The 112,034-nt window shown below is 67.7% G+C and carries 116 protein-coding genes and 2 riboswitches (2 of these 118 only partly in view); of the genes, 57 read left to right on the forward strand and 59 right to left on the reverse strand.

Features of this window, described 5'->3' with window-relative positions; translation table 11 throughout:
* On the reverse strand, positions 1-170 hold the start of the coding sequence (locus F1C10_RS07070) for a DUF5694 domain-containing protein (RefSeq protein ID WP_185209798.1). Its footprint begins 916 nt before the window's first position; only the first 170 of its 1,086 coding nucleotides appear in the window; it begins with the start codon at positions 168-170; its stop codon lies off the left edge, out of view.
* A 79-nt stretch (positions 171-249) separates the two neighbouring features.
* On the opposite strand from F1C10_RS07070, the gene F1C10_RS07075 reads away from it, so the two are divergent.
* On the forward strand, positions 250-1,080 hold the full coding sequence (locus F1C10_RS07075; protein WP_185209799.1) for a TIGR00266 family protein: 831 nt from the start codon (positions 250-252) through the stop codon (positions 1,078-1,080).
* Positions 1,081-1,116: 36 nt separating this feature from the next.
* Here F1C10_RS07075 and F1C10_RS07080 read toward each other — a convergent pair whose 3' ends face one another.
* From F1C10_RS07080 to cas5c, 3 genes are read right to left on the reverse strand one after another with little or no spacing between them, the layout of a single operon-like run.
* Positions 1,117-1,545, reverse strand: a complete 429-nt coding sequence (locus F1C10_RS07080; protein ID WP_185209800.1) for a hotdog fold thioesterase — start codon at positions 1,543-1,545, stop codon at positions 1,117-1,119.
* Positions 1,545-3,080, reverse strand: a complete 1,536-nt coding sequence (locus F1C10_RS07085) for an aminoacyl--tRNA ligase-related protein (RefSeq protein WP_185209801.1) — start codon at positions 3,078-3,080, stop codon at positions 1,545-1,547. The genes F1C10_RS07080 and F1C10_RS07085 overlap by 1 nt, the downstream gene beginning before the upstream one ends.
* 57 nt (positions 3,081-3,137) lie before the next feature.
* Entirely contained in the window at positions 3,138-3,722 is a 585-nt protein-coding gene (cas5c, locus tag F1C10_RS07090; protein WP_185209802.1) for a type I-C CRISPR-associated protein Cas5c, read from the reverse strand.
* A gap of 413 nt (positions 3,723-4,135) precedes the next feature.
* Between cas5c and F1C10_RS07095 the strand changes: the two genes are divergently transcribed.
* The 3 genes from F1C10_RS07095 to F1C10_RS07105 are packed head-to-tail and all read left to right on the forward strand — an operon-like array spanning position 4,136 to position 7,114.
* Entirely contained in the window at positions 4,136-5,041 is a 906-nt protein-coding gene (locus F1C10_RS07095; RefSeq protein WP_185209803.1) for a DMT family transporter, read from the forward strand.
* Complete coding sequence (locus F1C10_RS07100; RefSeq protein WP_258043121.1) at positions 5,038-6,855, forward strand: DUF885 family protein; 1,818 nt, start codon at positions 5,038-5,040, stop codon at positions 6,853-6,855. The genes F1C10_RS07095 and F1C10_RS07100 overlap by 4 nt, the downstream gene beginning before the upstream one ends.
* 19 nt (positions 6,856-6,874) lie before the next feature.
* Complete coding sequence (locus tag F1C10_RS07105; protein ID WP_185209804.1) at positions 6,875-7,114, forward strand: hypothetical protein; 240 nt, start codon at positions 6,875-6,877, stop codon at positions 7,112-7,114.
* Here the strand turns inward: F1C10_RS07105 and F1C10_RS07110 are convergent, their stop codons facing one another.
* The 6 genes from F1C10_RS07110 to F1C10_RS07135 form a co-directional block, all read right to left on the reverse strand.
* Positions 7,115-7,426 (reverse strand): hypothetical protein, encoded by a 312-nt coding sequence (locus F1C10_RS07110; protein WP_185209805.1) that lies wholly within the window; start codon positions 7,424-7,426, stop codon positions 7,115-7,117. It abuts the gene before it with no gap.
* Position 7,427: 1 nt separating this feature from the next.
* Positions 7,428-9,002: an aminomethyl-transferring glycine dehydrogenase subunit GcvPB gene (gcvPB, locus tag F1C10_RS07115; RefSeq protein ID WP_185209806.1), complete on the reverse strand. Its 1,575-nt coding sequence runs from the start codon at positions 9,000-9,002 to the stop codon at positions 7,428-7,430.
* Positions 9,003-9,089: 87 nt separating this feature from the next.
* On the reverse strand, positions 9,090-10,448 hold the full coding sequence (gene gcvPA, locus F1C10_RS07120; protein ID WP_185209807.1) for an aminomethyl-transferring glycine dehydrogenase subunit GcvPA: 1,359 nt from the start codon (positions 10,446-10,448) through the stop codon (positions 9,090-9,092).
* Between the two features lie 93 nt (positions 10,449-10,541).
* Positions 10,542-10,913 carry a glycine cleavage system protein GcvH gene (gene gcvH / locus F1C10_RS07125; RefSeq protein WP_185209808.1) on the reverse strand — a complete coding sequence of 124 codons (372 nt, stop codon included), beginning with the start codon at positions 10,911-10,913 and terminating at the stop codon, positions 10,542-10,544.
* Positions 10,914-10,916: 3 nt separating this feature from the next.
* A complete protein-coding gene (gene gcvT, locus F1C10_RS07130) occupies positions 10,917-12,074 on the reverse strand; it encodes a glycine cleavage system aminomethyltransferase GcvT (protein WP_258043122.1) in 1,158 nt (385 codons plus the stop codon).
* A 162-nt stretch (positions 12,075-12,236) separates the two neighbouring features.
* Positions 12,237-12,339, reverse strand: a riboswitch (glycine riboswitch).
* Between the two features lie 88 nt (positions 12,340-12,427).
* Positions 12,428-13,075 (reverse strand): hypothetical protein, encoded by a 648-nt coding sequence (locus F1C10_RS07135; RefSeq protein ID WP_185209810.1) that lies wholly within the window; start codon positions 13,073-13,075, stop codon positions 12,428-12,430.
* Positions 13,076-13,154: 79 nt separating this feature from the next.
* On the opposite strand from F1C10_RS07135, the gene ispH reads away from it, so the two are divergent.
* From ispH to F1C10_RS07155, 4 genes are all read left to right on the forward strand, one after another.
* A complete protein-coding gene (gene ispH, locus F1C10_RS07140) occupies positions 13,155-14,123 on the forward strand; it encodes a 4-hydroxy-3-methylbut-2-enyl diphosphate reductase (RefSeq protein ID WP_185209811.1) in 969 nt (322 codons plus the stop codon).
* Between the two features lie 28 nt (positions 14,124-14,151).
* Positions 14,152-15,105 (forward strand): homoserine kinase, encoded by a 954-nt coding sequence (gene thrB, locus F1C10_RS07145; protein WP_185209812.1) that lies wholly within the window; start codon positions 14,152-14,154, stop codon positions 15,103-15,105.
* Positions 15,102-15,578 (forward strand): ribonuclease HI, encoded by a 477-nt coding sequence (gene rnhA / locus F1C10_RS07150; protein WP_185209813.1) that lies wholly within the window; start codon positions 15,102-15,104, stop codon positions 15,576-15,578. Before thrB ends, rnhA begins: the two co-directional genes overlap by 4 nt.
* A gap of 73 nt (positions 15,579-15,651) precedes the next feature.
* The gene (locus F1C10_RS07155) at positions 15,652-16,251 is read left to right on the forward strand and encodes a hypothetical protein (RefSeq protein WP_185209814.1); all 600 of its coding nucleotides are present in this window, start codon (positions 15,652-15,654) and stop codon (positions 16,249-16,251) included.
* 228 nt (positions 16,252-16,479) lie between these two features.
* On the opposite strand, the gene F1C10_RS07160 is transcribed toward F1C10_RS07155, so the two are convergent.
* A complete protein-coding gene (locus F1C10_RS07160) occupies positions 16,480-17,553 on the reverse strand; it encodes an FAD-binding oxidoreductase (RefSeq protein ID WP_185209815.1) in 1,074 nt (357 codons plus the stop codon).
* Positions 17,550-18,485, reverse strand: a complete 936-nt coding sequence (locus F1C10_RS07165; protein WP_185209816.1) for an alpha/beta fold hydrolase — start codon at positions 18,483-18,485, stop codon at positions 17,550-17,552. Before F1C10_RS07165 ends, F1C10_RS07160 begins: the two co-directional genes overlap by 4 nt.
* A gap of 53 nt (positions 18,486-18,538) precedes the next feature.
* On the opposite strand from F1C10_RS07165, the gene F1C10_RS07170 reads away from it, so the two are divergent.
* The 8 genes from F1C10_RS07170 (at position 18,539) to F1C10_RS07205 (ending at position 26,148) form a co-directional block, all read left to right on the forward strand.
* On the forward strand, positions 18,539-19,012 hold the full coding sequence (locus tag F1C10_RS07170; RefSeq protein WP_185209817.1) for a prepilin peptidase: 474 nt from the start codon (positions 18,539-18,541) through the stop codon (positions 19,010-19,012).
* Between the two features lie 57 nt (positions 19,013-19,069).
* Positions 19,070-20,131, forward strand: coding sequence for a Flp pilus assembly protein CpaB (gene cpaB / locus F1C10_RS07175; protein WP_185209818.1), 1,062 nt, complete (start codon positions 19,070-19,072; stop codon positions 20,129-20,131).
* Position 20,132: 1 nt separating this feature from the next.
* Positions 20,133-21,740 (forward strand): type II and III secretion system protein family protein, encoded by a 1,608-nt coding sequence (locus F1C10_RS07180; protein ID WP_185209819.1) that lies wholly within the window; start codon positions 20,133-20,135, stop codon positions 21,738-21,740.
* Positions 21,741-21,763: 23 nt separating this feature from the next.
* Entirely contained in the window at positions 21,764-22,393 is a 630-nt protein-coding gene (locus tag F1C10_RS07185; RefSeq protein WP_185209820.1) for a CpaD family pilus assembly lipoprotein, read from the forward strand.
* A 1-nt stretch (position 22,394) separates the two neighbouring features.
* Entirely contained in the window at positions 22,395-23,684 is a 1,290-nt protein-coding gene (locus tag F1C10_RS07190; protein ID WP_185209821.1) for a pilus assembly protein CpaE, read from the forward strand.
* A gap of 49 nt (positions 23,685-23,733) precedes the next feature.
* On the forward strand, positions 23,734-24,708 hold the full coding sequence (locus F1C10_RS07195; RefSeq protein WP_185209822.1) for a type II secretion system F family protein: 975 nt from the start codon (positions 23,734-23,736) through the stop codon (positions 24,706-24,708).
* Positions 24,709-24,711: 3 nt separating this feature from the next.
* A complete protein-coding gene (locus tag F1C10_RS07200; protein ID WP_185209823.1) occupies positions 24,712-25,713 on the forward strand; it encodes a type II secretion system F family protein in 1,002 nt (333 codons plus the stop codon).
* Between the two features lie 72 nt (positions 25,714-25,785).
* Positions 25,786-26,148, forward strand: coding sequence for a hypothetical protein (locus F1C10_RS07205; protein WP_185209824.1), 363 nt, complete (start codon positions 25,786-25,788; stop codon positions 26,146-26,148).
* Between the two features lie 144 nt (positions 26,149-26,292).
* Here F1C10_RS07205 and ppdK read toward each other — a convergent pair whose 3' ends face one another.
* The 3 genes from ppdK to F1C10_RS07220 all read right to left on the reverse strand — a co-directional run bounded on the left by ppdK (position 26,293) and on the right by F1C10_RS07220 (position 32,077).
* A complete protein-coding gene (gene ppdK, locus F1C10_RS07210; protein ID WP_185209825.1) occupies positions 26,293-28,986 on the reverse strand; it encodes a pyruvate, phosphate dikinase in 2,694 nt (897 codons plus the stop codon).
* A 104-nt stretch (positions 28,987-29,090) separates the two neighbouring features.
* Positions 29,091-31,169 (reverse strand): glycine--tRNA ligase subunit beta, encoded by a 2,079-nt coding sequence (gene glyS, locus F1C10_RS07215; RefSeq protein ID WP_185209826.1) that lies wholly within the window; start codon positions 31,167-31,169, stop codon positions 29,091-29,093.
* Positions 31,166-32,077, reverse strand: coding sequence for a glycine--tRNA ligase subunit alpha (locus tag F1C10_RS07220; RefSeq protein ID WP_185209827.1), 912 nt, complete (start codon positions 32,075-32,077; stop codon positions 31,166-31,168). The genes glyS and F1C10_RS07220 overlap by 4 nt, the downstream gene beginning before the upstream one ends.
* 115 nt (positions 32,078-32,192) lie before the next feature.
* On the opposite strand from F1C10_RS07220, the gene F1C10_RS07225 reads away from it, so the two are divergent.
* The gene (locus F1C10_RS07225) at positions 32,193-33,089 is read left to right on the forward strand and encodes a TraB/GumN family protein (protein ID WP_258043124.1); all 897 of its coding nucleotides are present in this window, start codon (positions 32,193-32,195) and stop codon (positions 33,087-33,089) included.
* Positions 33,090-33,137: 48 nt separating this feature from the next.
* Positions 33,138-33,473, forward strand: a complete 336-nt coding sequence (locus F1C10_RS07230) for an HNH endonuclease (RefSeq protein ID WP_185209828.1) — start codon at positions 33,138-33,140, stop codon at positions 33,471-33,473.
* Here F1C10_RS07230 and fdhD read toward each other — a convergent pair.
* On the reverse strand, positions 33,470-34,261 hold the full coding sequence (fdhD, locus tag F1C10_RS07235) for a formate dehydrogenase accessory sulfurtransferase FdhD (RefSeq protein WP_185209829.1): 792 nt from the start codon (positions 34,259-34,261) through the stop codon (positions 33,470-33,472). The genes F1C10_RS07230 and fdhD overlap by 4 nt on opposite strands.
* A gap of 43 nt (positions 34,262-34,304) precedes the next feature.
* Positions 34,305-34,856 carry a type 1 glutamine amidotransferase domain-containing protein gene (locus F1C10_RS07240; protein WP_185209830.1) on the reverse strand — a complete coding sequence of 184 codons (552 nt, stop codon included), beginning with the start codon at positions 34,854-34,856 and terminating at the stop codon, positions 34,305-34,307.
* 109 nt (positions 34,857-34,965) lie between these two features.
* Between F1C10_RS07240 and F1C10_RS07245 the strand changes: the two genes are divergently transcribed.
* Positions 34,966-35,976 (forward strand): DNA topoisomerase IB, encoded by a 1,011-nt coding sequence (locus tag F1C10_RS07245; RefSeq protein ID WP_374939373.1) that lies wholly within the window; start codon positions 34,966-34,968, stop codon positions 35,974-35,976.
* Positions 35,977-35,993: 17 nt separating this feature from the next.
* A complete protein-coding gene (locus tag F1C10_RS07250) occupies positions 35,994-37,202 on the forward strand; it encodes a mechanosensitive ion channel family protein (protein ID WP_185209831.1) in 1,209 nt (402 codons plus the stop codon).
* Positions 37,203-37,262: 60 nt separating this feature from the next.
* Here F1C10_RS07250 and F1C10_RS07255 read toward each other — a convergent pair whose 3' ends face one another.
* Positions 37,263-37,619 carry a hypothetical protein gene (locus tag F1C10_RS07255; RefSeq protein WP_185209832.1) on the reverse strand — a complete coding sequence of 119 codons (357 nt, stop codon included), beginning with the start codon at positions 37,617-37,619 and terminating at the stop codon, positions 37,263-37,265.
* Positions 37,620-37,727: 108 nt separating this feature from the next.
* Here F1C10_RS07255 and arfB point away from each other — a divergent pair, with 108 nt between their 5' ends.
* Positions 37,728-38,150 carry an alternative ribosome rescue aminoacyl-tRNA hydrolase ArfB gene (gene arfB, locus F1C10_RS07260; protein ID WP_185209833.1) on the forward strand — a complete coding sequence of 141 codons (423 nt, stop codon included), beginning with the start codon at positions 37,728-37,730 and terminating at the stop codon, positions 38,148-38,150.
* A gap of 57 nt (positions 38,151-38,207) precedes the next feature.
* Here arfB and F1C10_RS07265 read toward each other — a convergent pair whose 3' ends face one another.
* A complete protein-coding gene (locus tag F1C10_RS07265) occupies positions 38,208-38,858 on the reverse strand; it encodes an RluA family pseudouridine synthase (RefSeq protein ID WP_185209834.1) in 651 nt (216 codons plus the stop codon).
* A 48-nt stretch (positions 38,859-38,906) separates the two neighbouring features.
* Between F1C10_RS07265 and F1C10_RS07270 the strand changes: the two genes are divergently transcribed.
* Positions 38,907-39,686, forward strand: a complete 780-nt coding sequence (locus F1C10_RS07270; RefSeq protein ID WP_185209835.1) for a M15 family metallopeptidase — start codon at positions 38,907-38,909, stop codon at positions 39,684-39,686.
* Positions 39,687-39,708: 22 nt separating this feature from the next.
* Here the strand turns inward: F1C10_RS07270 and wrbA are convergent, their stop codons facing one another.
* Together wrbA and F1C10_RS07280 are read right to left on the reverse strand one after the other, a co-directional pair.
* Entirely contained in the window at positions 39,709-40,311 is a 603-nt protein-coding gene (wrbA, locus tag F1C10_RS07275; RefSeq protein WP_185209836.1) for an NAD(P)H:quinone oxidoreductase, read from the reverse strand.
* A gap of 51 nt (positions 40,312-40,362) precedes the next feature.
* The gene (locus F1C10_RS07280; protein WP_185209837.1) at positions 40,363-41,076 is read right to left on the reverse strand and encodes a pirin family protein; all 714 of its coding nucleotides are present in this window, start codon (positions 41,074-41,076) and stop codon (positions 40,363-40,365) included.
* Positions 41,077-41,188: 112 nt separating this feature from the next.
* Here F1C10_RS07280 and F1C10_RS07285 point away from each other — a divergent pair, with 112 nt between their 5' ends.
* From F1C10_RS07285 to ctrA, 4 genes are all read left to right on the forward strand, one after another.
* On the forward strand, positions 41,189-42,076 hold the full coding sequence (locus tag F1C10_RS07285) for a LysR family transcriptional regulator (protein ID WP_185209838.1): 888 nt from the start codon (positions 41,189-41,191) through the stop codon (positions 42,074-42,076).
* Between the two features lie 44 nt (positions 42,077-42,120).
* Entirely contained in the window at positions 42,121-42,705 is a 585-nt protein-coding gene (locus F1C10_RS07290) for an isochorismatase family cysteine hydrolase (RefSeq protein ID WP_185209839.1), read from the forward strand.
* Positions 42,706-42,774: 69 nt separating this feature from the next.
* A complete protein-coding gene (locus F1C10_RS07295) occupies positions 42,775-43,869 on the forward strand; it encodes an AI-2E family transporter (RefSeq protein ID WP_185209840.1) in 1,095 nt (364 codons plus the stop codon).
* A gap of 95 nt (positions 43,870-43,964) precedes the next feature.
* Positions 43,965-44,663 carry a response regulator transcription factor CtrA gene (gene ctrA, locus F1C10_RS07300; RefSeq protein WP_085810482.1) on the forward strand — a complete coding sequence of 233 codons (699 nt, stop codon included), beginning with the start codon at positions 43,965-43,967 and terminating at the stop codon, positions 44,661-44,663.
* A 69-nt stretch (positions 44,664-44,732) separates the two neighbouring features.
* On the opposite strand, the gene F1C10_RS07305 is transcribed toward ctrA, so the two are convergent.
* A complete protein-coding gene (locus F1C10_RS07305) occupies positions 44,733-45,905 on the reverse strand; it encodes a glycosyltransferase (protein WP_185210130.1) in 1,173 nt (390 codons plus the stop codon).
* 116 nt (positions 45,906-46,021) lie between these two features.
* Here F1C10_RS07305 and F1C10_RS07310 point away from each other — a divergent pair, with 116 nt between their 5' ends.
* Entirely contained in the window at positions 46,022-46,987 is a 966-nt protein-coding gene (locus tag F1C10_RS07310; protein ID WP_185209841.1) for a cation diffusion facilitator family transporter, read from the forward strand.
* Here F1C10_RS07310 and F1C10_RS07315 read toward each other — a convergent pair.
* On the reverse strand, positions 46,984-47,241 hold the full coding sequence (locus tag F1C10_RS07315; RefSeq protein WP_185209842.1) for a hypothetical protein: 258 nt from the start codon (positions 47,239-47,241) through the stop codon (positions 46,984-46,986). The genes F1C10_RS07310 and F1C10_RS07315 overlap by 4 nt on opposite strands.
* 162 nt (positions 47,242-47,403) lie before the next feature.
* On the reverse strand, positions 47,404-48,414 hold the full coding sequence (locus F1C10_RS07320) for a polyprenyl synthetase family protein (protein WP_185209843.1): 1,011 nt from the start codon (positions 48,412-48,414) through the stop codon (positions 47,404-47,406).
* Between the two features lie 63 nt (positions 48,415-48,477).
* Between F1C10_RS07320 and F1C10_RS07325 the strand changes: the two genes are divergently transcribed.
* Positions 48,478-48,756: a chorismate mutase gene (locus tag F1C10_RS07325; RefSeq protein WP_185209844.1), complete on the forward strand. Its 279-nt coding sequence runs from the start codon at positions 48,478-48,480 to the stop codon at positions 48,754-48,756.
* A 36-nt stretch (positions 48,757-48,792) separates the two neighbouring features.
* Here the strand turns inward: F1C10_RS07325 and F1C10_RS07330 are convergent, their stop codons facing one another.
* From F1C10_RS07330 to F1C10_RS07365, 8 genes are all read right to left on the reverse strand, one after another.
* The gene (locus F1C10_RS07330) at positions 48,793-49,341 is read right to left on the reverse strand and encodes a thermonuclease family protein (RefSeq protein WP_185209845.1); all 549 of its coding nucleotides are present in this window, start codon (positions 49,339-49,341) and stop codon (positions 48,793-48,795) included.
* A 94-nt stretch (positions 49,342-49,435) separates the two neighbouring features.
* Positions 49,436-50,227, reverse strand: a complete 792-nt coding sequence (locus tag F1C10_RS07335) for an enoyl-CoA hydratase/isomerase family protein (RefSeq protein ID WP_185209846.1) — start codon at positions 50,225-50,227, stop codon at positions 49,436-49,438.
* Positions 50,228-50,252: 25 nt separating this feature from the next.
* Positions 50,253-51,188 (reverse strand): nitronate monooxygenase family protein, encoded by a 936-nt coding sequence (locus tag F1C10_RS07340; protein ID WP_185209847.1) that lies wholly within the window; start codon positions 51,186-51,188, stop codon positions 50,253-50,255.
* A gap of 64 nt (positions 51,189-51,252) precedes the next feature.
* Positions 51,253-52,236 (reverse strand): DUF2891 domain-containing protein, encoded by a 984-nt coding sequence (locus tag F1C10_RS07345; RefSeq protein ID WP_185209848.1) that lies wholly within the window; start codon positions 52,234-52,236, stop codon positions 51,253-51,255.
* Positions 52,233-53,135, reverse strand: coding sequence for a DUF979 domain-containing protein (locus tag F1C10_RS07350; protein ID WP_185209849.1), 903 nt, complete (start codon positions 53,133-53,135; stop codon positions 52,233-52,235). Before F1C10_RS07350 ends, F1C10_RS07345 begins: the two co-directional genes overlap by 4 nt.
* The gene (locus F1C10_RS07355; protein WP_185210131.1) at positions 53,132-53,785 is read right to left on the reverse strand and encodes a DUF969 domain-containing protein; all 654 of its coding nucleotides are present in this window, start codon (positions 53,783-53,785) and stop codon (positions 53,132-53,134) included. Before F1C10_RS07355 ends, F1C10_RS07350 begins: the two co-directional genes overlap by 4 nt.
* A gap of 241 nt (positions 53,786-54,026) precedes the next feature.
* A complete protein-coding gene (locus tag F1C10_RS07360; RefSeq protein ID WP_185209850.1) occupies positions 54,027-54,443 on the reverse strand; it encodes a hypothetical protein in 417 nt (138 codons plus the stop codon).
* 68 nt (positions 54,444-54,511) lie between these two features.
* Entirely contained in the window at positions 54,512-56,035 is a 1,524-nt protein-coding gene (locus F1C10_RS07365) for a fumarate hydratase (RefSeq protein ID WP_185209851.1), read from the reverse strand.
* A 163-nt stretch (positions 56,036-56,198) separates the two neighbouring features.
* Between F1C10_RS07365 and F1C10_RS07370 the strand changes: the two genes are divergently transcribed.
* Complete coding sequence (locus F1C10_RS07370; RefSeq protein ID WP_185209852.1) at positions 56,199-58,829, forward strand: EAL domain-containing protein; 2,631 nt, start codon at positions 56,199-56,201, stop codon at positions 58,827-58,829.
* A gap of 432 nt (positions 58,830-59,261) precedes the next feature.
* A complete protein-coding gene (locus F1C10_RS07375) occupies positions 59,262-61,175 on the forward strand; it encodes a ribonucleoside-diphosphate reductase subunit alpha (protein WP_185209853.1) in 1,914 nt (637 codons plus the stop codon).
* Positions 61,176-61,348: 173 nt separating this feature from the next.
* Here F1C10_RS07375 and F1C10_RS07380 read toward each other — a convergent pair whose 3' ends face one another.
* Positions 61,349-61,600 (reverse strand): DUF2171 domain-containing protein, encoded by a 252-nt coding sequence (locus F1C10_RS07380; RefSeq protein WP_185209854.1) that lies wholly within the window; start codon positions 61,598-61,600, stop codon positions 61,349-61,351.
* A gap of 239 nt (positions 61,601-61,839) precedes the next feature.
* Between F1C10_RS07380 and F1C10_RS07385 the strand changes: the two genes are divergently transcribed.
* The 5 genes from F1C10_RS07385 to phhA all read left to right on the forward strand — a co-directional run bounded on the left by F1C10_RS07385 (position 61,840) and on the right by phhA (position 64,642).
* The gene (locus F1C10_RS07385) at positions 61,840-62,148 is read left to right on the forward strand and encodes a hypothetical protein (RefSeq protein ID WP_185209855.1); all 309 of its coding nucleotides are present in this window, start codon (positions 61,840-61,842) and stop codon (positions 62,146-62,148) included.
* Positions 62,145-62,345 (forward strand): hypothetical protein, encoded by a 201-nt coding sequence (locus F1C10_RS07390; protein ID WP_185209856.1) that lies wholly within the window; start codon positions 62,145-62,147, stop codon positions 62,343-62,345. Before F1C10_RS07385 ends, F1C10_RS07390 begins: the two co-directional genes overlap by 4 nt.
* Positions 62,342-62,605 carry a hypothetical protein gene (locus tag F1C10_RS07395; protein WP_185209857.1) on the forward strand — a complete coding sequence of 88 codons (264 nt, stop codon included), beginning with the start codon at positions 62,342-62,344 and terminating at the stop codon, positions 62,603-62,605. Before F1C10_RS07390 ends, F1C10_RS07395 begins: the two co-directional genes overlap by 4 nt.
* A gap of 3 nt (positions 62,606-62,608) precedes the next feature.
* Positions 62,609-63,664: a ribonucleotide-diphosphate reductase subunit beta gene (locus F1C10_RS07400; protein WP_085810500.1), complete on the forward strand. Its 1,056-nt coding sequence runs from the start codon at positions 62,609-62,611 to the stop codon at positions 63,662-63,664.
* Between the two features lie 111 nt (positions 63,665-63,775).
* Positions 63,776-64,642, forward strand: coding sequence for a phenylalanine 4-monooxygenase (gene phhA, locus F1C10_RS07405; RefSeq protein WP_185209858.1), 867 nt, complete (start codon positions 63,776-63,778; stop codon positions 64,640-64,642).
* A gap of 24 nt (positions 64,643-64,666) precedes the next feature.
* Here phhA and F1C10_RS07410 read toward each other — a convergent pair whose 3' ends face one another.
* The 4 genes from F1C10_RS07410 to F1C10_RS07425 form a co-directional block, all read right to left on the reverse strand.
* Complete coding sequence (locus F1C10_RS07410; protein WP_185209859.1) at positions 64,667-65,620, reverse strand: 50S ribosomal protein L11 methyltransferase; 954 nt, start codon at positions 65,618-65,620, stop codon at positions 64,667-64,669.
* A complete protein-coding gene (locus F1C10_RS07415; RefSeq protein WP_185209860.1) occupies positions 65,610-66,311 on the reverse strand; it encodes an SDR family NAD(P)-dependent oxidoreductase in 702 nt (233 codons plus the stop codon). Before F1C10_RS07415 ends, F1C10_RS07410 begins: the two co-directional genes overlap by 11 nt.
* Before the next feature lie 76 nt (positions 66,312-66,387).
* Entirely contained in the window at positions 66,388-67,770 is a 1,383-nt protein-coding gene (locus tag F1C10_RS07420) for a methyl-accepting chemotaxis protein (RefSeq protein ID WP_219729798.1), read from the reverse strand.
* A 59-nt stretch (positions 67,771-67,829) separates the two neighbouring features.
* Positions 67,830-69,185 (reverse strand): methyl-accepting chemotaxis protein, encoded by a 1,356-nt coding sequence (locus tag F1C10_RS07425; protein ID WP_219729799.1) that lies wholly within the window; start codon positions 69,183-69,185, stop codon positions 67,830-67,832.
* Between the two features lie 160 nt (positions 69,186-69,345).
* On the opposite strand from F1C10_RS07425, the gene sdhC reads away from it, so the two are divergent.
* The 4 genes from sdhC to F1C10_RS07445 are packed head-to-tail and all read left to right on the forward strand — an operon-like array spanning position 69,346 to position 73,464.
* Positions 69,346-69,771 carry a succinate dehydrogenase, cytochrome b556 subunit gene (gene sdhC, locus F1C10_RS07430; RefSeq protein ID WP_185209862.1) on the forward strand — a complete coding sequence of 142 codons (426 nt, stop codon included), beginning with the start codon at positions 69,346-69,348 and terminating at the stop codon, positions 69,769-69,771.
* Positions 69,771-70,151 carry a succinate dehydrogenase, hydrophobic membrane anchor protein gene (sdhD, locus tag F1C10_RS07435; protein ID WP_185209863.1) on the forward strand — a complete coding sequence of 127 codons (381 nt, stop codon included), beginning with the start codon at positions 69,771-69,773 and terminating at the stop codon, positions 70,149-70,151. The genes sdhC and sdhD overlap by 1 nt, the downstream gene beginning before the upstream one ends.
* Complete coding sequence (gene sdhA, locus F1C10_RS07440; protein ID WP_185209864.1) at positions 70,151-71,953, forward strand: succinate dehydrogenase flavoprotein subunit; 1,803 nt, start codon at positions 70,151-70,153, stop codon at positions 71,951-71,953. Before sdhD ends, sdhA begins: the two co-directional genes overlap by 1 nt.
* 11 nt (positions 71,954-71,964) lie before the next feature.
* Positions 71,965-73,464, forward strand: a complete 1,500-nt coding sequence (locus tag F1C10_RS07445) for a DUF389 domain-containing protein (RefSeq protein ID WP_185209865.1) — start codon at positions 71,965-71,967, stop codon at positions 73,462-73,464.
* On the opposite strand, the gene F1C10_RS07450 is transcribed toward F1C10_RS07445, so the two are convergent.
* Entirely contained in the window at positions 73,449-74,051 is a 603-nt protein-coding gene (locus F1C10_RS07450) for a 2-hydroxychromene-2-carboxylate isomerase (protein ID WP_185209866.1), read from the reverse strand. The two genes, F1C10_RS07445 and F1C10_RS07450, sit on opposite strands and share 16 nt — an antisense overlap.
* Before the next feature lie 131 nt (positions 74,052-74,182).
* On the opposite strand from F1C10_RS07450, the gene F1C10_RS07455 reads away from it, so the two are divergent.
* From F1C10_RS07455 to odhB, 10 genes are all read left to right on the forward strand, one after another.
* Entirely contained in the window at positions 74,183-75,169 is a 987-nt protein-coding gene (locus tag F1C10_RS07455; protein WP_185209867.1) for a C13 family peptidase, read from the forward strand.
* A 65-nt stretch (positions 75,170-75,234) separates the two neighbouring features.
* Positions 75,235-75,807, forward strand: a complete 573-nt coding sequence (locus tag F1C10_RS07460) for an ATP-dependent Clp protease proteolytic subunit (RefSeq protein WP_185209868.1) — start codon at positions 75,235-75,237, stop codon at positions 75,805-75,807.
* Positions 75,808-75,854: 47 nt separating this feature from the next.
* The gene (gene creD / locus F1C10_RS07465; RefSeq protein WP_258043125.1) at positions 75,855-77,234 is read left to right on the forward strand and encodes a cell envelope integrity protein CreD; all 1,380 of its coding nucleotides are present in this window, start codon (positions 75,855-75,857) and stop codon (positions 77,232-77,234) included.
* Positions 77,235-77,252: 18 nt separating this feature from the next.
* Positions 77,253-78,035 carry a succinate dehydrogenase iron-sulfur subunit gene (locus F1C10_RS07470; protein ID WP_308458082.1) on the forward strand — a complete coding sequence of 261 codons (783 nt, stop codon included), beginning with the start codon at positions 77,253-77,255 and terminating at the stop codon, positions 78,033-78,035.
* A gap of 92 nt (positions 78,036-78,127) precedes the next feature.
* A complete protein-coding gene (locus tag F1C10_RS07475) occupies positions 78,128-78,574 on the forward strand; it encodes a PaaI family thioesterase (RefSeq protein ID WP_185209869.1) in 447 nt (148 codons plus the stop codon).
* A 147-nt stretch (positions 78,575-78,721) separates the two neighbouring features.
* A complete protein-coding gene (gene zapE / locus F1C10_RS07480) occupies positions 78,722-79,816 on the forward strand; it encodes a cell division protein ZapE (protein ID WP_185209870.1) in 1,095 nt (364 codons plus the stop codon).
* A 129-nt stretch (positions 79,817-79,945) separates the two neighbouring features.
* Positions 79,946-80,908 carry a malate dehydrogenase gene (gene mdh / locus F1C10_RS07485; protein WP_185209871.1) on the forward strand — a complete coding sequence of 321 codons (963 nt, stop codon included), beginning with the start codon at positions 79,946-79,948 and terminating at the stop codon, positions 80,906-80,908.
* A 56-nt stretch (positions 80,909-80,964) separates the two neighbouring features.
* Entirely contained in the window at positions 80,965-81,849 is an 885-nt protein-coding gene (gene sucD, locus F1C10_RS07490; RefSeq protein ID WP_085810514.1) for a succinate--CoA ligase subunit alpha, read from the forward strand.
* A gap of 152 nt (positions 81,850-82,001) precedes the next feature.
* The gene (locus F1C10_RS07495; RefSeq protein ID WP_185209872.1) at positions 82,002-84,971 is read left to right on the forward strand and encodes a 2-oxoglutarate dehydrogenase E1 component; all 2,970 of its coding nucleotides are present in this window, start codon (positions 82,002-82,004) and stop codon (positions 84,969-84,971) included.
* A 97-nt stretch (positions 84,972-85,068) separates the two neighbouring features.
* Entirely contained in the window at positions 85,069-86,337 is a 1,269-nt protein-coding gene (odhB, locus tag F1C10_RS07500) for a 2-oxoglutarate dehydrogenase complex dihydrolipoyllysine-residue succinyltransferase (protein WP_185209873.1), read from the forward strand.
* A gap of 46 nt (positions 86,338-86,383) precedes the next feature.
* Here the strand turns inward: odhB and F1C10_RS07505 are convergent, their stop codons facing one another.
* The 13 genes from F1C10_RS07505 to F1C10_RS07565 form a co-directional block, all read right to left on the reverse strand.
* Complete coding sequence (locus F1C10_RS07505) at positions 86,384-87,064, reverse strand: DJ-1/PfpI family protein (RefSeq protein WP_185209874.1); 681 nt, start codon at positions 87,062-87,064, stop codon at positions 86,384-86,386.
* Between the two features lie 17 nt (positions 87,065-87,081).
* Positions 87,082-87,161: riboswitch (ZMP/ZTP riboswitch) on the reverse strand.
* A gap of 61 nt (positions 87,162-87,222) precedes the next feature.
* Entirely contained in the window at positions 87,223-87,762 is a 540-nt protein-coding gene (locus tag F1C10_RS07510) for a hypothetical protein (RefSeq protein WP_185209875.1), read from the reverse strand.
* Between the two features lie 23 nt (positions 87,763-87,785).
* On the reverse strand, positions 87,786-88,319 hold the full coding sequence (locus tag F1C10_RS07515; RefSeq protein ID WP_185210134.1) for a demethoxyubiquinone hydroxylase family protein: 534 nt from the start codon (positions 88,317-88,319) through the stop codon (positions 87,786-87,788).
* Entirely contained in the window at positions 88,316-88,798 is a 483-nt protein-coding gene (locus F1C10_RS07520; RefSeq protein WP_185209876.1) for a disulfide bond formation protein B, read from the reverse strand. Before F1C10_RS07520 ends, F1C10_RS07515 begins: the two co-directional genes overlap by 4 nt.
* Positions 88,795-90,144: a S41 family peptidase gene (locus tag F1C10_RS07525; RefSeq protein ID WP_185210135.1), complete on the reverse strand. Its 1,350-nt coding sequence runs from the start codon at positions 90,142-90,144 to the stop codon at positions 88,795-88,797. Before F1C10_RS07525 ends, F1C10_RS07520 begins: the two co-directional genes overlap by 4 nt.
* Positions 90,145-90,264: 120 nt before the next feature.
* A complete protein-coding gene (locus F1C10_RS07530) occupies positions 90,265-91,431 on the reverse strand; it encodes a murein hydrolase activator EnvC (RefSeq protein WP_258043126.1) in 1,167 nt (388 codons plus the stop codon).
* A 4-nt stretch (positions 91,432-91,435) separates the two neighbouring features.
* On the reverse strand, positions 91,436-91,858 hold the full coding sequence (locus F1C10_RS07535) for a 23S rRNA (pseudouridine(1915)-N(3))-methyltransferase RlmH (protein WP_185210136.1): 423 nt from the start codon (positions 91,856-91,858) through the stop codon (positions 91,436-91,438).
* 1 nt (position 91,859) lies between these two features.
* A complete protein-coding gene (gene rsfS / locus F1C10_RS07540) occupies positions 91,860-92,252 on the reverse strand; it encodes a ribosome silencing factor (RefSeq protein WP_185209877.1) in 393 nt (130 codons plus the stop codon).
* 2 nt (positions 92,253-92,254) lie between these two features.
* Entirely contained in the window at positions 92,255-92,875 is a 621-nt protein-coding gene (locus F1C10_RS07545; RefSeq protein ID WP_185209878.1) for a nicotinate-nucleotide adenylyltransferase, read from the reverse strand.
* A gap of 41 nt (positions 92,876-92,916) precedes the next feature.
* Entirely contained in the window at positions 92,917-94,290 is a 1,374-nt protein-coding gene (locus F1C10_RS07550; RefSeq protein WP_185209879.1) for a glutamate--cysteine ligase, read from the reverse strand.
* Positions 94,291-94,334: 44 nt separating this feature from the next.
* A complete protein-coding gene (locus F1C10_RS07555) occupies positions 94,335-95,069 on the reverse strand; it encodes a 16S rRNA (uracil(1498)-N(3))-methyltransferase (RefSeq protein ID WP_185209880.1) in 735 nt (244 codons plus the stop codon).
* Complete coding sequence (locus F1C10_RS07560) at positions 95,066-95,236, reverse strand: hypothetical protein (protein WP_179187201.1); 171 nt, start codon at positions 95,234-95,236, stop codon at positions 95,066-95,068. Before F1C10_RS07560 ends, F1C10_RS07555 begins: the two co-directional genes overlap by 4 nt.
* 39 nt (positions 95,237-95,275) lie before the next feature.
* Positions 95,276-95,683, reverse strand: a complete 408-nt coding sequence (locus tag F1C10_RS07565) for a DUF2147 domain-containing protein (protein ID WP_185209881.1) — start codon at positions 95,681-95,683, stop codon at positions 95,276-95,278.
* A 141-nt stretch (positions 95,684-95,824) separates the two neighbouring features.
* On the opposite strand from F1C10_RS07565, the gene ubiA reads away from it, so the two are divergent.
* From ubiA to F1C10_RS07585, 4 genes are all read left to right on the forward strand, one after another.
* Positions 95,825-96,745: a 4-hydroxybenzoate octaprenyltransferase gene (gene ubiA / locus F1C10_RS07570; RefSeq protein WP_185210138.1), complete on the forward strand. Its 921-nt coding sequence runs from the start codon at positions 95,825-95,827 to the stop codon at positions 96,743-96,745.
* 206 nt (positions 96,746-96,951) lie between these two features.
* Complete coding sequence (locus tag F1C10_RS07575; RefSeq protein ID WP_219729800.1) at positions 96,952-97,410, forward strand: ATP-binding protein; 459 nt, start codon at positions 96,952-96,954, stop codon at positions 97,408-97,410.
* A gap of 82 nt (positions 97,411-97,492) precedes the next feature.
* Positions 97,493-98,839 (forward strand): TldD/PmbA family protein, encoded by a 1,347-nt coding sequence (locus F1C10_RS07580; RefSeq protein ID WP_185209882.1) that lies wholly within the window; start codon positions 97,493-97,495, stop codon positions 98,837-98,839.
* A complete protein-coding gene (locus tag F1C10_RS07585; protein ID WP_185209883.1) occupies positions 98,832-99,620 on the forward strand; it encodes a 3'(2'),5'-bisphosphate nucleotidase CysQ in 789 nt (262 codons plus the stop codon). The genes F1C10_RS07580 and F1C10_RS07585 overlap by 8 nt, the downstream gene beginning before the upstream one ends.
* Before the next feature lie 58 nt (positions 99,621-99,678).
* On the opposite strand, the gene F1C10_RS07590 is transcribed toward F1C10_RS07585, so the two are convergent.
* The 5 genes from F1C10_RS07590 to tkt form a co-directional block, all read right to left on the reverse strand.
* The gene (locus F1C10_RS07590; protein ID WP_185209884.1) at positions 99,679-100,425 is read right to left on the reverse strand and encodes an HAD-IIB family hydrolase; all 747 of its coding nucleotides are present in this window, start codon (positions 100,423-100,425) and stop codon (positions 99,679-99,681) included.
* Positions 100,422-101,222 (reverse strand): Cof-type HAD-IIB family hydrolase, encoded by an 801-nt coding sequence (locus tag F1C10_RS07595; protein WP_185209885.1) that lies wholly within the window; start codon positions 101,220-101,222, stop codon positions 100,422-100,424. Before F1C10_RS07595 ends, F1C10_RS07590 begins: the two co-directional genes overlap by 4 nt.
* Positions 101,223-101,232: 10 nt before the next feature.
* Positions 101,233-102,219 (reverse strand): phosphogluconate dehydrogenase (NAD(+)-dependent, decarboxylating), encoded by a 987-nt coding sequence (gene gnd, locus F1C10_RS07600; protein ID WP_185209886.1) that lies wholly within the window; start codon positions 102,217-102,219, stop codon positions 101,233-101,235.
* Positions 102,220-102,345: 126 nt separating this feature from the next.
* Positions 102,346-103,455, reverse strand: a complete 1,110-nt coding sequence (tal, locus tag F1C10_RS07605; protein WP_185209887.1) for a transaldolase — start codon at positions 103,453-103,455, stop codon at positions 102,346-102,348.
* A gap of 114 nt (positions 103,456-103,569) precedes the next feature.
* Positions 103,570-105,633: a transketolase gene (gene tkt / locus F1C10_RS07610; RefSeq protein ID WP_185209888.1), complete on the reverse strand. Its 2,064-nt coding sequence runs from the start codon at positions 105,631-105,633 to the stop codon at positions 103,570-103,572.
* Positions 105,634-105,814: 181 nt separating this feature from the next.
* Between tkt and F1C10_RS07615 the strand changes: the two genes are divergently transcribed.
* Positions 105,815-106,531 (forward strand): CPBP family intramembrane glutamic endopeptidase, encoded by a 717-nt coding sequence (locus F1C10_RS07615; protein WP_185209889.1) that lies wholly within the window; start codon positions 105,815-105,817, stop codon positions 106,529-106,531.
* Here F1C10_RS07615 and rpiA read toward each other — a convergent pair.
* Both rpiA and F1C10_RS07625 read right to left on the reverse strand, forming a co-directional pair.
* Entirely contained in the window at positions 106,528-107,193 is a 666-nt protein-coding gene (rpiA, locus tag F1C10_RS07620) for a ribose-5-phosphate isomerase RpiA (protein WP_185209890.1), read from the reverse strand. The two genes, F1C10_RS07615 and rpiA, sit on opposite strands and share 4 nt — an antisense overlap.
* A 33-nt stretch (positions 107,194-107,226) precedes the next feature.
* On the reverse strand, positions 107,227-108,120 hold the full coding sequence (locus F1C10_RS07625) for a crotonase/enoyl-CoA hydratase family protein (protein ID WP_185209891.1): 894 nt from the start codon (positions 108,118-108,120) through the stop codon (positions 107,227-107,229).
* Between the two features lie 256 nt (positions 108,121-108,376).
* Between F1C10_RS07625 and F1C10_RS07630 the strand changes: the two genes are divergently transcribed.
* The 3 genes from F1C10_RS07630 (at position 108,377) to F1C10_RS07640 (ending at position 110,716) form a co-directional block, all read left to right on the forward strand.
* Complete coding sequence (locus tag F1C10_RS07630; RefSeq protein WP_085808526.1) at positions 108,377-108,811, forward strand: MaoC family dehydratase; 435 nt, start codon at positions 108,377-108,379, stop codon at positions 108,809-108,811.
* Between the two features lie 87 nt (positions 108,812-108,898).
* Positions 108,899-110,077: an acetyl-CoA C-acyltransferase gene (locus F1C10_RS07635; protein WP_185209892.1), complete on the forward strand. Its 1,179-nt coding sequence runs from the start codon at positions 108,899-108,901 to the stop codon at positions 110,075-110,077.
* Positions 110,078-110,239: 162 nt separating this feature from the next.
* Complete coding sequence (locus F1C10_RS07640; RefSeq protein ID WP_185209893.1) at positions 110,240-110,716, forward strand: pyridoxamine 5'-phosphate oxidase family protein; 477 nt, start codon at positions 110,240-110,242, stop codon at positions 110,714-110,716.
* A gap of 235 nt (positions 110,717-110,951) precedes the next feature.
* On the opposite strand, the gene F1C10_RS07645 is transcribed toward F1C10_RS07640, so the two are convergent.
* On the reverse strand, positions 110,952-112,034 hold the 3' portion of the coding sequence (locus F1C10_RS07645; RefSeq protein ID WP_185209894.1) for a polyhydroxyalkanoate depolymerase. 135 nt of this gene lie beyond the right edge of the window; 1,083 of the gene's 1,218 nt are visible here — the last part of the coding sequence; its start codon lies off the right edge, out of view; it ends in the stop codon at positions 110,952-110,954.

The raw sequence follows: 112,034 nt of genomic DNA on the forward strand, positions 1-112,034 counted from the left end.
ATGCCCGACAGATGCGGCGTGCCGAGCACCAGCACCTGCGACGCGGGACCGGCGAAGTCGCGATACCGCCGCGGATCGAACCGTGCCGGCTGCGCCTGCGCGGTCAGCGACGCCACGACGCCCCCCACTGCCAACGCCGCGCCAAGCGCCAGCCGAAATGTTGCCCGCATGATAGCCCTTCCCCTTGTGTCGATCGTTCGGCTAACAGACGTGTGTTAGTTGATCAACACAGATGGAGTGAGAGACGCCATGACCGCTGGACCCTGGTCGCATCACGCCCGCACCGGCGTGTCGGACGACATCGATTTCGAGATCAAGGGGCAGGAACTGCAGTTCGTCGAGATCGAGCTCGATCCGGGCGAGAGCGCGGTCGCCGAGGCGGGCGCCTTCGTGTGGAAGGACGCGTCGATCGAGATGACGACGGTGTTCGGCGACGGCTCGGGCGGCAGCGACGGCGGGTTCATGGGCAAGCTGCTCGGCGCCGGCCGACGGCTGGTGACGGGCGAGAGCCTGTTCACCACCGTCTTCACGCACCGCGGCCACGGCAAGGCGCGCGTCGCCTTTGCCAGCCCGACGCCGGGATCGATCCTGCCGATACGCCTCGCCGACGTCGGCGGCACGCTGATCTGCCAGAAGGACAGCTTCCTGGCCGCGGCGAAGGGCGTGTCGATCGGCGTTTTCTTTCAGCGGCGCATGATGACCGGGCTGTTCGGCGGCGAAGGCTTCGTCATGCAGAAGCTCGACGGCGACGGCTGGGTATTCGTCCAGATGGGCGGGACGCTGGTCGAGCGCGAACTTGCCCCCGGCGAGCAGCTTCACGTCGATACCGGCTGCCTCGCCGCTTTCACACGCTCGGTCGACTTCGATCTGGAGATGGTGCGCGGCGTGAAGAGCATGATCTTCGGTGGCGAGGGCGTGTTCTACGCGCGGCTCACGGGGCCGGGCAAGGTATGGATCCAGTCACTGCCGTTCGCACGGCTCGCGGGCCGGATGCTCGCCGCCGCGGGCGGCACCGGCGGTAATCGCGGCGAGGGCTCGGTGCTCGGCGGGCTCGGCGACATCATCGGCGGCAACAACTGATTGTTGGAAAGGGCGCCGGCGAGCCAGCCGGCGCCGTCAGCCCTGCGCGGCGTCGATCACCGCGGCGGTCATGCGCGATAGGCAGACGAGCTTGCCGGCATCGTCCTCGATCCGGATCGTCCATACCTGCGTCGTGCGCCCGATCTGCTCCGCGGTCGCAGTGGCGTGGACGTAGCCGTCGCGCGCGGCGCGCACGTGATTGGCGTTGATGTCGAGCCCCACCGTCACCTTGCCCTCGGGCACCGCCATCGCACCCGCGACCGACGCCACCGTCTCGGCGAGGACGACCGACGCGCCGCCGTGGAGCCGCCCGAACGGCTGGTGCACCTTCTTGTCCACCGGCATGCGTGCCCGCATCCAGTCGTCGCCATGAGCGGTGAACTCGATCTCGAGCAGGCCCGGCAGCACGCCGTCCCCGAGCGCCGTCAGCTGCGCCAGATCGATCGGGCGGGTCCAGACCGCCATTAGTAGGACCGCCCGATCAGCACGCGCTCGACCGCCGCTTCGCCGGTGAAGATGCACGGTGCGCCGGGATGGCCGGTCTGCCCCATCGGCGCGTTGCGGATAGTAAGCTTCAGCGCCTTCAGCCGCTCGACCACCGCATCGAGCGCGGCGCCGGTCGGCTTCGACCACGCGACGTCCGCCCAGCCCGGCTTGCGCGCATCGTCGCCGAACATCGCCTCGACCCCGGCCCAATCGTCGACCGGCGCGATGTTGCTCTTCAGCCGTGCGGTCGCCTCTTCACGCAGAGTCGCCTGCACGCCATCGAGCTGCGCCGCCACGTCGGCGACGAAGCCGTCGCGGCCGACGACTCGGCTGTCGAGCTTGCCGTCCGAGCGGTACAGTCGATCGCGACGCAGCACGGAGACGTTGCCGCCCGCCATGTCGCGCGGGCCCACCTCGACGATGATCGGCGTGCCCTTCTTTACCCAGCCCCAGCGCTTGGTGGCGGCCTTGGCAGGCTTCAGATCGAGCAGCGCGCGCACCGGCTCGCCCAGCGCGACCTGCTTCGCGAGATCCGCCTGCAGCGCCTTGCAATAATCGATCAGTTCGGCGTCTTCCGGCTTGTCGCGCAGCATCGGCACGATCAAGACCTGCCACGGCGCGATCCGCGGCGGCACGCGCAGGCCGTCGTCGTCGCCGTGCACCATGATGACGCCGCCGATCATACGGGTCGAGACGCCCCAGCTCGTCGTCTTGGCATATTCGAGTTCGCCGCTCGCATTCTGGAAGCGGATGTTCTGCGCGTGCGCGAAATTGGTACCCAGGAAGTGGCTCGTGCCTGCCTGCAGCGCCTTGCCGTCCTGCATCATCGCCTCGATCGAATAGGTCGCGACGGCGCCTGGAAAGCGCTCGTTCTCGGGCTTCTCGCCGGCGATCACATGCAGCGCGAGGCACTCTTCGGCGAAGTCGCGATAGACTTCGAGCATGCGCAGCGTCTCCTCGCGCGCCTCGTCCGCGCTGGCGTGTGCGGTATGGCCCTCCTGCCACAGGAATTCAGCGGTGCGCAGGAACATCCGCGTGCGCATCTCCCACCGCACCACGTTGGCCCATTGGTTGATCAGCACCGGCAGGTCGCGCCACGACTGCACCCAGCGCGAGAAGGCGGTGCCGATCACCGTCTCGCTGGTGGGGCGGATGACGAGCGGCTCCTCGAGCTTCGCGGCGGGATCGGGGGTCAGCCCACCCTTCCCGTCCGCCACCAGCCGGTGATGCGTGACGACCGCCATCTCCTTGGCGAAGCCCTCGACGTGCTCGGCTTCCTTCTCGAAATAGGAGAGCGGGATGAACAGCGGAAAGTAACAATTCTCATGCCCCGTCGCCTTGATGCGATCGTCGAGCAGCCGCTGGATCCGCTCCCAGATGCCATAGCCCCACGGCCGGATCACCATGCACCCGCGCACCCCCGATTCCTCGGCAAGATCGGCCTCGGCGATGACGGACTGGTACCAGGTGGCAAAATCCGCCTCGCGGGTGACGGGGAGCGCATGCTTGATCATTCGCGTGCGGATAGCGGGGGATCGGGCATCGTGCCAAGCATGACGTGCGGGCGTGGGTCAGCCATAGATCTCGGGGCTGCCGGGCGGGGGTACGACAATGATCCCGCGCATCATCTGCGCACGAAAGAAACGCAGCCGACCTCGGTCGCTGAAGTCAGGCCCGTGCACCATCCAGCCGAGATCCTGCGTCAGATCGATCGGACGAAGCGCGTCGGCCGAAACGTCGTCGCAAAGTGCGACCGTTGCGGGATGAGCATCACTACCGAGAAACACCGACGTGCCCTTCCGGACCTGCCGCCGGAACATCCCACGGTGCCGGCTTGGCTCGTCCGCAGATCCTGCGCGTTCAGTGAGTTCGAAATGCGCATCGATCAGATAGCCGACGTCACGCAGAAAAACGGACCGGCTCGAGACGTGACTTTTGTCCGACGGGACCGCTTGAGCGAATACGATAGGGTTCAACACCGCTATAGCGTCGACGACCCAGCGGATCGCGGGTCGCCAATGGATGCGGTCGAGGATGCCGTGCGCCGCAGCGGGGGTTAGCGCATCATAGGAAACTTGATCGCGCCGAAACTCGGGGCGCGGGAAATAGGCGGTGTTCCCGCGAACGAGAATGCCGATAGACCTCTCATCATCCATGCGTTCCGCATATTTTCACACATACGCTGCGTAGAACCTCTTTAATTCAATTCGGAGGGATTAGTCGGTCGTTTGCGGGAGCGTGGCGCGTGGCGCGTGGCGCGTGCGACCACGAATATAAACCATCCGAATTGGATGCTTGTCGTTGTTCCACTGTTTCGCCCTGACAATGCTGGCGTCAGCCGAAAGGCTTTGATCAGGAGATGTCAGATGGCATTGCAAACGTACACCATCACGATTGTTGCGGAAAAAGGATCGTCGTTTTCAATTTCGGTGCGCATCGAAGCGCCTCAATCCGTACGGACTGCTATGTCCGCCAAGCGTGCCTGGACCAGGCCGCCACTCGCCGAAATGAATTGGCCGCGTCGCCCATAAGCGCTTGCCGTCGCGCAACGCCGGGATAAGCGGAGCGGATGGCCGCTCGCGATACCTCCCTCTCTCGCGCGATCGGGTTGCGCCTTCTGTCCGTCGCCTTGTTCGCGACGATGAACGTGCTGATCAAGCTGGCCGAGGCGCGCGGCGCGGCGCTGGGTGAAATCCTGTTCTGGCGGCAGTTTGGCGCTGCGTTGCTGGTCGGCGCGATCGTCGGCGCAGGGCCGGGATTCGCCTCGCTTCGGACGCAGCGCTTCGGCGCGCACGTGCTGCGCTGCGTGATCGGGCTTACCGCGATGTCGCTGACCTTCTGGACGCTGCTGCTGCTGCCGCTGGCGGAGGCGACGACGCTCGGCTTCTCGATGCCGATCTTCGCCACCGTGCTCGGCGCGCTCGTGCTGCACGAGCCGACCGGCTGGCGGCGCTGGGCGGCGGTGCTCGCGGGGTTCGCCGGCGTGTTGATCGTGACGCAGCCGGGCGACGGGCACATTCCGGCGCTCGGCATCGCCACCGGGCTCGGCGCGGCATTCTGCACCGCGTGCATCTCGATCCTGCTGCGGACGATCGGCAAAACCGAATCGGGGCTGACGACCGTCTTCTGGTTCTCGACGCTGTCGCTCGTGCCGCTCAGCATCGCCTACGTCGGTGTGATGCAGCCGCACGCCCCGGTTGTCTGGGCGTTGCTGCTCGGCATCGGCCTCCTCGGCGGGGCGGCGCAGATCGCGATGACGCGCTCGCTACAGCTCGGCGAGGTCAGCCTCGTCGTGCCGATGGATTATACCGCGCTGCTCTGGGCGACGATCTTTGGCTGGGCGGTGTTCGGGATGCTGCCGGTGGTGAGCACTTGGGCGGGCGCACCGGTGATCGTCGCCTCCGGGCTCTACATCGTCTGGCGCGAGCACCGCCGGCGGCGTGAGGAGACGCGCGGGGCGATCGCGCAGAATTGACGCGGCTTGCGGGCGGCCGGGCGATCCGCCACCACGGTGCGATGCGCATCCTCGCCCCGCTGGCGCTCGTCGCCCCCGCCGTCCTTTCCGGTCCCGTGGCGATCGCCGCCCCCGCTTCCGCCGCTACCGCTGCGGATGCGGCCTTCGACGCGATCTGGCAGGCGGAATGGGCGTGGCGGCAGCAGGAGCGCATCGCCGACGGCGGCCCCGGCGTCGTCGACGAGCATCTGCCCGACGTTTCTGCGGCGGCGCACGCCCGCCGGCTCGCCTATTGGCGCGGCACGCTGGCGAAGCTCGACGCGATCGATACCAAGCGCCTGTCGCCTGACGCGCTGACCGACTGGCAGGTCTATCGCGCGCAGATCGCGGCGCAGGTCGACGAAGAGGCTTTTCGCGAATGGGAGAAGCCGGTCAACGGCGACAGCGCTTTCTGGTCGGACCTTCAGTATACGGCGCGTGGCGACTTCACCGGTGGTGAGGCCGATTACCGCCGCTACCTTACGTGGCTTGGCGACGTGCCGACGTACCTCGCGCAGCAGACCGACAATCTCGCCGCGGGGCTGAAGCGCGGCTTCACCCCACCGTCGATCGTGATGCAGGGGCGTGAGAAATCGGTCGAGACGATCGCCGCCGCGACCGATCCGACGGCCGTCGTCTACTATCAGCCGTTCGCGAAGATGCCCGCGTCGATCCCCGCCGCGCGCCGGGCCGCGCTGCAGGCCGAGGCGCGCGCGATCATCGCCGACCGGATCGTGCCCGCGCACAAGACGCTGCTCGTCTTTCTGCGCACGCGCTACTTCCCCGGCCTGACCAAAAACCTCGGCGCGACGAGTTACCCCGACGGCGCGGTCTATTACCGCAGCCGCATCCGCGCCTTCACCACGCTCGACATGACGCCCGACGCGATCCACGCGCTCGGCTTGTCGGAAATGGCCAAGATCCGCGCCGAGATGGAGGCGGTGAAGAAGGAGGCGAAGTTCGCCGGCGACCTGCCCGCGTTCCTCACCTTCCTGCGCCGCGATCCGCAATTCTATCCCAAGACCGCCGACGAGCTGATGAAGGAGGCGGCGTGGCACGCCAAGCGCTTCGACGCGATGGCGGGTAAGTGGTTCGGCCGGCTGCCGCGGCAGCGCTTCGCGATCATCGAGGTGCCGCCCGACATCGCCCCCTTCTACACCGCGGGGCGCGGCGGGCCGGGCACGTATCTCGTCAACACCTATGATCTGCCGTCGCGTCCGCTGTTCCAGCTGCCCGCGCTGACGCTGCACGAGAGCGCGCCGGGCCACGCCTTCCAGATGCCGCTGGCGATCGAGAATACGACGTTGAAGCCGTTCCGCCGCAACAGCTATATCTCCGCCTTCGGCGAAGGCTGGGCGCTGTATACCGAGCGCCTCGGCGATGAGATGGGTTTCTATCGCACGCCGTACGAGCGGTTCGGCATGCTGTCGTATCAGGCGTGGCGCGCGGCGCGACTGGTGGTCGATACGGGCATTCATGCCAAGGGCTGGAGTCGCGAGCAGGCGCAAGCCTATATGCGCGACAACACCGCGCTCAGCGAGCACGAGATCACCACCGAGATCGATCGCTACATCGGCTGGCCCGCGCAGGCGCTGAGCTATTATCTCGGCCAGCTCGCGATCCAGCGCGTGCGTGCGAAGGCCGAAGCCTCGCTCGGCGCGAAGTTCGACATCCGCAACTTCCACGATACCGTGCTCAGCCTCGGCAGCGTGCCCATGCCCGTGCTCGAGGCGCGGATCGACCGCTTCATCGCGGAAGGCGGCCCATCGCCCTATCCCAAGGAACCCGCCGCCTGATCAGATGCGTTGACACTGGATGCATGATGAAGTTGCGCTCGGGATCAAGCGATCGGCGGAAATGGCGGCGATCTTCATGATCGGCGACGGGCTGCTCGGCCTCGTGCAGCCGACGCGGCACATCGACCTCTGGCGATCGGAGGTCGCGGCGGTCGACGCGTTGGTACGGCCGTTCGCCGCCAGACCCACGGCACGGCGGCTCTACGGGCTCGCGCAACTTGCCGCAGGCATCACGCTCGCCGCGCGGCTGCGGCGCTGATCAGTTGACGATCAGGAACAGCGCCAAGACGACGACGAGGATCGCAACGGCGAACGCCGCCGCCCAAAAGTTCGTCGCCCGTGCGGTGCGCACGCGCCGCACCATCAGCGTCGCGCCGCCGGCCGCGCCCAACCCGGCCAAGATCGGCACGGCATAGCCGAGCATCGCGATGCCGGGTTTGGGATCGTCGTTCATCGCCGGCAGGTGAAAGACGTCGAACCACAGATAGACGAGCAGCATTGCGGCGAGCAGCCCGGCCGCCGCGCCGCCGACGAGGCCGAGCAGCCCCGCCAGGACCGCCCGCCTCCGCACCTTACTCCGCCGCCTCGCTCGCGACGACGGGCTCCTTCCACACGAGCTTCGGCTTGCGCGCGGCAAGCGTCTCGTCGAGGCGGCTACGCGGCGCGAAATGCGGCGCCGTCTTGAGGCTCGCGTCGCCCGCCTTGGCGCGCTTCGCCACGGAGCGCAGCGCGCCGATGAACTGATCGAGCGCGGCCTTTGATTCGGTCTCTGTCGGCTCGATCAGCATCGCGCCGTGGACGACGAGCGGGAAATACATCGTCATCGGGTGGAAGCCCTCGTCGATCAGCGCCTTGGCGACGTCGATCGTCGAGAAGCCCTCGGGGAAGCCTTCATCGGAGAAGATCGCCTCATGCATGCACGGGCCGGCGAACGCGAACGGCGCGTCGAGCGTGTCCTCCAGGCTACGCAGCACGTAATTAGCGTTGAGCACCGCATCCTCGGCGACCTGCCGCAGGCCATCCGCGCCGTGGCTGAGGATGTACGTCAGCGCGCGGGTGAACATGCCCATCTGGCCGTGGAAGGCGGTCATGCGGCCGAAGGTGTCGGGGTGATCGTCATCCGCCGTCTCTTCCTCGATCAGCGCGATATGGCCGTCCTTCATCCGCGCGGTGAAGGGCAGCGGGCCGAACGGCGCCAGCGCTTCCGACAGCACCGTCGGGCCAGAGCCCGGCCCGCCCCCGCCGTGCGGGGTCGAAAAGGTCTTGTGCAGGTTGATGTGCATCGCATCGATGCCAAGATCGCCGGGGCGAACGCGGCCGACGATCGCGTTGAAGTTCGCGCCGTCACAGTAGACGTAGCCGCCCGCCGCGTGGACCGCGTCCGAGATCGCCTTGAGATCGCGCTCGAACAAGCCGCAGGTATTCGGGTTGGTGATCATCACCGCGGCAACGTCGGGGCCAAGGCGCGCCTTCAGCGCGTCGGTATCGACACGACCCTCGGCGGTCGCCGGAATGTCCTCGACCGTGAAGCCCGCGAACGCCGCGGTCGCGGGGTTGGTGCCGTGCGCGCTCTCGGGCACCAGCACCACCTTGCGATGCCCTTCGCCGCGCTTCTCGAGCGCCGCCTTGATGCACAGCATGCCGCACAACTCGCCATGTGCGCCTGCCTTGGGGCTCATCGCGACGCCATGCATCCCGGTGAGGGTGATCAGCCAGACGGCGAGTTCGTTGATGACGCCGAGCGCACCCTGAACGGTATCGACCGGCTGGAGCGGATGGACGTCGGCGAATCCGGGCAGCCGCGCCATCTTCTCGTTCAGCCGCGGATTGTGCTTCATGGTGCACGAGCCGAGCGGGAACAGCCCGAGATCGATCGCATAATTCTGCCGGCTGAGCCGGGTATAATGCCGCACCGTCTCGGGTTCGCTGAGCCCCGGCAAGCCGGTCGGCGCCGTGCGTGCGAGCGTGCCGAGCCGTGACGTCGCGGAAATGGGCGCGGCCACTTCGACGCCGGTCGTGTCGGTCGAGCCGATCTCGAAGATCAGCGCCTCCTCCAGCATCAGCGCCTTGTTGCCGGTAAAGGTCGGGGCGGCGTTGCTGCCCGCTTCCGGTGTCGTCGGGCGCCAACCGCTCTGGTTCAATGCCATCGTCTTCTCTCCACCCCGGCGGTGCCGGGTCCTGCTCTCAGCGTCGCGTCGCTGAACCCCGGCCAAGTGCCGGGGCGGGTGATACACTCAGGCCAGCGCCGCTTGCAGCGCAGTCGCCAGCGCCTCGACATCCTCGGGCGTCGTCGTCTCGGTCACCGCGACGACGAGGCCGTTCTCCAGCGCCTGCTCGCCCGGATAGAGCCGGCCGAGCGACACACCCGCGAGCACGCCCTTGTCGGCGAGCGCGCGGACGATCGGGCGCGCCTCGCGGCCGAGATCGAGCGTGAACTCGTTGAAGAAGGTGTCGTTGACGAGGCTCACACCCGGCACCTGCGCAAGCCGCTCCGCCGCCGCCACCGCGCCCGCGTGGTTGGCCGCCGCGAGCGCACGCAGCCCCGCCTCGCCGAGCAGCGTCATGTGGATCGAGAAGGCGAGCGCACACAGGCCTGAGTTGGTGCAGATGTTGCTCGTCGCCTTCTCGCGGCGGATGTGCTGCTCGCGCGTCGACAGCGTCAGCACGAAGCCGCGGCGCCCGTCGGCATCGACCGTCTCGCCGCACAGGCGGCCCGGCATCTGCCGAACGTATTTGTCCTTGCACCCGAACAGGCCGACGTACGGCCCGCCGAACTGCAGCCCGACACCCAGCGACTGCCCCTCGCCGACGACGATATCGGCGTCCATCTCGCCCGGCGATTTGATCGCGCCCAGCGCCACCGGCTCGGTGACGACGGCGATCAGCAGCGCCTTGTGGGCGTGGCACGCGTCGGCAAGCGGCGTCAGATCGGCGATGCGGCCGAGGATGTCGGGATATTGCACGACGACGCACGACGTATCACCGTCGATCTTGGCGATCAGCGCGTCGAGATCGCCCTCCGCGGTCAGCGTCGGCAGCGACACGTCGAGCGCGTCGCCCGTGTATTTCGCCATCGTCTTGGCGACCGAGACGTAATGTGGATGAAGCCCGCCCGACAGGATCGCACGCCCGCGCTTGGTGATCCGCCGCGCCATGCCGATCGCTTCCCAGCAGGCGGTCGAGCCGTCGTACATGCTGGCGTTCGCCACGTCGGTGCCGAGCAGCCGCGCAACCTGCGTCTGGAACTCGAACAGCATCTGCAGCGTGCCCTGCGCGATCTCGGGCTGATAGGGCGTGTAGGCGGTGAGGAACTCGCCGCGCTGGATCAGGTGATCGACGCTCGCCGGCACATGGTGGCGGTACGCGCCGCAGCCGAGGAAGAAGGGCGCCTCTCCCGCCGACAAGTTCTGCCGCGCGAGCTTGGTCATGTGCCGCTCGACGGAGAGCTCGCTCGCGTGCATCGGCAGGCCGGCGATTGGCTCGGCGAGCCGCGCTGCCGCGGGAACGTCGACGAACAGATCGTCAATCGAGCCGGCACCGATGACGTCGAGCATCGCGCGGCGATCATGGTCGGTAAGCGGTAGGTAGCGCATCTTGGAAAAACTCCCGCCTCCGCACGGAGGGGCATCGATCGTATCCGGCGGAGCTGCCGGGCCGGTCAGCTTCCGGCCCGGTGACGGCCGCGATTACAGCTTGGCGACGAACGCCTCGTACGCGGCCTCATCCATCAGGCCGTCGAGCTCGCCGGCATCCTTCAGCGACAGCTTGAAGAACCAGCCTTCCGCCTCCGGATCCGAATTGACGAGGCTGGGATCGTCGGTCAGCGCGGGATTGCCCTCGATGACTGTGCCCGAGACGGGCGAGTAGACGTCGCTCGCCGCCTTGACGCTCTCGACCACCGCCGCCTCGTCGCCCTTGGCGAGCTGTTTGCCCTCCTCGGGAACGTCGACGAACACGATGTCGCCGAGCTGGCCCTGCGCATAGTCGGAGATGCCGACCGTGCCGACGTCACCGTCGACGTCGATCCACTCGTGATCCTCGGTGAAATAGCGGCTCATCACTCAGGCTCCTCGGAAATAGCGGTGGGGAACGAACGGCATCGCGGTAACGGTTGCGGCGTGCACCTTGCCGCGCTGCGCCAGCTGGATGCGGGTGCCGGGCACGGCCATCGCGGCGGGAACGTACGCCATCGCGATCGGTGCCCCGACGCTGGGCGCGAACCCGCCCGACGTCACGCGGCCGACCTCGCTGCCCTCGGCATCGACGACGCTCGCGCCCTCGCGCACCGGCTGGCGCCCCTCGACCAGCAGGCCGACGCGCTTCGACACGGGGCCGCTCGCGCGCTCAGCAAGGATGCGCTCGGCACCGGGGAAGCCGCCCTGCTCGCGGCGGCGCTTGAACAGCGCGAAGCCGAGATCGGCCATCACCGGCGTCGTCTCGGGCGTCAGATCGTGGCCGTAGAGCGGCAATCCCGCCTCGAGCCGCAGCGAATCGCGTGCGCCCAGCCCGATCGGCTTCACCTCGGGCTGCGCGACGAGCGCGTCGGCGAGCGCCTCGGCGGCCTCCGCCGGAACCGAGATCTCGAACCCGTCCTCGCCGGTATAGCCGCTGCGGCTGATCCACAGGTCGTGCCCCTGCCAGGCGAAGCCACCCGCCTGCATGAACACCATCGCCTCGACCCCCGGCACGAGCCGCGCGAGCGCGTCGACCGCTTTGGGCCCCTGCAGCGCGAGCAGCGCGTGGTCCTCCATCAGGTTGATTGTGATCGCATCGGGCAGATGCTCGATCATGTGCGCGACGTCGTCGTATTTGGTCGCGCTGTTGACGACCATGTAGACGCGCTCGCTTTCGCCGTCGGCCAAGGCCGGACGGGTCAGCATCAGATCGTCGAGGATGCCGCCACCCGCGTCGAGCAGCAGCGAGTAGCGGGCGCGATTGCGCGCGAGCCCGGCGATATCAGCGGGCATCAGCGCCTCGAGCGCCGCCACCACGTCGGTCGCCGCTTCGTCGCTGGTAATGCTTAGCTGGCCCATGTGGCTGACGTCGAACAGCCCGGCGCTCTCGCGCGTCCACAGATGCTCGGCCATGATGCCTTCGTACTGGACAGGCATCCAATAGCCGGCGAATTCCACCATCCGGCCGCCGCGCGCGCGGTGCCAGCCGTCGAGCGGCAGCGCCAGCGTTTCGATGATTACGTCGTCGTCGTCGTGATCGCTCACCGGGCGTGTTCCATCGTCGAAAGGGCGAACGCATCCCCCGTGGGCGACGCGAGCAACTCCCCCTCTGTCACGGAACCTGAGAGCTTTCGCGCGGAACATGCGTCCGCGCTTACACCTTCGGTGGGCAGCGCCTGCCGGCACGGCCGCTTTCCAGAGCGTCAAATCGCGCGCGCGGTCCCTGATGCCTGAGAGATTCCGGGGTGGTTGCTCCTTCGGCGGCGGATGGTGGCCTGGAAGGCCGTCCGCACTCTCCCGCGCGCCCACGCCGGTTGCCCGGCATCGACCGTGCCGCTCTGCCGACGCGCGCCGGCTTAGTCAATCGCCCGCCGCCGCACCGAAGCGGCGGTTCGGCGTCAGCGCTGTGCGTTGTAGCGCAGCTGGTCCTCGGTAAGCTGGAAGCCGACCAGCGCCTCGAAGCTCGCGGTCAGCACCGCCTGGCGCACCTCCGGCGTCGACAGCGGATCGACCGCGGCATCATTGTCGCCCGCCTTGCGCTTGCGCGTCAGTTGCTCGCGCACCGCTTCGGGCAGCGTCGCGGCGGCCCGGCTGACGGTCGCGCTCGCCTGACCGCTGGTGGTGGCGAGCGCCTGACCGGCGTCGAAATGTACCTGCACCTGGCCGACGCGCTTCGCCGCGACCTGCGTGCCGCCGCGCACGATCGAGATGAAGTACGGCAGCACGACGTCGCGCGGCCCGTCCGTCCGTGTCCGGCGTGCACGCACGTCGAAGCTTACGGTGCTGGTGATGTCGCTCGCGCCCTCGTTGCACGTGCCGCGCACGTTGGTCATCACAGCGGTGACGTCGATCGCGCTCGCGTCGCGGCTCGCCGGCGGATCGAATATGGTGATGTCACCCGTCCCTGCGGGCACGCCGACCACCGGGCAGACCGAACGGACCGCGCTGATCCCGACGCCGCCCTCGACCGAGATTTCGCCGCTCTTGGCGCAGCCACCGGCAAGGAGGACGAGCGCGAGCGGGGCAGCGAGTTGGCGAAAGGACACGGGCGGGAAACCTCTTACGATACGGCCGCGCTCATAACCGCCTTCCGTGCGGGCAGGCAATCGCGTAAGCGCTCGCACCATGACCGAGACGCCAGCGACCGCCGCCAAGCCCGTCCTCGAGCTGCTGATCGCCGCGCCGCGCGGCTTCTGCGCCGGGGTCGATCGGGCGATCCGCATCGTCGAACTCGCGATCGAGAAGCACGGCGCACCGGTCTATGTCCGGCACGAAATCGTCCACAACAAGTTCGTCGTCGATACGCTGCGCGCGAAGGGCGCCGTCTTCGTCGAGGAACTCGACGAGGTGCCCGACGGCGCGCCGGTGGTATTCTCCGCTCACGGCGTGCCCAAGTCGGTGCCGGCAAACGCGCAGGCACGCGGGCTCGACTATCTCGATGCCACCTGTCCGCTCGTCTCCAAGGTTCACCGCCAGGCAGAGCGGCTGGTGGCGGCGGGTCGGCACATCGTCTTTATCGGGCATGAGGGGCATCCCGAGGTGATCGGCACCTTCGGCCAGGTGCCGGCAGGCTCGATGACGCTGATCGAGGACGTTGCGGATGCCGAGGCGTTCGCGCCGGCCGATCCGGACAACCTCGCCTTCCTCACGCAGACGACCTTGTCGGTCGACGACACCGCCGAGGTCGTGCGCACGCTGCAGCGCCGCTTCCCCGCGATGCAGGCGCCGCGCGGCGAGGACATTTGCTACGCCACGTCGAACCGCCAGGCGGCGGTGAAGGCGATTGCGGGGGCGTGCGACGCGGTGCTGGTGATCGGCGCGCCCAATTCGTCGAACTCCGTACGTTTGGTCGAGGTAGCACAGCGCGAGGGCGTGCGCGCCGCGCTGATCCAGCGCGCCGCCGATCTCGACTGGGCGTTCCTCGACGGGATCGGCACGCTTGGCATAACCGCCGGCGCGTCGGCGCCCGAACTGCTGGTGCGCGAGCTGGTCGATCTACTCGCGACGCGTTTTGACGTGACCGAGCGCGAGGAGGAGACGACGCGCGAGACAATCGCGTTCAAGCTGCCGCGCGCGCTGGAGCAGGCGGCCTAGCCCGTCGGCAGCCGAAGGGGCAGGATCAATGGCGGTCTACACGCATGTCGCCGCCGAGGCGCTCGCGACGTTCCTCGCGCGCTACGACGTTGGTGAACTCGTCTCGGCGAAAGGCATCGCCGAGGGCGTGGAGAATTCGAATTACCTCGTCGACACGACCGGAGGTCGCTTCATCCTAACCTTGTACGAGAAGCGCGTCGCGGCGGACGATCTGCCGTTCTTCATGGCGCTGCTCGACCATCTCGATGCCAAGGGGATGCCGGTGCCGCCCGCGATCAAGGATCGTGGCGGCGCCGAGATCCAGGAGCTTGCCGGCCGCCCGGCATGCCTCATCAAGTTCCTGTCCGGCGTGTCGCTGTCGCATCCGACGCCGGCGCAGGCGCGCGCCGCCGGCGCAGCGATGGGCGCGATGCACCATGCGGTGGCCGATTTCGCGCCGGTACGCGCCAATTCGATGGGGATCGGCGAGTGGCGCCCGTTGCTTGAGCGGTGCGGGCGCGACCTGGATACGATCGCCGACGGGCTTTACATGCGGGTCGCTGATGCGCTCGGCGCGGTCGAAGCAGCCTGGCCAGCGTTGCTTCCGACCAGCGCGATCCATGCCGATCTTTTTCCCGACAACGTCCTGATGCTCGGCGACCGCGTGACCGGGCTGATCGACTTCTACTTCGCGTGCACCGATATCCGGGCCTACGACCTCGCTGTGATGCACACGTCGTGGATGTTCGACGCGCGCGGTGAAAATCCCGACGCGGCGATCGGACGCGGACTACTCGACGGCTATACGGCCGCGCACCCGCTTAGCGACGTCGAGCGCGTCGCGCTGCCGGTGCTCGCGCGCGGCGCGTGCGTTCGCTTCCTGCTCAGCCGCGCATGGGACTGGCTGCACACGCCGGCCGACGCGCTCGTCACCCGCAAGGACCCCCTCGCCTATCTTCGCCGGCTCGCCTGGTACGAGGCCAATCCGGACGCGTTCGCATGACCGACACTTCCTCTTCGATCACCAAGGAACTGCCCCGCGTCGAGGCGTTCACCGACGGCGCGTGCAAGGGCAATCCCGGCCCCGGCGGCTGGGGCGCGGTGCTTCGTATGGGGACGCACGAGAAGGAGATGTCGGGCGGCGAGACGCTGACGACGAACAATCGCATGGAGCTGACCGCCGCGATCGAGGCGCTCGCCGCCTTCACCCGCCCGTGCCACGTTACGCTCTACACCGACAGTCGCTACGTCATGGACGGCCTGACCAAGTGGATCCATGGCTGGCGGCGGAACGGCTGGAAGACCGCCGACAAGAAGCCGGTGAAGAACGCCGAGCTGTGGCAGAAGCTGCTCGACGCCGCCGAGCGCCACCGTGTCGAGTGGCAGTGGGTGAAGGGCCACGCCGGCCATCCCGAGAACGAGCGGGCCGATAAGCTGGCGAGCGACGCGGCGGTGCTGGCGGGGCGAAAGGCCTAGCACCTCGGCCAGCCGATTGCCTTCTACCCTCCGCCGCTAGCATAGCCGCTGCGGGGAAGCTGGGGAGCGGTCGGTGACGGGGTTCGATCTGGTATTCGCGGTCTACGGCCTACTGCTCGGGCTCGCGATCGCGGAGGTGCTCGGCGGCCTGTCGCGCGCGCTGAAGCTGAAACGCGGCGCGCGGCCGGTACGGGTGGGCTGGCTGACGCCGCTGCTCGGCGTGCTTGCAATGCTCGATTTGTCGAATTTCTGGATGCTCGCCTGGGATGCGCGTGACCAGATACAGGCGAACTACGTGACGCTGCTCGCCGTGCTGACGATGGTCGGCACCTATTATCTTGCCGCGACGCTGATCTTCCCGGACGAGCCCGCGGAATGGCCCGACTTCGACGATTGGTTCGATCGGCAAAAGGGTTTCGTCATCGGCGGGCTGCTCGCCGCGAACGTGCTTAGCTGGATCGGGCTAAGCATCCTCGATTCACTGCATCCCCTGAACGAGGTGGCCGGCCCGGACAATCCGCTCGCCGACCTTGTTTACATAGGCTGTGCCATCGGCATCCTGGGGCTGTTCGTCGCGATTCTGGTGGTACGCAATCGACGCTGGAACGCCGCCCTGCTGGCTGCGCTGTGCCTTATGATGGCCACGTCCAGCGTCCTGGAAGGGTTCGTGTAGGCGCTGCCAAGCAAATCACCGCGCTAGGTTTGTGCGCCTCTATTCACGGCTCAGGCACGAGTCTCCTATTAGCTGTCGTCGTGCACTTCAGCGGAATGGCGCAGAGCTCATCTTCGGCATGCAGCAGTCGGAATCGCGGTTCGCGGTAGCTGCGTCGAAAGACTGAAATCGGCAAGGAAAGCGCCGCGCGGAATTCGGTGAGGCCGCGCTAGCGCCGACGGTTTGGGGTCAGGCGAAGCGATCGGCCGCGTAGCGCGATACGTCGATGCTCGACGGCGGCGCGTCGCCGAGCAGCAGCGCCGCGCCGATCGCGGCGGCGGCTGGCGCAGTCTGGATGCCGAAGCCGCCCTGCCCCGCGAACCAGAAGAAGCCCGGCGCATCCGCCGTGAAACCGTACACCGGCAGGCGATCTGGCGCGAAGCTGCGCAGCCCGGCCCATTTGCGGTCGACCGCCGTCACACGCCAATCAACGGCCTGTTCGAGCCGATCGATCGCGATCGCGACATCGATCTCCTCGGGCTGCGCGTCGCCCGGATCGCACGGCGTCTCGTCGTGCGGGCTCAGCCACAGCCGCCCCCCCGCCTCGGGCTTGAAATAGAAGTCGCCGCCGAGATGCGCGACGTGCGGCATCGTCGGGGTCGACGGCGGATCGGTCTGCAGCTGGACGAGCGTGCGACGATACGGCTGGATGCCGATCGGGCGGGCGCCAGCGATTGCGGCCACCGAATCGGCCCAGGCACCGGCGGCATCGACCAAGACCGCGGCGTCGAAGTCGCCTGACCGAGTAGAAATCCGCCAGCGGCCGTCGCGGCGCTCGGCGGCGGTGAGCGCAGCGCCTAGGACCAGCGTCGCGCCCGCCCTGCGCGCGCGTGCCAGCGCGTCGGCATGAAGCGCGGCGACATCGATATAGGCGCAGCTCGCCTCCATCACGCCCACCGTCCACCCCGGACGAAGACCGGCAACGTAATCACGCGGATCCACACGCTCGAGGACGACGCCGCTGCCGGCGAACTCGTCGAGGAACGCCTCGGCGCGCACCTCGTCCGCCGCCTCGCCGATATGTAGCGAGCCCAGCGGATCGAGGAAGCCGCCGGCGCGCAGCGCCTCCCCCGACAGCGAGGTGAGCGGCTGGATGCCCGGTCCGCCGTACGTCTCCGACCAGAAGGCGGCGGAGCGGCCGGTCGCGTGATAGCCGGCGACGTCCTCTGCCTCGAGCAGCAGCACGCGCGCGCGGCCCCCAATCTCGGCGGCGACCGTCGCGCCAGCGATCCCGGCGCCGACGATGGCGATATCGTAGCTCATCGCGCGTGTGCTGTAAGGAAAGCGTCGATCGCGGCAAGCGCGCGGTCGCGCACCGGATCGGCCTCGCGCAGGATCTCGTGCGCCGATTCGCGGCCGAAGCGGACGACCTGCGCGGTTGGCAGCCGTGCGGCGAGCGCAACCGCGGCGCGCGAATCGACGAGGCCATCGGCATCGGCGATCAGCATCAGCAGCGGGGTCTTGATCGTCGCCAGACGCGGATCGCCACGCTGCGCGCGTGTCGAGGCGAATGCTTCGGCGAGCCACGCCCAGCTCGGCGGCCCCAACTTGATCTCGGGCACCTCCTCATACCAATATTGTTCGTCGTCGTAGCGGCTCTGATCCGCGGTCAGCAGCGTGCGTCGATCGAGCCGCGCACCGGGCCGCTCATGCCCCTTCCACGCCGGCCGGGCGGGATCGCCGATGCGCCGCATCAGCCGCGCGACTCGTTCCGCAACCCCCGCGCCGACCGGCGACTTCAGCCCCAGCATCGGCGCGATCAGCACGGCCGCCGCCGGATCGATCGCTTCCTCCAGCAGCGCGCGCAGCACGAGATGCCCGCCCATCGAATGGCCCATCGCGACACGCGGACCCGCGACGTCCCAGTCGCGCCAGAAAGCGGCGAGATCCGCGATCCACGGGGCGAAATCGATCGCGTGGCCGACGTGCGGATCGGGCGAGAGCCGCCCCGATCCGCCCTGCCCGCGCCAGTCGAACGCAGCGATCGTCCAGCCCTGATCATGCCAATGTGCGAAGCTTTCCAGATACTTCTCGAACACGTCGCCGCGCCCGCCCTGGAACAGGATGCCGCCACGCGGCACGTCCCCGGCGGCCGGCCAGTCGAACCGGCGCAACTGCCAGCCATCGGGCGCGGCCCAGCGCGTGACGGTCGCGTCGACGGGGATCGCGCGGCGGATCGGGACGGGATCGGTCATGCGGCGGGCATGGTTACGGTTTGGCAAGTCATTGCGTCTAGTGCCGCAGTCTCATGGGGTGGGACATACTTTCCTGGGGGCTGCCGGGCGTGCTGGCGATCCTGCTGGTTTCGGCGGGGATCGAGGATGCACGCATCCGGGAGATCGCCAATTGGAAGAACGCGGCGATCGCGCTGTTGGCTCCCGCCTGGTGGGTCGCGATCGGCCTGGCGCCGTGGCCCGACATGGCGATCCAGCTCGGGCTGGGGATGCTAGTCTTCGGGTTGTTCGCGGTCGCCTTCCACTACGGCCAGATGGGCGGCGGCGACGTCAAGCTCATCGGCGCGGTCGCATTATGGCTGCCCGCGACGCCGCTGCTGCAGATGCTGCTCGTTATGTCGATCGTCGGCGGCGTGCTGACGCTCGTCATGCTGATCGAGCACAAGTTCAGCCGAAACAACCGGATACTCGAGATACCTTACGGCGTCGCTATCGCCATCGCCGGTCTTCTTGGGCTCCGCGAACCGCTTCTTAACCAATTTACGTAATCATACGCCGGCAACAGGAAAGATCGGCCCGCGCTGATGCGAAAGGCACTTTAAGTCATGGATAGTCGCAAGGTCATATTGCTGCTCGGCGCGCTGTTCGTCGCTGCGATTACTGCGTTCATGGCCCGCACGCTGATCATGGGCAGCAGCGCGCCGAGCGCGGCTGCGATGCCCGGCCAGCCGCCGGTCGCGATCGACGGGCCCAAAGTCCTCGTGGCGACGCGCGCGCTGCCGGTCGGCACGATCATCGATCCGACGTCGGTCAAGTTTCAGCCCTGGCCCAAGGAGCTCGTCGAAGGCGCCTATTTCCAGGAGGGCGCGCAGTTCGACATGAAGAATGTGCTCGGAACGGTGGTGCGCAACGCCGTCACTGCCGGACAGCCGATCACGCAGGGCGCGCTAGTCAAGCCCGGCGATCGCGGCTTCCTGGCGGCGGCGCTCGGCGCGGGCATGCGCGCGGTGACGGTGCCGGTATCGACGCAATCGTCGGTCGCGGGCTTCGTCTTTCCGGGCGATCGCATCGATCTGCTGCTGACGCAGGCGGTACCGGGCGGCGGCGATGGCCCGCCGCTGAAGGCTGCCGAGACGATCATGCGCAACCTGCGCGTGCTGGCGACCGATCAGCGTACCAACCAGGAAAAGGACGAGCAGGGCAACACCGTCGTGCGCACCTTCTCCACCGTCACGATCGAGGCGACGCCCAAGATCGCCGAGCAGATCGCGGTGGCGCAGACGTTGGGCTCGCTGTCGCTGTCGCTGCGCTCGATCGCGGACAATGCCGCCGAACTCGAACAGGCGATCGCCTCGGGCGACGTCAAGGTGCCCGAGGGAACCGATCCCAAGGCCGAGAAGGCGATGCTGACGCAGCTCGCCGCCGCGCCGCAGACGGGCAATTCAACCTATGCCGTCGGTGCCGACGTGTCGCGCTTCCAGCGTCGCACGGTGCCCGGCAAGTCCGAACAACCCGCCATGGGGGGCGGTGTGCCGGCGATGCCGGCAATGGGGGGCGCGCCCGCGCCGGCCTATCCGGGAGCGGCGGTCCGCGTCTCCTCCGGACCGGTCGTCCGGATCGCGCGAGGCAACACTGTGACCGAAGTGCCGGTCGGGGGGAAGAACTGAGATGCGTATCGACGCAAAGCCGATCGGCTGGCCGCTCGCCGTGGCGCTTGCCGCCGTCGCGATCGCTGCGACGCCTGCCGCCGCACCGGCCCAGAGCGCCATCGCGCAGGGCCCGACGATGCAGATCGCCACCAATCGCGGGCGGCTGATCACGCTGCCGCGTCCGATGAGCGACCTGTTCGTCGCCAATCCGGAAATCGCGGACGTCCAGGTTCGCTCGCCGACGCAGCTCTACGTTTTCGGCAAGAAGCCGGGCGAGACGACGATCTCGGCGACGGCGAAGGGCGGCGCGGTGGTCTATGCCTCGACCGTGCGCGTCGGCAACAATTTCGACTCGCTCGGCCAGATGCTCGGCATGGCGATGCCCGATGCCAATATCACACCGACGACGATGAACGGCGTCGTGCTGCTCACCGGCACCGTCGGCAACCCGGACGACGGCGCGGAGGCCGAACGGCTGGTGCAGGCGTTCGTTGGCGAAGGTACCAAGGTGATCAGCCGGCTGCGCACCGCGACGCCGCTGCAGGTCAACCTGCAGGTGCGCTTCGCCGAGGTGACGCGCAGCTTCGTCAAGAATATCGGTATGAACCTCACGACGGTGGACGGCACCGGCGGGTTCAAGTTCGGCATCGGCAGCGGCCGTCCGCCGGCGAGCTTCTACACCACCGATCGCAACCTGCCGCTGGCCGTCGGCCAGAGCGTTCAGGGCTTCACGATCGATCCGATCACGGGCCGGGTCGTCCAGCGGCCGGGCACGTCGATCACCAAGGGCAGCGAGCGGACCACCGCCGGCTTCCTCACCAAGCTGCTCGGGCTCGACCTCATCGGCGCGCTCGATCTGGGTGAGCGGATCGGCCAGGTGACGAGCCTTGCCAACCCAAATCTCACCGCGATGTCGGGCGAGACGGGCACGTTCCTTGCTGGCGGTGAGATCCCGATCCCGATCGCGCAGGGGCTCGGCGCGGTGGGCGTGGAGTACAAGCAATATGGCGTCAGCCTCGCTTATACGCCGACCGTGCTGGGCGACGGCCGCATCTCGCTGCGCGTCCGCCCCGAAGTGTCACAGCTCGATTATTCGAACGCGGTGACGATCAGCGGCACGCAGGTACCGGGCCTCACGACACGGCGCACCGAGACGACGGTGGAGCTGGGTTCGGGCCAGAGCTTCATGATCGCCGGCCTGCTGCAGAACAGCCACAACAACTCGATCGAGAAGACGCCAGGCGTCGGCGACGTGCCGATCCTGGGCGCGTTGTTCCGCTCCAACGGCTTCCAGCGCAACGAGACCGAGCTCGTCATCGTCATCACGCCGTATCTGGTGAAGCCGGTGAACGCGAACGACATCGTGCTGCCGACCGATGGCTACAAAACGCCGGGCGACGTCGAGCGCGTCCTGATGGGCCAGCTGACGGGTGGAAAGGGCGGCGCGCCGCGGCCCAAGCCCAGCATGGCGGACGGCCCGCCGGTCGCCCCCGCGCTCGGCGCAGTCGCCCCGGTCGCGCCGATGCCGATGCCGGCGACCGGTGCGACGGTGGCAGACACCAAGGCAACGCGCGGCAAGGCGAAGAAGGGCGGCGACGCCCCCGCCCCCGGCTTCTCGATCAACTGATGGCGACGGGTAGGAACAGGATCATGCTGAAGCGCTCAATCCTCATCGCGGTCGCGCCGCTCGCGCTCGCGGCGTGCGGCGGCACGCAGAACCTCGGTCTCGAATCGGTCCATCAGCCGGTCGTCAGCCGTGCCGATTACGCCTTCGATCTCGGCGCCGGCCCCGGCGGGCTCGCGCCCGGCGAAAGCCAGCGGCTGAGCGGTTGGATGACGTCGCTGCGCCTCGGCTACGGCGATCGCATCGCGATCGACGATCCAGCGCGCGATCCCGCAACGCGCGCCGATGTCGCGGCGCAGGCGGCGCAGTTCGGCCTGTTGGTATCGGACGATGCGCCGGTCACCGCCGCGCCGATCACGCCCGGCACCGTCCGCGTCGTGGTGAGCCGAGCGCGCGCGAGCGTGCCGGGCTGCCCCGACTACAGCCGGATGTACCAGCCCGATTACAATCAGCACACATCGTCGAACCACGGCTGCGCGACGAACTCGAACCTCGCTTCGATGGTGGCCAGCCCGACCGATCTGGTCCGCGGCGAGCCCGGTAGCGGCGTCGCCGACGCGGCAGTCAGCACCAAGGCGATCCAGAGCTTCCGCAACGCCGTGCCGACGGGCGCAGGCGGCACTGCAGTGAAGGCCGAGAGCGCGGGAGGCAAGTAAGATGAACGCACCCTGGAAACCCGGCGGCGCGACGACGCGCGAGCCGTTCGTCGCCTATGTCTGTGACGAGGCGACCGCCGACGCGCTGCGCCCGATCGTCAGCGAAATGGGCTGGTCCGCCGACAAGGTGAACAAGGGCGGGCTGCGCAATGCCGTCCAGTCGCTATCGGTATCGGCAAGCCCGCACATCCTGTTCGTCGATCTTGCCGAATCGGGCGATCCGCTGAACGACATCAACTCACTTGCCGAGGTCTGCGAGCCGGGCACGATGGTGATCGCCTCGGGTCAGGTCAACGACGTGCGGCTCTACCGCGATCTCGTGGCGAGCGGCATCCAGGACTATCTGCTGAAGCCGCTTGGCGCGGAAGCGCTGCGCGATGCCTTCAATCACGCGCAGATGCTGCTCAACGCGCCCAAGCCGACCGAACAGGCGGTTGAACATCCGCATTGTGCGGTGGCGGTGATCGGCACGCGCGGCGGCGCCGGCGCCTCGACCATCGCGACCTCGCTCGCCTGGCTAATCAGCGACAAGGAGCGGCGCTCCACCGCGCTGCTCGATCTCGACGTGCATTTCGGCACCGGCGCACTCGCGCTCGATCTGGAGCCGGGCCGCGGCCTGACCGACGCGATCGAGAACCCGAGCCGCATCGACGGCCTGTTCATCGAGCGCGCGATGGTAAGAGCGTCGGAAAACCTCTCCGTCCTATCCGCCGAAGCGCCGATCAATTCGCCGATCGTTACCGACGGCGCGGCTTATTATCAGCTGCAAGGCGAGATGCGCTCGGCGTTCGAGGCGACGATCATCGACATGCCGCGCGCGATGCTGGTCAACCATCCGCATCTGATCAGCGACGTGCAGGTTGCCGTCGTCGTGACCGAACTGACGCTCGCTGCGGCGCGCGATTCGATCCGCATCCTCTCGTGGCTGAAGTCGAACGCGCCGCAGACGCAGGTGCTCGTCGTTGCCAACCGCGTCCATCCGGGACAGCAGCTCGAGATCTCGCGCAAGGATTTCGAGACCTCGATCGAGCGCAAGATCGATTTCACGATCGGTTTCGACCAGAAGCTCGCGGCGCAGGCCGCGAAGCTCGGCAAGCCGCTGGCGGAAGTCGGCAAGGCGTCCAAGGCGATCGCGCCGATCGGCGATCTCGCGACGCAGCTGTGCGCGATCAGCGCGGACGATGCGCCCAAGGGCGGTAAGGCCAGCAAGCTGCGCAAGGGCACTTCGCTGATCGGCAAGTTCACCGATCTGAAGGGTCTGATCCCGAAGAAGGCCGTGAAGAACGGATGATCGCAGCCGGCGCCATCGGCACGGCCACGCGTGGAGCACGGAGCGCGACATGCCTATGTTATCGGTGATCTTCATCGCGATCGGCGCCCTGCTCACGCTCGGCATGCTGTACATCGCGATGAGCGGCCCATCGGCCGAGCGCATCGGCAATCGCCGATTGGCGGCAGTGCGCGATCGCCACTCTGGCGCGCCCGGTGTCGCTGTCGAGGCGCAGATGCGCCGGATCACCGGTCGCAACGCAACCAAGGCGGATCGCGCGGCAATGCGCTTCCTGCCTAACCCGGCCGAGTTGCAGAAGCGCCTCAACATGACCGGCAAGACCTGGACGGTGGGGCAGTACGGCATCACCACCGTGTCGGCGACGCTTGGTACCGCGCTCGTCATGTGGCTGATCGGCATGCCGATCCTGCTCGCCTTGTTCCTAGGCGTCGCGGTCGGCGCGGGCGTGCCGCATTTCGTCGTCGGCATGTTCATCAAGCGCCGCGTCGCCAAATTCAACGCCAAGTTCCCCGATGCGATCGAGCTGCTGGTGCGCGGGCTTCGCTCGGGCCTGCCGATCACCGAGACAATGGCGGTCGTCGGCAACGAGGTGCCAGGCCCGGTGGGCGAAGAATTCCGCTCGGTCGCTGACAAGATGAAGATCGGCCGGTCGATGGATGTCGCGTTGCAGGAAACCGCCGACCGATTGGGAACGGCGGAGTTCCAGTTCTTCGTCATCACCATCGCGATCCAGCGCGAGACGGGCGGCAACCTCGCCGAAACGCTGCAGAACCTTGCCACCGTGCTGCGTCAGCGCGGGCAGATGAAGCTAAAGATCAAGGCGATGTCGTCCGAATCGAAGGCTTCCGCCCTCATCATCGGCGCGCTGCCGTTCGTCGTCTTCACCATGATCTGGTTCATCAACACCGCGTACATGCAGAACTTCTTCGTCGATCCGCGGCTGATCGTCGCCGGCGGCGGCGGGCTCGTCTGGATGGCGATCGGGGCGTTCATCATGAACAAGATGGTCAATTTCGAGATCTGATCGATGGAACCGACACAAGGCCCGACCCTGCTCGGCGTAGACGTTCTCTGGGCGGCGACCCTGCTCTCCGCCGTCGCCGCGATGGCGGTGATGGTGGCAATCTACGCCGCGCTCAGCGTCCGCGATCCAATGGCTAAGCGCGTCAAGGCGCTCAACGACCGGCGCGAGCAGCTCAAGGCGGGCATCACCGCCTCGACCAGCAAGCGACGCGCGAAGCTCGTTCAGAAGAGCGAGAACGCCGATCGCATCCGCGAGCTGCTCGAATCGCTCAAGGTGTTGCAGGACGGCCAGCTCAAGATCGCGCAGCAGAAGTTGCTGCAGGCCGGCATCCGCAAGAAGGAATGGGCCGTCGGCGTGATCTTCGGGCGGCTGGTGCTGCCGATCGTCATCGGCGGCTTCATGGTCTTCCTCGTCTACGGCACCGACACGTTCGGTGACTGGACACCGCTGAAGCGCTACGCGCTCGTCGCCGGCAGCTTTATCCTGAGCTACAAGGCGCCCGACATCTATTTGAAAAACAAGATCACCAAACGATCGGACGCGATCCGTAAGGGCCTGCCCGACGCGCTCGACCTGCTGGTGATCTGCGCCGAGGCGGGGTTGACCGTCGACGCCGCCTTTCACCGCGTCGCGAAGGAACTCGGCCGCGCCTATCCCGAGCTCGGCGACGAGGCCGCACTGACCGCGATCGAGCTCGGCTTTCTCACCGATCGGCGACAGGCGTTCGAGAATTTCGCGCATCGCGTCGCGCTCGACGAAGTGAAGGGCATCGTCACGACGATGATCCAGACCGAGAAATACGGCACGCCGCTCGCCAGCGCATTGCGGGTGCTCTCCGCAGAATTCCGCAACGAGCGCATGATGCGCGCCGAGGAAAAGGCCGCCCGTCTTCCCGCGATCATGACGGTGCCGCTGATCCTGTTCATTCTTCCCGTGCTGTTCATCGTCATCCTCGGCCCCGCCGCCTGTTCGATCAGCGACGCGTTCATGGGTGGCAGCGCCTGATCGAGCCGGCGGGGCAGTTCGCGGAACGCTCGCGCAAAAGCATCGTTGAGCCTGCGTAACAGGAGGTTCGCGATGCTTTTCACCACGCCGACGCAGTGGCTGGCTCTGGCCATAGCCTTGATCGCCGGATGGCTGTTCGGGCTGGCAAGCCATCCCGGCGGGCGCAAGTGGAAGCAGCGCTACGCCGAGGAACGCGACGTCCACGGCCGTACGCGCAAGGATTACGACACCCGACTGGCGGAGCGCGACGCACGTGTTGTCGAACTTGAGCGCGAGAATGCGCGGCTCCTCAGCGCCGCGCCGGTCGCCGCACCGGCGGTCGCCGTTCCAAACGCTGCCGCACCGCATGCGCCTATTGCTCAGAGCGCCGCACGCCCCGCCGGCACGCGCGCCCGCTGGTTCGACTGGAACAACCGCATCGGCACCAACGGCTGAGCCAAAGCAACCGCAAAGATAAACGGGTCAAGATCGGCCACACTGCTCATACGCCGGCGTATCAAGCGTCAACGCCATCACGCTACGGCAATCAGCCACACAGGCCCATCGCCCGCGTCACGCCGCGGGCGAAGGCTTATCCGCTCAGCCGCGCGCTTTCAGTGCTGCCTGCGCCGCCGCCAGCCGCGCAATCGGCACACGATAGGGCGAGGCGGAGACGTAATCCAGCCCGACGCTCTCGCAGAAGGCGATCGACGCCGGGTCACCGCCGTGCTCGCCGCAGATACCGAGCTTGATCGCCGGCCGCGTCGCGCGACCGCGCTCGGCGGCGAGCTTCACCAACTCGCCGACACCGTCGACGTCGATCGAGACGAACGGGTCCTTGGCGTAAATCCCCTGTTCGACATAGGCGCCGAGGAAGCGCGCCGCATCGTCGCGGCTGACGCCGAGCGTTGTCTGCGTCAGATCGTTGGTGCCGAAGGAGAAGAACTCGCCCGCCTCCGCAATTTCCCCGGCGCGCAGCGCGGCGCGCGGCAATTCGATCATCGTGCCAACGAGATAGTCGATGGTCTTGCCACGTTCCTCGAACACGGCCTTGGCCGTACGATCGACCACGGCCTTCATCAGCTCTAGCTCGCGCTTGGTCGCGACCAGCGGGATCATCACCTCAGGGATCGGCGCCTCCCCACTCTTCTCCGCCACGTCGAGCGCGGCCTCGAAGATCGCCCGTGCCTGCATCTCGTAGATCTCGGGATAGGTGACGCCGAGGCGGCAGCCACGGTGGCCGAGCATCGGATTGAACTCGTGCAGCTCCGCCGCGCGGCGCTTGAGCACGTCGATCGCGACCCCCGCGGCGGTCGCGACTTCGGCGAACTCGGCTTCCTCATGCGGCAGGAATTCGTGCAGCGGCGGATCGAGCAGACGCACCGTGACGGGCAGCCCCGCCATCACTTCGAAAATCTCGGCGAAATCGCTGCGCTGCTCGGGCAGCAACCGCTCGAGCGCGGCGCGGCGCCCGGCTTCGTCCTCCGCCAGGATCATCTGGCGCACGGCGGTGATCCGCGCGGCATCGAAGAACATGTGCTCGGTGCGGCACAGGCCGACGCCCTCGGCGCCGAACTCGCGCGCGGTACGGCAGTCGAGCGGCGTTTCGGCGTTGGCGCGCACCTTGAGGCGGCGGACTTCGTCGGCCCATTCCATCAGCGTGCCGAAATCACCGGCGAGCTCGGGCTGGATGGTCGCAACCTCACCCGCCATCACCTCGCCCGTCGCTCCGTCGATGGTGAGAAGGTCGCCCTCGCTCACCTCACGCCCGGCGATCCGCGCGATCTTCGCCTTGCCGTCGATCGACAAGGCGCCGGCACCCGACACGCACGGGCGGCCCATGCCGCGCGCAACCACCGCCGCGTGGCTCGTCATCCCGCCGCGCGCGGTAAGGATGCCCTTCGCCGCGTGCATGCCGTGGATGTCCTCGGGCGACGTCTCGGTACGCACCAGGATGACGGCCTTGCCCTCGGCGGCCCACTTCTCGGCCGTATCGGCGTCGAATACCGCCGCGCCGCTCGCCGCGCCGGGCGAGGCGGGCAGCCCCTTGGTCAGCACGTCGCGCGCCGCCTGCGGATCGAGCGTCGGGTGAAGCAGCTGGTCGAGCGCCTGCGGATCGACGCGCGCGATCGCCTCGTCGCGGGTAATCAGCCCTTCGTCGGCCATGTCGACCGCGATCTTGAGCGCGGCCTTGGCGGTGCGCTTGCCCGACCGCGTCTGGAGCATCCACAGCTTGCCCTGCTGCACCGTGAACTCGATGTCCTGCATGTCGCGATAGTGCCGCTCGAGCCGGTCGAACACCGCCGCAAGCTCTTCGTAAGCGGCGGGCATCGCCTCCTCCATGCTGAGCGGCTTGGCGCCGGCATCCTCGCGCGCCGCCTTGGTCAGATATTGCGGCGTCCGGATGCCGGCGACCACGTCCTCGCCCTGCGCGTTGATCAGGAACTCACCGTAATAAGCATTGTGCCCGGCCGACGGATCGCGCGTGAAGGCGACGCCGGTGGCGGACGTCTCGCCCATGTTGCCGAAAACCATCGCCTGCACGTTGACCGCGGTGCCCCAGCCGCCCGGGATGTCGTTCAGCCGGCGATAGACCTTGGCGCGGTCCGACTGCCACGATCCGAACACCGCGCCCACCGCACCCCACAATTGATCGTGCACGTCCTGCGGGAACGGCTTGCCCCACTGCTCCGCGACGAGGCCCTTGAACTCGCCGACCAGCGCCTTCAGATCTTCAGCCGACAGCTCGGTATCGAGGTGGAAGCCCTTGTCTTCCTTGGCGATCTCGAGCGCTTCCTCGAATGCGCCGTGATCGAGTTCGAGCACCACGTCGGCGTACATCTGGATGAAGCGGCGATAGCTGTCCCAAGCGAAGCGCGCGTCGCCGCTGGCGCTGGCAAGTCCCTCTACGGTTTCGTCGTTGAGCCCGAGGTTGAGGACGGTGTCCATCATCCCCGGCATCGACACGCGCGCGCCCGAACGGACCGAGACGAGCAGCGGATCGGACGCGTCGCCGAAGCGCTTGCCCGTCACCCCCTCAATATGCGCGATCCCGTCCGCCACTTCGGCGCGCAGACTGTCGGGAAACGCCTCGCCCTCTTCGTAGTAGCGCGTGCACATCGCGGTGCTGATCGTGAAGCCCGGCGGCACCGGCAGGCCGATCGCGGCCATCTCGGCCAAGTTTGCGCCCTTGCCGCCGAGCAGGTTCTTGTCCCCGCCCCCGCCATCCGACACGCCGCCGCCGAAGCGATAGACGTAGCGCTCATCCGCCTTCGATTGCACCGCGGTCGCCATTCCGTCGCCTCCTGATCAACACGTATATTGTGCAACGCAACACACGCTCGCCCGCGGGGTTGCAAGCACAATCCCGCTTGGGCGATCGATGGCCGCGCTTCGTCTCAGCCCTCGATGCGCGAAAAGTCCGCTACGCCGTGGACGGCCGCTCGCACGCGCGCGAGCAACGCCAACCGGCCAGCACGCTTCGCCGGATCGGCATCGTTGACCGTCACGCTGTCGAAGAACGCGTCGATCGGCGCGCGCAGCGTGGCGAGCGCCGCCATCGCGCCTTCGAAATCCTCACGTGCGACCGCCGCGGCAGCCGCCGGCTCCGCGGCGTCGAGCGCAGCGCGCAGCGCGGCCTCGCCAGGCTCGGCGTCGTAGCTTGGCGCCGCCGGCGCCCCCGTTTCGGCGTAACCCTCCTTCTTGAGGATATTCGCCGCGCGCTTGTACCCGGCGAGCAGGTTCGCCCCGTCGTCCGTTCCGACAAACGCCTGCAACGCTCTCACGCGCGCGAGCAGGCGGACGAGATCATCCTCCCCGCCGAGCGCGAACACCGCGTCGATCAGGTCGTGGCGGACACCGGCTTCGCGCTGCTGGACCTTAAGGCGGTCGGCGAAGAAAGCGTTTATGGTCGCATTGAAAGTGCCAAGACCATGCCCGCGCTGACGTAACCACATACTTGCACTCTGCAGCAAAGCGGCAAGATCCAACCGTAGATTATTGTCTACGATAAGTGCCAGCACACCGAGCGCCGAACGGCGTAGCGCGAAAGGATCTTTCGAACCGGAGGGCGGTAAACCCACACCGAAGAATGCCGCAATCGTATCCAGCTTATCCGCCAGCGACACCGCGATCGTGACAGGCGCAGTGGGTACCTCGTCGCCCTGTCCCACCGGCTTGTAGTGATCGCGGATCGCCTCGGCGACTTCGGCCGGCTCACCCTGTGCAGCGGCGTAATAGCCGCCCATCAGGCCCTGTAGCTCGGGAAACTCGCCCACCATGCCGGTGACGAGATCGGCCTTGGCGAGCCGCGCGGCGCGCTCGGCGTGATCGGGGTTCGCGCCCTTGACGATCCCTTCCTCGACCAGCCAGCGCGCGAGTTTCGCGACGCGATCGACCTTGTCGGCGACAGTGCCGAGCTTCTCATGAAACACGATCTTGTCGAGCTTTGCCGCCTGATCTTCGAGCGATGTCTTAAGATCGGTCTCGTAGAAGAAGCGCGCGTCGGCGAGGCGCGCTGCGAGCACCTTGCGATTGCCCTCGACGATCTTCTCGCCGCCGTCGACCGCGTCGATGTTCGCCGTGCACACGAAGGCGTTGGCGAGCTTGCCGTCGGCATCGCGGCAGACGAAATACTTCTGGTTCACGCGGGCGGTGAGCTGGATCACCTCGGGCGGCACGTCGAGGAAGCCGGCCTCGAAACGGCCGAGCAGTGGCACCGGCCATTCGGTGAGCCCGGCATTCTCCGCCACCAGCCCCTCGTCCTCGACCAGCGACAACCCCGCCTTGTTCGCGGCGAGCTTGGCGCCGACCGCGATCGTCGCGCGCCGCTCGTTCTGGTCGACGATGACGTGGCACGCGCGCAGCTTCTCGACATAGTCGGCCGCGCTGCCGATCGTGATGATGCCGGGGTGGTGGAAGCGATGACCGACGGTCGCCGCGCCGCTCTCGACGCCTGCGATCGCACACGGCACCACGTCGTCGCCCAGCAGCGCGACGATGCCCTGAAGCGGCCGCACCCAGCGCGGGCTCTCAGTCGAGTGCGAGGCCGCACCCCAGCGCATCGACTTGGGCCAGGGGAAGCCGCGGACGATCGCCGGGATCGCCTCCGCGAGCACCTCGGCGGTGGCGCGGCCGGGCTTGTCGATCACGGCAAACAAGGTCGCGCGGCCCTTCACCTCGCGCGTCTGCAACGCGTCGCGCGTCAGTCCCGCTTTGCGCAGGAAGCCCTCGACCGCCGCGTCGGGCGCATCGGCGGGCGGCCCTTTCAGTTCCTCGCTCACCGCCGCGGTCTCAGCCGGCAGGTCGCGCGCGATCAGCGCCAGCCGCCGCGGCGTCGCGTAGGTGGCAAGCTCGGTCACGGTCAGCCCGGCCTTGGCGAGTTCGGCCGCGAACAGGCGGGCTAGGTCCTCGCGTGCCTTGTCCTGCATCCGCGCGGGGATTTCCTCCGAGCGCAGTTCAAGGAGAAAGTCGCTCATGCCGCACTCCACGTCGGGAAGCGGGCGGTCCAGTCCGCGGCATTTTTCTCGATATACGCGGCGCACGCTCCCTTCGCGAGATCGCGGACGCGGCCGATATAGGCTTGCCGCTCGGCAACAGATATCACCCCGCGCGCATTGAGAAGATTGAAGATATGGCTCGCCTCGATCGCCTGCTCATAGGCGGGGATCGGCAACTGGCGGGCCAGGCAGTTATCGCACTCGGCCGCCGCCTTGCGGAACAGGTCGAACAGCGTCTCAGTATCGGCGACCTCGAAGTTCCACGTCGACATCTGCCGCTCGTTCTCGAGGAACACGTCGCCGTACGTGACGCCCTGGTCGTTGAAGCGCAGGTCGTACACGCTGTCGACGTTCTGGATATACATCGCCAGCCGCTCGAGCCCGTAGGTCAGCTCACCCGCCACCGGCTTGCAATCGAAGCCGCCCATCTGTTGGAAGTAGGTGAACTGCGTCACCTCCATCCCGTCGCACCACACTTCCCAGCCGAGTCCCCAGGCGCCCAGCGTGGGGCTCTCCCAATCGTCCTCGACGAAGCGGATGTCGTGGCGCGTGAAATCGATCCCGATCGCCGCGAGGCTGCCGAGATACAGTTCCTGCAGATCGGCAGGGCTCGGCTTCAGGATCACCTGATACTGATAGTAATGCTGCAGCCGGTTGGGGTTCTCGCCGTAGCGACCATCGGTCGGGCGGCGGCACGGCTGGACGAACGCGGCGTTCCATGCCTCCGGGCCGAGCGCGCGCAGCGTCGTCGCGGTGTGGAACGTGCCCGCGCCCATGCGCATGTCGTACGGCTGGAGGATCAGGCAGCCGCGCGCGCTCCAGTAGGAATGGAGCGTCAGGATCATGTCCTGGAAGCTCAGCGGCGCATCTGTTGAGGTGGCGTTCATCGCGGGCGCGGCAATGGCGGATGGCTCGCCAACAGGCAAGGGCCGGGCTAGGCTGGCCCAGCCGTCGTACCAGCCGCATGCCGGCCGCTGCATTCTAGTGAGGTATTTGCTCCCCGTGTTCCGTCCGATCACTTCCGCCCTTGCCTCGCTGGGCCTCGCCTTCGCCCTTCCCGCCTGCGCGCAGCCCGCGCCCGTCGCGACGCAGGACGCCGACCCCGCTTTGTGGGTGGTGCGCGACAAGGACACGACGATCTACCTGTTCGGCACGATCCACGTGCTGCGGCCCGGCCTTACCTGGTTCGACGAGGCGGTGAAGAAGGCGTTCGATCGCTCGGGCACGCTGGTGCTCGAGATGGTCGAGCCCGACGAGGATACGCAGCAGCGCGTCGTGCTTGCCAAGGCGTTCGATCCCGCCGGCGCGCCGCTGACGCAGAAGCTGCCGCCAGACAAGCGCGCCGCCTTCACCAAGGCGATTGAGGACAACAAGCTGTCACTCGCCTCGTTCGAGCGGATGCAGCCGTGGTTCGCCGCGATCAGCCTCAGCGTCCTGCCGGTGCAGAAGCTCGGCTATGACGCGCGGAACGGGCCCGAGGGTATCCTGACGCGCGCGGCCAAGGCGCAGAAGAAGCAGCTGATGGGGCTGGAGACGTTCGAGGGGCAGATGTCGATCTTCGACGGCCTGTCGCTGAAGGCGCAGGTCGATCTGCTCTCCTCGACGATCGACGAACTGCCTAAGGCGGGCGAGACGATGAGCCGAATGGTCGACGATTGGTCGAAGGGCAATCCCGACGGCCTCGCCGCGACGATGAACGAGGGGCTGAAGGATTCGCCGGAGGTCGCCAAGGCGCTGCTGGTCGATCGCAACGCCAAATGGGCGAGCTGGATCGCGGAGCGGATGCGGACGCCGGGCCGCGTGTTCATCGCGGTCGGTGCCGGGCACCTCGCCGGGCCGGAGAGCGTGCAAAGGAAGCTCGGCAAATATCGCCTCAAGGCGGTGCGCGTGAAATATTGACGCGCCGCCACCCTTCGCGCCCGCGCGCCGGCTTCCTATCTCGATCCGATGGGAAGGGTTAGCCGCAAGCTTGGCCTGATCGACGCGGCGGCGCGGACCGATGCCACCGCCGCCCCTCTCGCCTGCGCACTGTGCGATCGTCCGCTCGGCAGCCGCGTCGAATGGCACCACGTCGTGCCCAAGAGCGAGGGCGGCACCGAAACGCAGCCGGTGCACCCGATCTGCCATCGCACGATCCACGCCGCTGCCGACAATGCGACGTTGGCACGGATCGGCGAGCTCGGCGGTGTCCGGGCGATCCCGGCGGTGGCGCGCTTCCTCGGCTGGATCGCCGACAAGCCGCCCGATTTCCATGCGCCGACGCGGCGGACGCGCGCCACCTAAGTCGCCAGCAGCGCATCGGCGCGGACCAGCGTGCGCAGCGCCAACCCCGCCTCCCCCGCGCGGTCGACCGCGAGCCGCGTCGGCGCCGAGATCGTCGCGAGCAGCGGGCATCGCGCGAGCACCGCCTTCTCGACCAGTTCGTACGAGCAGCGCGACGTGAGCAGCGCGAAGCCGCCGTCCCAGTCCTGCCTCGTCCGCGCCATCGCGCCGATCAGCTTGTCGAACGCATTGTGCCGGCCGACATCCTCGCGCACCAAACAAATCGTCCCGTCGCGCGTGCAGGCCGCCGCGCCATGCACGGCACCGGTCGCTGCGTTGAACGGTTGATGGTCTCGCAGCGCGGCATAGGCGCGGAAGATCGCCGCGTCGCTGCCGTCCCATCGCGCCGCTTGCGGCAGCGGGCGCAGCGCCTGCGCGAGCGTCTCGACGCCGCACAGTCCGCACGACGCATCCGAATTGCGATGCCGTACCCGGTCGCCGATCCGCTCGGCGACCCGCTTCGCCAGCGCCAGCCGAACGACGATCCCCGGCTCGCCTCGGTGAACGTCGACCCCGCGCACATCGGTGGCAGCGTCGATCAGCCGTTCACCGAGCAGAAAACCGAACGCCAGATCCTCGATTGCATCGGGGGTTGCCATCAGCACCGCATAGGCGATGCCGTTGCACTCGATCGCGATCGGCACTTCCTCGGCAACTGTGCGATCGATCGCCGATCGCTCGCCACCAGCCGCAACGCGCGTGAAGCCCGACGCGGCGGTCGGGGAGAATGTGGGGGCAAGATCGGTCATCGCCCGGCACCGTGCGTCGGCAAACGGTACCGGGCAACCATGATCAATCGGCCAGTTCCTCCCCCAGCGCGGCGATAATCGCGCGGTTGAAGGCGGGGATGTCATCGGGCTTGCGGCTGGTGATCAGATTGGCGTCGATCACCACTTCCTCGTCGGCCACGTCGGCGCCGGCGTTCTCGAGATCGGTGCGCACCGACGGCCAGCTCGTCACGCGGCGCCCGTCGACGACATCCGCCTCCACCAGCAGCCACGGCGCGTGGCAGATCGCGGCGACGATCTTGTCGTCATCCATGAACTCGCCGATGATCGACACCGCGCGCTCCTCCAGCCGCATCTTGTCCGGATTGCCGACACCGCCCGGCAGCACCAGGGCGTCGTAATCCTCGGTATCCACCTGATCGAGCGTCAGATCGGGAGTGATCGTACGCGTCGGATCCGAATCGTTCTTCACGCCCTGGATCGGATCGGTCTTGATCGACGCGAGCGTCACGGTGGCACCAGCGTCGAGCAGCGCCTGGCGCGGTTCGAACAGCTCGGCATCCTCGAAGCCGTCGGTGGCGAGAAATAGCACGCGCGCATCGGAAAGGTCGGCCATGTCGAAAGCAACTCCTGTGTGGATGCGGCTGAGAACCAGTCAGCGCCGCGCCCGTTCCGGAACCGGGCGAAGCGCCCGCGCATTTCGTGTCGTGCAGGAGGCCAGTGCGGTGAGCGCGACGAAAATCGTTTATTGTGATGATGAAGAGCCCGGAATCACGCGGCGCAAGATGCGCCACGGCTGGGGCTATTTCGACGTCGAGGGCAACCGCATCACCGATCGCGACGAGATCGACCGGCTGAACGCGATCGGCTTGCCGCCCGCCTATCGCGATGCCTGGTTCTGCCCCAATGCCAACGGCCATATCCAGGCGATCGGCTGGGACGAGAAGGGCCGCAAGCAGTACCGCTACCACGCTGATTTCCGCGCCGCACGCGAAGACGAAAAGTATAACCTTTGCCCCGCGTTCGGGCGGGCGTTGCCGAGGCTTCGCGCGCGCATGGAAGCCGATCTCGCCAGCCGCGGCCACAGCAAGGACAAGACGATCGCCGCGATCGTCAAACTGCTCGACATCGGCCATTTGCGCGTCGGCAACGAGACCTATGCGCGCAAGAACAAGAGCTTCGGCGTCACCACGCTGCGCGATCGCCACGCCGAAATCCGCGGCAAGACGTTGCGGCTGCAATACAAGGCGAAATCGGGCAAGCTGAAGATGCTGACGATTACCGACGGCAGCCTCGCGCGGTTCGTCAAGAAGTGCCAGGATCTCCCCGGCCAGAAGTTGTTCCAGTACGTCGACGAGCATGGTGAGCCGCGCCCCGTCACCTCATCGGATGTCAACGCCTATATCAAGGCGGCAATGGGGACTGATTTCACCGCCAAGCATTTCCGCACCTGGGGCGCGAGTGCGATCGCGTTCGAGGCGCTGGCGGGATCGAAGGCGAACCTCAGCCTCAAGACGCTGCTCGCGCCGGTTACCGAACGGCTCGGCAACACGCCGGCGATCGCGCGAAAATCCTATGTTCATCCCGCGCTCATCGCGCTGGTGAAAGAGGGGCAGGAGGCGTTTCGCACCGGCCTGTCGCTGCCGCGCTCGACCCGGTGGCTCAGCCGCGCGGAACGCGGACTGATTGCGTTCTTGGAAACCGGCCAGTCGCCGGCGGAGCGCGAAGCGGCCTAACCGCATAGAAAGAACTCATGGCGACTAACAACACCGCCGCCCCGCTGCCGAAGATTTCGGCAGATGACGTGCAGCAGCAGGTTCACACATTCTGGACGTCGAGCGCCGGGTGGATCAGTGAATATTGGCTCCAGGTAGCGATCGCGATCGCGGTCGGCACCGGGCTGTCGCTCGGATTGCTGTGGCTACGCAGCCTCGGCCCGCGGCTCGCGAAACGCTCGAGCTCGGGCACCGGCTGGACGGCGATAATCGGCCGCGCGATCGAGCGGACCAGCACCTTCTTTATCGTCATGGTCGCGGCGAAACTGGTGTCGGGCTATGCCGGCCCGCCGGCAATCGTCGCGACGACAATCAATTTCCTGTTTACCGTCGCCGCGGTGTTCCAGGCGGCGACCTGGGCGCGCGAGCTGATCCTCGGCGCGGTCGAGCATCGCACCCGGTCCGAGAATTACTCGGGCGAGGCGCTGATGAACGCGATGGGGCTGATCCGCCTCCTCGTCACGATCGTAGTCTTCGCGATCGCGCTGGTCGTCGTGCTCGACAATCTCGGCGTCAACGTGACCGGTCTCGTCGCCGGTCTCGGCGTCGGCGGCATCGCGATCGGCCTCGCCGCGCAGGGCATCTTCGCCGATCTGTTCGCCGCGCTCGCGATCATCTTCGATCGCCCGTTCCGCCGCGGCGATGCGATCATGTACGATACGAGTTCGGGCACCGTCGAGGAGATCGGGCTCAAGTCGACGCGCATCCGCGGGATCAACGGCGAAGAGCGGATCATTTCGAACAAGAATCTGCTCAACAAGGAAATCATCAACAACACGCAGCGCGATCGCCGCCGAACCAAGCTGCTGCTCGGTCTCGCCTACGAAACCGACGCCGAGCTGCTTGATCGCGTGCCAGATATTCTGAAGGAAGAGGTCGAGGCGCGATCGCAGATCTTCGTGCGCGCGGGCTTCGTCAATTTCGGCGCGTCGACGCTCGATTTCGAGCTTGAGTTCGATACCCCCTTCGCCGATTTCCAGCACGCCTATGATGCGCGGCACAAGGTCGGCCTGGCCATACTGCGTCGCTTCAACAGCGAGGGGATCAATCTCCCCTTCCCGATCCAGACGACCTACACCGCCGCGCCCGACGGCCGCCTCGTCATGCCTTATCCGGAGGTGCAAGCCGTCCACGAGGTCTGTGCACCGCGCGACGCGACGCCGGCCGGGGCGCCGCAGCAAATCTGAGGCGGCGGCCGCCCGAGCGGCACGATCCACGCATTCTCAGCCGGTTGTCCGGCTGCATACTCAGCGCGCGAACATCTTTGCCATGAACGCGCTCGCTGCCTGACCGACGGCATCCGCCATCTGATGTGGATCGACGGTGGTACCAGCACGTGCGCCGCCGGTGTCGGGCCTAGTGCCGCCCTGCCCCGGCTGATCGGGCGCGGCATGCTTCGGGCCGCCCGATCCGCGCGCTTGCCGCGCCGCGATCGCCGCCGCTGCGGTCGCCGCCATCGCGATGCCGGAGGCGAGCGCCTGGCGGCCGGCGGGGCTGTTCGCCTTCTCGATCAGCGCCTCCCCGGCGCGCCGTGCCTCCTTTGGCACCTTAACGCCGGCGATCTCCTTGGGAATGCGAAACCCCTTTTTGCTCTTCTTCGCCATCACGTCGTCCTCTAAGTGTATCGCAGATATAATACACACCGCCCCGCCCGCAATAGCTGCGCGACGCCGCGTCTTGCGCCCATGCGCGAAGTCGCCGCATGACGCGGCATGGTTGCCATTCCCGTCACCCGATCGATCGCGATCGACAGCGACGAGCTGATCGAGACGGCGACGCGCGCCGGCGGGCCCGGCGGCCAGCACGTCAACACCACCGATTCGGCGGTAATCCTGCGTTTCGACGTCGCGAACTCACCCTCGCTGCCCGAAGCCGTAAAGCTGCGTCTCGCCACGCTCGCCGGCACGCGGATGACGCGTGAAGGCGTGCTGGTGCTCCGCTCCGAAGGCTCGCGATCGCAATTGCTCAACCGTCAGGAGGTGCGCGAACGGCTCGTCGCGCTGATCCAGCAGGCGACGATCGTGCCAAAGAAGCGCCGCCCGACCAAGCCGACCAAGGCGTCGCAAACGCGGCGCGTCGAGGCCAAGGCGAAGCGCGGCACGATCAAGGCGAACCGACGCCGGCCGATCGACTGATCAACTGATCGGGGCATCGACCGGATTTGCGCCCGGCACGCAATAGGCACAAACCCGCTACTCGTCGAACCCCACCGCGCGGAACCGCTCGGGCCACGGCGCTTCAGCCGACACGTCGGGCTTGCCGGCGCGCGGCACGATCAGCGTCGCAGCGTGAAGCATCATCCCCGCCTTGTCCGCCCGGCCATAGGTCGGATCGCCCACCACCGACACACCGAGCCCTTCCAGCGCGTGGACGCGGATCTGGTGCGTGCGGCCGGTCGCCGGCCGGAACTCGACCAGCGCGCGGCCGTCCTGCACGCGGATCAGCCGCCATCCTGTGCGGGACGGCTTGCCCGCGGCGTCGCGCGTCATCCGCCACCCCGCCGCCGCGGTCGATACCTTGCCCAGTGGTAGGTCGATCTCGCCCGCCTCACCGTCGGGCACGCCATCGAGGATCGCGAGATAACGCTTCGTCACCGCGCCCGCTTCGAACGCCTGTTGCAGCCGCGCATGCGCCTTGGGGTTGCGTGACAGCAGCAGGCAGCCGCTGGTATCGCGGTCGAGCCGATGAACGGGGTGCGGCCAGCGGCGAAAGCCGAACGTCAGGTTGGACAGATGGTTTTCGAGGCTGATCGACCCGTCGCGCGGCGGATCGACCGGCAGCCCTGCGGGTTTGTCGATCACCAATGCCTCGCCGTCGAGGAAGAGAACGCGGTCGCCGATCATGCGGCAGCCCTTGCCATCGTACGGCGTCAGAGACCAGAGAGACGATCGATGCGACGTTTGCCGCTCTACCTGCTTCTCGCCATCGCAAGCCCGGTGCAGGCGCAATTGTGCGACGGCGTCAGCGCGCCGATCGGCGGCGATGGACGCGCGCTCGGTCACTTCCCGTACGGTGATGTCGCGCCGGGCAGCCTGCTCGCCGTGCCCCCCGAATATGCGATCGGCGAGTGCCGTTTGCGCCCGGAAGCACTGGCGGACTTGCGCCGGCTGATGGCCGCGGCGTCGGGCGATCCCGCGGTGCAGGGCCGGCTCTACGCGCTCTCGTGCCACCGCTCGCTCGAGCGTCAGCAGGCGACCTTCTGTCGCACCCGGCAGAGCGCAAGCGGCCGCGATCGCGCGATTTCCGCCGCGCCGCCGGGGCATAGCGAGCATGCGACGGGCTATGTGCTCGATTTCACCGTGCGCCCGGCCGATGGCTGTCCCGATGCGGAAGCGTGCATGGCCGCCAAGCCAGCTTTCCGTTGGCTCGCCGCCAACGCACCGCGCTTCGGCTTCGAAATGTCGTTTCCGCCGAGCAACAGGCAGAACGTGAAGTGGGAGCCGTGGCACTGGCGGTGGGTCGGCACCTCGGCGAGAGTGCCGGGCGCCGCACGCGCGCGCTTTGTCTTTGCGCGCGCCCGCGAAGCCTTTCCTGCCAATCCCGCCGTGGACCCGATCCTGCCGCGGGTAACGCCACCGCCCGTTGTGCGCACGATCGTAGTACCGCCGGAAACGGCCAGGGAGCGCCGCGCGCGCGAACGGCGCGAGCGCAGGAAACGGCGGGCACGCTGATCACGCCTCCCGCCGCCACCGGTCAGGCGGACAGTTTAGCCGCCGTCTCGGCGATCCGCTTGCCCTGGTAACGCGCGCCGCCGAGGTCGATCTCGCTCGGCTGGCGGCTGCCGTCGCCGCCCGCGATCGTGCTCGCGCCATAGGGCGTACCGCCATGTACTGCGTCGAGCGTCGTCTGGTCCTGATAGCCATAGTCGAGCCCGACGATCGTCATGCCGAAGTGCATCAGGTTGGTGATGATCGAGAACAGCGTCACTTCCTGTCCGCCGTGCTGGCTCGCGGTCGAGGTAAAGGCACCACCGACCTTCCCGTTCAGCGCGCCCGTCGCCCACAGCCCGCCGGCTTGATCGAGGAACGATGCCATCTGGCTGGGCATCCGGCCGAACCGCGTCGGCGCGCCGACGATGATCGCGTCGTAGTTCGGCAGCGCGTTCACGCCTTCGATCTCGGGATGCGAGTGGTCGGGCTGGAAGCCCGCCTTTTCGGCGACCTCCTTCGGCGCGGTCTCGGGCACGCGGCGGATGTCGACCTCCGCGCCGCCCTGCCGCGCGCCTTCTGCGACTGCCTCGGCCATCTTCGCGAGGTGGCCGTAGGACGAATAATAAAGCACCAGAACCTTTGCCATGTGGGCCATTCCTTCAAGAACGCCGCCCGCGGGTGACGCGGGCGGCCAAAATCATTCCGCGTCGACGAGAACCAGTTCGGCGTCGGCGCGTGCTTCGATGATGTAGCTGCCACCAACGAGCGCGGCGCCATCGCGTGCCGTCAGTTCCTCGCCGTCGATCGAAATCGCGCCGGTCGCCGCGACCAGATAGGCGTGGCGCCCCGCCGCGACGTCGTACGTGACGCGCTCGCCTGCCTTCAGCGTCGCGCCGAGCACGCGCGCGTCGGCGCGGATCGGCAGCGCTTCGATGTCCTCGGCGTAGCCGCTCGCCAGCGTTACGAACCTGCCCGAGCGATCGTCCTTGGGAAAGGGCTTCGCGCCCCAGCTCGGGCTGCCGCCCTTGGTGCGCGGCTCGATCCATATCTGGAACAGCGTCGTCGGCTCGTTCTCGAGATTGTACTCGGCATGGCGCACACCCGTTCCGGCGCTCATCACCTGAACGTCGCCAGCGCCGGTGCGGCCCTGATTGCCGAGCGAATCCTGATGCGTGATCGCGCCGCTGCGGACGTAGGTGATGATCTCCATGTCGCGATGCGGATGCGGGGGGAAGCCGTTCTGCGGCGCGACAATATCGTCGTTCCACACGCGGATCGGGCCCCATCCCATGCGGGCAGGATCGTAGTAGTTTGCGAAGCTGAAATGATGCCGTGCGTCGAGCCAACCGTGATTGGCGTGGCCGAGGCTGTCGAACGGCCGGCGGTCGATGCGCGTACGGGTATCGGTCATCGCTATGTCTCCAATTGTTGGCCGGGAGATAAGGCAGACGCTTAGTGACCGAAATAGAAACGATTGAAACTGATTGTTTCGATAGCTACCAAGCGTCCGAGGAGGTACCACGATGCGCCTGCCCGATCTCGAAGCCTGGGCGATCTTCGCCACCGTCGCTGAGCACCGCTCGTTCACTGCTGCCGCCGACGCGCTCGGACTGAGCAAAGCGACCGTGTCGAAGGCGGTATCACGGCTCGAGGCGGATCTCGGCCAATCGCTGTTCCACCGCACGTCGCGCCGTCTCGCGCTGACCGAGGCAGGCCGCCCGCTCGCCGAGCACGCCGCACAGATACTTGCCACCGCGCAGGCGGCCGAGGAAGCGGCGCGCGATGGCGCCGCCGCGCCGACGGGCCGCATTCGCCTCGCCGCGCCGATGACCTTCGGGGTGTCGAACGTCGCGCCGCTGCTGGCCGGTTTCCTCGCCGCGCATCCCGGGATCGAGATCGAGCTGCACCTGTCCGACGCGCGGGTCGATATCGTCGCGGAAGGGTTCGACGTCGCGCTGCGCATCGCCGAGCTGCCCGACAGTTCGCTGCGCGCGCGCCGGCTGTGCGCGATCCAGTCGCACCTCGTCGCCGCGCCGGCCTATCTCGCGCGCGCCGGCACCCCGACGCATCCCGGCCAGCTCGGCGATCACGCGCTGCTCGGCTACACCAACGTCACCGGGCCGTGGCGTTTTCGTGGGCCGGGCGGCGCGGAAGTCTCGGTCAAGGCGCACGGGCCGCTGGCGGCGAACAGCGGCGACGCGCTGATGCCCGCGCTCGTCGCCGGGCTCGGCATCGCCCGCCTGCCCACGTTCATTCTCGGCGACACGCTCGCGCGCGGCGCGGTGATCGAGCTGCTGCCCGAATGGCGGCCCGCCCCGATCGGGCTCCACCTGCTCACCCCGCCGAGCCCGCTGCGCCCGGCGCGGGTTGAAGCGCTGATCGCCTTTCTCGCCGACCGGCTGCACGATTGATCCAGGTCGTTGCCGCCCCAGGCGGGCGCGCGCAGGACGGCGCGATGACGAATGCCGCGATCCTCCTCATCGATCTGCTCAACACCTTCGAGTTCGTCGGCGGCGATCAACTGAAGGACGCGGTCGCGGGGATGACGGCGCCGCTCGCCGCGCTGCGTCGCGATGCGCACGTGCAGGACGTGCCGGTGATCTTCGTCAACGACAATTACGGCCGCTGGCACGACGAGCCCAGTCAACTCATCGATCATGCGATCGACAAGGGCGGTGAGACGGTGGCGGCGATCCGCCCGGTGCCGAGCGACTATTTCGTCATCAAGCCCGAATCTTCGGGCTTCTACGCCACCACCTTGCCGGCGCTGCTGCCGCGTCTGGGCGTGTCGCGGCTGATATTGTGCGGCGTCGCGTCCGACATCTGCGTGCTGTTCACCGCCGCCGACGCGCACATGCGCGAATATGATCTATGGGTGCCCGGCGATCTCGTCGCCTCCCACCACGGCGAGCGCGGCGACTGGGCGCTCGACATGATGGCGAACGGCATGAGCGCGGAAATACGCCCCACGACCGACCTCACGCTCGCCGAATGGCTGGCGAGCGAACCCAGGGTCGCGCCGGGCACCCGCGGATCGTGAGCGACGCCGACCAGCGATAGCTCACCGATGCCATTGCATCGCGCGGCGGCTGTGCCACGGTCGGCCGCGATGAACCGCCTCGCCCCCGATCCCGACGACGCGCGCTACGTCCGCCGCCTGTTCCTGACCATCGCGGTGGTCGCACTCGCGGCGGCGATCTACTTCACCGGCGATCTGCTGATCCTCGCCTTCGGCTCCGCGCTGGGCGCGATCGTGATCCACGCCATCGCGGAAATCTACGAAACACGGGCGCGGCTGTCCGATCGCGTCGCGCTCGGCTGCGCGATCGCCACCGTATTGGCGCTGATCGGCTTCCTCGTCTGGCTGTTCGCGGTGGAATTCCGCACACAGGTCAACGTCCTCGTCACGCGGCTGCCGGGCATCATCGACCAGCTGGCTGCGCAGATGGCGCAGTCCCCAGTCGGCGCCAAGGTGGTTGATGCGGTCCGCGCGGCGTTCGCCGGCAGCCGCGTCGCGCAGGACATCGGCGGGTTGGCGGAGGGCGCAGGCCAATTCATCTTGAACGCCCTGCTCGTCCTCGTCGGCGCGATCTTCTTCGCGGTCGATCCCAAGGTGTACGAGCGCGGCTTCCTTCTGCTTATGCCGCCGTCGAAGCGCGCCGCGATGGAGGATGCGCTGATCGATACCGCCGCGACGCTGCGCCTGTGGCTGCGCGCGCAGCTGATCCAGATGACGACGATGGGCGTCCTGGTCGGCATCGGCCTGTGGCTCGTCGGCGTGCCGTCGGCGCCAGCGCTCGCGCTGCTGACCGGAATCAGCGAGTTCATCCCCTACGTCGGCCCCGTCGCCGCGATGATCCCCGCGATGGGGCTCGCCGCGACGCTATCGATCCATCATGTGCTGTGGACGGTCGGCGTGTTCGCGATCGTTCGCGTCGTGCAGACCAACTTCATCACGCCGTTCGTCACCAGCCGCGTCGTCGCCATCCCGCCGGCAGTAACGCTGTTCGCGATCCTCGCGATCGGCGCGGTATTCGGCCTGTTCGGCCTGTTCTTCTCCGCCGCGCTGCTCGTCATGGTCTTCACGTTGGTGCGCAGCCTGTACCTGCGCGACACGTTGGGAGAGGACATTCCGCACAGCCGCCACCGCACCTTGTTCGACTCCACCGGCACGCCCCGCGACTCGCCTTCCAAGCTGGATTAATCCCTAATTAACCTTTTGCGTTCAGACATCGCTTGGTTAATGAATCGGTTGGGGCGCACGCGCAGGGAACGCGACGTCCAGACAGGGGAAGACGCATGCGGGTGCTGCTGATCGAAGACGAGCCGACGACCGCCAAGGCGATCGAGCTGATGCTATCGGTAGAAGGGTTCAACGTCTATTCGACCGATCTTGGCGAGGAGGGCTTGGACCTCGGCAAGCTCTACGATTACGACATCATCCTGCTCGATCTCAACCTGCCCGACATGCACGGCTACGACGTGCTGAAGCGGCTGCGCGTCGCGCGCGTGTCGACGCCGGTGCTGATCCTGTCAGGCGTCAACGAGATGGATTCGAAGGTGCGCAGCTTCGGCTTCGGCGCCGACGATTACGTGACCAAGCCGTTCCACCGCGAGGAATTGGTAGCGCGCATTCATGCCGTCGTGCGCCGCTCGAAGGGCCATTCGCAATCGGTGATCCGTACCGGCAAGCTCTCGGTCAATCTCGACGCCAAGACGGTCGAGGTCGACGGCGCACGCGTGCACCTGACCGGCAAGGAATATGCGATGCTCGAGCTCCTGTCGCTGCGCAAGGGCACGACGCTGACCAAAGAGATGTTCCTCAATCATCTCTACGGCGGGATGGACGAGCCCGAGCTCAAGATCATCGACGTCTTTATCTGCAAACTGCGCAAGAAGCTGAGCCTCGCATGCGAGGGCGAGAATTACATCGAGACCGTGTGGGGCCGCGGCTACGTGCTGCGTGAGCCGGACGAGGTCGCCGCCAAGGTCGCCTGACACTTAAAGCGATACTCCCGGAGTAAGGGAGGATGGAGGCCGCGACATCGGGGGGTGTCGCGGCCTTCTTCATGTCCGGCGCGCGACGAGCGCGGCAAGGTGCGCATGAAGCGCGGCGGCATTCGCCTCCCAGGTGAAGCCGAGTGCGCCGGCACGCGTCGCCTCCTGCGCCGGCGGATCGGCGAGGATCGCGGCGATCGCGGCGGCGAAGCCGGCGGGGCTGCGATCGGCGATCCGACCCGCGGCGGCGTCCCGCACGACGTCGGCCGCGCCGCCCGCCGCGGTGATGACGATCGGCGTCCCGCACGCCAGCGCTTCGACCCACGCATTGGCGAGCCCCTCGGAAGCGGATGCGAGCGCCATCACGTCGGCGGCGGCGATCAGCGCGGGAACATCGTCGTGCGGTACGCTGCCGAGCAGCCGCACGCGGTGTGCGACCCCGAGCCGCGCAGCTAGCGCCGCGAGCCTCGGCCGCTCGGGCCCTTCGCCCGCAATCAACAGCTGCACACCGGGTAGCCGGGCGACCGCCTCGATCACCACGTCGTGCCCCTTGCGTGTGATCAGCGCCCCGACCGACACGACGAGCGGCCCGCTGACGCCGAGACGTGCCTTCGCCGCAGCGCGGTCGACCGGTGCGAAGCGATCGAGGTCGACGCCGGTGTGGTGGACTGTCACGCGCGCCGGATCGATCCCGATCGCCGCCATGTCGGCGCGCATCGCGGCGGAGACAGCGAGCAGGCCGTCCGCGCGATGGCCGGCGTCGCGCACCGATGCGGCGGTCGCCGGCCGATACCCCCAGTAATGGATGTCCGCGCCGCGCGCCTTGATCGACACCGGCACGCCGTACCGCGCGCCGAGCGTCACCGCCGCCGGCCCGTCGGGAAAAAAGAACGACGCGTCGATCACGTCGAACGCGAAGTCTGCGCGGACCCGATCGAGCACGGGGACGAGCGTGCGGGCGAGCGCGGCGGAATGATAGCGCCCTCCGGTGCCCGGCCACGTCGTGAAGCGCGGTCGCTCGACGGTAAGCCCCTTCCACGTTTCACGCCGCGGCAGCGCGGCGAGCGGGCGGTAGTGCGGATGCAACCGCAGCGGCCACGGCGGCAGCCCGACCGGCGCCACGACGCGCACCGCCACCCCGGCCCGCGCGGCGAGCCCCAGCGTCTGCCGTTCGACGAACACGCCGAAATTCCGCCGGCCGGCGTCCGGGAAAAGCGAGGATAGCGTCAGCACGCGAAGCATCGCGTCGGTGTAGCGCCCGACCGTTAATCTCACCTATCCGTTAGGCAGCGCGCGGCTCCATCGGCGCCGCGCCGCCTTTTCTGGTCACTCCGCGCCCGTGCTGCTAGTCGGCGATCATGGGTCACGGGCATCACGCGCATCATCACGGCCGTGGCGACGGCGCGCACGATCATGCGCATGACCACGGCCACCTTCACCACCCTGCCCCGCCGGCATCTTGGGACCGTGCCTTCGCGATCGGCATCGCGCTCAACCTCGCCTATGTCGTGGCGGAGGCATCCGCCGGCCTCTGGACCGGATCGGTCGCGCTGCTCGCCGATGCCGGGCACAATCTGTCCGACGTGCTCGGCCTCGCCGTCGCCTGGGGCGGTGCGGCGCTCGCCCGCCGTGCGCCGTCGAAGCGCTTTACCTATGGTCTGAAGGGCTCGACGATTCTCGCCGCGCTCGCCAACGCGCTGCTCCTGCTGCTGGCGATCGGCGCGATCGCGCTCGAGGCGGTGCAGCGGTTCGGTGAGGCGGCACCGGTGCCGGGGCTCACCGTATCGGCGGTCGCCGCCGTCGGCATCGCGATCAACGGCCTTACCGCGTGGCTGTTCGCGCGCGGCCGCAAGGGCGATGTCAACATACGCGGCGCGTATCTCCACATGCTCGCCGACGCGATGGTCTCGGCAGGCGTCGTGCTCGCCGGCATCGCGATCTGGCTGACCGGCATCGGCTGGATCGATCCCGCCGTCAGCCTGGTGATCGCTGCGCTGATCTTCTGGCAGACATGGGGGCTGCTGCGCGAGACGGTGGAGATGAGCCTTGCCGCCGTACCGCGCGCGATCGATTACGACCGCGTCAGCGCCGCGCTCGCCGCGCTGCCCGGCGTCACGCAAGTCCACGATCTGCACATCTGGCCGATGTCGACCACCGAGCCGGTCCTCACCGCGCACCTGCTGATGCCCGCCGGCCATCCCGGCGACGCCTTTCTCGCGCGCACGCAGGACCTGCTGCACCACGATTTCGGCATCGGGCACACGACGCTGCAGATCGAGACGGGCGGGTCACCCTGCGCGCTCGAGCCCGCCGCCGCGGTCTAACCGTCAGTGGGCAGCGCCGCCCGAACCCGCTTCGCCAGCGCCGCGAGTTCAGCGAACAGCGGCGCATCGATCGCTTTGAGATTGAAGCACGTCTTGCCCTGCCGCCGTTTCGCAAGTTCGGCCGACAGCCCCTCGGCGAGCGCCGGCTGGTCGTACAGCGGGATCAGGTGGAAGGCGACGTAGCTCTTCTTGATCGTGACGGTGCCGAACCAGCCGGGCGAGCCCGTCTTGACGTTGCGCCGGTGCGTCCGCACGACCAGGTCGCCGGGTGCGTCGCGCTAGATCACCTGATCGCCCGCTGCCGCCAGCATGATCGCGCGCAATCTGGCGTAGACCACGTCGAAGTCCGCATCGTCGTCCCCTACCGACCAAGGTGGAACGCCGCCGCGGCACCCGTCAAGCGATCGCAGCGCCGATCAATAGACGCGGGCCACCGCGAACTCGACTGCCTCGACCATCGCATCCTTCGCCTTGCCGCTGGCGAACGGCGCGATCGCGTCGATCGCGCGCTGGCCGTAATGGCGCGCGCGCGCGATCGTGTCGTCCACCGCGCGGCTCGACCGCACCAGCTCGATCGCGTGCGCGAAATCGGCATCGCTGTCGCGCCGCCCCTCGACCGCGTCCTTCCAGAACTTGCGCTCCGCCTCGTTGCCGCGCGCATAGGCGAGGATGACAGGCAGCGTCATCTTGCCCTCGCGGAAATCGTCGCCCGCGTCCTTGCCCATCGTGCCCGCGTCGGACGTATAGTCGATCGCATCGTCGACCAGCTGGAAGGCGATGCCGAGGTTGCGGCCGTACGCGTCGAGCGCCGCCTCCTCCGCCTCCGGCCGTTCGGCCACCACCGCCGCGATCCGGCACGCCGCCGCGAACAGTGCCGCCGTCTTGGCGTTGATGATCTCCAGATAGCGGTCCTCGCCGGTGTCGACGCGGCGCGCGGCGGTGAGCTGGTGCACCTCGCCCTCTGCGATCACCGCGCTGGCGTTGGACAGGATCTTCAGCACCTTAAGGCTGCCGTCCTCCACCATCAGCTCGAAGCTGCGGCTGAACAGGAAGTCGCCCACCAGCACGCTCGCTGGATTGCCCCAGATAATGTTCGCGGTGCGCTTGCCCCGGCGCAAATCCGATCCGTCGACCACGTCGTCGTGCAGCAGCGTCGCGGTGTGGATGAACTCGACCGCGGCGGCGAGCCGGTGGTGCCGCGTCCCCGAATAACCGAGCAGCTTCGCGCTCGCGAGCGTCAGCATCGGGCGCATACGTTTGCCACCGCCCGCGATGAGATGCCCGGCAAGCTCGGGGATCAGCGGGATCTGCGACTGCATGCGATCAAGGATCGCGGCATTCACGAGGTTCATGTCACCGGCGACAAGCTGGATCATCGGATCGAGCGAGGGCTGGCGGCCGGCGAGGCGGTGGACGGTGGCGCTCATCTGCTGCGTCCTCTACGGACGCAGGCGCAAGGCCGCAACCGCGCGAGCCATGGGAGGGTGCGAATGCCGGACGAGGTGCTGAAGGGATATCGCAGGAGCATCGACAACATCGACGCCGCGCTCGTCTGCCTGCTAGCCGAGCGGTTCAAGGTGACGCAGGCGGTGGGGCGCTACAAGGCCGAAGCGGGGCTGCCGCCGGCCGATCCCGGCCGCGAGGAGGCACAGATCGCCCGGTTGCGCGCGCTTGCCGAGGAGGCCGAGCTCGATCCCGAATTCAGCGAGAAATTCCTGCGCTTCATCATCGACGAGGTGATCCGTCACCACGAGCAGCTGCGCGGCTGATCCGCTCGCCCGCCGATCGGCCCATCGCGCCGGCCGTCAGCACCACGGCCGGCGGCGGCCCTCCCACGGCCGGGCCAGCCCCTCGTCGATCAGCGTATCACCCAGCGACACGCCGTCGCGCGTGACGATCGCGAGCCGCCGGCCGTAGCGATCGGTTGGGCGATCCGCCGCCGCGAGTTCGATCGGCCCGGCATTGAGCAGCGCCTGCAACCGCCGTGTCGCCCGATCACCCAGTTCCGCTTCCGCGGGGCAGCGCGGCGGGTGCGTCTCGGGCGTGTCGATATCGGCGATGCGCACCTTTTCGCCGGCGATCCAGAAAGTGTCGCCGTCGACGACGCAATTCGTGCCGCCACCGTTGTGGCACAGCGTGAATTCGCCCGTCGCTGAAATTGATGACGCCGAAATAGGATCGTTCCCGGTCATGGTGTCGGGCACCGACAGCACGCCGACGGCGAGGCCGATCGCCACCGCCACGGCACCGATCGCCGCCACCGGCGTGCGCCGCCGCCGCTTGGGCGCGGGCCAGAAGGTAACGGGCGCGGGCCGCGTACGGCGCGCGCGACGGAAATCGGGTTCGTGCCGCATGCCGGCATCCGTGCCGACACAACGGTTATCGCGGGCTGAACGGTCGCGCCGAAACGGACGAACCGTTCGGCGCGACGATCAGCGTCGGGGCGGCTCAGCGCCCGGTGAAGGTCGCCGGACGCTTCTCGAGGAAGCTCGCCATGCCTTCCTTGAAGTCCGCGCTCTGGAACAGCGGCAGCAGCTGGAGATAGACGTGCTGGACGTGCGTGTCGAAGCTCTCGTCGAGCCCCATGCGCATCAGCCGCTTGGCGCCCTGCACCGCCATCGGTGCGTTGGCAGCGATCTCCAGCGCGATCGCGCGTGCGCGGCTCGCGACCTCGCCGGTCGGCACCACTTCGTTGACGAGGCCTTCCTTCAGGCAGTCCTCGGCGCCCAGCGTGCGGCCGGTGAAGATGATCTCCGCCGCCTTCGCCCAGCCGAGCATCCGCGGCAGGAACCACGTGCCGCCCGATTCGGGCAGCACCCCGCGCTTGACGAACGCCGCCGCGAGCTTCGCGTCCGCGGCCATCACGCGAATGTCGCAGCCGAGCGCCATGTCCATGCCGTATCCGGCGGCCGAACCGTTGAGCGCTGCGATCACCGGCTTGTCGAGCGCGTGAAGCACCGTCGGCGGCGTGTTCCTGAGGTCGATCGTCGCTCCGAACGTCGCCGAGGATGAACCGATCCCCTCCCCCTTCGTCGCGGCGTTGAGATCGAGCCCGGCGCAGAACGCCCGGCCGGTGCCCGTCAGCACGATGACGCGCACGTCGCGATCCTCGCCCGCACGCACCAGCAGCCGCGTCAGCTCGTCGAGCATCGGGCCGGATATCGTATTCATCCGCTCGGGCCGGTTCAGCGTCAGCGTCGCGATGCCTTCCGACACCTCGTAGGTAACGTCCTCGCTCATATCCTCATCCTTTCCTATCCAGCGCTCACGCCGCGCGCGCCAGTCGCGCTACCGTCGCTTCATATTCAGCCATCGTCTCGTCGAAGATCTGCGCCACCGGCTTCACCTCGCGGATCCGGCCTGCAACCTGGCCGGTCAGCGCGATTCCCGCCTCCAGGTCACCGCCGAAATAGACCGCCTGCGTATCCGCGAACTCGCCGAAGATGTTCGGTGTGCCTTCCTTCTCGATCCGGCTGGTGCGGTCGGTGCGCAGCGCGCGCAACGCCGGGCCTGGTCCCGAGCGGTTCAGGAATACCGTGTCGGTGGCATCCGCCTCGACGATCGCGGTCTTCCAATTGTCGTGCACCGGGCATTCGGCGGACGAGAGGATGCGCGTCCCCATCAGCACGCCTTCGGCGCCGAGCGCGAATGCCGCGGCCATCGTCCGACCGTCCATGATCCCGCCCGCCGCCACGACGGGCACGTCGACCGCCTCGACCACCTGCGGCACCAGCACCATGGTGGAGACGTCCTTGGCGTTCTTAAACCCGCCGCCCTCGCCGCCCTCGACGATCAGCCCGTCGACACCCGCCTCTACCGCGCGCAGCGCGCCGGCGAGGCTTGGCACGACGTGGAACACGGTGAGCCCCGCGGCCTTAAGCATGCCGGTATATTTCATCGGATCGCCCGCCGAGGTGGTGACGAAGCGGATGCCCTGATCGATCACGAACTGGACGATGCCGGGATCGCGCACGAACGCCTGCGCCACGTTCACGCCGAACGGCTTGTCCGTCAGCTCGCGCATCTTTAGGATCTCGGTGCGCACCGCTTCGAGATCAACCGACGACGTCTCGATGATCCCCATCCCGCCCGCGTTCGACACCGCCGACGACAGGTGCGAACGCGCGATCCAGCCCATCGCCGCCTGGATGATCGGCTTCTCGATGCCCAGCATCTCGGTGATGCGCGTCTTCAGCGCCATTGGCCCTCTCCCCGACTTTTCGAAGATCGGGTTTACACAGGCAACGCCTCGCTTCCAGCCTTTTTCAGCAAGTGAGTGCGAGCAGCGCGAACGTCGCCAGCCAGTGCGTGCCCATGTAATCGTCGGCCAAATGCGGCAGGCTGGCGTCGAGATGCGCCGTCGCGGCGGCGCGCGCGACCGGCGCGACCGCATGATCGGGCAGCGCCGCGGCGATCGCGCGCCAGCACCACGCACGGCTTAGATTCAGCCCGTCGAGGTGCGCGATCTTGCCGTCGCTGCGATCCGACACGATCGCGGGCGTGAACAGCGTCGCTGGCCGCCCGGCCGCCGCATCGGGCAGGAAGCCGTCGAACCACGCGCCGAAGTCTTCGCCCAGCACGCGACTCATCAGCAGCGCCTCGCTGAGCGCAGGGGACAGGAACTCGTCGCCGCCCGGCTCCCACGCTTGGCACCCGCGATCGCCGCCGAACCAGTCGCGCGCCCGCGCATCGATCAGCGCGGCCAGTGCCGTGTCATGATCGCACCCCCAGTCGCGCGCCAATGTCAGCGCGAACGCCGTGTTGAAATGCGTGCCGACACGGATCGGATAGGTGAGCTTGGGCAGATGCTGGTGAAAGCGCGTCGCGAAGGCACGCGCGAGCGGCTCCAGCGCCGCGGCCCATGGCGCATCATGACGCGCTGCCTCGCCGTGAAGCGCCAGCGCCCAGCCCCACCCGTACGGCCGTTCGAATCCGGCGGCATAGGGCAGCGCCAGCCGCGCCACCTCGCCCGCCACCTTGTCGGGCACCAGCATCGCGTCGGCGCGCGCGCGGATCGCATCGGCCTCGGGCAGGTCGGGGAACAGTCGCGCGATCGTCAACAGTTGCCACCAGCCGTGGACGCAGCTGTGCCAGTCGAAGCTGCCGTGGAAGATCGGGTGGATCTCGTGCGGCTCGCGCAGATCGCCCGGGCCGCTCAGCACCTGATCGAGCTTGTATGGGTAGCGCTGGCCGATATGGCCGAGCGTCAGCCGCGCGAAGCCGGCGGCGGTATCCGCAGTCAGGGTCATGCGACGATCCACCATAGAAGCGCGATGTTGAAGGCGAGCAGCGGCAGCGCAGTCGGCACCTGTGCGCGGATCACGCCGTTGGCGTCCTTGAGCTCGAGCAGCGCGGCGGGCACCAGATTGAAGTTCGCCGCCATCGGCGTCATCAGCGTGCCGCAGAACCCCGCGAGCATGCCGATCGCGGCGACCGGCGCGGGATCGGCGCCATAAGCCTTGACGAGCAGCGGGATCCCGACCGCGGCGGCCATCACCGGAAAGGCGGCAAAGGCATTGCCCATCACCATCGTGAACAATGCCATTCCCATCCCGAAGGCGAGCACCGCGCCGAGGACGCTGCCGGCGGGGATCGCGACGCCGACCAGCCGCCCAACGACCTCGCCGACGCCCGCGAGCGCGAACACCGCGCCCAGGCTCGCCAGCATCTGCGGCAGCACCGCCGCCCAACCGATATCGTCCATCAGCGCGCGCCCGGCGCGGAACGGCTCGGCTGGCGCAGGTCTGAGCCAATCGTAGCACAGCGCGAGCGCGCACAGCACGCCGACCGTCAGCGCGACGAGCGTCGCCTGCTTGGCATCGAACAGCGCGGGAAATTGCTGGAACACGAACGTGCCGATCAACGCGGTGGCGGGGATCACCAGCGCGGGCACGAACACCATCGCGCCGCGCGTCGCCGACTCGCCTGCCGGCACGCGCCGCCTCATCCGACCGCTCGCGGCGATCGCCACCAGCGCTAGGACGAGCACGCCGTTGCCCACGTCGCCCAGCCGATCGCCGGCGAGGAAGCTCGCCGCAATCAGCGCGTAGAAGCCGGTGTTCGCCCAACGCCGCTCGACGAACGACAGGATCGCGAAAACGAGAAAGGTCAGCCCGGCAACGAGGTAGACGAAATTCAGCCCGATCATGCCGCGCGCGCCCCGACGCGCCCCTTGCGATCGAGCCACCACATCCGCCCGCCATGGATGGCGAACGCCGCGATCGCGGTGGGGATCGCCCATATCGACATGTGCAGCGGCTCGACGAAGATGCCATAACCCTCGAGCACGCCCTTCATCAGCAGGATCGATCCGATCGCGATGAAGATGTCCTCGCCGAAGAACAGCCCGATATTGTCGGTTGCCGCCGCCAGCGCCTTCACCTTCTCGGGATCGTGCGGTTCACCCGCCGCGGCCTCGGCCATCGGCGCGATCAGTGGACGAACCGTCTGCGCGTGGCCCGCGACCGAGGTGAGCCCCAGCGCCGCCGTGATCTGCCGAAAGCCGAGATACGCCAGCAGCAGCCGCCCCACTGTCAGCCCCTTCAATCCCCCTACCAGCGCCCGCGCGCGCGCCTGCAGGCCATTGCGCTCGAGCAAGCCGATCACGGGCAGCACGATGTAGATCGCGGTCACGTAGCGCGTGTCGTTGAACGCCTTGCCGAACGCCGCGAGGATCGCCAGCGGCTCGATCCCCGCAGCGAGCCCGGTGACCAATGCAGAGGCGGCGATCACTAGCATCGGGTTGAAGCGCAGCAGAAAACCAAGCGCGATGATCACGATGCCGGCGAGGACGAGCATCAGGCGCCGGGCCGGGATGCGTCGACCGGCCTTCGCGCCGTACACCGCCATGTCGCAGATATCATGCCCGTCGATGTGCGGCACGTCCGCCGCGGCGACAAGCGCGAAGTGGCAATCCGACCGAGAACGGCGAGCGGCGGGCTAGGCGCGCCCAGTCTAAAGGGCGAGCCGACTGCGCCTTGAAACGATGAAGGCGCTTCCATCGCGGAAGATTACAGGTGTCCATGTTCGCGGATCCCGCTCAACCGGTCACCTCATCCGCGCAACGCACGCGCATACCCTTCGTGGTCACCAGCGCCTTCTCGCCCGCCTGCGCCTCGACACGGCCATCGCCTTTCGTGCTGGATACCAATAGCGCCATAGGGCGATCGATGACGCAGCGATATTCCGCCTTGGCAACGGTGCAGGCGTGTCGCAGTGCGGCCGCATCGTCCGGCGACGGGTGACCGACCGATTCGACGCCGAAGGCGATTGACGCGGATCCGCCAACCAGCGCGGCCTTCAATCCGGAGATGAGCTGGCCGTGATATACGGCCGACTGATCGGTCTTCTTCAAACCCAGCTGCGGCGCGAGGCGCGCGCAGAAGCTGGGCGATTGGTCCGCCGCCAACGCGCCACCTGCGCTCACCAACAGCAGCACGGCCGCCCAGATTTTCACGTCCTGCTCCGGATCAGATGGCGCCCGCGGGCAATGCTGCATCGTCGGGGATGCGCAACAAGCATCCGTCACGCCGGCTGAAGCAGGCCTTCCTTCGCGATCTTGTCGCGCCACACGAGCGGGGCGAGCTGGTGGACGTTGTTGCCTTCGCTGTCGACTGCGACGGTAACCGGGAAATCCTCCACCTCGAACTCGTAGATCGCTTCCATGCCGAGATCCTCGAAGCCGACGACCTTCGACCCCTTGATCGCGCGCGCGACGAGATACGCCGCACCGCCGACCGCCATCAGATAGGCGCTCTTGGCGTCCCTGATCGCGTCGGTCGCCGCCGGTCCGCGCTCGGCCTTGCCGACCATCGCGAGCAGCCCTTGGTCGAGCATCATGCGGGTGAACTTGTCCATCCGCGTCGCGGTCGTGGGGCCGGCCGGGCCCACCACTTCCTCGCCGACCGGATCGACCGGACCGACGTAGTAAATCACCCGGCCCTTGAACTCGACCGGCAGCGCCTCGCCGGCGTCGAGCATGTCCTTGATGCGCTTGTGCGCGGCGTCACGCCCGGTCAGCATCTTGCCGTTGAGGAGCAGGCGATCGCCCTGCTTCCACGAGCGGACCATCTCTGGCGTCAGCGTGTCGAGATCGACGCGGATCGCGGCCTTGTCGGGCGTCCAGTTGACCTTGGGCCATTCGTCGAGCTTCGGCGTCTCGAGATACGCCGGGCCGCTGCCGTCGAGCGTGAAATGCGCGTGGCGGGTGGCGGCGCAGTTCGGGATCATTGCAACCGGCTTGCCCGCGGCGTGGCACGGCGCATCCATGATCTTGACGTCGAGAATGGTCGACAGTCCGCCCAGGCCCTGCGCCCCGATGCCGAGCGCGTTGACCTTGTCGAAGATCTCGATGCGTAGCGCCTCGATGTCGTTCTTCGGTCCGCGCGCCTTGAGCGGTCCCATGTCGATCGGCTCCATCAGCGCCTTCTTGGCGAGCAGCACGCAATGTTCCGCCGTGCCGCCGATGCCGATGCCGAGCATGCCCGGCGGGCACCAGCCCGCGCCCATCTGCGGCAGCATTTCCAGCACCCAGTCGACGATCGAATCGCTGGGGTTCATCATCTTGAACTTGGACTTGTTCTCGCTGCCACCGCCTTTCGCCGCGACATCGACCGAAACCGTGCTGCCCGGCACCATCTCGACGTGCAGCACGCAGGGCGTGTTGTCCTTGGTGTTGCGTCGCGTGAAGGCGGGATCGGCGAGGACCGAGGCGCGCAGCTTGTTCTCCGGATGAAGATACGCAAGGCGCACGCCTTCATCGACGATTTCCTGCATCGAGCGATTGGTGTCGTCGATGCGGCACTCCATGCCCCATTTGACGAACACGTTGACGATGCCGGTGTCCTGGCAGATCGGGCGGTGGCCCTCCGCACACATCCTGCTGTTGGTCAGGATCTGCGCGATCGCGTCCTTCGCCGCCGGGCCCTGCTCCGCCTCATAGGCGTCGCCCAATGCGCGGATGTAATCCATCGGATGATAGTAACTGATGAACTGGAGCGCGTCGGCAACGCTCTCGATCAGGTCTGCGGCGCGGATCGTCGTGGTCATGGCGATCGTCACTATGGTGCGCACGGCACGAGTGCAACGGGGTGCGCGCGGCACCAGCGCAACGGCCGGGCGGACGCCAAAAAGCGACGGACCGAGGCGTCACGATGCCCCGTCCCGCCGCGCCGTAAACGCTTTGCCAACCCTATTTTCCTATCCCGACGCGATGGGATCAGTCCGCCGCGTATCGTCTTCTGCCTCCGCTCCGCCCGGCTTCGTCGAGGCGCTGGGGCTGGTCGCGTCAGCCGACGAGGCGGTCGCCGATGCCAGCGAGGCGCGGCTGCGCGAAGTCGCGATCTTATGGCCGCTGGTCGTCGCGGTGCTGCTGCTCGGCAGCGTCGGATCGCTCGTCTTCCTCGCCTTATGGGGCCGGCCGGTCGGCATGGCGCTGGCGTTGGCGGCGGTGCTGAGCGCGGTAGGCGGTGGAGCCTGGGCGTTGCTCGCGCTGCCCAAGGCGCGCAGCCTTCCCCCGCATCGTCGTATCGGCATCCTCACCGCGCTCGCGGCGCTGCTCGCGATCGCGCTATCGCTCCAGCTCGATCTCAGCCCTAACCTGCCTACCGCATCGCTCCATGTCGCGGGCTTCGTCGTCGGCTTCGGCGCGATCGTGCTCACCGCGATCGCGCTTCACGCGGTGCGCGCCGCAAGCCTGGCGTTTGCCGGGACGCTCGCGCTGATGGTGCCGGTCACCGCCGGGCTTGGCGTCGCCGCCGCGGCCGCGCTGGTCCTCGCCGCGCTGCTCGTACGTGGCATCTTCCGCATCGCGACGCGCGATCACGAGGAACTTGGCGAGCGCGAGGCGGCGCAGCACCATCAGCAGCTCGCGACCCGGCTGGTGCGCGAATATGAGGAGCACGGCACCGGCTGGTTCTGGCAGACCGACCGCGCAGGCCAGCTCACCTACCTTACCGACAAGGTCGCGCGCGAGATCACCGCACTTGGCGTCGATCCGATCGGCGAGCGGCTGGTCAACGTCTTTCGCGTCGATTCCTCGCTGATCGAGACCGAACGCACGCTCACCTTTCACATGTCCTCGCGCACCAGCTTCGCCGATTATTCGGTGCGCCCGGCGTTCGAGGCGGGCGCGGATCGCTGGTGGTCGATTTCCGGCCGCCCGATGCTCGACGATCTTGGCCGCTTCCAGGGGTTTATCGGCTCGGGCTCGGACCTTACGGAGAAGCGTCGCGCCGAGGCGGAGATCACCCGCCTCGCGCTGTTCGACAGCCTGACGGGGCTCGCCAATCGCCAGCGCATGCGCCTGTCGCTCGAACAGACGCTCGCCCCCGCGCAGGGCCCGCGGACCACGACGGGGTTGTTCCTGCTCGATCTCGATCGCTTCAAGGCGGTCAACGACACGCTCGGGCACCAGACCGGTGACGAGCTGCTCAAGCAGGTCGCGCAGCGGCTGCAGCAGGCCGTTGCCGACGCGGGGCTCGTCGGGCGGCTGGGCGGCGACGAATTCATGGTCGTCCTCCCGCGCGAGGGCAACCGCGACAAGCTGAGCGAGATCGCGCAGCGCATCATCGCCGCGCTGTCACAGACCTATTTCATCAAGGGCGCTTCCGTCTCGATCGGCTGTTCGATCGGCGTCGCGATCGCGCCCGAGCATGGCGAGGATAGCGAGGCGCTGGTGCGCAACGCCGATCTCGCACTCTACGCCGCGAAGGCCGACGGGCGCGGTGTCCACCGTTTCTACCGCGACGAGCTGCTCGAAGGCGCGCAGAACCGCAAGCGGCTCGAGGACGATCTGCGCCAGGCGCTCGGCAGCGACCAGTTCCACCTTACTTATCAGGCGGTGGTCTCGACCGCGGACGAGCAGATCGTCGGCTACGAGGCGCTGCTGCGCTGGACGCACCCGACGCGCGGGGCGGTGAGCCCGGCGGAGTTCGTGCCGATCGCGGAGGAATGCGGCCTGATCGACGCAATCGGCGAGTGGGTGCTGCGGACCGCCTGTGCGGACGCGGCGCGCTGGCCCGAAAAGGTGCGCGTGGCGGTCAACGTCTCGCCGATCCAGTTCGCCAACCCCGCGCTGCCTGCAATCGTGACGAGCGCGATCGCGGCTGCCGGCATCGCGGCCGCGCGGCTCGAACTCGAGATCACCGAGGGCGTGTTCCTCAACGAGGATGCCTCGTCGGATCAGATGTTCAAGGCGCTGAAGGGCATCGGCGTCCGCCTCGCGCTCGACGATTTCGGCACCGGCTACTCTTCGCTCGGCTATCTGAAGAAGGCGCCGTTCGACAAGATCAAGATCGATCAGAGCTTCGTGCGCGGCGCGATCCAATCGAGCACGCGCAACGCCGCGATCATCAAGGCGATCGTCACGCTCGCCGATACGCTCGGCATGGAGACGACGGCCGAGGGCGTCGAGCAGCAGGACGAGATCGCGCTGATCCGTGATCTGGGGTGCAGCCATATCCAAGGCTTCGTCTACGGACGCCCGGCGCGCTGCGAAGACGTCGCCGCGCAGCTCGCCGCCGGGGGCCGCGCGACCGCGGTCGGCCACCGCATCAGCCGTGCGCCGCGCACCAAGATGCTGCGCTCGGCACGGATCGAGATCGGCGACGAGCGCGGCGAGGTGCGCATCCGCAACATGTCGGCCAATGGCGCGATGATCGATGGGGTCGATTTCCCCGCCGAGGCGGTCGGCGTCGACGTGCAGATCGAACTGCTCGAGGACCAGCTGTTCCCCGCCACGATCCGCTGGACCGCGGATGGCCGCGCCGGGCTCGAGTTTGCGCGCGCGTTCAACCTCGAGCGTCTCAACCAGCCCACCCGACTGGTTCGCAAGACCGGTTGACTTCGCGATCGACGCGAGCCGACCCATCCATAAGGTAGGCTCGGGAGATGCGCTCCGCCGATGCAGCGCGCCGCGCGGCGCGCTTTTATTCACAGCAAAAAATTTTCTCTTCGCTTGCAATCCGCGAACCCCGCGGAAGTCCACGCGTCGCGCGATTTCGTGCCACGGATGTTCCGCATCGTCCAATGAACCCTTCGCGCTACCAGTGCATTTACCGGCTTGCCTCTCGACGCCGCCTGACACAATCTGTGGGGGCTGAAGACGGGGGCGGACGCAAGTACTGGTGGAACGGCGCTGTGATCCCGAGATCGCGGACCGGCTAACGCAGCCTATGACGGCGGCGAACGGTCCTGTTTTGTTCTCGCATTGCGCGGTATAGCATGGTGCAGCGCCGGGCCGATTCGGTCGAGGAACAACGAGGAAGCGGTGGCGATGGATTTCAGAGACGCGAGTGAGGCGAACATGGCGACCGATACGATCGATGCGACCAGCCCGAACGGTACCGGTACGGCGAGCGCTGCGCCCGCCGACACCCCAGCCGCATCGGCGCCGCGCAAGCCCTACCCGCTCGACGTCGATCACTCGCGCGACGCGCTGCTGACCGATTTCGGCAAGGAGACGCTCAACGATCGCTACCTGCTGCCGGGCGAATCGTACCAGGATCTCTTTGTCCGCGTCGCCAGCGCCTATGCCGACGATCAGGCGCACGCACAGCGCGTCTATGATTACATCTCGAAGCTATGGTTCATGCCGGCGACGCCGGTGCTGTCGAACGGCGGTACGGGGCGCGGGCTGCCGATCAGCTGCTACCTCAATTCGGTGCCCGACAGCCTCAACGGCATCGTCGACACGTGGAACGAGAACGTCTGGCTCGCCAGCCGCGGCGGCGGCATCGGTACCTATTGGGGCAACGTGCGCGGGATCGGCGAGCCGGTCGGCCTCAACGGCAAGACCAGCGGGATCATTCCGTTCGTCCGCGTGATGGATTCGCTGACGCTGGCGATCAGCCAGGGCTCGCTGCGGCGCGGCTCGGCCGCCTGCTACCTCGACATCTCGCACCCCGAGATTGAGGAGTTCCTCGAGATCCGCAAGCCGTCGGGCGACTTCAACCGCAAGGCGCTCAACCTCCACCACGGCGTGCTGATCCCCGACGCGTTCATGGAAGCCGTGCGCGACGGCGCCGAATGGGAGCTCAAGAGCCCCAAGGACGGCGCGGTGCGCGGCAAGGTCGATGCGCGCGCGCTGTTCCAGAAGCTGGTCGAGACCCGGCTGGCGACGGGCGAGCCGTACATTGTCTTCGCCGATCACGTGAACGCGAACATGCCCAAGCATCACCGCGATCTGGGGCTCAAGGTATCGACCTCCAACCTGTGCAGCGAGATCACGCTGCCGACGGGCCGCGACCATCTCGGCAACGATCGTACCGCAGTGTGCTGCCTCTCCTCGCTCAACCTCGAGACGTGGGACCAATGGAAGGACGACAAGCGCTTCGTCGAGGACGTGATGCGCTTCCTCGACAACGTGCTGCAGGATTATATCGACCGCCACGAGCCCGGCATGGAGCGTGCGGCCTATAGCGCCGGGCGTGAACGCTCGGTCGGCCTCGGCGTGATGGGCTTCCACTCCTTCCTCCAGGCGCGCGGCCTGCCGATGGAGGGTGCGATGGCGAAGAGCTGGAACCTCAAGATCTTCAAGCAGATCAGCAGCCAGGTGAACGAGGCGTCGATGCAGCTCGCGGTCGAGCGCGGCCCCTGCCCCGATGCCGCCGACATGGGCGTGATGGAACGGTTCAGCTGCAAGATGGCGATCGCGCCGACCGCGTCGATCAGCATCATCTGCGGCGGCACCAGCGCGTGCATCGAGCCGATCCCGGCCAATATCTACACGCACAAGACGCTGTCGGGCAGCTTCTCGGTCAAGAACCCGTATCTCGAGAAGCTGCTAATCGAGAAATCGAAGAATTCCGACGCGGTGTGGAATTCGATCCTCGAGCAGGGCGGCTCGGTGCAGCACCTCGACTTCCTCAGCCAAGAGGAAAAGGATTGCTACAAGACCAGCTTCGAGATCGATCAGCGCTGGCTGCTCGAACTCGCGGGTGACCGTACGCCATACATCGATCAGGCGCAGTCGCTGAACCTGTTCATCCCGGCCGACGTAGAGAAGTGGGATCTGCTGATGCTCCACTTCCGCGCGTGGGAGCTCGGCATCAAGTCGCTCTACTATCTGCGCTCGAAGAGCGTGCAGCGTGCGGGCTTCGCCGGCGGGGTCGAGAACGACAACACGCTCGAAAAGCCGAAGTATCAGTTCGAGACGACCGACTACGACGAGTGCCTCGCCTGTCAGTAAGCCGCGCGGCGGGCGGTGCATCCGCCCGTTACCCGGCGACGGCGATGCCTGTCCTGTTCACCGCGATGCGTGGAAGCGAGATGATGCGGCCATCCCTCCAGACACGAGAAACCCCGACCCGCGCATGGCGGGCCGGGGTTCGTCGGTCGCGTCGGGTGCGCGGCGTCAGCGGGTCACTCGGCCTCTTCGAACATGTCGACGGCGTTCTGCCCGGTGGCGGAGAGTCGCACCGTGTCGCCTTCGATCGTCGCCACCAAACCGGCGGGCAGATAGTGATGCTTGCCGCCGGTGCCGTCCTGCGTCGACGGGCTGTCGTTCTTGGTCAGCTTGATCCGCTCGCCATCGACATGGTCGACCGTGCCGACATGGACGCCGTCCGCGCCGACGACCTTCATATGTTCCTTGATGTTGCTGTGATCGTGCATCGTCAGTCTCCTGGTCGGTTCGGCCGTTCAACGACAGATCGCGGCTTTGGATGCATCGTACCCGCCGCGCGTCACGCCGCGCCGTCGCGGTGCGCCGCGTGAGCCGAATGCCTGCCGTACGCTATCACCCGCGCCGCCCGGCCCGTTCGCGCGGCAACGCCTATGCACGCCGCGGCAACGTCCGGCCGTCCGTTCCCGGCGTAGCGGTGGCATCGTCCCGCCCAGGCGGGCTTCGGCCTTTGCTCCCGGCTGTCGCGGCGCGTACCGCCGCTACCATCGCACTGTTGCTGCTCGCTGCCTGCGCCTCGCAGACCGCGGCGGGCGTCGCGCACACGCCCACGACGCCCGGCTTCCTGCTCGGCCTGTGGCACGGCTTCATCTTCCCCGTCGCCTGGGTGCTCAGCCTCTTCCTGCCCGACGTCGCGATCTACGCCGTCCCCAACACCGGCGGCTGGTACGATTTCGGCTATTTCATCGGCATCGTCTTCCTCGGCGTGGGTGCGCGCAAGACGCGCACCGTCTACGCCACGCGGCGTACGCGCGCATGAGCTGGCGGATCTTCGCGATGTACGCGGTGGCGGCCGTCCTCGCGCTGGTCGGCATCGGGCTGCTCGGCGCACTCGCCCGGCCGCGAAGCGAGGCCAAGGTCTACGCCTTCCGCATGATCGGCATCATGGCGCTCGCCGGCGGCGCGGTGCTGGCGATGAGCGCCACCGCGATGTGGCAGTGGAGTGCGGAAGGGTGACCGTACCAGCAGTTCTCGTACTTATCGTCACCGGCCCCGGTCTGCTCGCGCTCGGCCTTTGGACTCTGCGCACCCGTTCATGGTATGACGGCGTATCGGCCGCGGAAGTGCTGATCTACCGCGTCGGCGGCGCGTCGCTTCCGACGCGGACCGCAACCGATCGCCGCTTCGCCCGCCTTCACGCCTGGATGACCGTCATCCTCGGCGCGTCCTTCACCCTCTGCCTCGCGGCAGTCGTCGTCCCGTTCTCGTCGGAGTAACCCATGTCCCTCCTCCAAGCCTCCAAGCAGTACAAGCCGTTCGAATACCCCTGGGCGTTCGAATTCTGGAAGCGTCAGCAGCAGCTCCACTGGCTGCCCGAAGAGGTGCCGCTGGGCGAGGATTGCCGCGACTGGGCGCAGAAGCTGACCGATCACGAGCGCAACCTGCTGACCCAGATCTTCCGTTTCTTCACGCAGGCCGATGTCGAGGTGCAGGATTGCTACCACGAGAAGTACGGCCGCGTGTTCAAGCCGACCGAGATCAAGATGATGCTGACCGCGTTCAGCAACATGGAGACGGTGCACATCGCCGCCTACAGCCATCTGCTCGACACGATCGGCATGCCTGAGAGCGAATATGGCGCCTTCCTCGAATATGCCGAGATGAAGGAAAAGCATGATTACATGCAGAACTTCGGCGTCGATTCGGACGAGGATATCGCGCGCACGCTCGCCATGTTCGGCGGCTTCACGGAAGGCGTGCAGCTGTTCGCCAGCTTCGCGATGCTGATGAACTTCCCGCGCTTCAACAAGATGAAGGGCATGGGCCAGATCGTCACCTGGTCGATCCGCGACGAGAGCCTGCACTGCGAGGGCATCATCAAGATGTTCCACACCTTCTGCGCCGAGCGGCAGTGCCTGACCAAGGCGGTGAAGGATGATATCGCCGACGTTTGCCAGACGACGATCCGGCTGGAGGACAATTTCATCGATCTCGCGTTCGAGATGGGGCCGGTCAACGGCATGACCCCCAAGGAGATCAAGAAGTACATCCGCTACATCGCCGACTGGCGGATGGGGCAGCTTGGGCTGAAGCCGATCTACATGATCGACGAGCATCCGCTGCCGTGGCTCGCGCCGATGCTCAACGGCGTCGAGCACGCCAATTTCTTCGAACAGCGCGCGACCGAATATTCGAAGGCGGCGACGCGCGGCCAGTGGAACGACGTGTGGGATTCGTTCGACAAGCGCCAGAAGGCGAAGGGCGGCCGCGCCGCGAACGAGGACGCCGGCGACATCGGCGACATGTTCTCACGCGCAGGGGTCGCGGCTGAGTAAGCCGGCAGTCGGGCGCAATCGTCCTGCCTGGCACGGCACGACGATTGCGCCACAACCGGTATCAAACGTAACTATCTTGCTCTCGGGGTCGGCCATGCTATGCCCCCGGGCATGGCCGACACCCCCGCCCCCCTTACCCCACCTGCCGACGCTGCCGCCGATTGGACGGTGCCGCAGAACTGGTCGCATTACAGCGCGCAGGATCACGCGACGTGGGACACGCTGTTCGCCCGGCAAGCGAAGCTGCTGCCGGGCCGCGCGGCGAACGCCTGGTTGCGCGGGCTCGACGTGCTCAAGCTGTCGAAACCCGGCATTCCCGATTTCGCCGAACTCTCCGATCGGCTGATGGATCTCACCGGGTGGCAAGTCGTCGCGGTGCCCGGCCTCGTGCCCGACGACGTGTTCTTCGACCACATGGCCAATCGCCGCTTCGTCGCGGGGAATTTCATCCGTCGCCCCGACCAGCTCGATTACCTGCAGGAACCCGATGTCTTCCACGACGTGTTCGGCCATGTGCCGATGCTCGCCGATCCGGTCTTCGCCGACTATCTCGCCGCCTATGGCCGCGGTGGGCTACGCGCGATGGAGCATGACGCGCTGAAATACCTTGGGCGGCTGTACTGGTACACGGTCGAGTTCGGACTGATCGCCGAGCCTGAGGGTCTGCGCATCTACGGCTCCGGCATCGTGTCGAGCTATGCCGAGAGCCGCTTCGCGCTCGACGATCCGTCGCCGCACCGCATCGCCTTCGATCTCGCGCGCGTGATGCGCACCGATTACCGGATCGACGATTTCCAGCAGAACTACTTCGTCATCCCGAGCTTCGACGAACTGCTGCGTCTCACGGTCGAAACCGATTTCGCGCCGCTCTACGACGCCATCCGCGATCTGCCCGAGATCGCCGTCGCCGAGATCGTCGAGGGCGACACGCTGATCACCCGCGGCACGCAGGAATACGCCCGCGCCAAGGCCGGCTGAGCGGGCTCGATCCGGCCGCGGCGGTCACAGATCGAGCGCCCAGCCGTCGCGCCCCTTTGGGTCGGGCGGGCTCGACGGAACGTAGCGCGCGCTGCCGGCGGCGAGCCGCAGGATCGTCCAGTCGCCACGCACGTCCGCCGTCTCGAGCGTGCAGCCGCAAGCGGCAAAGGCGGCAACGACGTTCGCCCGCTGCGTCTCGAGCAGGCCGGCGAGCACGATCGTCGCGCCCGCGTCGGCGATCGCGGCGAGTTCCGGCGCCATCGACACCAGCGGCCCGGCGAGGATGTTGGCGATGACAAGATCGTACGGGGCACGCGCGGTAATCGCCTCACTCAGCGCGCCGTCAGCGACGATCAGCGCGACGCCATCAACGACGTTCAGCGCGGCATTCTCGCGCGTTACCTCGATCGCCGCAGGATCGATATCGGTCGCGACCACCCTCGCCTCCGGCCACAGGAAGGCGGCCGCAAAGGCGAGCACCCCCGTGCCCGTGCCGACATCGATGATGCTGCGGAAGTGCCGAGATGCAAGGCCGTCAAGCATCGCCAGGCAGCCGCTCGTCGTCGCGTGATGCCCGGTCCCGAACGCTTGGCCGGCATCGATCAGCAATGCGCGGCCGCCGGCGGGTGCGTCGCTCGGGTGCGCGCTGGTATGAACGACGAAGCGGCCCTCGCGGATCGGCTCCAGCCCCTGCTGCGACATCGCGACCCAGTCCTGCGCGGTCAGCGCGGTGACACTCGGCGCGGTGCCGGCCGCGCTCGGCACCAGCGCGTTGAGTGCCGCGAGCATCGCCGCATCGGGCTCGTGCTCCATATACGCGTCGAGCCGCCAGCGCTCGACATCGTCCTCGACCTCCTCGGTCGTCATCAGCACCGCGTCGATCGCGAGATCGTCGGCGGCATCGATCGCTTCGGCCTCGGCGCGCGTGCAGGGCAGCGTCACGCGCCAGCTGTCGGGGGCGGCATCCTCAGCGGACATAGCTCGCTCCGTTCACGTCGAGCACCGCGCCCGTCATCGATGCCGGCGCGTCGAGCGCGAGCCAGCGCGCCATCTCCGCCACCTCGTCGGGCATCGCGACACGCCCGAGCGGGATGTCGGCGAGCAGCTTGTCGCCGCCGCGGCTCGCCAGATAGTCCTCCGCCATGCCCGTCATCGTGAACCCCGGGCAGATCGCGAAGGCGAGGATGCCCTGCCCGGCATAGCCGCGCGCGATCGTCTTGGTCATCGCGACCATGCCCGCCTTCGATGCGGCGTAATGCCAGTGCGCCGGGCTGTCGCCGCGATAGGCGGCGCGGCTCGCGACGTTGACGATGCGGCCGGCGACGCCGCGTGCCTGCCAGTGCTTGATGGCGAGACGGCACAGCTCGGCCGAAGCGGTCAGGTTGATGCGCATCGTGCGCTCCCAGCCGGCGGTCCAGTCGGCGTCGTCGGCGTCGATCGGATTGGCCTCGAACACGCCAGCATTGTTGATCAGCACGTCGATCGTGCCCAGCCGGTCGAGCGCCGCCGACCACAGCGCCGCGGCCGCCCCCGGCCGGTCGAGATCGGCACCGATAATGTCATCGGCATCGCGCGTCGCCTGCCCGATCACGCGTGCGGCGGGGCGAAGCGCGTCGTGGATCGCGGCGCCGATGCCGCGCGAGGCGCCGGTGAGGAGGATATTTGTCATGGCCCGCGCCATAAGCGGGCTGGCCGCGACGCTCAATTCCGGTTGTCGCGCGCCGCGCCGTCCGCGAGATGCCCACTCACGCCGCCTTGGCGGAAAACTCCTCAGCCGCCGTGCGCAGCCCGGCCAGCCGCTCGTCGATCGCGGCGAACTCGGTACCCAGCGCATCGAAATCGCGCGCGAAGGTTTGCCCCTCTTGCATGATCGCAGTCATGTTGCCGGCGGTCGCGTCCGCCGCCATCGCGGTCTGGTCAACCGCGGCGGTAATCGCCGTCACCGTTTGCGCCTGAGACTCCATCGCCTGGCGGATACGCGTTGCCGACGTCTGCACCTCGCCGATCGTCATCCGGATGCCGCTGCTCGCGTCGACGGTGACACGCGTCGCAGACTGGATCGCGGCGATCTTGGCGGCGATGTCGTCGGTCGCACGCGCCGTCTGGCTGGCAAGGCTCTTCACTTCCTGCGCCACCACCGCAAAGCCGCGACCCGCGTCGCCCGCGCGCGCCGCCTCGATCGTGGCGTTGAGCGCGAGCAGGTTGGTCTGCCCGGCGATGTCGCGGATCAGCCCCAGGATCGATTCGATCGACTTGGCGTGATCGCTCAGCATCTCGCTGACGCCGACCGCCTGATCCGCCTGTCCGGCCGCGCGCGTTGCGATCTCCGCCGCGGTCTCCACCTCGTCGCGTGCGTCCTCGAGCGCACGGATCAGCCCCGCCGCGGTCGACGCCGCGTCGCGCATCGCCAGCGCCGATTCCTCCGCCGCCGCCGCCACTTCGGCACCGCGCCCGATCATCGCGCTGGCCGAGCGCGCCGCGCTCGACGCCTGTGCGCGCACGTGCTCCCCTAGCGCGGCAGCGCCGTCGATCGCACGCGCGATATGCTCGTTGAAGGCGGCGGCGTGGGCGGCGCGTTCCTCGAACACGCGCTGGCGATCGGTGCGCGCGAGGTGCGCCGCCATCACGTCCGCCTCGATCAGCGCGTGGCGCTGGACGATGTCGGCCAGCCGCCGCATCCGCGCGACGTCGCCGTCCAGCCGTGGCTCGATCACTGCCAGCGTTCGTGCATGGGCAAAGGCCAACGCCGCCGTCAGCGCGGCGAGCGGCACATGCGATTCGCGTGTCATGTCGGCATGTTTGATCGCCATGACCTTCCACGCGTCGTCGAACGGCGCGGCATATTTCATCCGTAGATAGCGCGCGCTGCGCGCTTGCTGGCGCGCCAGCAATGCGGCGTCGAACATATCGGCGACATGGCGCGCGGCCGGCAGCGACAGATAATGCGCCCAAAAAGCCGCAGAGATGCCGTCGCAGTCCGCATCAGTGAGCAGTCCGCAGATTTCCGCCGTGCCCGGGCCGATCCCGCCATCCCAATCATATTCGCGGACATGCGCCGCGATCGTTCGGGCCTGTCCGCCCCAATCGCCCGGTATCGCGCCATAAGCCGGCACCGCATCCTGCGTCATCTTCGTCTCTCCCGATCGCGGCGCCGTAGCGCCCGCGATCATTCGTCTCGTTCTCGTCTTCAGGCGGCGACGCGCGTCGCGAAATCGCTCGCGCTGCCGTTCAGTGCACCCAGCCGCCCGGCCAGCCGATCGAAGCCGGCGCCAAGCGAATCGATCTCGCCTGCGACGCTTTCGGTATCGGCATGGATCGCCGCGATCGTGCCTGACATTGAATCGGCGGCGAGCGCAGTCTCGTCGACCGCAGCGGTGATCGCCGTCACCGTCTGCGCCTGCGCCTCCATCGCATATCGGATGCGTGTCGCGGAGGATTGCACGTCGCCAATCGTCGCGCGGATACCGGCACTCGCGTCGACAGTGACGCGCGTCGCCGATTGGATCGCCGCGATCTTGGCGGCGATATCGTCGGTCGCCCGCGCCGTCTGGTTCGCCAGGCTTTTCACTTCCTGCGCCACCACCGCGAAGCCGCGGCCCGCGTCGCCGGCGCGCGCGGCCTCGATGGTGGCGTTGAGCGCGAGCAAGTTGGTCTGCCCGGCGATGTCGCGGATCAGTCCCAGGATCGATTCGATCGATTTGGCGTGATCGCTCAGCATCTCGCTGACGCCCACCGCCTGATCGGCCTGCCCGGCGGCACGCGTCGCGATCTCCGCCGCCGCCTCAACCTCGGCGCGCGCGTCCTCGATTGCGCGGATCAGCCCGGCCGCCGTCGACGCCGCGTCGCGCATCGCCATGGCGGATTGTTCCGCCGCCGCGGCGACCTCACTCGCCTTGCCCAGCACGCCGCGCGCGGACGACGATGCGCCCGACGCCTGATCGCGCAGGCTGCCGCCCTCCGCCGTCGTCTCCTCGACGGCAGCGGCGATGCCGTCGCGAAAATCGACCGCCAGCCGATCACGCGCCACCCGCGCGCTGTGCTTGCGATAGTGATTGTAGATCTCGACGGTGATCTCGCCCTCCAGCGCAGAGAGGCGCATCAGCGTGTCGATCACGATCGGCAGCCGTGCATCGTCGCGATCGCATCGCCGCAGCAGCACGCCAAGCGCCGCGCGGTCGCTCGCGCTGATCATCGACAACAGCGCCATCGGCGACACGTCTGCCTGATACGCCGCCGCGACCGACCGTTCGATTGATTCGATCCACCCGAACCCTGCCGTGTCGAGGAACCGGTTGCGCAGGAAGGTGCGGCCGATCTCGATCATCCGCGCGGTATCCGCTGGCGCCCAGGTCCGCTGATCGTCGAAGCAGCGCAGCCACTGCTGCCAATAGGCCTCGGAAACGGCTGTGATCTCGGGTTCCAGGATCGTCCACGCCTCGCGGCTGGCCGCCACCAGCGATCCGTCGAGATCGAAGACGCGCAGCCGCGCAGCGAGGTCCAGCTGTCGCGCGGCGGAGCCGATGGCCGGTAGATCGTCGGACAAGGTCGAGTGGCTCCCCAGAGATTCCCCGTCGGATCGGCTAACGGGCAATGGTTAAGGCCGGGTTAGAACCACGCTCGCCGTAGGCGCGCGGCTTGCATCATCGCGCATCGCGCCTCATAGACCGCGCCAAATCGTCGGCTCACCGCAGGGAACGCAAGTCTTGGCCACCAAACACGTCCGTCCCAGAAGCCCGCACCTGTTCAGCGGCCCGCTCGCGATCCACTATCGCTGGAGCGCGGCGATGACGGTGTCGATCCTGCACCGCGTCACCGGCAGCGGCATGGCGACGGTGGGCGCGCTGCTGCTCGTCTGGTTTCTCGCCGCGCTCGCGTCGGGGGCGGAGGCCTATGCCACCTTCCGCGACGTCCTCACCTACGCCGACGGGCGGCTCAACATCGTCGGCTGGGTGCTCGGCGTTGGACTGACGTTCAGCCTGTTTCAGCACATGATGAGCGGCATTCGCCACCTCGTGCTCGATACCGGCGCGGCGTTCGAGCTCAAGCTCAACCGCAACCTCGCGCGGCTCACCTTCGTCGGCTCGATCGCGCTGACGCTCGCCTTCTGGCTCTACGTGGGAACCAAGTAATGGGTACGGGAACCTCGATCGGCCGCGTCCGTGGCCTCGGTAGCGCGCACGAAGGCACGCATCACTGGTGGCACCAGAAGCTGACGGCGGGATCGAACATCCTGCTGATGAGCTGGCTGATGATCTCGCTCGCACGCCGCCCGGCCTATGATTACGGCGCGATGCGCGAGTGGCTATCGACCGCCTGGGTCGCGGTGCCGATGCTGCTCCTCGTTCTCTCGGTCTTCTACCATTTCCGTATCGGCCTTCAGGTGGTGATCGAGGATTACCAGCGTGACGAGCGCCGCGTGGTCGCGATGGTCGCGCTCAACCTGTTCACCGCCGCTGTCGCCGGTACCGCCATCTTTGCGATCCTCAAGATCGCCTTCGGAGCGAATTGATGCCCGCCGCTTATCAGATCATCGACCATACCTATGACGCGGTCGTCGTCGGCGCCGGCGGCTCGGGCCTGCGCGCCACGATGGGCATCGCCGAGAGCGGGCTGAAGACCGCCTGCATCACCAAGGTGTTCCCGACGCGCAGCCACACCGTCGCGGCGCAGGGCGGGATCGCCGCCAGCCTCGGCAACAATTCGCCCGATCACTGGTCGTGGCACATGTACGATACCGTCAAGGGCTCCGACTGGCTCGGCGACCAGGACGCGATCGAATATATGGTGCGCGAAGCGCCGGCCGCGGTCTACGAGCTCGAGCACGCCGGCGTGCCGTTCAGCCGCAACGACAACGGCACGATCTATCAGCGCCCGTTCGGCGGCCATATGCAGAACATGGGCGAAGGCCCGCCGGTGCAGCGCACCTGCGCCGCGGCCGACCGTACCGGCCACGCCATGCTGCACGCGCTCTACCAGCAGTCGCTGAAGTATGACGCGGACTTCTACATCGAATATTTCGCGCTTGATCTCATCATGGAGAACGGTGCGTGCCGCGGCGTGATCGCGCTCAGCATGGAAACCGGGCAGATCCACCGCTTCCGCGCGCATGCGGTGGTGCTGGCGACCGGCGGCGGTGGCCGCGTGTACCAGTCGGCGACGTCGGCGCATACCTGCACCGGTGACGGCAACGGCATGGCGCTTCGTGCCGGCCTGCCGCTGCAGGACATGGAGTTCGTGCAGTTCCATCCGACCGGCATCTACGGCGCTGGCGTTCTTATTACCGAGGGCGCGCGCGGCGAAGGCGGCTACCTCACCAATTCCGAGGGCGAGCGCTTCATGGAGCGCTATGCGCCTAGCGCGAAGGACCTCGCCAGCCGCGACGTCGTGTCGCGCTCGATGGCGGCGGAAATGCGCGAGGGCCGCGGCGTCGGCAAGGACAAGGATCATATCTTCCTGCACCTCGATCACATCGATCCCAAGGTGCTGGCGGAGCGCCTGCCGGGCATTACCGAGACGGGCAAGATCTTCGCCGGCGTCGATCTGACGCGTCAGCCGCTCCCCGTCACGCCGACCGTCCACTACAACATGGGCGGCATCCCGACGAACTATCACGGTGAAGTCGTCCAGCTGAAGAACGGTGATCCCGATGCGATCGTCCCCGGCCTGTTCGCGGTCGGCGAGGCGGCGTGCGTCTCGGTCCACGGTGCGAACCGCCTTGGCTCCAACTCGCTGATCGACCTCGTCGTGTTCGGCCGCGCCACCGGCCTGCGGCTCAAGGACACGCTGAAGCAGAATACACCGCACAATCCGCTGCCCAAGGGCTCGGAGGAAATGTCACTCGCGCGGCTCGATCACTTCCGCAATGCGGCCGGCAGCGCGCCGACGTCGCGGATCCGCGCCGAGATGCAGAAGACGATGCAGCGCCACGCCGCGGTGTTCCGCGACAGCGAGCTGCTGGCGGGGGGCGTCACCAAGATGGACGCGATCTACCAGTCGATGCAGGACATCGGGATCAAAGATCGCTCGCTGGTCTGGAACACCGACCTCGTCGAAACGCTCGAGCTCGACAATCTCATCAGCCAGGCCGTTGTCACGATGCGCTGCGCCGAGAACCGCAAGGAAAGCCGCGGCGCGCACATGCACGAGGATTTCCCCGAGCGTGACGATGCGAACTGGATGAAGCACACCACCGCCACCTTCGAAGGCTGGGGCGGCAAGGGCGGTGCGTGCGCGATCGATTATCGCCCGGTGCACGATTACACGCTCACCGACGACATCGAGTACATCAAGCCGAAGAAGCGGGTCTACTGATCGGATCTTCGGTGACGGACGCCGGGGCGCGTCGCCCCGGCCGACTCGACGTGATCGCGCGCTGGTGGCGATCGCGCGTTGTCGGCGACGTCAATCACGCCGCGGTGGTCGCAAAGATCTCGGCCGAATCGGGCTGGAGCGGCGCCTATCTGTTCGCGATCGTGATCTCGGCCGGGATCTCGATCCTGGGTCTCCTGCTGCCCTCGTCGGCGGTGCTGATCGGCGCGATGCTGATCTCGCCCTTGATGATGCCGATCATCGGCCTCGGCTTCGGCATCGCGACGTTCGACTTGGTCGAGATGCGCCGTGCCGCTTGGGCGCTGCTGCTCGGCTCGGTCATCGCGATTCTCCTGTCCGCGGCGTTCGTCGCCGTCTCGCCGATCCAGACGGTGACCAGCGAGATCGCGATCCGCACGCGGCCCAATCTGTTCGATCTGCTCGTCGCGCTGCTCTCCGCGATCGCCGGCGGCTATGCGCTGATCCGCGAACGCTCGACGACCGTGACCGGGGTGGCGATCGCGATCGCGCTGATGCCGCCGCTCGCCGTCGTCGGGTTCGGCCTCGCGACGCAGAATTGGACGGTGCTCGGCGGCTCGCTGCTGCTGTTCCTCACCAATCTCGTCACGATCGCGCTCACCGCGGCGACCGTCGCGCGGCTGTACGGCTTCGGCGCCCATCTCTCGCCTTCGCAGACGCGGCTGCAGGGAACGCTGATCGTTGTCGGCCTCGCCGCGCTCGCCATTCCGCTCGGGCTCGCGCTGAAGCAGATCGCGGTGGAGAGCGTCGCACGCCGCCAGATCCGCGAGGCAGTGCTGCGGCCGTTCGACGCAAGCGCGCGGATCAGCCAGCTCGACATCGATTTCGACCGCACCCCCGCCGTGGTCCGCGCAATCGTGCTGACCCCGGCGATCGTGCCCACCGCGGACGCCCGCGTGCTGGCGGCGACGCGCGCCGCCGTGCGCCTGCCGCTCGATCTTCACGTCGATCAGATCCGCGTCGGCATGGAAAGCGGCGCCGGCGAAGCGGCACAGATCGCCGCGGCGCAAGCCGGCGACGGTCGCGCATCCGTGGCGCGCGACGCCCGCAACGAGATCGCCGAGCCGGTTGCCTTGGTTGCCGGCGTGCCCGCCGAAGCGGTACTGGTCGATACCGGCGCACGGCGCGCGGTCGCGCGGCTTGCGCCGCTGCCCGGCGCCAGCCTCGCCACCTACCGCGCAATCGAGCAGCGCGCGGCGGCCGCCGCCAACGGCTGGTCGATCGAACTGACCCCGCCCGATGGTGTCCCCGGCCCCATTCCGATCACCAACGATACGCCGGATGCCGCCGCGCTCGATACTGCCGCCTGGGCCGCCCGCCGCCTCGATCGCGGCGTCACCGTCACCGGCCCCGCCGCAGCACGCGATGCGGCGGTGGAGCGTCTAGCCGCGGCCGGCGTCCGCGCAACGGCTGGGCCGGCGGCGCGGGGCACGACGCTCGATCTCGAATGGACCGCCGCTCAGCCGCCGCGCTGAGCCAGCACCACCGCGCGGATCAGCGGCATGCGGTCGTTGCCGAAATACATGTCGTCACCGCCGACGAAGATCGTCGGCGAGCCGAAGCCGCCACGCGCGATCAGCTCGTCGGTATTGGCGCGCAGCTGCGCCTTCACCGCATCGTCGGCGATCGCCGCGAAAAGCGCGTCCGGGTCCACCCCCGTCGCACGCGCAAGATCGGCGATCACACCATCGTCGGCGATATCGCGATCATCGGTCCAATAGGCGCGGAAGGCGGCGCGCGCGAACGGCACGCAGCCCTGCCCCAGCCAGCAGCACGCGCGCATCACCTTGACGCTGTTGACCGGGAAGATCGCGGGCGGAAAGCGGATCGACAGCCCCTGCAGCCGCGCCCAATCCTGCAGGTCCTTGCCCATGTAGCGCGCCTTGGCCGGCACCGGATTGCTTCGGCCCTCGTAGACGCTGGGGTTCACCGCATTGAACACGCCGCCGACCAGGATCGGGCGCCACACGATATCAACGTCCAGCTCCGCTGCGAGCGGCTGAATGCTCTCGAAGCCGAGCCACGTCCACGGGCTCGAACAATCGAAGAAGAACTCGATCACGGCTGTCGCTCCCCCGGCCTGCCGGCCTTTTGCCGACGTGCGGTCATCTGCGCATCGAAGCGGTGCGGGATCAAGCGATTGACAGCCACGCGGCTTGCCCGTGAGATGCAGCGTCGAGGGGACGCACGCATATGAAACGCCTGGCAACGCTGCTCATTGCGGGGATCGCGGGCATCGCCCCGGCGCAGACCTATCAGCCGCCGCAGCATACCCGCGCAGTGCCGCTCGTCTCGCGCAGCAGCGATGTTGAACTCGTCCAGCTCGCCGACCAGGGCGGCTCGATCGAGCATGATCGGACGGCGGCGTGGCTGCTCGGCGAGCATCGCCGCCTCGCCGCGTCGCTCGCCCGGCTCGCGCCGCAGCGCAAGGGAATCGTCGATGCCTATGTCGTCGCGGCCGCACTCGACAGCGATCCCGTCTTCGGCCGCGAGGCGCGCGAGGCGGGCGCCGTCCTTTCCCGCCGCTACGCCGCCGACGGCCGCACCATCGTCCTCGCCGGTACCGACGGCAGCGCGGACAGCCGGCTGGCGATGGGCTCGCCCGCCAATCTCGATATGGCCCTCGCCCGCGTCGCCGAACTGATGGATCCGGCGGAGGACGTGCTGATCCTCTACACGACCAGCCACGGCGCGCGCTTCGGCATCGTCTATAACGACGCCGATCAGGGGTTTGGCGCGATCTCGCCGACGCGGCTGTGGAGCACGCTGTCGCAGCTCGGCATCCGCAACCGGCTGATCCTCATTTCGGCGTGCTACGCCGGCGTGTTCGTGCCGCTGCTGTCGAGCGACACCACCGCGATCGTCACCGCCGCCTCGTCGAGCAAGACGTCGTTCGGCTGCCAGGCGGACAACGACTGGACGTTCTTCGGCGATGCGCTGGTCAATCGCGCGCTGCGCAAGCCGCAGCCGCTCGCCGCCGCCGCGCAGGAAGCGACCGAGACGATCGCCGGCTGGGAGCGCGACGGTCGACTCGAACCGTCCGATCCGCAGGTCGCGATCGGCGCGGGCGCCACGCGCTGGCTCGCCGCGCTCGACGCCCGCATGCCCAGAACCGCCGGCACGCCGGTTGGCCGGCCGGCCAATGCGATTCTCGAACCCGGCGGTCAGGCACGCCGTTAAGCCATTATTCGCAGGAATTTGGCGCGGCGCGGAACATCCACCCGCCCCGCGTGGTTCGCCGCGCCATGACCAACACCAGCAACGCCACCAATTACCCGCTCCTCGCGCACCCGCAGATCCAGCTGCACGGGCCGGTGGACAATTTCATGTACGCCAACTTCAAGGATCAGCTGGCGAACGACAGCGGCAGCGGCCCCTTGGTGGTGTCGATCACCACGCTCGGCGGCGATCCCGAGATGGCGCGCGCGATGGGTGATTCGATCCGCCTGCTGCGCGACTATACCGGGCGCGAGACGCTGTTTCTCGGCAAGGTCGCAGTCTATTCGGCGGGCGCCACCTTCATGTCCGCCTTCCCCGCCGACAAGCGCTTCCTCACGCGCGGCACGCGGCTGATGATCCATGAGCGGATCATGAACTCGACCGTTCAGCTGTCCGGGCCGCTCAACACGCTGGCTCCGGTGCTCCTCGCCAAGCTCAACGAAATCACCGATTCGATCCGCATCCAGGACGAAGGCTTCGCGGATCTCGTCGCCGGCACGCAGGTCTCGCTCGACGAGCTCAAGGCCAAGGCGCCGTCGAACTGGTATATCGAGGCGGAGAAGGCGCGCGATTTGGGGCTGGTGCTCGACATCATCTGAGGGCTGCGGCACCAAGCGATCGACGATCATCGCGCGAAAGGTGCCGCTTGACGACGCAAGGCCCCACCCCCGGCCGCAAGTTCGCGATGGCGATTCTGATCGCCATGCTGCTCGCCGTGCCGCTCTTCGCGGTCTACCTTCTCGTTTACGACCGGCAGGAACAGTCGCGCACCGCGCGCGCCTCGATCGCCGCCGGCTGGGGCGGGCCGCAGACCATCGCCGGCCCCGTACTCGTCCTGCCGTACCAGGCGCAGGCGACCGAAAGCGTCAACGAAGGCGGGCGTCAGGTCGTCCGTACCCGACTTGTCTGGCGCGAGCTCACGCTCGCCCCGCAGGTTTCCGATCTGCGGACGGTGCTGACGCCCGAACGCCGCAGCCGCTCGATCTACGAGGCCGTGCTGTTCGAGGCCGACGCATCGGGCACCGCGCGCTTCGCCCTCCCCACCGATCTCGCGCGCTTCGGCATCACCGCCGATGCGCTCGCCTACGATCGCGCCGAGCTTCGCTTCGGACTGCGCGACGCGCGCGGACTCGTCGGCCGCCCGCCGACGGTGATCGTCAACGGCCGCCGCCTCGCCCTCCAGCCCGGCAAGGGTTCGCCCGCGACGGGCAATGCCGGCTTCTTCACCTGGCTCGATGCCGGCGCGATCCGCGGCGCACCACTCGCGGTCAGCTTCCGCTTCGCCTTCCGCGGCAACGGGTGGCTCGCGCTCGCACCGCAGGCGGGCGACACGCGCTGGCAGGTCACCTCGACGTGGCCGCACCCGAGCTTCCAGGGCGGCTTCCTTCCCGCCGCACCGCGCGTGTCGGACACGGGCTTCGCCGCCACGTGGCGCATCGGCAACCTCGCGCTCGGCCGCAGCCTCGTCGCGTCGGGCGATGTCGTTCCGGACGCGCGGGTGGACGTCGGCGATCGGTTCGACACGAGCGTCACCGCCGGCGATTACGAGGCGCGCGTCGATCTCGTCTCGCCGGTCGATCTCTACAGCCAGGTCAATCGATCGGTGAAATACGGCTTCCTGTTCATCGGGTTCACCTTCGTCGCGTTCCTTATGTTCGACGTCATCGGCGGGGTGCGCGTCGCGATGGTCGAATATCTTCTCGTCGGCGCCGGGCTGGTGCTGTTTTTCGTCCTTTTGCTCGCCTTTGCGGAGGTAATCGGCTTCGCGGCTGCCTATATCGTGGCAGCGGCGGCGATCATCGGCCTGCTCGCGGCCTATTCGGCCGCGGTGCTGCGCAGCTGGCGTCGCGGCGGATACATCGCAGCGCTGCTCACCGGCCTGTACGGCGTGCTCTACGTCCTGCTTAGCCTGGAGGCCTATTCGCTGCTGATCGGCGCGCTGCTTCTGTTTGCGGCGCTGGCCGGTGTTATGTATCTGACGCGCAACCTCGACTGGAACGGGCTTCGTTCGCAGTCGGCAACGTGAGAGAAGCGGAAGCGGAACATGGCTGAATTCACCCTGCCGGCGAACAGCAAGATCAAGGGCGGACGCAAGATCCCCTCGCCCGAGCCGGGCGGGACGATGCGCAATTTCAAGATCTACCGCTACGATCCCGACAGCGGCGAGAACCCGCGCTACGACACGTTCGAGGTCAACCTCGACGAATGCGGCCCGATGATCCTCGACGCGCTGATCAAGATCAAGGGCGAGCAGGATTCGTCGCTTACCTTCCGTCGCTCGTGCCGCGAGGGCATCTGCGGTTCGTGCTCGATGAACATCGACGGCAAGAACGGCCTCGCCTGCACCACCGCGATCGAGGACATTCGCGGCGAGGTGAAGATCACCCCGCTGCCGGCGATGGACGTGATCAAGGATCTCGTTCCCGATTTCACGCACTTCTACGCGCAATATGCCTCGATCCAGCCGTGGCTGAAGACGGTCACCCCGCCGCCCGCCGGCAAGGAGCGGCTGCAATCACCCGAGGACCGCGCCAAGCTCGACGGGCTGTACGAGTGCATCCTCTGCGCCTGCTGCTCGACCTCGTGCCCGAGCTACTGGTGGAATTCGGACAAGTTCCTGGGCCCGGCGATCCTGCTCCAGGCGTATCGCTGGCTCGCCGACAGCCGCGACGAGATGACGGGCGAGCGGCTCAACGAGCTCGAGGATCCGTTCCGCCTCTATCGCTGCCACACGATCATGAACTGCGCCAATGCCTGCCCCAAGGGCCTGTCGCCCGCCAAGGCGATCGCGGAGATTAAGAAGATGGAGGTCGAGCGCGTCGTCTGACGAGCTGACCCTTCCTACGAACCCCGGCGAAGGCCGGGGTCCAGTATCGGGCCGGCCGTAACTGGGCCCCGGCCTTGCCCGAGGTACAAGACATGGAAAAGCCAGAATTCCACTATGAGGACCATCCCGATCATCCGGGCTGGAAGCGCTGGGGCCTCAAGAATTCGGACCGTTACAACACCTTCCTTGGCGACATGATGGTCCGCGTCGAGGATGCCACCTGCCGCGTGCGAATGAACCCCGAACGGCGCCACTCGAACCTGGGCAACAACGTGCACGGCGGCGCGATGCTCGGCTTCATCGACGTCGCGCTGTTCGCCGCGGCGCGCAGCTTCGGCCTGATCGAGGCGGGCACCGCGGTGACGCTCGATCTCAACACCCATTTCGTCGGCGCGGGGCGGATCGGTGAGCCGCTCGAGGCGCAGGTCGAACTGCTGCGTGAGACGGGTCGCCTCCTCTTCATGCGCGGGCTGGTCGTGCAGGACGCAGGCCCGGTCGCCGAATTCTCCGGCACGATCCGCAAGCCGACCAAGCGCTGACCGCCGCCGACGCGCTTGGTGTCACCTGCCGATAGTGATTACCTCAATTGCCCGCGCTTTTGCCGATAGGCGCTGTGTATCAGGAGGGCCCGCGGCAAGCAGGTCTCTCATGGGAAATGCGCGCGCAAGGATGACGAAGGAGTAAGCGTGGCCGCAGTCAAGAACGCCTATGACGCGCTGATCATCGCCGGCGAGCTGCGCCCCGATCCCGAACAGGCCGCCGCCGCCGTGCGGCTCGACGCGCTGGCTAGCGAGCTCGAACACCCGCGAACCACAGGCTTCTTCCGCAAAAAGGCCGTGCCGCCGCGCGGCATCTACATGTGGGGCGATGTCGGACGCGGCAAGTCGATGTTGATGGACCTGTTCTTCGCCAACGTTTCGATCGAGCGGAAGCGGCGCGTCCACTTCGGCGAGTTCATGCTTGAGGTGCACGGCCGCATCGCGGTCGAGCGCCGCAAGGAATTGGGCGATCCGATCGGCCCCGTCGCCGCCGCGCTCGCCGAGGAAGCGCGGCTGCTTGCATTCGACGAGATGATGGTCACCAACTCGCCCGACGCGATGATCCTCTCGCGGCTGTTCACCGCACTGATCGAGAGTGGCGTCACCGTGGTGACGACGAGCAACCGCCCGCCCGCGGATCTCTACAAGAACGGGCTCAACCGCGAGCATTTCCTCCCCTTCATCACGCTGATCGGCGAGCGGCTCGACGTGCTCGCGCTCAACGGTCCGGTCGATTACCGCCGCGACCGGCTGGGCCAGCAGGATACCTGGCTCGTGCCCAACGGGCCGGTGGCGACCGCGCAGCTCTCCGCCGCCTTCTTCCGCCTTACCGATTACCCGCCCGGGGACCGCGAGCACGTGCCGGCGGAAGAGATGACCGTCCAGGGCCGCATGCTGCGCGTGCCCAAGGCGTTGAAGGGCGTCGCCGTGTTCAGCTTCAAGAAGCTGTGCGGCGAGGCGCGCGGCAGCGCGGACTATCTAGCGATCGCCCGCCGCTTCCACACCGTGATCCTCGTCGGCGTGCCCGTGCTCGGGCCCGAGAACCGCAACGAGGCCGCGCGCTTCGTCAGCCTGATCGACGCGCTGTACGAGCACAAGGTGAAGCTGCTCGCCGCCGCCGATGCCGAGCCCGACGCGCTCTACCCGCTCGGCGACGGCAGGTTTGAGTTCCAGCGCACCGTCAGCCGTCTCGAAGAGATGCGCTCGGAGGAATATCTCGCGCAAGGACACGGCGTCGCCTGACTCACTCGCTATTGCGAAGCGTTATTGATAACTCGGTTGTCCCTCGTCCCTAAGTGGGTTGCCCCTGACGCCCAAAGGGCGTACGCGGCCGTTCCAATCACGACCTGAACGTTACGGAAAGGGGATTGGATGGCCCGCAAGAAGATCGCGCTGATCGGCGCCGGAAACATCGGTGGTACGCTCGCGCATTTGGCCGCTCTGAAGGGCCTGGGCGATATCGTCCTGTTCGACGTCGTCGAGGGCGTGCCGCAGGGCAAGGCGCTCGATCTGTCGCAGTGCGGCCCGGTCGAGGGCTTCGACGCGACGATCAAGGGCTCGAACGATTACGCCGACATCGCGGGCGCTGACGTGATCATCGTCACCGCCGGTGTCGCGCGCAAGCCGGGGATGAGCCGCGACGATCTGCTCGGCATCAACCTGAAGGTGATGAAGGCCGTCGGCGAGGGCATCAAGGCCAACGCACCCGACGCATTCGTCATCTGCATCACCAACCCGCTCGACGCGATGGTTTGGGCGCTGCGCGAATTCTCCGGCCTGCCGCATAACAAGGTCGTCGGCATGGCAGGCGTACTCGATTCGGCACGCTTCAGCCACTTCCTCGCCGAGGAGTTCAAGGTCTCGGTCAAGGACGTCAACACCTTCGTGCTCGGCGGCCACGGCGACACGATGGTACCGGTGCTCGAGTATTCCACCGTCTCGGGCATCCCCGTCGCCGATCTGATCGAGATGGGCTTCTCGACCAAGGAAAAGGTCGACGAGATCGTCAAGCGCACCCGCGGCGGCGGCGGCGAGATCGTCGCGCTGCTCAAGACGGGTTCGGCCTATTACGCCCCCGCCACCAGCGGCATCGCGATGGCCGAGGCATATCTCTACGATCAGAAGCGCGTCCTGCCCGCGGCGGCGCACCTCACCGGCCAGTACGGCATTGACGATCTCTACGTCGGTGTGCCCGTCGTGATCGGCGCCGGCGGCGTCGAGAAGGTCGTCGAGGTCAAGCTGTCCGACGAAGCGAAGGGCAACCTTCAGGTCTCGGTCGATGCGGTCAAGGAACTGCTCGTCGCCTGCAAGGGCATCGACGAGACCCTCGCGTAATCTTTCGGGCCCCGGCACGCCGCCGGGGCCACCGTCCCACACCCCAGGGAGACGACATGAGCATTCTCGTCGACAAGAACACCAAGGTCATCACGCAGGGCATGACCGGCAACACCGGCAGCTTCCATACGCAGGCGGCGCTCGATTACGGCACGCAGATGGTCGCTGGCGTCACGCCGGGCAAGGGCGGCGGCACGCACCTCGGGCTGCCGCTGTTCGATACGGTGGCGGAGGCGGTCACCAAGACCGGCGCCGACGCATCGGTCGTCTACGTCCCCCCGCCCTTCGCCGCGGATTCGATCCTCGAGGCGATCGACGCCGAGGTACCGCTGATCGTCTGCATCACCGAAGGTATCCCGGTGCTCGACATGGTGCGCGTCAAGCGCGCGCTGTCGGGCTCGAAGTCGCGGTTGATCGGCCCGAACTGCCCCGGCGTGCTGACGCCGGGCGAGTGCAAGATCGGCATCATGCCGGGCAACATCTTCAAGAAGGGCTCGGTCGGCGTCGTCTCGCGCTCGGGCACGCTGACCTATGAGGCGGTGTTCCAGACCTCGAACGCGGGCCTCGGCCAGACCACCGCGGTCGGCATCGGCGGCGATCCCGTCAACGGCACCAACTTCATCGACGTGCTCGAGCTGTTCCTCGCCGACGACGCGACCGAATCGATCATCATGATTGGCGAGATCGGCGGCAGCGCCGAGGAAGAAGCAGCGCAGTTCCTGCGCGACGAGGCGAAGCGCGGGCGCAAGAAGCCGATGGCGGGCTTCATCGCCGGCCGCACGGCGCCTCCCGGCCGCCGTATGGGCCACGCCGGCGCGATAGTCTCGGGCGGCCAGGGCGGCGCCGAGGACAAGATCGCGGCGATGGAAGCCGCCGGCATCAAGGTCGCCGCGAGCCCGAGCGAACTCGGCTCGACGCTGCTGGAAGTGCTGAAGGGCTGAACTGATATCCCTCTCCCGGCGGGAGAGGGAGGGAGCGCCGCAGGCGCGGAAGGGTGAAGGCGATCCGCGCCGCCACCCTTCGCCCACATCGACCCACTGTCCTGCGGACGGCGGGTCTCCCTTTCCCGGTCGGAAAGGGACTGGAGTTTGTCATGGGCTACGAAGGCCAGGATTTCTCGGACATCGCCGGCGGCGTCTCGCCCGCATTCATCGACACGCTCTACGCGCGGTACAAGACTTCGCCCGACAACGTCGAGCCCGGCTGGCGCGGTTTCTTCGAAGGGCTGGAAAGCGCCACCAGCGGTCCCAGCTGGAGCAACGATCGCTGGCCGCTCACCACGACCGACGATCTCACCGCTGCGCTCGATCCGACGCAGATGGAGCCCGCGCCCAAGCCCGCCAAGGGCAAGCCTGCCCCCGCCGCCGCGCCCGCCCCTGCCCTGTCGCAAGACGAGCTCGTGCGCGCCGCCGGCGACGCGATCCGCGCGCAGCTGCTCGTGCGCACCTATCGCGTGCGCGGCCACCTTGCCGCCAATCTCGATCCGCTCGGCCTCAACGCCACGCGCGAGCTGCCCGCCGATCTCAAGACCGAATATCACGGCTTCACCGATGCCGACATCGATCGCCCGGTCTACATGGGCGGCACGATGGGACTGCAGTGGGCGACGATCCGCGAGCTCGTCGACATCCTGCGTGCCAATTACTGCGGCAACGTCGGCCTCGAATACATGCATATCGCCGATGTCGAGGAGCGCCGCTTCCTCCAGGAGCGGATGGAGGGCAAGGACAAGGCGATCGACTTCACGGCTCAGGGCAAGAAGGCGATCCTCAACAAGGTGATCGAGGCCGAGCAGTGGGAGAAGTTCCTCGGCCGCAAATATGTCGGCACGAAGCGCTTCGGCCTCGACGGCGGCGAATCGATGATCCCGGCGCTCGAGAGCGTGATCAAGTACGGCGGCGCGGCGGGCGTCAACGAGATCGTGTTCGGCATGGCGCACCGCGGCCGGCTCAACGTGCTCGCCAACGTCATGGGCAAGCCGCTGCGCGTGATCTTCCACGAATTCGCCGGCGGCTCGGCCAACCCCGACGATATCGGCGGTTCGGGTGACGTGAAATACCACCTCGGCACCTCCACCGATCGCGAGTTCGACGGGATCAAGGTGCACATGTCGCTCGTCGCCAATCCCTCGCATCTCGAGGCGGCGGATCCGGTGGTGCTCGGCAAGGTGCGCGCGATCCAGACGATCGCGGGCGACCTCGACAATCATTGCAAGTCGCTTCCCGTGCTGATCCACGGCGACGCCGCCTTCGCTGGCCAGGGCATCGTGTGGGAATGCTTCGGCTTCTCTGGCATCCGCGGCTACAATACCGGCGGCTGCGTCCACTTCGTCATCAACAACCAGATCGGCTTCACGACGAGCCCGCAGTTCGCGCGCTCCTCGCCCTATCCGTCGGATGTCGCGAAGGGCGTCCAGGCGCCCGTCTTCCACGTCAATGGTGACGATCCCGAGGCGGTCACCTTCGCCACCAAGATGGCGATCGAGTTCCGCCAGAAGTTCCACCGCGACGTCGTGATCGACATGTGGTGCTATCGCCGCTTCGGCCATAACGAGGGCGACGAGCCAAGCTTCACCCAGCCGCTGATGTACAAGGCGATCCGCAGCCACCCGCCGGTGAGCGAGATCTACGGGCGCCGTCTCGTCGAGCAGAAGGTGGTCGACCAGGCTTGGCTCGACGACAACGTCAAACAGTTCACCACGCTGCTCGAAGGCGAGTTCGAGGCAGGAGCGAGCTACAAGCCGAACAAGGCGGACTGGTTCGCCGGTCGCTGGTCGGGCCTGTCAGTGCCTGCCGACGCCGAAAGCGCGCGCCGCAGCGTCGATACCGGGATCGAGCCCAAGCTGTTCGACGCGATCGGCCGTACGCTGACGACGGTCCCGGGCGACCTCGCCGTCCACAAGACGCTGGCGCGCGTGATCGACGCCAAGCGCCAGATGTTCACCACGGGCGACAATTTCGACTGGGCGACGGGCGAGGCCTTGGCATTCGGCTCGCTGCTTTCCGAAGGTTTCGGCGTCCGCCTGTCGGGCCAGGATTCGGGGCGCGGCACCTTTTCGCAGCGCCACGCCGTGTGGGTCGATCAGAATACCGAACGCAAGTACGTGCCCTTGTGGAACGTCGAGCACGGCCATTTCGAGGTGCTCGACAGCCCGCTCTCCGAATACGGCGTGCTCGGCTTCGAATATGGCTATGCGCTTGCCGATCCCAAGACGCTGGTGCTGTGGGAGGCGCAGTTCGGCGACTTCGTCAACGGCGCGCAGATCATGATCGATCAGTTCATCGCCAGCGGCGAGGCGAAGTGGCTGCGTGCCAACGGCCTCGTGATGCTGCTGCCGCACGGCTACGAGGGTCAGGGCCCCGAGCACAGCTCGGCGCGCCCCGAGCGTTTCCTGCAACTGTGCGCGCAGGACAATATGCAGGTCGCCAACTGCACCACGCCGGCGAACTACTTCCATCTGCTGCGCCGGCAGATGCACCGCAGCTTCCGCAAGCCGTTGGTCGTCTTCACGCCCAAGTCGCTGCTGCGCCACAAGCTCGCGGTGTCGAAGGCGGCGGACTTCACCGGCGATTCGCACTTCCGCCGTATCCTGTCCGACACGAACGGCGCGGCGGATGCAGATACGAAGCGGCTCGTCCTGTGCACCGGCAAGGTCGCCTACGATCTGATCGAGGCGCGCGACGCGGCGGGGGACGAGGGAACGCAGATCGTCCGCATCGAGCAGCTCTACCCCTTCCCGACCGATGCACTCGCCAAGCGGATCGCGCGCATGCCGAACCTCGAGGATGTCGTGTGGGCGCAGGAGGAACCGCGCAACAACGGCTATTGGTTCTTCGTCGAGCCGTTCGTCGAGGAGGCGCTCGGCCAAGCGGGCTGCGCCGTGAAGCGCGCGCGTTACGCAGGGCGCGCCGTCGCCGCCTCGCCCGCGACGGGGCTGATGAAGCGCCACCAGGCCGAACAGGGCGCGCTGATCGCCGACGCACTCGGCCACAATGTGCGCGAGGAAATCCGCCGCACGCGCTCGGCGGATACGACGAAGAAGGCGGCGCCGCCCGCGAGCTGATGTGCACCCCGTTCGCCCCGCGCGGCATGCGGGGCGTTCCACCGAACGAGGGCCCGGCACATCGCAGCGCCAGGCCCGAACGGACGAGAGAGAATAGATGGCAACCGAAGTTCTGGTCCCCACGCTGGGCGAATCGATCACCGAGGCGACGCTCGGCGAGTGGCTGAAGCAGCCGGGTGACAAGGTCGCCGCGGACGAGCCGATCGCCAGCCTCGAGACCGACAAGGTGTCGGTCGAGGTACCGAGCCCCGTCGCTGGCGTGATGGGACAGCACGCGGTCGCGGTCGGCGATACGGTGCAGGTCGGCGCGATGCTCGCTACGGTCGAGGCGGGTGACGGTGCGCCCGCCGCCAGCCCTGCGCCGCAGCCGGCGGTGACGCAGGCGCCACAGGCTGCCGCCCCCGCCGGCGATCAGACCGCACCAGTGGCCGGCGGCTACGGCAATCATGGCGCGACGCCGATCGACAGCAATGCGCCTGCTGCGCTCAGCCCGTCGGCGCGCCGCGCGGTGCTCGAGCACGGCGTCGATCCGGCGACGATCAAGGGCACCGGCCGCGACGGTCGCATCACCAAGGAAGACGTCGCGACCGCAGCGTCGGCGCGCCCCGCACCGGCTCCGACGCCCACCGCCGCGCCGACCACGCCGTCGGTCGCCGCCTCGTCGGGCCGCAAGGAAGAGCGCGTCCGCATGACGCGGCTGCGCCAGACGATCGCCAAGCGCCTCAAGGACGCGCAGAACACTGCCGCCATGCTGACGACGTTCAACGACGTCGACATGAGCGCGGTGATCGAGGCGCGCGCCAAGTACAAGGATCTCTTCGAGAAGAAGCACGGCGTCCGCCTCGGCTTCATGGGCTTCTTCGTGAAGGCCGCGACGATGGCGCTGAAGGACATCCCGTCGGTCAACGCCTCGATCGAGGGCGACGAGATCGTCTACCACGATTACGCCGATATCTCGGTCGCGGTGTCGTCACCGGGCGGCCTCGTCGTGCCGGTGATCCGCGACGCGCAGGATCTGTCGGTCGCTGGAATCGAGAAGACGATCGGCGATTTCGGCAAGCGCGCCAAGGAAGGCACGCTCAAGATGGACGAGATGAAGGGCGGCACCTTCACCATCTCCAACGGCGGCGTGTTCGGCAGCCTCATGTCGACGCCGATCATCAATCCGCCGCAGTCGGCGGTGCTCGGCCTTCACCGTATCGAGGACCGCCCCGTCGTCGTGAACGGCCAAGTCGTCGTGCGCCCGATGATGTATCTCGCGCTCTCCTACGATCACCGCCTGATCGACGGCCGCGAGGCGGTGACCTTCCTCGTCGCACTGAAGAATGCGATCGAGGATCCGACGCGCATTCTGATCGACCTTTAATGCGATGAGCGCCCCCCCCCCCGGACCGGGAGGGGCGCAGCCGGGTTCAGAACCCGCGTTTCGCCGCAGCGTCGCGGAACGCCTGCTCGCGTCCAGGCGCGAGTTTCGCCATTCGCGCCTCGAACGCACCGACCAGCGCCTCACCGGCGCGCTCGGGCGATCCCGCGTCGAACGGCGGCGCCGGATCGTACTCCAGGCTCAGCTGCACCATCCGCGCATGTTCCTCGCCGCGGATCAGCGCCGTTAGCGTCAGCGCGAAGTCGATCCCCGCGGTCACGCCGCCGCCCGTCACGCGGTTGCGATCGACCACGACGCGTGCGGCCACCGGCGTTGCGCCAAACAGCGTCAGCATGTCGCGCCACGCCCAGTGGCTCGTCGCGCGATAGCCCTTCAGCAGCCCCGCGCCGCCCAGGATCAGCGATCCGGTGCACACGCTCGTCACCCACGTCGCCTGCCCGCCGATCGCGCGCACCCACGCCATCGCTTCATCGTCGGCGATCACGTCGTTCACGCCGATCCCGCCCGGCACGCACAGAATGTCGGCGGCCGGCACCTCGTCGAACGTCGCGGTCGGCAGGATCGAGAAGCCCGCATCGGTCGGCACCGGATCGCGCGTCTTCCACACCAAATCAACGCGCGCGTCGCCGCCTAGCCGCGCAAGCACTTGCGCCGGGCCGGTCAGATCGAGCTGGGTAACGCTGGGGAATAACAGAAACGCGACACGCATATGGCCTCTCCTTCAGCAGGTGATGCCCAGGCGCGCGGCGTCGATCAGTCACGCTCCCCCGCGGTGCTCCGCGAATGCGCCAGTCACGCGACGTATCGATAGTAATAGGCCCAGCGTGCTTTTGTCACGCGGTCGAAGCGGCTGGCGCCGCCGGGCGTTCAATAGCCGCTGAGATCGGCGGTCGCTGCGCGGTCGTCGGCCTTGCGTACCTTGGTCTGCCGCCGGACGAACTGCGTGTTGCACCCTGTCGCGCCGTTCGCGCCGACCGTCGAGCAGGAGCCGACGCCGACCGCGCCGACATCGCGCTCTGCCTCGACGCGTGCCGCCCAGGTCTCGTTCTGCGGCGTCACCTCGAACGTGCGCACTTCCTTGGGGATACGGAACTGCTCCTGCGCGCTGCGCCGCTGGCAGACGACGATCTCCTCACCGTTGGTGTTGGTCGGGCAGCGCTCGTTGCCGTAGAGCACGAGGACGCCGTTCACGGGCGCGCCCCGCCCCGTTTCGGTCGACACCGTCTGCCGGCTCGCACGCGGCGCGCCGGGCAGCGCGACCTTTGAGGGCGGCGGCAGGATCACAACGTCGAGCGGCCGCCCGGCCTGCGGGCTCGACGAAGTCGCCGGTGCACCGTCTTTTGCCCCGCCGGTCTGCGCGACAGCCGGCACCGCGATCAGCGCCGCCAGCAGGAACGATCCGGTCACTCGCATCTCGAACTCTCTCTCCGTCAGATCCGTTTGGCGGTCGCAATCGCGACGCGGCAGCCGAGCCGGATCACCGCCGACAATACGGGATAGCCGAAGGCGTCCTCCGCCCCGCTCGCCAGCGCCGTATCGCGATGCTCCAGTTCCTCCGCCTGGAACTCGGCGATCGCCTCGCTCAACTCGGGATCGTCGCCACTCAGTTCGACGAGCTGATCCGCATAATGCTTGTCGATCTCCGTCTCGACCGCGGCGGTGCACGCCATCGCCGCGTCGGGGCCAATAGCGGCGGTCGCGGCGCCCAGCGCGAAGCCGGCAACGTCCCAGAAGGGTTGCAGCACCGTCGGGCGGACGCCGCGTTCGGCGATCATCCGATCGAAGAACGCGCGGTGGCGTTCCTCCTGCAGCGCCATGCCGGCGATCTTGCGCGCGGCCGGCGTGCGATGGCCCATCACCGCCAGTTGTCCGGCATAGATGCGCGTCGCCCCGAATTCGCCCGCCTGATCGACACGGATCATCGAAATGGTATCGCGGCGGCGATCACCCGGCTTCCAGCTCATCTCGCTCTCCCGATCAGCCATGCGATCAGCCCGGCCCCGCCGAGCGACAGGATCGCGTTATACCCGGCCAGCGAAACGCCCAGCAGCGTCCATTGTGCCGCATCGCACCGCACGATCGGCGCGGCGAGGATCCGGCGCAACATTTCGTCGGTCGAGATCCCAGCCCCGCTGACGGTTGTCGAGCAGGCGGTGATCCCCTGCCACCAATGATATTCGACCCCGGCGTGGAAGATTCCAATCAGCCCCGAGACCGCGATCAGCGCCGCAGCGCCAGCGATCATGGTGAGCTTGCTCGAACGCCCCGGTACGACGAACGCCAGCGCCGCGGCGACGACAGCGGCGTAATGCGGCCAGCGTTGCCAGTGGCACATCTCGCACGGCACCAGCCCGCCGATCAGCTGCGAACCCCAGGCACCGGCGAGGAGCAGCAGCGGCAGCAGCAGCGCGATGAGCCGCGCGCGGGATTGCGTTGCCGTCACTTGGCGGCCGCGTCCTTCTTCATCGACGCCGTCACCGCCGCGACCTGCGTCGGCCCGCCCAGCCGCGCAATCGATTTCAGCGCATACCACAGCTGGAAATCCTCGACGCCCTGCTTCTTGAGCTGGTCGGGCGTCGCGGCGAAGCGCGGATCTTCCTTGGTATCTTCTTCCAGGATCTTGTCGTCGGCCTTCACCTCGTTGATCAGGTGGCGGCGCAGATCGGCCTCGCGGAACACCGGGCGCGATTTGTAGTCGGGATCGGACAGCTGCGGCACGGCGATGTCGGGCTCGATCCCGCCCTCCTGCACCGATCGGCCCGATGGCGTGTAGTAGCGCGCCGTCGTCAGCCGCAGCGCGGTCGTCGGGCCGAGCTGCAGCAGCGTCTGCACCGATCCCTTGCCAAACGTCCGCTCGCCCATCACCAGCCCGCGATGGTGATCTTGGATCGCACCCGCGACGATCTCGGAGGCAGACGCGGTACCGCTGTCGGTCAGCACGACGATCGGCAACCCGTGCGCCAGATCCCCCGCCTTGGCGTAATAGCGCTCGATATCGTTCTTCTCGCGCCCGCGCTGCGAGACGATCTCGCCGTTGTCGAGGAATGCGTCGGACACTTCGATCGCCTGCGTCAGCAACCCGCCGCCGTTCGAGCGCAGGTCGACGACATAGCCCAGCGGCCGTTTGCCCAGCGCCTTGTCGATCGCCATCAGCGCCGCGCGCGTGTCGGCGCCGGTCGTCTCAGAGAAGGTATTGATGTTGATGTAGCCGACATCGCCCTTCACTTCCCACTTCACCGGGCGCTGCACGATCACCTCGCGCGTCAGCGCTAGCTCCATCGGCTTGTCGCGACCGGGGCGGACGACGGTGATGACGAGCTTGCTGCCCGGCTTGCCCCGCATCTGGTTCACCGCCTCGTCGAGCGTGCCGCCGTAGATCAGCTTGCCGTCGATGTGCGTGATATAGTCGCCCGACTTGATCCCGGCACGCCACGCAGGCGAATCCTCCTGCGGCGCGATTACCTTCACCGCGCCGTCCTCCATCGAAACGGTGAGGCCGAGGCCGCCGTAATTGCCTTCGGTCTGGATGCGCAGATTCTCGTAGTCGGACGCGTCGACGTAGCTCGAATGCGGATCGAGCGCGGCGAGCATGCCGTCGATCGCCCCCTTGATCAGCTGCTCGTCGGTGACCTTGTCGACATAGTCCGCCTTGACGCGGTTATACACGTCCATGAAGCGTTCCATCTCGCGATAGGTGCCGGCGTCCACCGCCGCCATCGCCCCGGTGCTGATCGGCACGACAGCAATCGTCGCAACGAGCGCAGTGGCGGAAAGGAGAGAAAGCTTCATGTCGGGTCGCGTCCTCGCGGGGAACTTCATCGCTCGGGCTTTAGCGCGTTACCCCGCCCGATCAAAGCACGCCGGCAGGTGAACGGCGGCTGAGCGCAGCGCGCCACTACGGGCAACGCGTCAGCCGATCAGCGCCGCGGTATCGACCGGCCGCCCCTGCCGCCGTAGCTCCACCGTCACCCGCGGCGCGTCGTTCGCGGGCGCGCGGCCGATCGGTTGCCCGGCTCTCACCGCCACGCCGCGCCGCACCGCCGCCTGCCCCAGCCCGGTGACGAGGCTCGACCAGCCAGCGCCGTGATCGATGATGACGATCGTGCCGAAGCCGCGGAACGGCCGCGCGAAGACGATCCCGCCCGCCGCCGGCGCGCGCACGATCGTGCCCGGCGCGACGGCGAAGGTGAGCCCCCGCGCCCGCACGCCGTTATCCGAAATCTCGCCGAAGCCGGTGACGAGCCGCCCGCGCACCGGCAGGCGATAGACCGGCGCACGCGGCTCGGGCGCCTCCGCCGATCGCGGCGGGCCGGCGAGCGGCGCAAGATCGCCGAGCGTCGCCTGCGTCTCGCCGAACGCCGCCATGCGATCGATGATGTCGCGCGCCTCCTCGCCCAGCGCGATCGCCCGGTCCGATTGCGCCAGTGCCGCGCGGTTAAGCTGCACCGCCGCGCCGGCATGGCGCGCCTGCAACGCCGCCAGTTCGCGTCGCTCGCCAAGCAGCGCGCGCCAGCTGCTGTCGAGGCTGGCGGCGGCGAGCGCGGCACTCGCCTGCAGCGCGCGCGTCTGCGCCAGATCGACGCGCAACGCCGCCGTCTCGCGGCGGATCACCGGCAGCGTGCCACCGAGCACCGCGCGGACGTGAACCAGATCGCTCACCGATCCCGGCTGCACCAGCGCGAGCGCCGCCGGTCGCCGCGCGAGCGAGGTCAGCGCGGCGACGAGGCGCGCAACGGGTGCCTGCTGCTCTCCCAGCGCCGCGCGTTGCCGCGCGAGCAGCGTCGCGACGATCGCGACACGCGCGCGCGCCGCCGCCACGTCCGCCTCGGCGCGCTCGATCCGCGCCGCCACCACCGCCTCGTCGGCGCGCGCCTTCGCCGCGGCGTCGCGCTCGTCGTCGGCGCGACGCTCGAGATCGGTCGCACGCGCCGCGGCGCGCACCGCCTCGCGCTTCGCATCGGTAAGCCGCGTGCGTTCGATCGCGAGCGGATCGACGCCGAGCACGGACGCGGCGCGCGCGCTGGTCAGCAGCATCGCCGCCACCCCTAGCACCACGATCCTCGCGCCCCGCCCCATGGCGTCAGCCTTCGCGGTGATAGGGGTGATTGGCAAGGATCGACGTGGCCCGGAACAATTGCTCGGCGAGCATCGCGCGCGCCAACATGTGCGGCCATGTCGCGCGGCCGAACGACAGCAACAGGTCAGCGCCATCGCGCTCGGCATCGTCGAAGCCGTCCGCCGCGCCGATCATGAAGCGCGCCTCGCGCACCCCGTCGTCGCGCCACCGCTCCAGGACGCGCGCGAACTCGATCGAGGACAGCACCTTGCCACTCTCGTCGAGCATCACGCGCCGCGTCTGCGGCATCGCCTCGGTCAGCTTGCCGCCGCGATCGGGCAATTCGGTGACGCGCGTCGGCCAGCCGATCCGCTTCAGGTAGCGATCGACCAGCTCGGCCTCGGGCGATCGGCCGATCCGCCCGCGCGCCACGATATGAAGGATCAGCTCAGGCGTTCCCGGGCGCGGGCGTCGGCGCGTCGCCGAACGACCACATGCGCTCCAGATTGTAGAACGAACGGACCTCGGGGCGGAACAGGTGGACGATCACGTCACCCGCGTCGATCAGCACCCAGTCCGCCGTCGCCAGCCCCTCGATGCGCGGCGAGCGGCCGGTCTCGGCCTTGATCTTCTCCGACAGCTTCGACGCCATCGACGCGACCTGCCGCGTCGACCGCCCGCTTGCGATCACCATGTGATCGGCGATCGTCGACTTGCCGGCGAGCGGGATCGATACGGTTTCGACCGCCTGATCATCGTCGAGGCTGTCGAGCACGAGCTTATGCAGCGCCGCGACGCTCTCGGCATCCGACGAACGATAGGCATTGGCGGGAACGGACAAGCTCACTCCTGGGTAAGGGATCGAACAGGGGATATGGTGGCGCCGCGGCGCTGATGCCAGCCGGGATCGGCGGCGCGGATCTGCGTCGCGGAGGTCGGGTCGGGGCGGAACCGTAGCAGCACCAGGGCTGGCACACTCCACGTCGTCCAGGTCTTCGCCTGGCGTGCGGGCCTCTGGAAGCGCCGCAGCCAACCCATCGCGGGGGCCGCGCGGGCAGCGCCATCATACCCCGGCCGCGCGATCACCGCAATCGGCACCGTGCGCGCGATCCGCCGCCACGCGCGCCAGCGGTCGAACTGCTGTAGATTGTCCGCGCCCATCACCCAGATGAAGCGGTGCCTGGGATAGCGCCGAACCAGCGCGGCGAGCGTGTCGACGGTGTAGCGCGTGCCGAGCCGCGCCTCGAGGTCGCTCGGCCGGATCCGCGCCGCCCGCGCCATCCGCCGCGCGGAGGCAAGCCGCGCCGCCAGCGGCGCCATGCCGGCGGCTGGCTTCAGCGGATTGCCCGGTGAGACGAGCCACCACATTTCGTCGAGCCCCAGCGCGTCGATCGCCGCCAGGCTGATCCCGCGATGCCCCGCATGCGCCGGATTGAACGATCCGCCAAGCAAGCCGATGCGCATCGCCCGCCCGCGTGGTCCGCGCACCGGCCGCGTCGGCGTTATCAGAAGCTCTGCTCGGCGTAGACGCGCGACAGGTCGCCGTTCCACGCGCCGTGATACCGGTCGAGCAGCGTCTGCGCCGGCACCTTCCCCGATCGCACGATGTCGCGCAGCGGATCGAGGAACCCCGTCTCATTGTCCCCCGAGCGATTGGTACGTGCGCGCGCTGCCAGCCCCGCATTGGCGATGTCGAGCACCTCGCCCGCGATGTCGCGCAGCGTGCCGCGTCCCGGCACCGGCGCGTCTAGTCCGAGCTTGGGCACCGTGTCGCGCAGCGTCTGTCGCGCCTCGATCGACCAGCCCTTGACGAGGTCCCACGCCGCATCGAGCGCGCCCTGATCGTACAGCAGCCCAACCCACAGCGCCGGCAGCGCGCAGATCTTGTTCCACGGCCCGCCATCGGCACCGCGCATCTCGAGGAAGGTCTTCAGGCGCACCTCGGGAAAGGCGGTCGACAGATGATCGGTCCAGTCGTCGAGCGTCGGCTTCTCGCCCGGCAGCACCGACAGTTCGCCCTTCAGGAAATCGCGGAAGCTCAGGCCCGCGGCGTCGATGTAGCGGCCGTCGCGATAAACGAAGTACATCGGCACATCGAGCATATAGTCGGCGTAGCGCTCGTAGCCGAAGCCGTCCTCGAACACGAACGGCAGCATGCCCGTGCGCGCCGGATCGGTATCCGACCAGATGTGGCTGCGATAGCTGAGATACCCGTTCGGCTTGCCTTCGGTGAACGGCGAGTTGGCGAACAGCGCGGTCGCCAGCGGCTGCAGCGCGAGCCCGACGCGGAACTTCTGCGCCATGTCCGCCTCGCTGGCATAATCGAGGTTCACCTGGATCGTGCAGGTGCGCAGCATCATGTCGAGCCCCATCGTGCCGACGCGCGGCATGTGGCGCAGCATGATCGCATAACGGCCCTTGGGCATGATCGGCAGTTCGGCGCGAGTCTTGTCGGGCCACATACCGAGCCCGAGGAAGCCGATTCCCAGCTTCTCGCCCGCCGCCTTCACCTGATCGAGGTGGCGCCCGGTCTCGGCACACGTCTCGTGTAGATTCTCCAGCGGCGCGCCCGACAGCTCGAACTGGCCGGCCGGCTCGAGGCTGACGGAGCCGTCCGCGCCGCTCAGCGCGATCAGCTTGCCGCCCTCCTCCACCGGCTTCCAACCATATTGCTGCAGCTCGGTGAGCAGCGCGCGGATGCCGCTCGGCTCGTCCCAGCTCGGCGCACGATGATCGTCGCGGGCATAGACGAACTTCTCGTGCTCGGTGCCGATCCGCCACCGCTCCTTGGGCTTCTCGCCGCCCGCGAAGCTGGCGATCAGCTGGTCGCGCGACTCGATGATGGGCGAGTTGCTATCCGAAACGGTTTTTGTGGTCATGCGCGCGGCCTTAATCGGGGAATGTGACCGCCGCTAGAGCCGTCTCACCAATCGCCCGCCAACGCCATCCACAGGCTGATCGCCGCCGCCGCAGCGGTGTCTGCGCGCAGGATGCGCGGCCCCAGCGCCATCCCCACCGCCTGCGGCAGCGCGCGGATCGCGTCGCGCTCGCCGTCGTCGAAGCCGCCCTCGGGCCCGATCAGGATCGCCGCCGGCCCCGGCTTCATCACGTCGCGCGCGGGCAGCCCGCCCAGTTCGTCTGCGAAAAAGAGCGCGCGCTCCGCCGGCCAGTCGCGCAGCAGCGCCGCCAGCTTCACCGGCTCGGCCACCTGCGGCACCGCAGTGCGCCCGCACTGCTCGGCCGCCTCGATCATGTGCGCGCGCAGCCGATCGGTATTGGGCCGGCCGACGACGGTGCGGTGCGTCACCACCGGCACGAGCCGCGCGACGCCCAGCTCGCACGCCTTCTCCGCCATCCAGTCGACCCGCCCCTTCTTGAGCGGCGCGGCAACCAGCCACAGGTCGGGCACCGCCTCGCGCGGGGCAAGCTGCTCGCCGATGTCGATCGTCACGTCGCGCCTGCCCGCGGCGGCAACGATGCCGAGCCACTCGCCCGTCGCGTCGTCGAACAGGCGCACCGGATCGCCCGCCTTCACGCGCATCACGCCCGCGAGGTAATGCGCCTGCGCGCCCTCGATGCGTAGTGGACCAGTGCCAAGCGGCCGGTCGACGTACAGTCGCGGGGTGGAGCGCGGCGGCCATGCCGGGGTCGCGATCATCGCCGTGCCTTTCGTCCGCGCGCGATCAGCCAGCGCGCCGTCATGAACAAGATGAAACCCGCCAGCGCGACGAGCAGCACTGCCCCCGTCACCGCCCCCGCAACGCGCAGGATCGCGAAGAACAGCGCCTCGACGAAGCGCCCGATGGCGACCGACAGGTGGATCACGCGGCGTCGATTAACCGTCCGGGTGCGGCCGGCGCGCGATCACTTCGCCACCACCCGCCGCCACGTCTGCGACTTGCAGCCGAAGCCGGCGAACAGGCAGCCGGTGCCGACGATCGTGTCGCGGTTCACCTGTTCGATCGTGCCGTCGAACGTCTGATCAAAATCGGGAACATAGACCTGGCCATACCACAGCCCGTCGTCGCCACGGCGAAAATCGTGGAACAGCTGCGTCCCGACCAGCCGATCGGTACCGCCGGCCGCCGCATCTGCGCGCGCCTTGGCACTCGCCTGAACCACCGTGCCGCACAGCCCCTGGCCGCATTTCGCGACGCGGATGCGCACGCTGTCGGCGTTGTTGCGCCACACGCCTTCCCACCCGGCGGCGCGCTGCGCGGTGGCCGGCGTCGCAGCGATCAGCGCGGCGGCAAGAAGATGTCCCATACGCATCGGCGATACTCCAACTCTGCGGTTCGCGGCGCAACCTCATGCCCGCCGCCCGCCCTTTCAAGCCCCCGGTGCGAAGCTACTATCGCTACCACTCGCCTGTGGCGAAAGCGGGGCAGCGGCGATAGGCAGCAGGGCGTGACCATGAAGCCATCCCCCGCCCCTGACGTCACCCCCGACAGCGAGCACCGCGGGCTCGTCGCCGCGCTCCCCGCCGGCATCCGCCCGTTCGCACTGCTCGCGCGCTTCGATCGCCCGATCGGCTGGTGGCTGCTGTTCTGGCCCGGCGCCTGGGCGGTCGCGCTCGCGGGCGGCGCGATCGATCGCTGGCCGCTGATCGCGTGGTTGCTCGCCGGCAGCATCGCGATGCGCGGCGCGGGCTGCGTCTACAACGACATCGTCGACCGCGATCTCGACGCCAGCGTCGCCCGCACGCGCTCGCGCCCGCTCGCCAGCGGCGCGGTCTCGCTGCGCGCCGCCTGGATCTGGCTCGGCCTGCTCTGCCTCGCGGGGCTCGCCGTGCTGGTCCAGCTGCGCTTCGACACCGCGATCCTCGCCGTCGCCAGCCTCGTGCTCGTCGCGGCCTATCCGTTCATGAAGCGCATCACTTGGTGGCCGCAGGCGTGGCTTGGGCTCGTCTTTTCCTGGGCGGCGCTCGTCGGCTGGCTCGAGGCATGGGGGGCGCTCACCGCGCCGGGCCTGCTGCTCTACGCCGGATCGGTGCTATGGGTTGTCGGCTACGACACGATCTACGCGCTACAGGATCGCGAGGACGATGCGCTGATCGGCGTGCGCTCCTCCGCATTACGCATGGGCCGCCATGTCCGCGCTGGCACCGCGCTGTGCTATGCCGGCGCATTGGCGCTTTGGGCGCTCGCCTTCTGGCAGCGCCGCGCCGATCCGCTCGTCCTCCTCGCACTGCTGCCGATCGCGCTCCACCTCCTGTGGCAGGTCGCGACGCTCCGCCCGGACGACGGCGCGGGCGCCCTCGCCCGCTTCCGCGCCAATCGCTTCGCCGGCCTGCTGATGTTCCTCGCCTGCCTCGTCGTCGGTACCCCGCTCTGACGCCGGCGTTTACAGCCCCCACGCCCCATGCATGATGCCGTGATGATCCGCGCAACACGCCTCGCTGCCTCGTCGGTGCAAATCAGCCGCCCGGCCTGACCCGTCAGGCCGGCGCCCGCTCGCCCACCTCGCCAGCACCGCACGGCCGTTCGGCGGTCCCCCGAGGATCATCTTGTGGCTTCACCCTCACCCATGCTGCACCTCGTGTGCGGCAAGATCGCCGCCGGCAAATCGACGCTCCCTCACAGATCGCGCGCGCACGGCACACCAACCTCGTTGCCGAAGACCACTGGCTAGCCAACCTCTACCCAGGCGAGCAGTCGACGCTCGCCGACTACGTTCACAACGCCGCTCGGCTGCGCGCCGCGATCGGCCCGCATCTCGTCGATCTCTTGCGGACAGGCGTATCGGCAGTGCTCGACTTTCCTGCCATCACGGCTGCCAGCCGCGCCTGGATGCGTGCACTCGCCGAGCAGGCCGGATGCGCGCACCAACTCCTCTATCTCGACGTGCCCGACGCGATCTGCCTCGAGCGGCTGCACCGCCGCAACCGCGCGAGCCCGCATCAATTGGCCGTTAGCGAGGCCGATTTCGCACTTTTCGCCGCGCGCTTCGTCGCGCCGAGCGCCGATAAAGGGCTCGATATCGTTGTCCACCGCACATAACCTAACCGCAGGAACGCGCTGCACGCCACATGCGTCGCCACGCCACCTAGCAACCGGCCTGCCGCCGTCCTAAGTCGCGACCATGCTTAACCCGACCGAGGCGCAGGAACGCGCCGCCGATATCGTTGCCCGCGCCGTCAGGGCGGGCGTGGACGCCGCCGATGCGGTCTTCGCCGCCGACGCCTCGTCCGAAATCTCCGTCCGTCTCGGCAAGCTCGAGGATGTCGGCCGGTCGGAGAGCGAGGATCTCGGCCTGCGCGTTTTCGTGGGCCAGCGGTCGGCCAGCGTATCGACGTCCGATCTCTCGTCCGACGCACTCGATGCGCTGGTCGAACGCGCCGTGGCGATGGCGCGCGAGGCGCCCGAGGATCGCTGGGCCGGGCTCGCGCCTGAGGAACGACTGATGAAGGGCGCGCCGCCGCTGCTCGATCTCGACGATGGCGGCGATCTGTCGCCGGTCGAGCTGCGCGCCGCCGCCGAAGCCGCCGAGGAGGCCGCACGCGCCGTTCCCGGCGTCACCAACAGCGAAGGCGGCGGGGCGAGCGCCTCGCGCAGCGTCTGGGCGCTCGCCACCAGCCATGGCTTCGCCGGTGCCTATGCCACCACCGGCTACGGCCTCTCCGCCAGCGTCATCGCCGGCGAGGGCGGTGGCATGCAACGCGACTATTCGTTCACCTCGGCGCGCCACCACAATCGCCTCGATGCGCCCGAAGAGGTTGGCCGCCGCGCCGGCGAGCGCGCCGTCGCTCGGCTCAACCCCGCCAAGATCGACAGCGCCGCGCTTCCCGTCGTGTTCGATCCGCGCGTCGGCGCGGGGCTGCTCGGCCATCTCACCGGCGCAATCTCGGGCCAGGCGATCGCGCGGCGGACCAGCTTCCTGCTCGACGCGCTCGGCACGCAGGTCTTCGCGCCGGGCATCACGATCTCCGACGATCCGCACCGCCCGCACGGCCTGCGCTCGCGCCCGTTCGACGGCGAGGGCCTGCCCGTGTCGCCGACCGACATCATCGCCGACGGAATGCTGGAAAGCTGGCTGCTTGATTCGGCCTCCGCGCGCCAGCTCGGGCTCGAGCCGACCGGCCACGCCGCGCGCGGCATCGGCGGCGCGCCGGGGATCACCACCAGCAATCTCTACATGCACGCCGGCCACGTGCCCGTCGCGACGCTGATCGGCGACATTAAGCGCGGCGTCTACGTCACCGAATTGATCGGCCAGGGCGTCAACGGCGTCACGGGCGATTACAGCCGCGGCGCGGCTGGTTTCCTGATCGAGGACGGCAAGATCGCCGGGCCGATCGCCGAATTCACCATCGCGGGCAACCTCAAGGAGATGTTCCGCCAGCTGACGCCCGCGAACGATCTCGAATTCCGCTACGGCACCAACGTTCCCACCATCCGCATCGACGGGATGACGATCGCCGGTGGCTGAGGTCGCCGCCAGCCTCGCCGATGCGGTCGCCGCGATCACGCGCGAGGCGGCGTCGCTCGCGCAGGCGCGCTTCCGCACCGATTTTGCGCGCTGGGAAAAGTCGACGGGGGAGCCGGTGTGCGAGATCGATCTCGCGGTCGATAAGCTGCTGCGCACGCGCCTGTCGGCATTGCTGCCGGATGCCGGATGGCTGTCGGAGGAGACCGCCGATCACCCCGACCGGCTGGAGCGTGAGCGGATCTGGGTCGTCGATCCGATCGACGGCACGCGCGACTATATCCGCGGCCGCCCCGGCTGGGCGGTATCGGTCGCGCTCGTCGATCAGGGTCGCCCGGTGATCGGCGTGCTCGACGCGCCGGCCCGCAACGAGGTGTGGCGCGCCGTCGCCGGCAGTGGCGCCACGCTTAACGGCAACCCACTGACCGCCAGCACGCGCCGGGACTTCGCTGGCGCGCGCGTGCCGACCGATGCCTTGCCCAAGACCGACCGCGATCTTGCCACGGTCGAGAAGCCCAATTCGATCGCGCTGCGCATGGCGATGGTCGCCGACGATCGCGCCGATCTCGTCGCGACGCTGCGCTGGGGCAATGAATGGGACATCGCGGCGGCCGTATTGATCGCCGCGGAGGCGGGTGGCTGCGTCACCGACGCGCTCGGCGCGCAGCTGGTCTTCAACAAGCCCGATCCGCGCGCGTTCGGCGTCATCACCAGCAGCCGCGGCATCCACGACGCTGCGATCGCACGCCTCTCGAGCCGCGCCCGCGCGATCATCGGGCGCTAGCCCTAGGTAGCGAGCCCGCCGCTACGCCGGCGGGCCCCCCACCGCTATCGTTCGCCGCTCACTTCTGACAGGCGACGATCGCTGCGATTACGCTCAGCGTTTCCTTGGGGTCGCGCACGCGCACGGTATCGAGCCCCAGCTCCTTCGCCGGATAATCGTTGCCACCGGGGAAGATCGCGTCGCCGATGAACATCATCGCGTCGAGCGGGATGCCACTCTCGTCGCGCAGCCGCTTCAGGCCATAGGCCTTGTCGACGCCCTCCTGCGTAATATCGATCGACGTCGCACCGCCCATGTTGATCGACAGCCCCGGCAGCCGCTTCTTGAGATCCGCCTGGATCACCTTGCGCTTGGCGAAATCGGGATCCCAATGCTCCTTGGCGTCGATCGGCGCTTCCTGGCCGAGCGCGGAGAAGGTGATCTGGCTGCCGCGATCCTCGATCCGCTCGCCCCATGTCTTCTCGGGCACGAAGCCCGTCGCCTCCAGCGCCTCGTCGAACGCCGTCAGAATCTTCTGCTTCTGCTCGTCGGTGAACAGCTCGGCGTAGACCGAACCCCATTTGCCGTCGCGATAGGTGAACAGCTTCGTACCCGTCGTCGGCATCAGCCACAGCTTCGACCGGTCGGCGCGCTCGGGCAGGCGCGAGGCGACCTGCTTGTCGAACTGCGGCCAATCCCCGCCCGAAATGACGGCGACGTGCGCGACGCCGAGCAGATCGGCCAGCGCCTCGCCCATGTCGGCCTGGATCGCCTGCTTGCTCTCCGCCAGCGTGCCGTCGAGGTCGAACGCTACCAATTGCTTCACATCATTCTCCCAAGGATGAAATGGTCGATGGCATAAACGACGCCGTCCGCGTCGTTGCCGCGCGTTACGTCGCCGGCCTTCGCCTTCACCGCCTCCGCCGCATTGCCCATCGCGATCGATCGCCCGGCGCGCGCGAACATCGCAAGGTCGTTCGCCTGGTCGCCGATCGCGATCGTGCGATCGAGCGGCGTGCCGATCGCGTCTGCCAGCGCGGCGATGCCGTCCCCCTTGTTCGCGGCCTTCGCGGTCACGTCGAGATAATAGGTCTGCGACTGGACGATCGTCGCCGCCTCGCCGAAGCGCGCCTCGGCCTGCTTGGTCAGCTCGCGCAGCAGCGCCTCGTCGTCGCTGACGAAGGTGATCTTGTCCGCACAATCGAGTAGATCATCGAAATCGTCACGGATTACCGGTTCCTGGTTCGATGCCAGCCGCTCGCTCGGCAGGTGCGGACCGTCGGTGCTCGATGCGTACCAGACGTCGTCGGCGAAGACCCAACGATCGACGCTGGCATCCTTCGCGATCTCGAACACACCGCGCGCCACTTCGGCGGGCACCGTCTCGCGCTGCGCCACGCTGCCATCGCGTCCGAACACGATCCCGCCGTTGAACGCGCCGACGGGCACGTCAAGGTCGAGCGCGTCGAGGATCGGCCGGATGCCCGACATCGGCCGCGCGCTGATAATCGTGAAGCCGATGCCGGCTGCACGCAATCGGCCGACCGCCGCGATCGTCGCGGGTGTCAGCTTCTTGTCCTTGTCGACCAGCGTGCCGTCGACGTCGCAAACGACCAGCGTCATCGGCCAGCGATCATTGCGGGATCTCGACGTGCCCGCCGAAGCCGTAGCGCATCGCGGAGAGCAGCTTGTCGCCGAACATGTCGTCGATCCGGCTGCGATAGCGCGCGAACAGCGCCGTCGTCAGCACCGATACCGGCGTCGCCTGCTCCATCGCCGCCTGAATCGTCCACTGCCCCTCACCCGAATCGGCGACGCTGCCCGAGAAATGCTCGAGCGTCTGATCCTTGGCGAGCGCCGCGGCAGTAAGGTCGAGCAGCCATGATGAGATCACCGATCCGCGCCGCCACACCTCGGCGATGTCGGTCAGGTTGAAGTCGAACCGCTCGTCCTCGGGCAGATGATCGACGTTGCGGCCCCACAAAACGTCGAAGCCCTCAGCATACGCCTGCATCAAACCGTATTCGATGCCGTTGTGCACCATCTTCACGAAATGGCCTGCGCCCGCGCGACCGGCGTGGATATAGCCCTTCTCCGCGCGCGGATCCTCGTTCGTGCCGTCGCGATCCGGCGTCCGCCCGACCGAGCCGAGCCCGGGTGCCAGCGTGTCGAAGATCGGATCGAGCAGGTCGACCGTTTCCTTGTCGCCGCCGATCATCATGCAATAGCCGCGCTCGAGCCCCCACACGCCGCCCGACGTGCCGACGTCGACATAGTGGACGTCCTTCTCCGCCAGCGCCTTGGCGCGACGCACGTCATCCTTCCAGAAGGTGTTGCCGCCGTCGATGATGATGTCGCCCGCCGCGCACTCATGGCTGCACAGCGTCTCGATCGTACTCTCGGTCGGCGCGCCCGCCGGGAGCATGATCCAGTAGATCGCCGGCTTGTCGAGCTTGTCCTTCATGCTCTCCAAGGCGTCGGCCGCAATCGCCCCTTCTCCGGCGAGTTTCGAAACGGCCTCCGCGTCGCGATCCCAAACCACTACCTCGTGGCCACCGCGCATCAGCCGCCGCGCGATGTTGCCGCCCATCCGGCCGAGGCCGATGATGCCGATCTTCATGTCACGATCTCCCATCGACCAACCCCGGCCGAACGTGTCAGCTCGCTACGCCGGCCAGAGCAGGCGCGCGGGTCTCGACGATCCAAGCGCGAACGGAGCAACATGGCTTTCCGTTCCGCGCTGCTCTCACGCCTCGGCCGGGTGCTTCGCCGCGATCGACCCGAGCAATTCGTCGAACGATTTCGAGAAGGACGCGACGCCCTCCTCGACCAGCGTCGCCGTCACCCCGTCTAGGTCGAGCCCAAGCCGCTTGGCCTCCGCCAGCACGTGGCGCGCCTCGTCGACATCGTCGGTCAGCGTCGCGCTCGCCGTGCCGCGCTCGCGGAACGCGTCAAGCGTCTTGGGTGGCATCGTGTTGACGGTATCGGGCCCGATCAGCGTGTCGACGTAGAGCGTGTCGCGATAGTCGGGGTTCTTGACCCCGGTCGACGCCCACAGCAGCCGCTGCGGCTGCGCACCCTTCGCCGCCAGCGCCTGCCACCGGTCTGACGCGATGAACTCCTGGTACCAGGCATAGGCGAGCTTGGCGTTGGCGATCGCCACCTTGCCGGCGAGCGCCTTGCCCGCCTCACCGCCCGTGCCGTCCACGATCTTCTTGTCGATATTGCTGTCGATGCGGCTGACGAAGAAGCTGGCGACGCTCGCGATCCGATCGATCGGCTCGCCGCGCGCGACGCGCTGCTCGAGCCCATCGGCATAAGCCAGCGCGACCGCTTGGTAGCTCTGCTGCGAGAACAGCAGCGTGACGTTGACGTTGATCCCCGCCGCGATCGTCGCGGCGATCGCCGGCACCCCCGGCGGCGTTCCCGGGATCTTGATCATCAGATTGGGCCGATCGACCGCCACCCACAGCTTCTTCGCCTCAGCGATCGTCGCATCCGTATCGTTGGCGACATAGGGCGACACTTCGAGGCTGACGTAGCCGTCCTTCGCCCCCAGCCGGTCGTACACCGGGCGCAGCGTATCCGCCGCAGCCTTGATGTCCTCCACCGCGAGATGCTCGTACCGATCGATCGCCGGCGCGCCGGGGTGCGCCTTGTCGTACGCGGCCAGGCTTGCGTCATACGCGGTGCCCTCGCCCATCGCCTGCTGGAAGATCGTCGGGTTGGAGGTGACGCCCGTCACCGCATCCTCGTCGATCAGCTTCTTCAGCCCGCCGTCGTTCAGAAAATCGCGCGCGACGAAATCGAGCCATATCGCCTGCCCGGCATTCGCGAGATCGTTCAGCTTGCCCATCATCGATACCCATATCTTCGTGCCGCGCGCACCGCGCGTCACCCTTACCCTGTCAACGTCCCCCGCCCGATCGCGATCCACCCGCCGGCGAATGCGATCGGCGGAGATACGTCCTCAGCGGTTCGCCGCGATCGCCTCTTTCGCCACCTTGGCGACATTGTCGGGCGTGAAGCCGTATTTGTCGGCCAGCTTGGCGATCGGGGCGCTGGCGCCGAAGGTCGACATCGTGATCGTGCGCCCCTTCATGCCGACGTAGCGGTCCCAGCCGATCTCGCCCGCCATCTCGATCGCCACTCGCGCGCCGACGCCCGCCGGCAGCACGCTTTCTTTGTATTCGTCGGACTGCTTCTCGTAGCGGAACCAGCTCGGCATCGAGACGACGCGGCTCTTGATTCCCTCGCCCTGCAGCTTCTCGTGCGCCGCGATCGCGAGGCTCACCTCGCTGCCCGTCGCGATCAGGATCACGTCGGGCGTTCCGTCACTGTCGGCCAGCACGTAGCCGCCCTGCTTCACGCCGTCGGCGCTGGCATATTTGCTGCGGTCGAGCGTCGGCAGCGCCTGACGCGACAGCACCAGCGCTGCCGGCTGGCGGTGATCCTCGACGATCGCGCGCCACGCCGCGGCAACCTCGTTCGCGTCACCCGGGCGGAACATGTCGAGCCCCGGCGTCGCGCGCAGCATCACCATTTGCTCGATCGGCTGGTGCGTCGGCCCATCCTCGCCCACGCCGATCGAATCGTGCGTGAACACCCACACCGCGCCCAACTCCATCAGCGCCGACAGGCGGACCGGCGGGCGCATGTAGTCGAGGAAGACGAAGAAGGTGCTGCCATAGCCGCGCAGCCCCGACAGCGTCATGCCGTTGACGATCGCGCCCATCGCATGTTCGCGCACGCCGAAGTGGAAGTTGCGCCCGGCGTAATTGCTCGCCTCGAACGATCCCGCGTCCTTGATGTCGGTCTTTGTCGACGGCGCAAGGTCGGCCGAACCGCCGATCAGCCACGGCATCTTCTTGGCGATCGCGTTCAGCACCTTGCCGCCCGAATCGCGGCTGGCGATCCCCTTGGCGTCGGCCTCGAAAACCGGGATATCGGCGTCCCAGCCGTCGGGCAGCGTGCCCGAGAGGATCGCGTCGACCTCCTTCGCCAGATCGGCATGCTCGCCGCGATACTTCGCAAGGCTCGCCTCCCACGCTTCGCGCAGCGGCACGGCGCGATCCGCCATCGCCTGCTCGAAGCCCTGCTGGACGCCGTCGGGCACGTAGAAGCTCTTGTCGTCGGGCCAGCCATAGGCCTGCTTGGTCAGCTTGACGTTCTCCTCGCCCAGCGCCTCGCCGTGCGCCTTCTCGCTGCCGGCGCGCGGGCTGCCCCAGCCGATCACCGAGTGGACGACGATCAGCGTCGGCCTGTCGTTCGTCGCGCGGAACTGCTCGAACGCGCGCGTCAGCGCGCCGACGTCGTTGGCGTCGTCGACGTGGATCACCGCCCAGCCGTATGCCTCGAACCGCTTGCCCACGTCCTCGTCGAACGAAAGATCGGTCCCGCCCTCGATAGAGATATGATTGCTGTCGTAGATCCAGCAAAGATTCGCGAGCTTCAAATGCCCGGCAAGGCTCGCCGCCTCCGCCGCGACGCCTTCCATCATGTCGCCGTCGCCGCACAGCGAATAGATATCGTGATCGAACAGCGTGAACCCCGGCTTGTTGTAGCGCGCCGCCATCCAGCGCTCGGCGATCGCCATGCCGACCGAATTGCCGCAGCCCTGGCCGAGCGGCCCGGTCGTCGTCTCGACGCCGACGGTGTGGCTGTATTCGGGATGGCCCGGCGTCTTCGAGTCGAGCTGCCGGAACGCCTTGATGTCGTCGATGCTCACCGCCGGTGCGCCGTCGGGCTGCTTCACACCGGCAAGGTGCAGCAGCGAATAGAGCAGCATCGAGGCGTGCCCCACCGACAGGACGAAACGATCGCGGTTCGGCCAGTGCGGCTGCGCGGGATCGTAGCGCAGGAACTTGGTCCACAGCGTGTGGCCGACGGGGGCGAGCGCCATCGGCGTGCCCGGATGGCCCGAATTGGCCGCCTGCACCGCGTCCATCGACAGCGTGCGGATCGTGTCGATCGCCAACCGCTCGGACGATCCGTCCTCGTGCACGCCAGCCGGCGCAGTCTTCGTATCGGTCATCGGAGCCCTCGCTAATTCATGGCATCGAACGCGCGGGCCGGGGCCCGGTTGCCGAGTCCCCGCCCCTCTAGTCGCTCGCCTGCGCCCGATCCACCCGCGTTGCAGCGCCGTAACGACATCGCTTTCGGCCCGTCCCGCGGCTACCGACGGCGTGCGCGTCACCGCGTGTTGGGGGATCGACATGAACGGGCTTGTTTCGATCGGCGCGGTGATCGCGATGCTGCTCGGCGTTGGCGCCATCGCAGCGCTGGTTCGCCCCGGCAGGGTTCGCTGGCGCTGGCTGCTCGCCGCCGCCGCCGCGATCCTCGTCAACGATGCGCTGCTGACGCGCGTCTATCGCACCATCCCCGATTTCCTTCCCACCGCCGAGTGGAACTGGCAGGGCAAGCTGCTTGCGCTGGCCGTGACATTGCTCGTCGCCGCGCTGCCCGCGATCGGATGGCGCACCGCGGGGCTGACGCTGCGGCAGGCGCCGCGCAGCCTCGTTGCCGTCGTCCCTGTCACGGCGATCTATGCCGCATTGTTCGTCGCGCTCGCGCTGATGCGCCCCGAGGATCCCGCCACGCCCGAGGCGCTCGCCTTCCAGATGACGATGCCGGGGATCGAGGAGGAGAGCTTCTACCGCGGCCTCCTGCTGCTGCTGCTTGAGCGCGCCTTTGCCGGCCGCCGCCGCTTCCTGGGCGTCGACTGGAGCCTCGGCGCGCTGCTGTCCTGCGCCATCTTCGGCCTCGCACACGCCTTCAGCTACGGCGACGAGGGGTTCGCGTTCGAGCCGATGTTCATGGCGCTCACCGCATTCCCCTCTCTGCTCGCGGTGTGGATCCGGCTGCGCACCGGCAGCGTGCTGATCCCGATCCTGCTGCACAATTTCGGCAACACGATCGGCTTCCTGATCTAGCCGCGCTCCAGCCGCGCGACAACGCCGCCGTCCGCGACATAGGCGGCATCCACCTCGTCGAGGAACAGGCCGTGCCCCAAAGCGCCGGGGATCGCCGCAATCGCCGCCGCCAGCGCGCGCGGATCGGGCATCGCGGCGAAGCGACAATCGGCAACGAGATTGCCGTTGTCGGTACGGTAGCCCGCGCGCACCGTCACCTCCGCGCCAAGCCGCTCCAGCCGCGCAACGACAAACGCGCGCGCGAACGGCAGCACCTCCACCGGCAGCTTCGCCGCGCCGATCGCGGCAACGCGCTTCGATCCATCGGCGATCACGATCATTCGCCGCGCCGCGGCCGCGACCGCCTTCTCGCGCAGCATCGCACCGCCCGCGCCCTTGATCGCCCACAGCCGGTCGTCGATCTCGTCCGCGCCGTCGATCGCGAGGTCGATCTGCGCGAACTCGGCGAAGTCGCGCACGGCGATTCCGCCCGCGCGAGCCGCCGCGGCGCTCGCCTCGCTCGTCGCCACCGCCTCGATCGTGAGGCCCGCGCGCACCCGCGCGGCCAACGCCGCGATGGCGAAGGCCGCAGTCGATCCGGTGCCGAGGCCGACGATCATCCCGTCGCGCACCTCGTCCACCGCCGCCGCCGCGGCCAGCCTCTTGTCATCCTCGACGCTCATGCCGCCTCACAACGCGGCAGGCGCGTCATCGGATCAGCCGTATTTCTGCTCTTCCCACCACGGGAAATAGTCCGGCATATTGGCGGAAACCTTGTCGGGATAGCTCGGCTGGCGCTTCTCGAGGAACGACGTGACGCCTTCCTTGGCGTCGCCCGACCGCCCGCGTGACAGGATCGCGCGGCTGTCGATCTTGTGCGCATCCATCGGGTGGCTCATGCCCAGGCCACGCCACAGCATCTGCCGCGTCAGCGCGACGGAGACCGGCGCGGTATTGTCGGCGATCTCGCGCGCCAGCGCATTGGCGGTCGCGAGCAGGTCGGCACCCGGCACCACCTGCTTCACCAGCTTACCGTTCAGCGCCTCCTGCGCGTCGAACACACGCCCCGAATAGCACCACTCGAGCGCTTGGCTGATCCCCACGACGCGCGGCAGGAAGAAGCTCGACGCCGCCTCCGGCACGATGCCGCGCCGCGCGAAAACGAAGCCGAAGCGCGCCGTGTCGCTGGCGATACGGATGTCCATCGCCAGCTGCATCGTCGATCCGATGCCCACCGCCGGGCCGTTCACCGCCGCGATTACCGGCTTCAGGCATTCGAAGATGCGCAGCGTCAGCCGCCCGCCGCCGTCGCGCGCCTCCTCCATTTCGTAGGTCAGGCCGCCCTGCCCGCTGCCTTTGTCGGGGCGGTCGCTGCGGTTGTCGTAATCGAACGTCTTCGCGCCTGCCGACAGGTCCGCGCCGGCGCAGAAGGCCCGCCCCGCACCGGTCACGATCACCGCGCGCACGTCGTCGTCGGCGTCGATCTTGTCGAACGCGTCGATCATCTCGGCCATCATCGTGCCGGTGAACGCGTTGAGCTTCTCGGGCCGGTTGAGCGTGATGGTCGCGATGCCGTCCTTCACGTCGTAGATGATCTGCTCGTAAGCCACGCTTGCCTCTCCCAAAGCGCCGCTGCGATCGCGGCCGTCGCGCCACCATAACATTATTTATGGTGGCGCACGCAAGCGGCCGGCGCCGCGGTGACGCTTTTAGAAGATCGGGTCCGCCCCGCACGCTTTGGCGGTCACCTGCTTTGGAGCTTCCGGTCCAGCAGGCTTGCGAGGTCAAAGCCCCGCGCCTAGAGGGTCGCGGAGCCCCGCGCAGGGGGCGGCAGGCCAAAGGGGAAACCTAGTGACGGCAGACGAGATGAAGGCCGCGATCGGCAAGGAAAGCGTGTCCGAGTGGGTCGAAGTAACGCAGGAGATGATCAACAAGTTCGCCGATGCGACGGGCGATCATCAGTTCATCCACATCGATCCCGTCCGCGCCAAGGAAACGCCGTTCGGCACGACCATCGCGCATGGCTTCCTCACGCTCTCGCTGCTGCCGCTGCTGTCGGCGAAGAACCCGGACATGCCGCGCCTCGACGGCGTCAAGATGGGCGTCAACTACGGCGGCAACAAGGTGCGCTTCCTCGCCCCCGTGCCGTCGGGCTCGAAGGTGCGCGGCCGCTCGAAGCTGACTGAGTTCGAGGAAAAGCGCCCCGGCCAGTACCAGTTCACGACCGAGACGACGATCGAGATCGAGGGCTCGCAGAAGCCGGCAATGATCGCCGAGTGGATCACGCAGGTGTTCGCCTGATCCAGCACTGACCGCCGCCCTCCCCGGGAAAGCGCAGGCCGCACTTCCGCGGCCGGCCGGCAACCGATACCGAAGGACAATCCAATCATGCGTTCCGCCGTCATCGTCTCCACCGCCCGCACGCCGATCGGCCGTGCCTATCGCGGCGCCTTCAACAACACGCTGTCGCCGACGCTCGCCAGCCACGCGCTCAAGGCTGCGGTGGAGCGCGCCGAGATCGACGGCGGTGAAGTGCAGGACGTGGTGATGGGCGCCGCGCTTCAGCAGGGCGCGCAGGCGACCAACATCGCGCGCACCTCCCTGCTCCGCGCCGGCCTGCCGACCTCGGTCTCGGGTATGTCGCTCGATCGCCAGTGCGCCTCGGGGCTGATGGCAATCGCCACCGCCGCGAAGCAGATCATCGTCGACAACATGGACGTGACGATCGGCGCCGGCGTTGATTCGATCAGCATCGTCCAGACGCCGCAGATGCGCGTGCAGCCCGACCCCGAACTGGTCGCGATGCACAAGGACATCTACATGCCGATGCTGCAGACTGCCGAGGTCGTCGCCAAGCGCTACGGCATCAGCCGCGATGCGCAGGACGAATACGGCTACCAGTCGCAGATGCGAACCGCCGCCGCGCAGGCCGCCGGCAAGTTCGACGACGAGATCGTTCCCGTCACCGCCAACATGGCGGTGGTGAATAAGGAGACCAAGGAAGTCTCCTACAAAGAAGTGACGCTGTCGAAGGACGAGGGCAACCGCGCCGACACGACGCTGGAGGGCCTGAAGGCGCTCAAGCCCGTCCTCGGCCCCGATCTCAACATCACCGCCGGCAACGCCTCGCAGCTGTCGGACGGCGCGTCAGCCAGCGTGCTGATGGAGGAGAAGGTCGCCGCGCAGAAGGGTCTCACCCCGCTCGGCCGCTACGTCGGCATGGCGGTCGCCGGCACCGAGCCCGACGAGATGGGCATCGGCCCGGTCTTCGCGATCCCCAAGCTGCTCGAGCGCTTCAACCTCAAGATGGACGACATCGGCTTGTGGGAGCTCAACGAGGCGTTCGCGGTGCAGGTGCTGTACTGCCGCGACAAGCTCGGCATTCCTGACGAGCTGCTCAACGTCAACGGCGGCGCGATCTCGATCGGCCACCCCTATGGCATGTCGGGCGCCCGCATGACCGGCCACGCCCTGATCGAGGGCAAGCGCCGCGGCGCCAAGTACGTCGTCGTCACGATGTGCGTCGGCGGCGGCATGGGCGCGGCGGGGCTGTTCGAAGTCCTCTGAGCTTCTATCAAGGGCGGGGCGGCACGCCTGTCCCGCCCGCTACGCGAAGCCCCCGGTCGCCGTACGCGACCGGGGGCTTCGGTCGTTTCGGGCCCGCAAGATCGCAACCAACCTTGATCCGTGTCGTTCTCCCGGCTGATCCATCCCAAGGAGAGCAGAGACATGGCCGATCACGACAATCCGCAGGAAGTCGCCGAAACCTTCCTCAAGAAGCTCGAAGAGAGCCCCTTCATCATGATCGGCCTGATGGACGGCAACCATTCGGAGCCGATGAACGTCAAGCTCGACGATGCGCAGCCCAACACGCTGTTCATTTTCTCCGCGCACGACAACCGCATCGCCAAGGGCGGCGAGGCGATGGCGCAGTTCGTCGGTAAGGGCCACGATTTCTTCGGCTGCCTGTCGGGCCGCGTGTCGCAGGAGACCAATCAGGCGACGTTCGACAAGCTGTGGGACAACCGCGTCGAGGCATGGTTCCCGAATGGCAAGGCCGATGCGCGCCTCAACCGCTTCGATATCACCTCGGCCGAGCTGTGGGAGACTGACGTATCGCTCAGCGGCCGCCTCAAGATGCTCTTCGGCGGCACGATCAAGGCGTCGGAATCGTCGAGCCACGCCAAGGTCGGCTCGATCGCCTGATCCAACCCCGGCAGGCCGCTTGGCGCCCTGCCGCTGAATGCGAACGGCGCGTGCTATCCGCAGCACGCGCCGTTTTTGTGTGTGCAATCGATCGCGGCTCGAGCTTATTACGATCGGCGACGCCGATCGACGATCGATACCCGCACGTCACGGCTGGTGATAGCGTAGTGCCAGCGAATTAAAGGATCGCGAGAGGCGACCCTGCCCCGGGGCCAGGCTACCCTTAGGCGACGCCTCAATCGTGCGCGGTGATCCACTCTTCCACCACCGGGGCGATCCGATCGCGCCACTTCGATCCGTTGAAGATCCCGTAGTGGCCGACACTCTCTGCCATATGGTAGCGCTTCTTGTCGGCCGGCAAATTGCGCGCCAGCGACAGCGCCGCCTTGGTCTGGCCCAGCCCCGAGATATCGTCGCGCTCGCCCTCGATCGCGAGGATGCCGATGTCGGTGATCGCGCCGGGATCGATCGGCTCGCTCCGGTGGCGCATCGTACCGTTGGGCAGCGCGTGCGTCTGAAAGACAAGATCGACCGTCTGAAGGTAGAATTCCGCCGTCATGTCGCACACCGCGCGATATTCGTCGTAGAATTCCTTGGTCGCGTCCGCGCTCTCGCCGTCGCCGCGGACGAGATGTTTGAACATCTCCCAATGGCTCATCATGTGGTTGCCGAGGTTCATCGACATGAAGCCGGTCAATTGCAGGAAGCCGGGATAGACCTGACGTCCCGCGCCCGGATACATCGCCGGCACCGTCGCGATCACGTTCTGCTCGAACCATGCGTGCGGGCGCTGCGTCGCAAGTAGGTTCACCGCGGTCGGCGCCTCGCGCGTGTCGATCGGCCCGCCCATCATCGTCAGCGTCCGCGGCCGACAGGGGTGCGCCTTGGCACTCATCAGGCAGGCGGCGGCATAGGCGGGCACCGATGGCTGGCACACCGCCAGCATGTGCGCGCCCGGCCCGATATGCTCGAGGAACGCGACGAGGTAATCGACGTAATCGTCGAGGTCGAACCGCCCATCGCTCGTCGGCACCAGCTTCGCGTCGCGCCAGTCGGTAATGTACACGTCGGCGAATGGCAGCATCCGTTCCACCGTGCCGCGCAGCAGCGTCGCGTAATGGCCCGACATCGGCGCGACGATCAGCAGCCGCGGCCTGCCCTCGATGCCGTCGCGCGTGAAGCGCTTCAGCTGGCCGAACGGCTTCTGCAACACGATCTGCTCGTGAACCGCGACGCGCCGCCCGTCGATCGTCGTATGATCGAACCCGAACGCCGGCTTGCCGCGCGATGCCGCCGCGTGCGCGAACACGTCGAGCGC

The organism is Sphingomonas sp. NBWT7 (genome assembly GCF_014217605.1).
Classification (GTDB): Bacteria; Pseudomonadota; Alphaproteobacteria; order Sphingomonadales; family Sphingomonadaceae; genus Sphingomonas.

Coding starts and splice junctions, on each gene's coding strand:
- F1C10_RS07075 (WP_185209799.1), top strand. CDS start 250: ATGACCGCTGGACCCTGGTCGCATCACGCCCGCACCGGCGTGTCGGAC.
- F1C10_RS07080 (WP_185209800.1), bottom strand. CDS start 1,545: ATGGCGGTCTGGACCCGCCCGATCGATCTGGCGCAGCTGACGGCGCTC.
- F1C10_RS07085 (WP_185209801.1), bottom strand. CDS start 3,080: ATGATCAAGCATGCGCTCCCCGTCACCCGCGAGGCGGATTTTGCCACC.
- cas5c (WP_185209802.1), bottom strand. CDS start 3,722: ATGGATGATGAGAGGTCTATCGGCATTCTCGTTCGCGGGAACACCGCC.
- F1C10_RS07095 (WP_185209803.1), top strand. CDS start 4,136: ATGGCCGCTCGCGATACCTCCCTCTCTCGCGCGATCGGGTTGCGCCTT.
- F1C10_RS07105 (WP_185209804.1), top strand. CDS start 6,875: ATGCATGATGAAGTTGCGCTCGGGATCAAGCGATCGGCGGAAATGGCG.
- gcvPB (WP_185209806.1), bottom strand. CDS start 9,002: ATGGCATTGAACCAGAGCGGTTGGCGCCCGACGACACCGGAAGCGGGC.
- gcvPA (WP_185209807.1), bottom strand. CDS start 10,448: ATGCGCTACCTACCGCTTACCGACCATGATCGCCGCGCGATGCTCGAC.
- gcvH (WP_185209808.1), bottom strand. CDS start 10,913: ATGAGCCGCTATTTCACCGAGGATCACGAGTGGATCGACGTCGACGGT.
- ispH (WP_185209811.1), top strand. CDS start 13,155: ATGACCGAGACGCCAGCGACCGCCGCCAAGCCCGTCCTCGAGCTGCTG.
- thrB (WP_185209812.1), top strand. CDS start 14,152: ATGGCGGTCTACACGCATGTCGCCGCCGAGGCGCTCGCGACGTTCCTC.
- rnhA (WP_185209813.1), top strand. CDS start 15,102: ATGACCGACACTTCCTCTTCGATCACCAAGGAACTGCCCCGCGTCGAG.
- F1C10_RS07160 (WP_185209815.1), bottom strand. CDS start 17,553: ATGAGCTACGATATCGCCATCGTCGGCGCCGGGATCGCTGGCGCGACG.
- F1C10_RS07165 (WP_185209816.1), bottom strand. CDS start 18,485: ATGACCGATCCCGTCCCGATCCGCCGCGCGATCCCCGTCGACGCGACC.
- F1C10_RS07170 (WP_185209817.1), top strand. CDS start 18,539: ATGGGGTGGGACATACTTTCCTGGGGGCTGCCGGGCGTGCTGGCGATC.
- cpaB (WP_185209818.1), top strand. CDS start 19,070: ATGGATAGTCGCAAGGTCATATTGCTGCTCGGCGCGCTGTTCGTCGCT.
- F1C10_RS07180 (WP_185209819.1), top strand. CDS start 20,133: ATGCGTATCGACGCAAAGCCGATCGGCTGGCCGCTCGCCGTGGCGCTT.
- F1C10_RS07185 (WP_185209820.1), top strand. CDS start 21,764: ATGCTGAAGCGCTCAATCCTCATCGCGGTCGCGCCGCTCGCGCTCGCG.
- F1C10_RS07190 (WP_185209821.1), top strand. CDS start 22,395: ATGAACGCACCCTGGAAACCCGGCGGCGCGACGACGCGCGAGCCGTTC.
- F1C10_RS07195 (WP_185209822.1), top strand. CDS start 23,734: ATGCCTATGTTATCGGTGATCTTCATCGCGATCGGCGCCCTGCTCACG.
- F1C10_RS07200 (WP_185209823.1), top strand. CDS start 24,712: ATGGAACCGACACAAGGCCCGACCCTGCTCGGCGTAGACGTTCTCTGG.
- F1C10_RS07205 (WP_185209824.1), top strand. CDS start 25,786: ATGCTTTTCACCACGCCGACGCAGTGGCTGGCTCTGGCCATAGCCTTG.
- ppdK (WP_185209825.1), bottom strand. CDS start 28,986: ATGGCGACCGCGGTGCAATCGAAGGCGGATGAGCGCTACGTCTATCGC.
- glyS (WP_185209826.1), bottom strand. CDS start 31,169: ATGAGCGACTTTCTCCTTGAACTGCGCTCGGAGGAAATCCCCGCGCGG.
- F1C10_RS07220 (WP_185209827.1), bottom strand. CDS start 32,077: ATGAACGCCACCTCAACAGATGCGCCGCTGAGCTTCCAGGACATGATC.
- F1C10_RS07230 (WP_185209828.1), top strand. CDS start 33,138: ATGGGAAGGGTTAGCCGCAAGCTTGGCCTGATCGACGCGGCGGCGCGG.
- fdhD (WP_185209829.1), bottom strand. CDS start 34,261: ATGACCGATCTTGCCCCCACATTCTCCCCGACCGCCGCGTCGGGCTTC.
- F1C10_RS07240 (WP_185209830.1), bottom strand. CDS start 34,856: ATGGCCGACCTTTCCGATGCGCGCGTGCTATTTCTCGCCACCGACGGC.
- F1C10_RS07250 (WP_185209831.1), top strand. CDS start 35,994: ATGGCGACTAACAACACCGCCGCCCCGCTGCCGAAGATTTCGGCAGAT.
- F1C10_RS07255 (WP_185209832.1), bottom strand. CDS start 37,619: ATGGCGAAGAAGAGCAAAAAGGGGTTTCGCATTCCCAAGGAGATCGCC.
- arfB (WP_185209833.1), top strand. CDS start 37,728: ATGGTTGCCATTCCCGTCACCCGATCGATCGCGATCGACAGCGACGAG.
- F1C10_RS07265 (WP_185209834.1), bottom strand. CDS start 38,858: ATGATCGGCGACCGCGTTCTCTTCCTCGACGGCGAGGCATTGGTGATC.
- F1C10_RS07270 (WP_185209835.1), top strand. CDS start 38,907: ATGCGACGTTTGCCGCTCTACCTGCTTCTCGCCATCGCAAGCCCGGTG.
- wrbA (WP_185209836.1), bottom strand. CDS start 40,311: ATGGCAAAGGTTCTGGTGCTTTATTATTCGTCCTACGGCCACCTCGCG.
- F1C10_RS07280 (WP_185209837.1), bottom strand. CDS start 41,076: ATGACCGATACCCGTACGCGCATCGACCGCCGGCCGTTCGACAGCCTC.
- F1C10_RS07285 (WP_185209838.1), top strand. CDS start 41,189: ATGCGCCTGCCCGATCTCGAAGCCTGGGCGATCTTCGCCACCGTCGCT.
- F1C10_RS07290 (WP_185209839.1), top strand. CDS start 42,121: ATGACGAATGCCGCGATCCTCCTCATCGATCTGCTCAACACCTTCGAG.
- F1C10_RS07295 (WP_185209840.1), top strand. CDS start 42,775: ATGAACCGCCTCGCCCCCGATCCCGACGACGCGCGCTACGTCCGCCGC.
- ctrA (WP_085810482.1), top strand. CDS start 43,965: ATGCGGGTGCTGCTGATCGAAGACGAGCCGACGACCGCCAAGGCGATC.
- F1C10_RS07305 (WP_185210130.1), bottom strand. CDS start 45,905: ATGCTTCGCGTGCTGACGCTATCCTCGCTTTTCCCGGACGCCGGCCGG.
- F1C10_RS07310 (WP_185209841.1), top strand. CDS start 46,022: ATGGGTCACGGGCATCACGCGCATCATCACGGCCGTGGCGACGGCGCG.
- F1C10_RS07320 (WP_185209843.1), bottom strand. CDS start 48,414: ATGAGCGCCACCGTCCACCGCCTCGCCGGCCGCCAGCCCTCGCTCGAT.
- F1C10_RS07325 (WP_185209844.1), top strand. CDS start 48,478: ATGCCGGACGAGGTGCTGAAGGGATATCGCAGGAGCATCGACAACATC.
- F1C10_RS07330 (WP_185209845.1), bottom strand. CDS start 49,341: ATGCGGCACGAACCCGATTTCCGTCGCGCGCGCCGTACGCGGCCCGCG.
- F1C10_RS07335 (WP_185209846.1), bottom strand. CDS start 50,227: ATGAGCGAGGACGTTACCTACGAGGTGTCGGAAGGCATCGCGACGCTG.
- F1C10_RS07340 (WP_185209847.1), bottom strand. CDS start 51,188: ATGGCGCTGAAGACGCGCATCACCGAGATGCTGGGCATCGAGAAGCCG.
- F1C10_RS07345 (WP_185209848.1), bottom strand. CDS start 52,236: ATGACCCTGACTGCGGATACCGCCGCCGGCTTCGCGCGGCTGACGCTC.
- F1C10_RS07350 (WP_185209849.1), bottom strand. CDS start 53,135: ATGATCGGGCTGAATTTCGTCTACCTCGTTGCCGGGCTGACCTTTCTC.
- F1C10_RS07355 (WP_185210131.1), bottom strand. CDS start 53,785: ATGCTCGTCCTCGCCGGCATCGTGATCATCGCGCTTGGTTTTCTGCTG.
- F1C10_RS07365 (WP_185209851.1), bottom strand. CDS start 56,035: ATGACCACGACGATCCGCGCCGCAGACCTGATCGAGAGCGTTGCCGAC.
- F1C10_RS07370 (WP_185209852.1), top strand. CDS start 56,199: ATGGGATCAGTCCGCCGCGTATCGTCTTCTGCCTCCGCTCCGCCCGGC.
- F1C10_RS07375 (WP_185209853.1), top strand. CDS start 59,262: ATGGATTTCAGAGACGCGAGTGAGGCGAACATGGCGACCGATACGATC.
- F1C10_RS07380 (WP_185209854.1), bottom strand. CDS start 61,600: ATGCACGATCACAGCAACATCAAGGAACATATGAAGGTCGTCGGCGCG.
- F1C10_RS07390 (WP_185209856.1), top strand. CDS start 62,145: ATGAGCTGGCGGATCTTCGCGATGTACGCGGTGGCGGCCGTCCTCGCG.
- F1C10_RS07400 (WP_085810500.1), top strand. CDS start 62,609: ATGTCCCTCCTCCAAGCCTCCAAGCAGTACAAGCCGTTCGAATACCCC.
- phhA (WP_185209858.1), top strand. CDS start 63,776: ATGGCCGACACCCCCGCCCCCCTTACCCCACCTGCCGACGCTGCCGCC.
- F1C10_RS07410 (WP_185209859.1), bottom strand. CDS start 65,620: ATGTCCGCTGAGGATGCCGCCCCCGACAGCTGGCGCGTGACGCTGCCC.
- F1C10_RS07415 (WP_185209860.1), bottom strand. CDS start 66,311: ATGACAAATATCCTCCTCACCGGCGCCTCGCGCGGCATCGGCGCCGCG.
- F1C10_RS07420 (WP_219729798.1), bottom strand. CDS start 67,770: ATGACGCAGGATGCGGTGCCGGCTTATGGCGCGATACCGGGCGATTGG.
- sdhD (WP_185209863.1), top strand. CDS start 69,771: ATGGGTACGGGAACCTCGATCGGCCGCGTCCGTGGCCTCGGTAGCGCG.
- sdhA (WP_185209864.1), top strand. CDS start 70,151: ATGCCCGCCGCTTATCAGATCATCGACCATACCTATGACGCGGTCGTC.
- F1C10_RS07455 (WP_185209867.1), top strand. CDS start 74,183: ATGAAACGCCTGGCAACGCTGCTCATTGCGGGGATCGCGGGCATCGCC.
- F1C10_RS07460 (WP_185209868.1), top strand. CDS start 75,235: ATGACCAACACCAGCAACGCCACCAATTACCCGCTCCTCGCGCACCCG.
- F1C10_RS07470 (WP_308458082.1), top strand. CDS start 77,253: ATGGCTGAATTCACCCTGCCGGCGAACAGCAAGATCAAGGGCGGACGC.
- F1C10_RS07475 (WP_185209869.1), top strand. CDS start 78,128: ATGGAAAAGCCAGAATTCCACTATGAGGACCATCCCGATCATCCGGGC.
- mdh (WP_185209871.1), top strand. CDS start 79,946: ATGGCCCGCAAGAAGATCGCGCTGATCGGCGCCGGAAACATCGGTGGT.
- sucD (WP_085810514.1), top strand. CDS start 80,965: ATGAGCATTCTCGTCGACAAGAACACCAAGGTCATCACGCAGGGCATG.
- F1C10_RS07495 (WP_185209872.1), top strand. CDS start 82,002: ATGGGCTACGAAGGCCAGGATTTCTCGGACATCGCCGGCGGCGTCTCG.
- odhB (WP_185209873.1), top strand. CDS start 85,069: ATGGCAACCGAAGTTCTGGTCCCCACGCTGGGCGAATCGATCACCGAG.
- F1C10_RS07505 (WP_185209874.1), bottom strand. CDS start 87,064: ATGCGTGTCGCGTTTCTGTTATTCCCCAGCGTTACCCAGCTCGATCTG.
- F1C10_RS07515 (WP_185210134.1), bottom strand. CDS start 88,319: ATGAGCTGGAAGCCGGGTGATCGCCGCCGCGATACCATTTCGATGATC.
- F1C10_RS07525 (WP_185210135.1), bottom strand. CDS start 90,144: ATGAAGCTTTCTCTCCTTTCCGCCACTGCGCTCGTTGCGACGATTGCT.
- F1C10_RS07530 (WP_258043126.1), bottom strand. CDS start 91,431: ATGGGGCGGGGCGCGAGGATCGTGGTGCTAGGGGTGGCGGCGATGCTG.
- F1C10_RS07545 (WP_185209878.1), bottom strand. CDS start 92,875: ATGCGCATCGGCTTGCTTGGCGGATCGTTCAATCCGGCGCATGCGGGG.
- F1C10_RS07550 (WP_185209879.1), bottom strand. CDS start 94,290: ATGACCACAAAAACCGTTTCGGATAGCAACTCGCCCATCATCGAGTCG.
- F1C10_RS07555 (WP_185209880.1), bottom strand. CDS start 95,069: ATGATCGCGACCCCGGCATGGCCGCCGCGCTCCACCCCGCGACTGTAC.
- F1C10_RS07565 (WP_185209881.1), bottom strand. CDS start 95,683: ATGCGTATGGGACATCTTCTTGCCGCCGCGCTGATCGCTGCGACGCCG.
- ubiA (WP_185210138.1), top strand. CDS start 95,825: ATGAAGCCATCCCCCGCCCCTGACGTCACCCCCGACAGCGAGCACCGC.
- F1C10_RS07580 (WP_185209882.1), top strand. CDS start 97,493: ATGCTTAACCCGACCGAGGCGCAGGAACGCGCCGCCGATATCGTTGCC.
- F1C10_RS07595 (WP_185209885.1), bottom strand. CDS start 101,222: ATGACGCTGGTCGTTTGCGACGTCGACGGCACGCTGGTCGACAAGGAC.
- gnd (WP_185209886.1), bottom strand. CDS start 102,219: ATGAAGATCGGCATCATCGGCCTCGGCCGGATGGGCGGCAACATCGCG.
- tal (WP_185209887.1), bottom strand. CDS start 103,455: ATGGGCAAGCTGAACGATCTCGCGAATGCCGGGCAGGCGATATGGCTC.
- tkt (WP_185209888.1), bottom strand. CDS start 105,633: ATGACCGATACGAAGACTGCGCCGGCTGGCGTGCACGAGGACGGATCG.
- F1C10_RS07615 (WP_185209889.1), top strand. CDS start 105,815: ATGAACGGGCTTGTTTCGATCGGCGCGGTGATCGCGATGCTGCTCGGC.
- rpiA (WP_185209890.1), bottom strand. CDS start 107,193: ATGAGCGTCGAGGATGACAAGAGGCTGGCCGCGGCGGCGGCGGTGGAC.
- F1C10_RS07630 (WP_085808526.1), top strand. CDS start 108,377: ATGAAGGCCGCGATCGGCAAGGAAAGCGTGTCCGAGTGGGTCGAAGTA.
- F1C10_RS07635 (WP_185209892.1), top strand. CDS start 108,899: ATGCGTTCCGCCGTCATCGTCTCCACCGCCCGCACGCCGATCGGCCGT.
- F1C10_RS07640 (WP_185209893.1), top strand. CDS start 110,240: ATGGCCGATCACGACAATCCGCAGGAAGTCGCCGAAACCTTCCTCAAG.